Source organism: Streptomyces sp. NPDC053426, assembly GCF_055585405.1.
Window position 1 is genome coordinate 210,173 of sequence record NZ_JBVJKE010000009.1, and the last position, 115,343, is coordinate 325,515.

A 115,343-nucleotide genomic window follows, 5' to 3' on the forward strand; every position below is an offset into this window, starting at 1 on the left:
CCGATCTCCTACCTCCAGGTGGCCCTCCTCAAGCGCCAGCGCGACGCCGTCGGCGCCGACGAGGAGCCCGACCCGCTGCTCTCCCGCGCCCTGCTGCTCACCGTCAACGGTGTCGCGGCCGGCCTGCGCAACACCGGCTGACCCGCCGGAAGGAAGGGGTGCCCCCGGCCTCGTACGGCCGGGGGCACCCCTTTGTTCCGTTTGTTCTGCGCGGCTTCGTCCTGTACGGCTTCGTCCTACACGGTCAGGAAAGCCGCCGTCAGCAGCGCCGTCCCCGACAGCGCCAGCACCCACGCCGCCCGTGTCCGCAGCAGACCGCCCGCCACGACGACCGACGTCAGCAGCAGCGCACCGCCCAGCGGAACCCACGCGTGGAGGATCCCGGCGGGACCCGCATGCACGGCGTCCGTACCGCCCGGCTTCAGCACCACCGGGTACGTCCGCCCCTCCGCCACGGCCACCGAGTCCTCCAGCACGACCTCCGCACGCGGCTGCGACCCCGGCGACAACGGCGTGTACGGCCCCGTGCACGTCTCCGCGCCGCACCGCGTCACCTCCACCGTGCCGCGCTCACGCCCCTTCGTCAGCATCGCGTGCTGCGCCGTACCCCACGACGCCCACACACCCGCGATCAGGATCAGCGCGGCGACCGTACCCATCGCCGCGAACCGGCCGAACCGCAGGGCGGAGGAACCACGGGAGGAACGGGCAGCGGGAGACATGGCCGAGATCCTTGGCCATGACCTCGCGGTCGGTCAACTCGGACGGATGGCGAATTGACCTGTGCCCCGTGAAGTCAGCGTGGCGTGAGGCCCAGCAACTTGGCGATCCACTCGTCGAAGTGGGGACAGGCGGCTCGCAGAGCGGCCAGGCCCAGCTCCATGACCGCCACCGGGCCATCCTGCGTCTTCACATACCTCGGGTACAGCTTGAGGATCCGCTTGGAGGGTGCGGTCTCAGGCCTGTCGTTCACATTCTCGGGCCCTCCGGCCAGATCGGCCTGACGTCTGAGCTCATGGGCCAGGGCGGGATCATCGGCCCAGTCCCCGAGTTGCTCCGCCGCGGCGAAGACCCAGGTCTCCGTCTCGTGCAGGACGACATGGGGAAGGAAGCGGGGATGACCCATGTGCTCCGCGAGGCGCCGCTCGACATGGGTCACCTTGTCCACGGCCGAGCCCGCCGGCCGGTCCGACATTCCCGGACTGTCCTGAGGCAGGCCGTAGTAGTCGAGGAGAGTGGTGACCGCCGCCCAGTGAGTGGAGGCCAGCAGCTTGTGCAAGTCCCTCTCGATCTTTGCCCACTTGCTGACTCCGCCCTTGCCCGCGGCACCACCCGCCGGCATCCGGGTCGTCAGGATGGTCGGCACCAGGCAGATGCCGTACTCCGCCAGTTCGCGCGCGAGGAAGTCGTTGACCATGTTCTCTTCGGTCTGCCCCTCGCACAGCACCCCCACCATGATCATTCCGGGCGGCCCCGCAACGGCAGCTCCGGCGACGGCCTGCCACCCAGTACGTTCTTCTCCCACAGTTCCCCGAGGGAGTAGTCGTCCAGCCACCCCTGAAGTTCTTCGGGAGCCGGACGTCTCAGTTCCGTCGCTCCTTCCTCACGCTCCACCACCACGATGTCAGCGAGCGAGAACTGGTTCAGAAGCGTCACGGACTGCGTGGCAATCACGATCTGACTGCGCACGGCGGCCGACCGGAGCATGTCCGACAGCTGGACGATCGCGTACGGGTGCAGCCCGAGCTCCGGCTCGTCGAGTGTGAAGAGGGCCGGAGGGTCGGGCTGGAGGAGCAGGACGCACAGGCAGATGTACCGCAAGGTGCCGTCCGACAGTGCTTCCGCGGGAAACACCGCGTCGACCCCCTCCTGCATCCAGCGCAGGCGGATCCTCCCGCCCGGCTCCTCGTTCAACAGGAAGTCCCGGAAGAACGGCGCCACGGATTTGATGGCCCGCACGATGCGCCGGTAGGACTTCGGTTCGCCCTCGCGCAGCCGCAACAGGAAGGCCGCGAGGTTCGCCGCATCCGGCCGCAGCGCCTCGTTGTCCGCCGCGTACCCGAACTGCTTGACCGGCGCCTCACGGCTGGTGTCCTGGAAATGGAAGACACGGCAGCCGGCGAGGATACGCCTCACCGGGCCCGCCAGGCGGGAGAGCTGCTCCTCCTCCTTCTGCCGCAGCAGCGATTCGCGGTGTCCGCGGCCGAAGCTCTCCTCCATCGGAAGGCCGGGGCCCGGCTCGTGGAAGTGCCCCTTTTCCTCGGCGAAGACGAAGCTGTCGTTCGCCGCGGGAACGAGATGCGCCTCATAGCGGTAGGGAGGGGCGCTGACTTTCAGCCGAATGCCTTTGTCGGTGCCGCGCCCAGCGAACTGCAGGGCCTGGGCGCCGCCGTGGATACCCACCTGGAGCGCCAGGTCACCGTCCGCCATCCACCCCAGCAGTTCGAGCGCGCCGACGACGTTGCTCTTGCCCGCCCCGTTGGCGCCCACCAGCACGGTCACGCCATCGCCCAGCTCCAACGTGCTGGATCGGATGGAGGCATACCCCTCGAAGGTCACCTCTGAGAGCTTGTACGACGGCATGGCCACAACCCTAGGTCAGGGACCCGGGCCCATGCGGAGCAGCCGGCCAACAGATGATCTGTTGCGCTTGTTGTCCACAGCCTGCCGTACATGCTTCTGGCCCGTCGGCAGTGGCCGATAGGCTGGACCACCTGCTGTGATCCGGCCACCGGCAGGAAACAGGCGAGACGACGAGATACGGAAAGGGGCGTCGCGGTCATGCGAGACGGCAGGTGGACGACTGTCACCGAGTCGCAGTTCCAGCACGAACGCAGCGGACTGCTGTATCTCAAGGAGAGGCTCCCGGACAACGAGCCCTACCGCGCCTGGTCGAACTTCACCTTCACCGCGCACAGCGGCCATGTCCGTGAGGTCGACCTGCTGGTCGCCGCCCCGGCCGGTCTCTTCCTGGTGGAACTGAAGAACTGGCAGGGCACGGTCACCTCCTCGGGAGCGAGCTGGGTGCAGACCCTCCCCGGCGACCGCACCCGCATCCACCGCAACCCCCGTCACCTCGCCAACCAGAAGGCGAAGGAACTCAAGGGCCTGCTCAAGGACGCCCTGCAGAAGACCGACCCCCGGCGCCATGTCCCGTACATCCAGGAACTGATCTTCTTCACCGATCCCGGACTGCGCATCCGCCTCGCTCCGAACGACCGGGCGGGCGTCTTCGGCAAGGCCGGGCACAGTGGGCTCGACGACGTCCTTGCCGAGCTCCAGCGCCCCGCGCGTGACGTCAAGTCGGGTATCGACCGCGAGTTCTCCCGCGGGCTGGGCAAGCTCCTGGCCGAGGTGGGCGTCGGCCGTTCCGACGCGGAGTTCCACGTCGGCACCTACCGTCTGGACCGCACTCCTTTCGACACCGGGCCGAACTGGGCCGACTACCTCGGCCGCCACGACTCCCTGAGCAAGACCCGCCGCGTACGCATCTACCTGCGCGAACGCGGAGCGGACCGGCAGGCCCGCGAGTCCATCAGCCACACCGCCGAACGCGAGGCGCGAGCGCTGGAAGGCCTCAGGCACCCGGGCCTGGTCGCCCTGGAGAACTTCGACGAGAACGGCCACAGCGCCGGTCCCGCCCTCCTGTACGCCTACGACCCGCGCACGCTCCGCCTGGACGACTACCTCCTCCAGTACGGTGCGAAGCTGGACGCCCAGGCACGGGCCGCCCTCCTGCGCCGACTGGCCGAAACGGTCCACTACGCGCACCGGCACCTCCTCTTCCATCGCGCCCTGCACGCCCGCGCCGTCCACGTCCTGCCCGGCCCGCGCACCGGCACCGGCAACGAGGAGGACCGCTGGCTCAACCCGGTCCTCCAGATCGCCGAATGGCAGACGGCGGTCCGCCGTCCCCGCACCAAGGGCGCCGCGGGAGGCTCCGGCTCCAGCCTGAGCAGCGGACACGAGATAATCCCGTCGAACAACCTCGCCGCATACGTCTCCGAGGTCGCCGACCCCTACCTCGCCCCCGAGGTGACCGCCAAGTCCCCGGATCCCACCGCCCTGGACGTCTTCGGGCTCGGAGTACTCGGCTACCTGATCTTCACCGGCAGGCCGCCCGCGAGCAGCCAGGCCGAACTGGGCGCCAGGCTGGAACAGGGCCGCGGGCTCGTGCCCTCCGCCGTGGCCGACGGCCTGACCAAGGACGTCGACCAGATCATCCTGGACGCCACGGCCTTCGACCCGCACCGCCGCATCCGCACCGCCGCGGAGTTCCTGGAGTGGCTCGACGTCGTCGAACAGGGACTCAGGCCCACGAAGCCCGAGCCGCAACCGGCCCTCGAAACCCAGGGCGAGGAGGGCGACCCGCTGGAGGCCACCCCGGGCGACGTCGTCGGCCGCCGCTTCCGCATCAAGCGCAGCCTGGGCCAGGGTTCCACCTCCCGCGCCCTGCTCGCCGAGGACCTCGAACGCGACAAGGCACCGGTCGTCCTCAAGATCGCCCGCAAGGACAAGTACGCCGAGGCACTGCGCCGCGAGGCCGACGTCCTGTCCAAGCTGCGCAACGACTCCAAGGTCATCCACCCCGCCCTGCCCGAACCGATCCGCATCGGCCCGCGCACCGTCCTCGTCCTCGACCACGCGGGCGACCGCACCGTCGCCCGCCAGCTGCGCGAGCGGGGCCCGCTTCTCACCGACCAGCTGGAGACGTACTCCACCTACCTCTTCGCCGCCGTCGACTTCCTCGACGGCGAAGGCGTGTGGCACCGCGACCTCAAGCCCGACAACATCGCCATCCGGGTCCGCCCCAACGGCACCCGGCAACTGGTCCTCTTCGACTTCTCCCTCGCCGGCCTCGACGTGGACGCCGTCCGGGCCGGCACCGAGGGCTACCTCGACCCGTTCGTCGAGAACATCACCCGGGGCCGCTACGACGCCCACGCCGAGTGGTACGCCCTGGCCGTCACCCTCCACGAGATGGCCTCCGGGGAGCTGCCCCAGTGGGGCGACGGCTCCGTCCTCCCACGCCAGACCGACCCCAAGCAGTGGCCGCACCCCAGGATCGCCTCCGAGGCCTTCGACTCGGCCCTCCGGGACGGTCTCACCGAGTTCTTTGAGCGTGCCCTGCACCGCGACCACCGCAAGCGGTTCCCCGACCTGAAGGAGATGCAGCGCGCCTGGCAGCGCGTCTTCGCTCTCGCCGACCTGCCCGTCCAGGGCCGATCCGGCGGTCACCCCGAGGACACCACCTCCTCGGCCGCCGCGCTGCCCGTCGGCGAGCTACCGCCCCTCGACCCCGCGGCGGACGAGGACGCCCGGGAGGAGGCCGCGGCCAAGGCCGGCCGCGACACCGCACTCCTCGTGGCGGGACTGTCCCTCCGCGCGGTCTCCTTCCTCAACGGCCTGGACGTCCACACCGTCGGCGACCTCCTCGACTACTCGACCCGCCGACTCGTCAACCGCCCCGGCCTCGGCGCCCGCACCCGCGACGAGATCAACCGCCGCATCAAGCAGTGGCGCCTCGCCCTCGACGTCCGCCAGCCCTCCCCGCTCTCCCCGGCCGAGCGCGGCGACTCCGCGGAGGAGATCGCCGAGGCACGCTCCGAGCAGCGCGAAGAGGGCAGCGACCTCCCCCTGCGCCGCCTCTCCCTCGACGCCCTGGTCACCCTCATGGTGCCCAAACCGGCACCCCGGGGGCGCAACGCCACCGAGGTGGAGACGGTACGGCTACTGCTGCGCCTCCCCGACGAGGAGGGCCGACTGCCCGAGGGACTGCCCAGCTGGCCCCTGAACAAGTCGGTCGCCCCGCTCACCACCGACCAGGTCACCGAGGGCCGCATCGCTCAGATCCTCGGCGCCCAGCGCAAACGCTGGGCCAAGGACCCGGCACTCGTCGCCCTGCGCGACGAGGTCGTCGAGATACTCGCCACCCTGGGCCGGGTCGCTTCGGCGACCGAACTCGCCGAAGCCCTGATCGGCCGCCGCGGCACCTCCCAGTCCGACCCCGCGGTGCGGCGCGCCCTCGGCACGGCCGCCGTACGAGCAGCCTGGGAGGTCGACTGGGGGATGACCCCGCGCCGTATGCGCAGCCGCCGCCACGGCGAGACCGGCGACAACCGGATGATGCTGGCCCTGGAGGTCGACGAGGACAGGGACGCCCCGGACACGCCCTCGGCCCCCGCCCTCCTCAACTACGCCGACCGACTCGGCAAGGCGGCCGACACCCTGGCCGCACGCGACACCCTCGCCGGCCCCGGCACCGTGCTGGAAGTGATCGTCGCCGCCGACGCCGCCTTCCGGACCCGCTGGCCCGAGGCACAGATCACCATGGACGAGGCCCGCATGGTCACCCTGGCCGCCGCGGCCTCCCAGGACGCGGCCGCCAACGCCCGTCTGGAAATCTACGCCCGGTCCCTGGAACCGGTGCGCGCCCTCCGCCTCGCCCAGGCCGGCCTGCTGCTGCCGCTCGCGGGCACGCCGGACGACGAGCAGGACGGCCTGACCGTCGAGCAGATCCACGACCGGGTCCGCGCCCGCTTCCCCGACTTGTCCGGCCGCCTCCCGGACGACCGCGTCCTGCTCGGCCGCCTGCTGCGGCAGGCCGGCTTCGAGCTGGAGTGGCGGACGAACCGGAAGCGCCCGCGCGGCTGGTTCGTCCCCAGGCGGGAGACCGCCGGCGGCGGCGACGTCACCTCGGTCGTCACGCAGCGACGCCCCAGCCGGGTCAGCCGGGTCAGCCACACCGACCACTGGACGGCACGCGACCCGGAGCAGCGCGCCCGGCTCAAGGCCAGGGCCCAGCTGCTGGAGTCCGGCGGCCGTCCCGGCTTCCGGGTCCTCACCGTCCGCTTCGACGACCAGCGCCTCGCCCTGCGGACCCTCATCGAGCAGGGGCGCGAGTGGCAGGCCGAGCCCGTCGACGTCAGCGCACTCTTCCTGGCGTCCCTGCGCCGCCTCGTCGAGGCCCGCCCCCGGCCCACCTGGGAGACCATCCTGGAGGCGGACAACGCCGAACCGGGCTCGCGGGACGCGATGAAGTTCGGTGAGTACACGGCCGCCGCGTGGCGCGATGTGGAGAAGGACATCCTGGCCTCCCTGAAGGTTCCGGCGGGCCCCGGCACGGCGAGGGCGGGGGAGGACGGCGCAGCGGCGGGCCGCCGCCCGCTGCTCCTGCACGACGCCTATGTCATGGCCCGCTACGGCGGCATGGGCGTCCTCCAGCGGCTCGCCGACCTGGCACGGCGGGGCGGCCCGGACGGGCGTGGCCTCTGGCTGCTCAGCCCGCTCACGGACCCGACCCTCGGGCCACGGCTGGACGCCGCGACCGTGTCGATCGAGGACCGCGAGGAGTGGATCAGCCTCAACCACGCATGGGTCGTCAACGACCCGGGGGAGGAGCAGGCGGCGTAACCGCCTGCTCCTGCCCGTGCCCTGGGTCAGCCCCGCCCTGCCGGGTCGGGCGGAAGGGCCCGGCTCCGGGCGTTGGCGGCGGCCACGGAGGCACGCAGCCGCTCGGCGGAGGAGGCGACGCGGACCCGTGCCGGGGCCGCGTCCCACTCCCGGCCGCCGCCGACCGGCCGGAGCTGGAGGTAGGGACCGACGTGGTCCATGACCACCCCGGTCCGACCCGTCCGCTCGTCGACGACGACCGTTCCGGCGGCCGGCGGCGGAGGCAGGGCGGCCGTGTCCGGGCCCGGGAGGGGGCCGGGTGGGGATGCGGTCACCGGTCCGTGCCGCCGCCGGTTCCGTTGCCGTCGCCAGTGCTCGGGCGGGCCGCCGCCTTGCGCGCGTCCGCCGCGTCGGTGAGTACGGCGGTCAGGCGGTGGGCCGTGGACAGGTTCACCCGGCCCAGTTCCAGAAGCGGGCGGTGCACGGTGGACGTCGTGCAGGACGCCAGATCCGGTCCCAGGGACGGCAGGGTGATGCCGTGCAGGGCGAGGGCGGCACTGAGCTCGTCGGAGACGGCGAGCGCGGAGGCGAGGGGGTTGTCCGGGAACGGATAGGCGAAGGGGACGGTCGGGAGGGGGTGTTCGGTCCGGGTGGGGAAGGGGTGATTGTTGCTGTTCATGCCTACAGCGTGCTGATGTGGGGCTACTCTCGGTAGAGGTCGCGTGCCAGCAACGGAGTTGCGGGCAGTGAGCGGCACTTGGCCCCGCGGAGTTGGCGGGTGCGCACACGGACACCGCAAGGGGGCACAGCCGATGGCCGGCCGACAGAACCGCAACCAGGACATGGACCCGTTCACCTCGCCGAGGACCTTCTTCGGCAGTGAACTCCGCCGGGCCCGCGAGGCCGCCGGCCTCTCGCAGGACCAGCTCGGCGAGCGGGTCTTCTGCTCGGGCACGTACATCGGCCAGTTCGAGTCAGCGACCAGGCGTCCACAGCCGGACCTGTCCCGGCTCCTGGACGAGGTCCTCGGCACGGGTGAGCACTTCCAGCGCCTGTGCGAACTGGCCCGCAAGTCCAAGCACGCCGACTACTTCGCGGACGCGGCGGAGCTGGAGACCCGGGCCAAGACGATCAGCGAGTACGCGCCGATGCTGGTGCCGGGGTTGTTGCAGACGGAGGCGTATGCGCGGGCGTTGACGCGGGCCACCTTGCCTTACGCGTCAACGGACGAGGTGGAGGGGTACGTGCGCGCCCGCGTCGAGCGGCAACAGATTCTGGACGATTCCGCAGGACCTCTGCTGTGGGAGATCGTTCATGAGGCAGCCCTGCGCGTGCCAGTTGGAGGAGCGGATGTCATGGCTGAGCAGTTGGCCTGGCTTGCAGAGCTCGCTGGTACCCGTGGCGTGTTGATCCAGGTCCATCCATACGAGGCAGGGCCTCACACCTTCATGATGGGGGTGGTATCTCTCATGACCTTCAGGGACGCACCACCCGTCGCCTACGTAGAGGGGCCACACAGTGGCCAACTCGTCGACGATCCGGTACTGGTTGAGCGATACCAAACGTCATACGATCTGGCCAGGGCTGCCGCATTGCCACCGGAGGCGTCCCTCACTCTGATCGAATCGGTGGCGGAGGACTTGCCGAAACCATGACCACCCCGCTCGACCTGAGTAACGCGGTATGGCGCAAGTCGTCATACACCAATGGTGAAGGGGGGAACTGCGTCGAGATCGCAGAAGGCTTCCCTGGCTTGATGCCTGTCCGTGACAGCAAGCGCCCTCAAGGACCAGCCATCATTTTTGAGGTCGAGGGCTGGGCGTCCTTCGTGTCAGCCGTCAAGAAGGGGATGGTCGGTTAGCGCTGAGTACCCCTTCACAGCCTGCGCTAGCCCCGTCACTCACCTGAGAGACGGGGCTTCGCCGTGGTCCAATAGAGGCCGTGCGCCAAAAGAGCGCCTTCCATGACCAAACAACTCGACTGTTGGTGGAATCAGTGATTGATCGCAAGCGACTGCGTGAAGACCTGCAGAAGCAGCTCGTTGACATTGAGAGAGACCTCCAAGACCAGATTGGAAGGTTCCCTCAAGTTGCCGAACGTCTACGTACCGAGTACAAGAGCGCGTTCAGGGCGAAGCGGACAGGCGCGTCAGTTACCGAATGGATTGGAGAGAGAGTAACGCAAGCAGCGGTGGCGTGGTTGCTTGGGACAGTATTTGTTCGATTTTGCGAGGATAATCAGCTCCTAGCTGAACCATATATTTCAGCCCCATCGGCGGAGCGTCTGACTCATGCACAGGAAAGCCATAGTGTATTTATTGCTGAAAATGCCGCCCATACTCATAGGGACTGGTTGCTCACTTCCTTTAATGATATTGCTTCTTCGCAGGCTGGGCGGCTTCTCTTTGACGAGAGCACTAACCCGCTGTATCAGATTCCGCTGTCTCACGAGGGCGCAAAGAAGGTAATCGACTTTTGGCGCCTTCATGAGGAGTCCTCGGATGGATATATGCGCATTGTCCATGATTTCGAAGACCCTGACTGGGATACCCGATTCCTAGGGGATCTTTATCAGTTCCTATCTGCGGATGCGCGCAAGCGGTATGCTCTGTTCCAGACCCCTGAATTTGTGGAGGAATTCATCCTGGATCGCTCGCTGACTCCTGCTACTCGGGAGTTCGGATACGAGTCGATTAAGATCATTGACCCAGCATGTGGTTCAGGGCATTTCGTGCTGGGAGCCTTTCATCGGATCCTTGGCGAGTGGGAGCGTAATGCTCCAAGTGTCGATCTGCACGACCGGGTGCGCAGGGCGATGGAGTCAGTGCATGGAGTCGATATCAACCCATTCGCCGTTGCGATTGCTAGGTTCCGACTTCTGATTGCTGGACTCAAAGCAGCGGAACTCAAGAGGCTCAGCGAAGCGGCGAATTATGAATGGCCAATCAATATCGCTGTAGGTGATTCTCTACTTAAGAGGAGGCAGGAGAAGATTTTTGACATTCGCTCCGGCGGGGGTGAAGGTGAGTCTTTTGTCTTCTCGACAGAGGATGAGTCTGCATATCTCGATATTCTAACTCCCGGCCGCTATCACGTAGTAGTAGGAAATCCTCCTTATATTCAAGTGAAGGATAAGGAGTTGAACCTATCGTACCGAGAAATGTACAAATACTGCTCGGGTCTGTATCAGCTGACAGTACCCTTTATTGAGCGTTTCTTTGAGCTCGCGAAAAGAGGAGATGAGTACGGAGTTGGGGCAGGCTGGGTTGGGCAAATTGTTTCCAACGGATTTATGAAGCGAGAGTTCGGCGAGAAGATCGTTGAACAGTATCTGGCTAGTGAAGTAGATCTGACCGAGGTGATTGACACTTCAGGTTCATATATCCCGCATCACGGAACCCCTACCGTGATTATGGTGGGTAGGAGGCGTGCGGCAAAGCTCGGCGCAACAACTGTTCGGACGGTGCGTAGTGTGCAGGGGGAGCCGGGAACGCCGAAAGATCCAACCCAGGGAGTGGTTTGGCGCGCAATCGTCGATCAAATTGACCAGCCGAGGTCGAGAAGCGAATGGGTGTCGGTGGGAGATCTCAGTCGCGACCGATATTTTGGAAAGCATCCATGGATTCTCGCGGACGGGGGACTGGAAGCGGTCCAAGAAATTGAGGCAACTGAAGGAAAGAAGCTAAAGCAGCGATCTTACCGGGTTGGTACGTTCGGGAAGACGAACGCTGATGAAGCTATGGTCGCCGAGAGTTCAGCGTGGAAGCGCAGAAATTGTAGTGACGGTCTAGTCGTCCATCTTTACCTAGGCGATCAAGTGCGGGACTGGGGTTTGACCGGAGGGGTCTCCGGGTTCTTCCCCTACGACGAATCAAGGGAGCTCTTGGGTCTGCATGCGGGTAGCGCCGCATATAAATGGCTATGGCCTACACGGACCACTCTGGGTAATCGGGCAACTTTCTCAAAGCGGAGTTACTTCAAGGATGGTAGGAAGTGGTACGAGTGGAGCCAAGTGCCACAGGACTTGGAGGCCCATGACTGGGCTATATCTCTCTCGTTTGTAGCCACCCACAATCATGCAAGCATCGAGAGGGATGGCGGCGCGTTTAAAAACAGTGCACTTGTAGTTAAATTGCACAAAGATGCAAAACCGGGCGATTTTTTTGAAATTGCAGGAATTCTCAATTCATCGGCGGCATGCTTCTGGCTCAAGCAGATGTGTCACTGTAAGGGCAGTACGGTGGACTCGCAGGGGGCCAGGCAAAATACAATCCCATTCGAAGACTTCTATGAGTTCAACGGGAAAAATGTTTCCGAGTTTCCTCTCCCGTATGCTTATCCGATTGCCCGCGCAACCGAGCTAGACACCCTCGCCCAACAGCTCGCCGCCGTAACCCCCTCCACCGTCGCAGCCGACCCGGAGAAGCCGCCCACGGCCGAATCCCTGGCACAGGCAAAAACGGAATGGCACCGAATCCGTGCCCGGATGATCGCAGTTCAGGAAGAACTGGACTGGGAGGTCTACGGCATCTACGGCCTGCACGACGACCTCACCGCACCTGAGAACGCCCTCCCTGCCGAAGGCCTCGCCCTTGGTCAACGAGCCTTCGAGATCGACCTCGGTAAGCGGGTCAAGGAGCAGGGCGTCAAGACGGAGTGGTTCCGGCGCCACAAGTCGAAGATGATCAGCGAGGTCCCGGCGAAATGGCCCGAGGCATACAAGGAGACGGTCCGCCGCCGCCTCGAAGCCATGAAGAACTCCTCCGTGATCGGGCTCATCGAGCGCCCCGAATACAAGCGTCGCTGGCTCACCGACAGCTGGGAAGACCAGCAGCAGGCCGCGCTCAAGGAATGGCTGCTCGCGCGCATGGAGCGCCGGGAGCTCTGGTACGAGACGGACTACGACGGAACGGAACGTCCCCGAACCCGTTCCCTCCCCGAGCTGGTCGACGACCTCACCCATGACCACGACTTCGTGGCCGTAGCCGCGCTCTACGCACCCGGCGAGGAGCTGTCGGCGATCGTCCCCAAGCTGGTCGAGGACCAGCACGTGCCGTTCCTCGCCGCCCTGCGCTACACGGAGGCGGCGCACAAGAAGAAGCGCGAGGTGTGGGAGCAGGTCTGGGAGTGGCAGCGGGAGGAGGACGCGGCCACCGCCGCCGGGGATCACCTGAAGGCGATGGAGATCAGGGACGGTACTCCCGTACCGCCGAAGTACACGACGGCCGACTTCCGCAAGGCTTCCTACGCCGCCCAGCGCGGTGGTCTCGACGTGCCCAAGGAGCGGTTCATCTCCTACAGCCGCACCCTCAACCCGGCGATCGAAGTTCTGGGCTGGGGCGGCTGGGACCACCTGGAGCAGGCCGCGGCCCTCACCGAGACCATCGATAACCGCGCGAACTCCGGAAACTGGGAGCGAGAGGACTTCATCCCGTACCTCGCCGGCCTGCTGGAGCTGCTGCCGTGGCTGAGGCAGTGGCACCCCGAGGACGCCGGCATGTTCGAGGAGGCGCTGCTGGACTGGCAGCGGGAGGAGGAGTTCGCGGTCACCGACGAGGAGCTGCGCGCCTGGCGCCCGGCCCGTAAGGCGGCGAAGAAGGCCGCGGCCAAGCCCGCCGGCGGGAAGAGCGCGAAGAACGCGAAGGCGAAGGAGTAGCCACCCCTTCGCAGGGCCCCGCCAGACCCACCACCCTGCCCGGACCCCGCCCACCCCCGCAAACCCGGCAGATCCGTGCTCCCCGCACGTTACGCTGAGGCGTTCGGGTGACGCGGGCCGGGCGGGTCCGGGGTCCGGTGTGCCGTGCGCAGACCGTGCGGCAGACAAGGACGCCGGTCCAGTGGGCCGGGGCGCGCGGAATCCGAAGCAGGGGACGGACGGCCCGGCGAGAGCGGCGGCAGCGCCGCTCGGACCGGCGCCCGGACGGCCGAGCGGGCGACAACGGGACACACGAGGAGTACGCGATGGCACACCCCACCCAGCCACTGCTGCGTGAGGTCATCGACATCCCCACCGTCAGTCACGAGAGCTTCGTCCTGAAGCTCACCGAGGCGCTGGGCAGCGACGAGGAGCTTTCGAAGGCGCTGGACGCGTACGTCCTCACCGACAGCCTCGTGGAGCGGTTCGGGGAGGCCCTGTCACTCATCGAGGCCGGGCTGACCAGCGGCAGCTCGAAGGCCGCCTACCTCCACGGTTCCTTCGGTTCCGGCAAGTCGCACTTCATGGCGGTGCTGGCCGCGCTGCTCGGCATCCAGGAGCGGGCGGCGCTCAGGGTGCGCGGTCTCGAGAAGTTCGCCGGGGCCATGCGCGAGCACGCCTGGCTGCACAGTACGAAGTTCCTGCTGCTGCCCTTCCACATGCTCGACGGCAAGTCGCTGGAGCAGAAGGTGCTCGGCGGGTACGTCGAGCACATCCGCCGCCTCCACCCCGACGCCTCGATCCCGCAGGTCTACCGCACGGACGCACTCTTCGAGAACATCCGCAGTCACCGGGAGCGGATGGGCGACGAGGCGTTCATCGACGGACTGCCGGGCGGTGACGCCCAGGACAAGTGGGGCGACTCGGTCTTCTGGACCACCGAGAAGCTGGACACCGCGCTCGCCGCCGAGCAGATGGACGCGAAGATCCTCAACGAGGTGGATCCCCAGTGGCACCAGGAGCCCGTCACCGCCGGCGGGCTGCGCGCCAAGCTGGTCTCCGACGCCCTCTCTACCTGGTTCAAGGGGCTTTTCCAGGACGCCGCCGAGGACCGGCAGGCGTTCGTCTCCCTCGACCGTGGCCTCGGCATCATCGCCGCGCACGCGAAGTCCCTCGGGTATGACGCGCTCGTCCTCTTCCTCGACGAGCTGATCCTGTGGCTCGCCAACCACATCCGGGACGAAAAGTTCGTCTCCGAGCAGGCCGCGAAGATCACGAACTTCGTGGAGGGCAGCGACGCCCGCCGGGCCATCCCGGTGATCTCCTTCATCGCCCGTCAGCGTGATCTGCGGGACCTGGTCGGCGACGAGGCCGTGCTCGGCTCGGCCGAGGTGTCCATCCAGGACACCCTCTCCCTGGCCGACGACCGGTTCCGCACGATCCCGCTGCCCGACAGCGACCTGCCGGCGATCGCGCACGCGCGGCTGCTGAAGCCCCGCGAGGACGTGCCCGACGCGCAGGCCCGCATCGACCAGGCCTTCGCGAACATCAAGCGCGTCAAGCCCGACGTGTGGGACGCGCTGCTGGGTGACAGCAAGGACATCACGACCGCGGACGAGGAGGCCTTCCGCCGGGCCTTCCCGTTCTCGCCGGCCTTCATGGACACCCTGGTACGGGTCGCCGAGGCGCTGTCCCGTTCCCGTACCGGCCTGAAGCTCATGGGACAGATGCTGTTCGACCAGCGCGACACCCTCCGTCTGGGCCAGCTCGTCCCCCTCGGCGACCTCTACGAGGTGCTGTACCGGGGCGGCAGCGACCCCTTCACCCAGACCCTGCGGGAGCAGTTCCGGTCCGCGCAGGAGCTGTACAAGAACAAGCTCCAGCCCTACCTGCTGGGCCGGTACGAGCTCACCCTGGACGACACCGAGGCGTACCGGCGCGACCCGGACGGACTCGACCCCGCCGTACGCGGCCGGATGGAGTCGTTCATCGTCGACAACCGGCTCATGGGCACCCTGCTGCTGTCCGCCCTCGTGCCGTCCGTGCCCGCCTTCCAGAACCTCACCGTCAAGCGGCTCACCGCCCTCAACCACGGCATCGTCACCTCCAGGGTGCGCGGCTTCGAGGCCAAGGAGGTCGCGAAGAAGGCCAAGGAGTGGGCCGACGAGTTCGGTGAGATCAAGTACACCGAGGGACCCGACGCGGGGATCTCGCTGGAGCTCGTCGGGGTCGACTACGAGTCGATCGTCACCCGCGCCCAGACCAACAACAACCCGGCCAACCGCCGCGGCCTCCTCAAGCGCATGCTGTGGGAGGAGCTGGGAGTGAGCCAGGGCCAGCTCGACGAGCAGCTCAACCTGTCTTGGCGCGGCTCCCGGCGGTCCGCGGAGATCCTCTTCGGCAACCTCGCCGACGCCAACACCCTGGACGACGACAAGGTCAAGCCGCGCCAGCCGGGCAGCTGGCGACTCATCGTCGACATGCCCTTCGACGACGTCTACGGCGAGGCCGAGGACCGCGACCGCATCATGCGGCTCAAGAACCTCCCCGACCACGACGAGATCCTCACCATCGGCTGGATCCCCGCGCACTTCACGCACGCCACCTACCTGAAGTTCCAGCGGCTGGTCATCATCGACTACGTCCTCAACGGCCAGCGCTTCGATTCCTACGCCGGACACCTCAGCCCCAACGATCGGGAACGTGCCAAGGACGCCCTGCGCAACCAGCACCGCCGCCTGTCCAGCACCGTACGGAACGCCCTCAAGCAGGCCTACGGCCTCCTGCCGAAGGACCCGGCGGTCGTCGGCGGCTACGACGAGCACATCCTGCCCGTCCCCGACATGCAGGCGATCGTCCTGGAGTACAACCAGTCGCTGTACGACGCGGCGCGGCGCATCATCTCCGGCGCCCTCGCCCACCAGTACCCGGCCCACCCCGACTTCGACCCGCAGGGCGAGCAGCTGTCGGTGCGCACGGCCGACGTCAAGACCGTCTTCGGCTATCTGCGCACCGCCTCCGACGAAGGCACTGACGTCGTCGAGATCCGCCCGAAGGACCGCCCGCTGATGGCCCGCATCGCCGGTCAGAAGGGCCTGAAGCTGGGCACCATGTTCGAGGCACGCTTCCAGCTCGGCCGGCACTGGGAGGAACACTTCGGGCAGAAGGCCGGAACCGCCTACGACGACCAGGACATCCCCGTCCGCACCCTCCTCGAGTGGATCGACGAGCCCCTCCCGTACGGCCTCGACCCGGTCCTCGCCCACCTGGTGCTGTGCGCCTACGCCGAGCGCACCGACCGCGTGTGGACCTACCACGACGGGCCCGTCGAGGTCGCCGACCCCACCGCCCTCAAGACCGTCTACAGCCTGCGGGCCCAGGAACGCCCCACCGAGGAGGCGTGGAACGAGGCCGTCGAACGCGCGGCACTCATCTTCGGTGAAGCCCCGCTGTCGCCGATGCGCCGGGCCCGCATCATCGCCGAGTTCAGCGACCGCGTCCGGGCACGCGCCACGCAGCTGCGCACCGCGGCGCGGAAACTCGTCGACGAGCTGGAGACGCACGCCGGCTACCTCGGCCTGGACACCGACGACGACGAGGGCCGCCTCGGCACCGCGCGCCGGGCAGCCGTCCTCGTGGACGACCTCGCCGAAGCCGACCGGCACGACCCGCTTGCCGTCGTCACCCTCCTCGCCGGTGCCGACACCGGCGACCGGGCCGGACAGGAGCGGATCGGCAAGTCCCTGTCCAGCGCGCCCGCCGTCATCAGCGCACTGGCCGGCGTCCCCTGGTCCAGCGTCTACGACATGGCTCGCGACGTGCGCGAACCGTACGCCACCGAGACCCGCGCCGTACTCGACTCCCTGCACGGCACCGCACGGGCGGACGAGAACACGGCCGTCCTCGGTACCGCGCTGGAGAAGACGACCAGGGAACTCACCGCGATCCTGCGCCGCGCCAACGCCGCACAGACCCCGCCGCCCGCGCCCCCCGCCACCCCGCAGCCCGGCCCGGCGCCGGTCCCCTCCCCGAACCGGTTCCCCCTGGACGACCACGGCACCCCGGGCCGCAACGGCAACGGCGTGTCCGCCACCGTCCCCGAGCAGCCGTACGGACAGTACGAAGCGGAGGCCGCGGACGCCGTCGACCGGCTGCGGACGGAACTCACCGACGTGGCCGAGGCCCACCCGCACGCCCGTATCCAGGTCACGTGGCAGGTGATCGACCAGCCGTGAGCACGCACAGCACCACCGCTCCGCCGCCCGGGCACGGCACCGGGCGGTCCCGGCCCCGGCCCGCGCACCCCGCCGCGGTCGTCCAGGTCCTGGAGGCCCGCTCCTTCACGGAGGGCGAGCCCCGCATCGTCCTCATCCGCGCCGAGCCGCACTGGAACGGGCCCCGCCTGCTGCCGCTCGGCGGCGGCCGGACCGCGCACATCGCCACCGCCGTCTCACCGCTCGCCGTGCTGGACACGCTCACCGGATGGGAGCGGACCGACACCGGCGAGCGGGACGTGCTCGCCGTCCTCACCGACGTCGAGGAAGCCGACCTCGGCCCCGGCCTCCTCGCCCGCGTCTACCGCAACCGCGTCTACCCCATAGAGTCCTGGGCCGTCGTCCGCCGCCTCTTCGGCGCGGTGGACCTCGACCCCCGCCTGACCGCCGAGAGCTGGGCCGCCGAAGCCCTCATCGACGCCGCCGGCCAGGAGAGCTGGCCCAAGACCCCGGGTACGGTCCTCTCCCGCGACACCGCCCTGTCCCGGCTCGCCGCCGGGCGGCTGTCCACCGCCGCCCACCGGCTCGACCCCGACCGGCTCGACCTGCACGCCCTGATGGCCTGGTCCCTCGCCCCTGGCGCGGTCGAACGTGTCGCCTCGCTGCGTGACCAGGAGCGTCGCGGACTCGCGTCCTGGCTCGCCGACCCCGACCGGGTGGGCCTTCGGGCACACCAGGCGCTCACCGCCCTGTTCGCCCTCTTCGAGGCAGGCAACGGCGCCGACGCGGTGCCCATGGGACTGGTGTGCGCCGCTCTCTGGGGCGAGAAGGCGCCGGCGGGCGTGGACCGTGCCCGTGGCCGCGCGGAACTGAAGTTCGGCGGCCGGCGACTCGACGACGACAGTTTCGCCGCCTTCGGTGCCGAGACCGAGGACTACGTCCGGGTCCTGCTGACCGCCCGCTCCGCGGACGTGACCGAGGACGAGCCGGTGCTTCCGGGTCCCGACCCCCGCGCCCTCATGGCCCGCGCCGACGCCCTCATCCGCGAGATGGGGGCAGAAGACGCGGCCGCCGCCAGCGACCTGCTCGAAACCGGGCAACGGGCGCGCTACGGAGCCGTCGCCCGCGCCCTCACCGCCTGCGTCCCCTCCCGTCCGGACAAGGCGCCGGCCGAGCGGCGTATCCGCGACCTGAAGCGCGCCGTCGACCACCTGGCCGAGCACGAGCTGTCCCGGCTCGCGAGCCACCGCGCGACGATGACCCGGGTCCGCATGGCACAGCGGCTCGTGCACTGGCTCGGCCGGCCTCCGGTCACCGCATTCACCACCGCGGCCGAGGCGGTGCAGCAGCACATCACCACCTACGGATGGGTCGACCTCGCCCACGGCTGGATCACCGACGGCGACCACACCCACCCGGAACTGCCCGGCGCGCTCGCCGCACTGAGCACCGTCGTACGGGCCCGGCGGCACACCCTCGACGAGGCGTTCGCCGCCCGCCTCGCCGAGGAGACCCGCAGCGGCGCCGCACCGCGCGACGCCCTCGTCGTGGAGGACTTCGCCCGCCGTGTCCTCGCCCCGGTCGTCAAACCCGCCCGCCCGTCGAGCGCCGGAAACCCGCCGCTCCTCCTCGTCGTACTCGACGGGGCGAGCGCCGCCGTGGCCGCGGCCCTCGCCGAACAACTGCGCACCCGGTCCTGGGCGGAATACGACCCCGTGGCCGACACCGCGGGAGACCGGCGACGGCGCGGCATGCTCGCCGCACTGCCCACGATCACCCGCACCTCCCGCGGCTCCCTCTTCGCCGGCGAACTCACCGAGATCGACCAGCAGGAGGAACGCAGGCGCTTCGCGGCACACCGCTTCTGGGGCGGGGCCGACGTCCGGCTCTTCCACAAGGCGGACCTGCGAGGAGACGCGGGACACGCCCTCGGCAGCGAACTGGCCGAGGCACTCGCCGACCCCGACACCCACGTCGCCGTCGTCGTCAACACCATCGACGACCGCCTCGGCGAGGACCGGGCCATGTCCCACTGGCAGCTGAACGAACTCCTCGGCATGGAACAACTGCTGGCCCAGGCCCGCACCACCGGTCGCGCCCTGGTCATCACCGCCGACCACGGACACGTCATCGACCACGGCACCGACAAGGAGAACGTCCCCGACGCCCTCTCCGCACGGCACCGCCGAGGTACCACACCCGCCGGCCGCGGCGAAACCGTCCTCACCGGACGGCGCGTCGTCGCCGAAGGACAACGCATCACCGCCCTGTGGGACACCGGACTGCGCTACGGAAACCGGCAGGCCGGATACCACGGCGGCGTCGCCCTCGCCGAAGCCGCCATCCCCGTATTGGCCTTCGCCCCCTACGGCGCACCCGTACCCAAGGGCTGGCGCGAGCTCGGCCCCCAGCGGCCCTCCTGGTGGTCCCTTAAAGAGGACGCCGTCACCGGCACCGAGGTCCCGGCCACACAGGCTCCGGGCGTCACGCCGCCGGCCAGGCGCACCCCCTCGGCCGCCGAACTGCGGAAGAAGGCGGAAGAACAGCAGGCCGCCGAGCACGAGACTGGCCAGGGAGCGCTGCTGTCCTTCGATGAGGTCAGCACGGCCGAGCCGACCGAGACGGCCGCACCCCCACAGCCCGCCCCCGCCTCGGCAGCCGAACAGCTCACCGAGGCGCTGCGAGCATCCGACATCATGAGCGCCCAGCTCGGCGCACTGCCGCGCCCCGAGGACTTCGACACCGTCGCGAAGGCCGTCCAGGCCCTCGTCGACGCGCACGGAATCCTGCCGGTCACCGTCGTCGCCGAACGCGCCGGGAAACGCGCCACACGCGCCGCGGGCTTCGCCGCCACACTGCAACGCGTACTCAACTACGACCAGGCGGAGGTCCTCACCCTCACCGACAACGGGCGCTCCCTCCGGCTCGACGTACCACTGCTGCGACGGCAGTTCCGCCTCGACACGACAGGCGGAGCACGGACGTGACACTCCAGGGCATCAGTCCCGAACGCCGCCTGCGACTGATCGACGCGTTGCGCCGGGGCGCCGTACCCGAGACCGGGCTCGGAGTCCTCGCGGTCGGCCTCGGCCGGTTCGAAACCGCGGTCGACGCGGAACTCGACGCGGTCGCCACCGGGTCGGCCGTGTTCAAGGCCGTACGGGGCGAATACGGCTCAGGTAAGACCTTCTTCACCCGCTGGCTCGCCGAACGCGCCAAGCAGCGCAACTTCGCCGTCGCCGAAGTGCAGGTCTCCGAGAACGAGACACCCCTGCACAAACTGGAGACGGTCTACCGGCGGCTCACCGAACGCCTCGCCACCAGCACCTTCCCGCCCAGCGCCTTCCGACCGGTCGTCGACGCCTGGTTCTACGCCCTGGAAGAGGACGCCCTCGCCGCCGGCGCCACCGACGACGAACTGCCACAAGCCGTGGACGGCCTCCTCACCGCACGCCTCGCCGAGGTCTCCCGCGTCGCACCGGCGTTCGCCACGGCCCTGCGCGGCTACCGGCGCGCCCAGGAAGCGGGCGACGACGCCACCGCCGACTCCGTCCTCGCATGGCTCGGCGGACAGCCCCACGTCGCCGCGGCGGCCCGCCGAAGCGCAGGCGTCCGCGGCGACCTGGACCACTTCGGAGCCCTCGGCTTCCTCCAGGGCCTGCTGACCGTCCTCAAGGACTCCGGCCACCCCGGGCTGCTCCTCGTCCTCGACGAGGTCGAGACCCTGCAGCGAGTCCGCTCGGACGCCCGGGACAAGGCACTCAACGCACTGCGCCAGCTCATCGACGAGGTGCACTCCGGGCGCTTCCCCGGCCTCTACCTCCTCATCACCGGCACACCCGCCTTCTTCGAAGGACCACAGGGCGTCCAGCGGCTGGCACCGCTCGCACAACGCCTGGCCACCGACTTCACCACCGACGCCCGCTTCGACAACCCGCGCGCCGTCCAGCTCAGGCTCCCCGGCTTCACCGTGGAATCCCTGACCGAACTCGGCGGCAGGGTCCGGGACATCTACGCCTCAGGCACCGAACGAGAAGCCGCAGAACGCGTACGCGGAGTCGTCGACGACTTCTACGTGACCGACCTCGCGCGCGCCGTGGCGGGAAGTCTCGGGGGCAAGGTCGGCATCGCACCACGGCTCTTCCTCAAGAAACTCGTGGGCGACATCCTCGACCGTGTGGAACAGTTCGAGGACTTCGATCCGCGCAAGCACTACGCACTCACGGTCACGGAATCCGAGCTCACCGGCACCGAGAGGAACGCCGCGGCAGGCTCGGCTGACGACGTCGAACTCCCTCTGTGAAGCGCCCGTGAACACCGACGACACCCCGGACACGGTCGACCGGCTCCACCCCATTGTTCTGCACCACATCGCCAACACCCTCGGCTGGCCCGATCTGCGGCCCCTCCAGAAGGCCGCCGTCCATCCGCTCATGGACGGCACGGACGCACTGCTCCTCGCCCCCACTGCCGGCGGCAAGACCGAAGCCGCAACCTTCCCGCTGCTGTCGAAAATGGCCCAAGCACGGTGGACGGGAACCTCGATCCTCTACGTGTGTCCCCTCAAGGCACTGCTCAACAACCTGCTGCCGCGCCTGGAGAGCTACACCTCGTGGCTCGGACGCTCCGCGGCCCTCTGGCACGGCGACGTCTCGCAGACCCGGCGCAAACGCATCCTGTGGGAGCGCCCCGACATCCTGCTGACCACGCCGGAATCACTGGAAGCGATGCTGGTCAGCGCCAACGTCGACCACCGTGCCTTCTTCTCGGGACTGCGGGCGGTCATCGTGGACGAGGTCCACGCCTTCGCGGGCGACGACCGCGGCTGGCACCTCCTCGCCGTGCTGGAGCGCCTGGAGCGGGTCGCCGGCCGTCCGGTGCAGCGAATCGGTCTCTCCGCGACCGTGGGCAATCCGCCACAGCTCCTGGCCTGGCTACAAGGATCCGGCGCCGGGGAACGACCTGCGCAAGTGGTCTCCGTCAGTGGCCCCGCACCGACGGCCGACACCCCGCCGCCCGGAGACATCCAGCTCGACTACGTGGGCTCCCTGGAGAACGCCGCCGCCGTCATTGCCGCACTCCACCGGGGAGAGAAACGCCTGGTCTTCTGCGAGACCCGGCGGCACGTTGAGAAGCTCGGCGAGTGCTTGCGCGCCAAGGGCGTGACCACCTTCCTCTCGCACGCCTCCCTCGCGGCCGACGAGCGCCGACGCGCCGAGGAGGCGTTCAGCGAGGCACGCGACTGCGTCATCGTCTCCACCAGCACCCTCGAACTCGGCATCGACGTAGGCGACCTCGACCGCGTCATCCAGATCGACGCACCGCCCACCGTGGCGTCCTTCCTCCAACGCCTGGGCCGAACCGGCAGACGGCCCGGATCCACCCGCAACTGCCTCTTCCTCACCCTCGACGAGGACGGCCTGCTCGCCGCCGCGTCCCTGCTCCTGCAATGGTCACGAGGCTGGGTCGAACCAGTCGAGGCCCCACCCGAGCCCCGGCACATCGTCGCCCAGCAGGTACTCGCCCTCTGCCTTCAGGAAAACACCGTCGGGGAACACCTCTGGCAGGAATGGTGGGGCGGGCTGGACTCCTTCGGAGCCCCGGCCGAACCGATCGTGAAGCACCTGATCGACGCGGGCTACCTCGAACGAGACGGCGGCATGCTGTTCATCGGTCCCGAAGCGGAGCAGCGCTTCGGCTACCGGCACTTTATGGACCTGACGGCGGTCTTCACCGCGGCACCGGAATTCACCGTGCTTTTCGGCCGCAAGGAGATCGGATCGACCGACCCAGCCCTGTTGACCGAGAAAGTGGCCGGACCACGACGGCTCCTGCTGGCAGGCCGCAGCTGGCAGGTCACCTACATCGACTGGTCCAGGCGCCGGTGCTTCGTCGAACCCGTGGAGAGCGGCGGCAAGGCACGGTGGGCCGGAGTGGGCTTCGCCAGGGGAGCCTCGTACGAACTCACACGCGGTGTACGCGACGTCCTGCTCGGCACCGATCCGCCTGTGACGCTGACACGCCGCGCACACGACGCTCTGACCGCAGCACGCGAAAGCGCCGTGGAGCGGGTGCATCCAGGCGGAACCGTTGTTGTCCGGGAGGGGCCCGGCACCGGCGTGCGCTGGTGGACCTGGGCCGGGCAGCGAGCGAACGCCACACTCGCAGCTACCCTCAGCGAGATCGCCGACCCTCTCCAGTACCCCACGGACGCCTGCATTCGTCTTCGGGAGGACCTGACGGCCACCGAATGGAAACAGGCCAGGACCCGGGCGGCTCAGCAGCTCAGCCTGCCCTCCGTGGACCCGCGCGCGTTGCGAGGACTGAAGTTCAGCGCCGCCCTGCCGGAACGCCTCGCCACCGCCACGTTGGCAGCTCGCCTGGCGGATCTGGACAAGGCCGCCTCAGTTCTCGACGAGCAGGCACGGTTCACGACCCTGCCGCTGTAATCCACCGGACCGCGAAGACGGCGCACCTCACGAGTTGTACGAACTCTGCGCCCGCTCCAGCCCTTCGGTCACCAGACACTCCACCGCGTCCGCCGCCCGGTCCACGAAGTAGTCCAGCTCCTTGCGCTCCGCCGACGAGAAATCCCGCAGCACGAAGTCCGCCACCTGCATCCGCCCCGGCGGCCGCCCGATCCCGAACCGCGCCCGGTGGTACTCCCGCCCGAACGCCTTCGTCAGCGACTTCAGCCCGTTGTGACCGTTGTCCCCGCCACCCAGCTTCAGCCGCAGCGTCCCGTAATCGATGTCCAGCTCGTCATGGACCGCCACCACCCGCTCCGCCGGCACCTTGTAGAACTCCCGCAGCGCGTTCACCGGCCCGCCGGACAGATTCATGTACGACATCGGCTTCGCCAGGACCACCCGGCGGTTCGCCGGACCCGGCGGACCGATCCGGCCCTCCACGACCTGCGCCTGAGCCTTCCCCGCCCGCTTGAACCGGCCCCCCATCCGCTCGGCCAGCAGATCCGCCACCATGAACCCCACGTTGTGGCGGTTCATCGCGTACTCCGGCCCCGGATTGCCCAGCCCCACGACCAGCCAGGGCCCCGCCGCACCCGCCGCATCCGTCGTCACGCCCATGTCTCCCTCATACGCGTCGGCCGCTGCCCCGCACGGGAACAGCGGCCGACGAAACGACTCCGAAAGAGGATCAGGCCTCGGCGGCCTCTTCACCCTCACCCTCGGCACCCTCGGCGGGCGCCTCCTCGGCCTGCGCGGCCAGCACCTGGAGGACCACCGCGTCCTCCTCGACGGCCAGCGTCACGCCGTTCGGGAGCTCGATGTCCTTGGCCAGGACGGAGGCACCGGCCTCCAGACCCTCGACGGACACCGTCACGTTCTCCGGGATGTGCGTGGCCTCGGCCTCGACCGGCAGCGCGGACAGCACGTGCTCCAGCAGGTAGCCACCCGGGGCCAGCTCACCCTCGGCCTGCACCAGAACCTCGACCTGGACCTTCTCGCCGCGCTTCACCAGCAGCAGGTCCACGTGCTCCAGGAAACCCTTCAGCGGGTCACGCGACACGGCCTTCGGGATCGCCAGCTCGTTCGTCTTGCCGTCGATGTCCAGCGCGATCAGCACGTTCGGCGTACGCAGCGCGAGCAGCAGCTCGTGGCCCGGAAGGGTCAGGTGCAGCGGGTCCGAACCGTGCCCGTACAGCACACCCGGAACCTTGTTGTCACGGCGGATACGGCGCGCGGCACCCTTGCCGAACTCGGTGCGCGTCGCGGCGGAGATCTTCACCTCGGACATGTCACTCCTCGAAAGTCAGAAACGGACGTGGTCACCCGGCCACGAACGGCCTGCTACGAAGAGCGCGTCGATAACGGACCACCGAACCCGCCTGGTGAAAAGCGGAACGGCCTCCCTCGCCGAGCAACTCAAGCAGTCTACTCGGACCAGGAGGCCGCACCCAAAACGATCACCGGGAGAGCCGGTGCAGAACCCTTACTGCACCGGCCGCACGGGACTACTGCTCGTCGAACAGGCTCGTCACCGAACCGTCCCGGAACACCTCACGCGCCGCACGCGCGATCGTCGGCGCGATCGACAACACCTTGATCTTGTCGAGGGACTCGCTCAGCTCACTCGGCGTCGGCAGCGTGTTCGTGAACACGAACTCACTCACCCGCGAGTTCTTCAACCGGTCCGCCGCCGGACCCGACAGCACACCGTGCGTCGCCGTCACGATCACGTCCTCCGCACCGTGCGCGAACAACGCGTCCGCCGCGGCGCAGATCGTGCCACCCGTGTCGATCATGTCGTCCACCAGGACGCAGATGCGCCCCTTCACGTCACCCACGACCTCGTGCACCGTGACCTGGTTCGCCACGTCCTTGTCCCGGCGCTTGTGCACGATCGCCAGCGGAGCACCCAGACGGTCGCACCAACGGTCCGCCACCCGCACCCGGCCCGCGTCCGGAGACACCACCGTCAGCTTCGAACGGTCCACCTTCGCACCCACGTAGTCCGCGAGCAGCGGCAGCGCGAACAGATGGTCCACCGGCCCGTCGAAGAAACCCTGGATCTGATCCGTGTGCAGATCCACGGCCAGCAGCCGGTCCGCACCCGCCGTCTTCATCAGGTCCGCGATCAGACGCGCCGAAATCGGTTCACGACCCCGGTGCTTCTTGTCCTGCCGCGCGTAACCGTAGAACGGCACGATCACCGTGATGGACCTGGCCGACGCACGCTTCAACGCGTCGATCATGATCAACTGCTCCATGATCCACTTGTTGATCGGAGCAGTGTGGCTCTGGATCAGGAAACAGTCGGCACCACGAGCCGACTCCTGATACCGCACATAGATCTCACCATTGGCGAAATCGAAGGCCTTCGTCGGGACGACCCCCACATCCAGCTGTTGGGCGACCTCCTCGGCAAGCTCGGGGTGGGCGCGGCCGGAGAAGAACATCATCTTCTTCTCGCCGGTCGTCTTGATCCCGGTCACAGCACAATCTCCTCAGAGGTGTCGCAGCTGATGGCGGTGCGGAAGTGCACTTATCACGGTACGCCCTGTTCGAGAGGGCCGAATCCGGTCACTCCTCAGCGGCCGGCTCCCGCGAAGCCGCCTCCGCCGCCTTCGCGGCAGCACTCCCCGGACGCTTACGAGCCACCCAACCCTCGATATTCCGCTGCTGGCCACGGGCCACAGCCAGCGAACCCGGCGGCACATCCTTCGTGATCACCGACCCGGCAGCCGTGTAAGCACCGTCCCCGATCGTGACAGGCGCCACAAACATGTTGTCCGAACCCGTCTTGCAGTGCGACCCGACCGTCGTGTGATGTTTGTCCTGCCCGTCGTAATTGACGAACACGCTCGCCGCACCGATGTTCGAAAACTCGCCGATCGTCGCATCCCCCACATACGACAGATGCGGAACCTTCGTCCCCTCACCGATCGACGCGTTCTTCGTCTCCACGTACGTACCGATCTTCGCCTTGCGCGCCAACCGCGACCCCGGACGCAGATACGCGTACGGCCCCACACTCGCCTCGGGACCCACCTCCGAACCCACCGCCACCGTGTTGTCCACCCGCGCCCCCGCACCCACACGGGTGTCGGTCAGCCGCGAGTTCGGCCCGACCTCACACCCCTCGGCGAGATGCGTGGTTCCGTGCAACTGCGTCCCCGGGTGGACCACCACGTCCTGCTCGAACGTCACGGTGACATCGACCCACGTCGTCGCAGGATCGACCACCGTCACCCCGGACAGCATGGCCTCCGTCAGCAACCGGTCGTTGAGGATCCGCCGCGCCTCGGACAACTGCACCCGGTTGTTGATCCCCGCGATCTCCCGGTGATCCCCCGCCACCGACGCACCCACCCGGTGCCCCGCCTCACGCAGGATCCCGAGCACGTCCGTCAGGTACTCCTCACCCTGACTGTTGTCCGTCCGCACCTTCTTCAACGCGTCCGCCAGCAACGCCCCGTCGAACGCGAACACACCCGAGTTGATCTCCCGGATCGCCCGCTGCGCGTCCGACGCGTCCTTGTGCTCCACGATCGCCGTGACCGCACCGCCGTCGTCCCGCACGATCCGCCCGTAACCCGTCGCGTCCGGCACCTCGGCCGTCAGCACCGTCACCGCGTTGCCGTCGGCGACGTGCGTGGCCGACAGCTGCCGCAGCGTCCCACCCGTCAGCAACGGGGTGTCACCACACACGACGACCACGGTCCCGTCCACGGAGCCACCCAGCTCCTCCAGCCCCATCCGTACGGCATGACCCGTACCGTTCTGCTCCGCCTGCACGGCGGTACGCACCTCGGGGGCGACCTCGGCGAGGTGCGCGGTCACCTTCTCGCGGGCGTGACCCACGACGACGACCAGATTCTCCGGCTCCAGCTCACCGGCCGCGGCGAGCACATGGCCCACCAGGGAACGGCCACAGATGTCGTGCAGGACCTTCGGTGTGGCCGACTTCATACGGGTGCCCTCACCCGCTGCGAGAACGACGACGGCTGCCGGGCGACTGGTGCTCACGGGATGCCCTTCGGCTGTGATGGGGGTGGGGGTGACATCCGCAGGATACCGGGGTGGTTGTGGGGGGACATGAGAGCGGGCCCTGACCGGGGTGACCGGTCAGGGCCCGAACTTGAGCACTGCTCCCCTGCCAGGACTCGAACCTGGAATGATCCGTCCAAAGCGGACTGTGTTGCCGATTACACCACAGGGGATGGCAAACCCGGCTAAACGGACATTTCGTCGTCCGGCTGGGCGGCTCCCAACACTATGCCGTACCAAGAGCCTTCGATGCGACGGTACAGCTCGGCGCTCTTGAGCACTTTGATCACGAGACATCCCCGGTAGGCGTCGCCCACATTCTTGCGCACCGTCTTGGGGTTGTGGCGCTTGAGTGTCGTCTTGTTGAACGCGGAGCGGTCGGCTCCGGTGAGTTCGGCCCAGTAGCGTTCCGCGCCGCCCACGTCGGCGTTCTCGTGGATCATGACGGTGAACCGGAGTCGCTCCCGCTCGATGCCGAGCAGGTCGAGCCAGTGGAGGAACACCTGAATCATTCCCGGGTCGCTGTTGACGAAGGTGACGTTCTCGCGGCGGTCGTACGGCTTGTCCTTGGAACCTTCCGCCCAGTACAGGCCGACGCCCAGCAGGAACAGCTCGCGGGATGTCAGGTTGCCGATCGCCTGCTTGGCGTGCTCCTTGGTCCGCTGTCGTTCCTCCTCGCGCAGCCGGAGCGTGGCCTCCCAGCCGCGCCTCGCGATCGCCGAGGCCTCCTCGCGGCTTCGTTTCCGCTCCGGTTTCGGTAGATCCCGTACCCACAACGAGATCGAGCTCTTCGAGCAGCCCAGCTCGACCTGGATCCGGTCGTACGTCCAGCCCTGGAGTCGGAGCTTCCTCGCCTTCTCCCGTAGGTCGTCCTTGGCGTTCGGTCGTTTCGTCCATTCCGGGGCCGGCTCGCCCTGGAGGAGGCGGTTGAGGATGTCGTTGTTGTCGACGTGGAGCCGGTCGCGGATCTGGCGTCGGCTCAGTCCCGCCCGTCGCAGGGCGATCGCCTGTTCCCGCAGGCCTTCGAAGTCGGCGTATTTGCCGGGTGCATGTGTCACACGCATACCGTCCGGGCGGAATGGTCGGTTCCCCTCTCGAACGGTGTCCGATTCAGCAGTTCGAGGGATTTCGGGCCGTATCGCATCTGAACGGTCACCCTGTGTGGTGTGGTCCGGACGTGGAAACTCGCCGGAAAAGCGGAGCTTCCCGCCCGTAGGCTGGACGCATGACCACGACGGGGGAAGAGCTGGTGACGGCCCGGGGAGGGCCGTGGTGGTGGGGCAGGCGGCGCAGTGCCGTGTTCGATGTGGGTCTCGCTGTGGTGTCCGCGCTGGAGTGCGGGCTGGAGGGGATCCCGTTCGCGCGGGAGGCGGGGGTTCCGGCGGCCGTGGGGGCCGTGTTCGGCGTGCTGGCCGGTTCCGTGCTGCTGGTGCGGAGGCGGTGGCCGATCGCGGTGGTGCTGGTGGCGATCGCGGTGACGCCGGCCGCGATGGGTTTCCTGATGGGCGTCGTCGGTCTGTATTCGCTGGCCGCGTCCGAGGTGCCGCGGCGGATCATCGCGTCGCTGGCGGGGATGCAGTCGGTGGGTGTGCTCATCGTGATGTTCGTGCGGATGCGGCAGACCCTGGCGCGGGGGGATCTGGACGTCGGGGACTGGATCGTGCCGTTCGCGTCGATCACGACGGCGGTCGGGGTGACGGCGCCGCCGTTGCTGCTGGGGCTGTACGTGGGGGCGCGGCGGCGGTTGATGGAGAGTCTGCGGGAGCGGGCGGACAGTCTGGAGCGGGAGCTTCAGTTGCTCGCGGAGCGGGCCGAGGAGCGGGCGGAGTGGGCGCGGGGCGAGGAGCGGACGCGGATCGCGCGTGAGATGCATGACGTGGTGGCGCACCGGGTGAGTTTGATGGTGGTGCATGCGGCGGCGTTGCAGGCGGTGGCGCGGAAGGATCCGGAGAAGGCCGTGAGGAACGCTGCTCTGGTGGGGGACATGGGGCGGCAGGCGTTGACGGAGTTGCGGGAGATGCTCGGGGTGCTGCGTTCGGGTGGGGACGGGCAGCGGCGGGAGCGGGCGTCGGTGCCGTTGGCGGCGGTGGGGGTGGCTGCGGCGGCTGCCGCGTCTCGGGCGGTGGATGAGGGGGAGGGGCCGTGTCTGGCGGAGATCGAGGAGTTGGTGGGGCAGTCGGCGGCTGCGGGGATGGTGGTCGATCTGTCGGTGGTGGGGGAGTCGCGGTCGTGTGCGCGGGAGGTGGAGTCGACGGCGTACCGGGTGGTGCAGGAGGCGTTGACGAACGTGCACAAGCATGCGGCGGGTGCGAAGACGTATGTGCGTCTGGCGTACCGGGTGTCGGAGATCGCGATGCAGGTGGAGAACGAGCCGCCGCCGGAGGCGGGGGCGTCGGCGGGGTTGCCGTCGGGCGGTAATGGTCTGGTGGGGATGAAGGAGCGGGTGTCGGCGTTGGGCGGGGTGTTTGTGTCGGGGCCGACGGATGCGGGGGGTTTTCGGGTGTCGGCGGTGATTCCGGCGTCGTAGTCCGGTTGTCTTTTGGGGTCAGCCGGCGGTGAGGCGGGTGGGTCGGATGCCGGAGACGAGGGTGGCGAGGGCGTGGTCGATGTCGGGGCCGAGGTACCAGTCGCCGGTGTGGTCGAGGGCGTAGGTGCGGCCTTGGGTGTCGATGGCGAGGAGTGCCTGGGTGTCGGTTTCGGTGCCGAGGGGGCAGACCTCGGTGTCGAGGGCGCGGCCGAGGTCGCCGAGGGTGCGGGCGAGGTGGAGGCCGTGGAGGGGGTCGAGGTGGAGGGTCGCGGGGGCGACGTGGCGGCCGGGTCCTGTGGGGTTGATGTGGAGTCCGCCGAATTCGGCCCAGGCTTCGACGGCGGCGGGGAAGACGGTGTGGCGGTGGCCGGCGGGTGAGGTGTGGTCGCGGAGGGTGTCGGCCCAGATTTCGGCTTGTTTGATGTCCCAGCGTCCGGGTTGCCAGCCGGCGGCGCGCAGTGCGGCGTCCACGGGTACGGCGAAGCGGGTGGTGGAGGTGCGGTCGGTGTGCATCTGCTCTTCGTTCGTCGAGGTCGTGGGTGGCGCGGGGGCTGGGGTCAGCCGTTGGTGGCGGGGTCGACCATGCGGACGCCGAAGTGGGCGGTGAGGGCGGTGCAGGCGCGGCAGGGGGTGGCGTAGGCGCCGTGGAGGGGGTCGCCGTCTTCGCGGATGCGGCGGGTGGTGAGTTTGGCCTGTTTGAGGGTTTTGCGGGCTTCGCCGTTGGTCATGGGTCTGCGTGCGGCGCGTTTGCTGCGGGCGGCGTCGGCGGTGGTGAGGTGCCGGGAGATGAGGATGGTTTCGGCGCAGCGTCCGGTGAAGCGGTCGCGTTGGTCGCTGGTGAGGGTGTCGAGGAAGTCCTGGACGAGGGGGTGCAGGGCGGGGGGTGTGTCGCCGCGTGCGGCGGTGCCGGTGAGGGTGGTGCCGCGGACGGAGAGGGCGGCGGCGATGGTGGGGAGGATGCCGTCGCGGCGGTGGTGGAGGGTGGGGGTGTGGGGGGTGTCGGTGGTGCTCCAGCCGATGCGGGGGTCGCCGGAGCGAGGGTCGCCGGATGGGCCGGTGTGCGGCCCCGTCTGCGTCACGTTCATGATCATCATCCCCTCCCGAGCATCCCCCCGGAGGTCACAGAGTGCCAAATGGCGTGGCTGATGTGGAAGCTGGGTCGGGGCGACACGCCCGGGTTTGGGCGGGCTGTCACGGGAGGGTGACGGCTGGTCACGGAAGCGGAAGGGCTGATGACCGGTGCCGGTGACCGGTGGAGTCGTACCGCATAGGCTGTCGGCACCGCGATCCACGCGGTGGTCCGTGCGGTGGTGTGTGCGGGCGCCGTGGGGTCGTGGCGGTAAGCAGTCGAGACAGCAGACGTGAGAGTCGAATACGTTCCGTAGTGGTCCGAAGGTGGGCGGTGCGGGGCGTACAGAGTGCCGCAGGGGGCAACCGCCATGACGACAGGTCGGCTCGGGCAGGAAGCCGTGCCGCCGAACGCGGCCTATGCCGGGCAGGTCGTGCACTTCCCGGATCCGGTGCGGGCGGCCCGTCACCCGAGAGGGGTGCGGGTGGACGAGCGTGGTTACCCCGATTTCTCGCCTTACGCGCGTGCGGCCGCGGAGGTGGCGGAGCCGCCGGAGGGTTTCGGCGTGGACGAGTTGCGGCTGACGGATTACGTGTCGGCGAACGCGGCGCTGGCGGCGAGTGGGCATGAGTTGTGGGACACGGTGCCGGCGGTGGCGACGCCGCACGGCTGGACGTGGCATCACGTGGTGGGGTCGCGGCGGCTGGAGCTGGTGCCGGTCGAGGTGAAGGCGTTGCTGCGGCATCACGGTGGGGTGGTGACGTCGGCGGTGGACCATGGCAAGCGGGGTACGCGGCCGTTGCAGGAGACGCGTCCGGCGCATTTCGGGCTGCCGAAGTCGGGTGTGGCGGTGACGGAGTCGCAGGTGCTGGGGGTCGAGGAGGATCTCGGGTACCGGTTGCCGGGTGCGTACCGGTCGTTCTTGAAGGCGGCGGGTGGTTGTGCGCCGGTGGGGACGGCGTTGGACGCGGGGCTGGGGCTGTTGGTGGACCAGCCGTTCTTCACGGTGCGGGACGAGGCGGCGGTCAATGACCTCGTGTACGTCAACAAGTGTCTGCGGGATCATCTGACCAAGGACTATCTGTGCGTCGGTTTCGTGCAGGGTGGTCTGCTGGCCGTGAAGGTGCGGGGTGAGCGGCAGGGTTCGGTGTGGTTCTGCGCGTACGACGACGCGCGGGACGTGGATCCGTCGTGGTCGCCGGCCGAGCGGGTGGAGCGGCTGTTGTTGTCGTGCGGGGACGATTTCGATGTGTTCCTGTCCCGGCTGGCGGGGTCTCCGCCGGAGCTGGATACGGTGGCGAATCTGATGGTGGACGGTGGGTTCGCGCGTGCCGTTCCGGTTTCTTCCGCGGGGGAGTGAGCTTCGGCGATGGTGACGTTCGCGCAGGCGCAGGAGCGCGCGGAGGAGTGGGTCAACGGGGATGTGCCGTCGTACCAGCATCGTGAGGTGCGGGTGCGGGAGTTCGGCCTCGGGTTCGTGGTGTGGGCGGAGGACCGTGCGGACGGGCCCCGTTCGGACGGTGGTGCGCAGCGGCTGGTGATCGCCCGTGACAGTGGTGAGGCGACGCTGTGGCCGGCGCTGCCGGTGGGTGAGGTGATCCGCCGGTACGAGGAGGAGTACGGCCGTGACGATTCGGCGCCGGAGCCGGTGCCGGCGCCTGCGGCGCGGGTGGATCTGAATCAGACGTCGTTCTTGCTGAGTCCGCCGGAGTGGTTGCAGGAGGCGGCGGACCGGCTGGGGATTCCGGACCGGCGGGGGGAGGGGTCGGGTTCGTCCGCGGGGCCGGCTTCGGGTTCGTCCGCGGCTTCGGCTTCGGCTTCGGGTCCGGGGGCGGACTCGTCCGCGGGTCCTGCATCGGGTTCGGTTCCGGGTTCGGGTTCGTCCGCGGCTTCGGCCTCGTCCGGGGGTTCCGCTCCGGGGCCTGCGGGCGCGGCCGCCGGTCCTTCGGGAGCGGGTTCCGGTGCGGGGGATTCCGTGCCGGGTGCGGCTGCCGGTGCGGGGAGCGGTGCCGCGTGGCCCGCCGCCGGGGGGAGCGCGGGGGCCGGTGCGCCGGTCGGGGCGACTCCGTGGACCGGTACGGACACCAACGCCGATGTGGGTGAGGACCGTTCCGTTCCGCTGCCGGAGACCGTGTTCGCGTCGCAGTTGGGCGAGTCCGGTGACGGTGCTCCGCCCGCGACTCCGCCGGAGGCGATGACGGCGCTGATGTCGGGTGGCAGCGGGCTTCCGCCGACGGCCGTCGCGCCGGCGATCCAGGATCCCGGTGCGCCGCAGGGAGCGCCGGGCACGCCGCCGCCCGCGCAGGGTGGTGCGCCGTACGGCTCTCCGCAGGGGCCCGGCGGTGCGCCCACGCCTGCGCCGGCCGGTGCGCCCACGCCTGCGCCTGCGCCGGCCGGTCCGGGTGCGCCGGAGCGTCCGCTCGCGCCGAACGCCGGGGACATCGCGGATGCCGCGACCAGCAAGGCTGCTCCGCCTCCGCGGCGCGGCTCGGGTGCGACGCCCCCGCCTCCGCCGGGTGCTCCGGGGACTCCGGGCGCGCGTCCGGGCGGTACGCCCGCGCCGCCGTCCGCTCCGGCGGGCGGGTACGTACCGACGCAGTTGGTGTCGTCGCTCGGTCCCGACGGGCCGGGGGCGCCGGGTGGTTCGACCCCGCCGCCGGGGACGCCGGCCCCGCCTTCGCCGCCCGGTGGTGCCCACCACGCGGCGACGATGCTCGCCGGTCCGGGTGGCCCGGGTGCTCCGCAGCCTCCGGGCACTCCCGGTGCTCCCGGTGCGCCCGGTGCTCCTGGTGCGCCCCAGCCTCCCGGTCCTCCTGCCGCTCCGGGTGCTCCCGGTGCTCCGCAGCCTCCGGGTCCGCCCGGTGCTTCCGGTACGGCCGGGGGCGGGCGCGGGACCGTGCACCACGCGGAGACCGTGCTGGCCGCGCCGCCGGTGGCGGGGCCCGGTGTGCCGCCGCCCCCGGCGCCTCCGGGGATGCCCGGCGGTGCTCCGCCGATGCCGCCCGGCGGGATGCCCCCCGGTACGCCGCCGCCCGGTGCCCCGGTGCCGGGGCAGCCGCCGGCGTACGGCTATCCGCAGCCGCCCGCCGGTCAGCCGACCGTGGGCCCCGGCTACCAGGCCGTGCTGCGCTACCGCGCGCAGGACGGCAGCGAGCAGCAGCTGATCCGGCGTTCGGCGCCGGGTACGCCGCACCCGGAGTGGCAGATCTTCCACGAGCTGCGTGCCATGAACGTGCCGCCGGACCAGGTGCTGGAGCTGCACACCGAGCTGGAGTCGTGCGAGCTGCCGGGTGCGTACTGTGCGCGGATGATCCGTGAGCAGTGGCCGCAGGCGCGGATCACGTCCATCGCCCCGTACGGCACGGATCATGCGAGCCGGCAGCAGGGCATGGGGCAACTGCTGGCCCATCAGGGTGAGTTGCATCAGGTGGCGGACGGTCCGGCGCGTCCCGCGCCGGTGCGTGCGCCGATTCCGCCGGTGCAGCCGGCGCCGCCGGTTCCGCCGGAGGCCGTGGCGCAGGAGCTGGCGGGGGCGTTCGGGCCGGGTGTGTTCCGGTTCGAGCAGGCGGCGGTGTCCCGGCAGGGTGTGCCGCCGGTCGTGGCGCACACCCTGGTGGTGGCGGGGCTGCCGCTGGACATGGGTCCGTTCTTCTGGGCGCAGGCGCAGCCGGGCCGTCCGGTGCCGACGCTGGCGGAGCTGGCGGCGGAGCGGGGGGTGCAGCCGGCTTCGGACGCGGGCTCGTACCTGGTGATGGGCAGTGACTTCGGCAAGGCGATCTGTGTGCAGTACGGCACGGCGAACATCGTCGCGGTGCCGGTGGAGTCCGGGCCGGGCGGTGCGCCGGTTCCGCCGCAGTTCGTGAACACCGGCCTGCCGGAGTTCGCGCGCTGTCTGGCGCTGCTGGGCCGGATGTGGCGGCTGCGGTTCGGGCTGAACCAGGAGCAGGCGGGCCGCTGGACGGTGGACTTCCAGGCGCAGTTGGCCGCGCTGGACCCGGCGGCGCTGGGTTCGCCGGAGAGCTGGTGGTCGGTGCTGCTGGAGCAGATGTGGGACGGGTTGTTGTGATCCGTCACGGTTGAGCCCCGTGTGACGTGAGGAGCCGGGCCCGGTCGTCAGGACGACCGGGCCCGGCTTTTGTGTGCCCTCCTCGCGGAGTGTCGCGTTATGAACACTTCCGTGTCATCCACCAAGATGTGCGCGATTCATCCCATTTCGTGCTCGGTCTTTCGTGCTGGGCTTCGGGTCCGTCGGTGGAGAGGGGTTCCAGGGTGAGCAGCGCATCGGTGTCGTCGCAGGGCTTCGAGGTCGTACGGGGGCGTGGCTACCGTCCTTTGCAGGTGATCGCGTACGTCGAGGGCCTCTCGGATCATCGTGACGCCGCCTGGGAGCGGGCCGCTCGGCTCACCGTCCTGGCCCGGGAGATGGAGGAGGAGCTGGGGCTGCTGCGGGTGCGGGTGGCGGGGCTGGCGCCGCAGACGTACGAGTCGCTGGGGGAGAGCGCGCGGCGGCTGTTCGGGCTGGCGGGAGAGGAGGCGGCGGCCGTGCGGGAGTCGGCGCGGCAGTACGCGCGGGACGTGACGGACCTGGCGGAGGACGACGCGACCGGCGTGCGGGAGGCCGCGCGGGCGCACGCCGGGACCGTACGCGCCGAGGCCGACGAGTACGCCGGGGAGGTGCTGCTGGCGGCCCGCGCGGAGGCCGACCGGGTCAGGACCGAGGCCCGGCTGGAGGTGAAGGAGCGGCGCGCACAGACGCTGGCGGTGCTGCGGGAGATGCGGGAGCGCACCTCCGGGATGCTCGCCGAGGCGGCCGGGGAGCAGGCGGAACGGCTGGCCGCGGTGGAGCGTGAGGAGGAGGCGCGGGTGGCCGCGCTGGAGGCCCGGCACGCCGAGGCGGAGGAGCGTGCCGAACGTGCGCTGGCCGAGGCGCGGCAGGTCTTCGCCGACGCGGAGGAGTCGGCGCGGCGCCGCGCGGAGGAGGCGCGGGAGCGGGCGGCGGAGCTGCTCGCCGGGGCGCGCGTCCGCGCGGAGGGCGTCGCGCGGGAGACCGAGCGGGTGCTGCGCGAGCACGCCGGGACGCGGGAGGACCTGCAGGCGCAGCTCGACCAGGTGTGCGCCGGTCTCAGCGCGCTGACGGGCCGGGCGGTGGAGTGAGCCGGTTCCGGGGCCTTCCGCGCGGCCGGTGCGGGAGGGGGTGTTCTCAGTCCTTGAGCACCGGGAACGTGCGGGGCGCGAGGAGCAGCAGGACCAGGAAGGCCAGTGCCGCCGCGCACGCCGCGCCGAGGTAGACGGCGTGCACGGCGTCCGCGATGGCCCGGCGGGTCGCCTCGGGGACGGTGCCCGCGTCCAGGGCGCGGGCGACGGAGTCCAGGTCGTTCGCGCCGCCCAGGCGTGCGGCCAGGACGCCGTTGGCGACCGCGCCGAAGAGGGCCGCGCCGACGGTCTGGCCGGTCTGCCGGCAGAAGAGGATCGACCCGGTCGCCGTGCCGCGTTCCTCCCACCCCACCGACGACTGCACCCCGATGATCAGGGGGAGCTGGAACAGGCCGAGAGCCGCGCCCAGCAGCAGCATCAGCAGGGTCGGCTGCCACGCCCGGCCGGGGTAGGGCAGGAAGGGGAACGCGAAGAGGACGAGCGCGGCCGTGCCGATGCCGAGCATCGCGGTGTTGCGGAAGCCGATGCGGCGGTACACGTGCTGGCTGAGGGCGGCCGACACCGGCCAGGTCAGCGTCCACACGGAGAGGACGAATCCGGCGGCGACCGGGGTGAGGCCGAGGACGGACTGGGCGTAGGTGGGCAGGAAGACCGTGGGGGCCACCATCAGCAGGCCCAGGGCGCCGAGGGCCAGGTTGACGGCGGCGATCGTACGGCGGCGCCACACCCAGCCGGGGATGATCGGCTCCGCCGCGCGGTGTTCCACCACGACCACGACCGCCAGGAGGGCGGCTCCCGCCGCGAACAGGGCGAGCGACGGGGCGGACAGCCACGGCCAGGCGACCCCGCCCTGCACGAGCGCGGTGAGGAGGACGCCACCGCAGGCGAAGATCGCGACCGCGCCCGCCCGGTCCACGCGCGTGTGGCGGCCCTTCTCCCGCCGTGGTTCGTGGAGGTGACGGACGATCAGCCACAACGCCACCGTTCCGACGGGCAGGTTGACGAGGAAGATCCAGCGCCAGTCGGCGTAGGAGGCGAGCAGTCCGCCGAGGCCGGGGCCGGCCACCGCGGAGAGGGCCCACACGGTGGAGAGGCGGGCCTGGATCTTCGGGCGTTCCTCCAGTGGGTACAGGTCGGCGGCGAGGGTCTGCACCGTGCCCTGGAGCGCGCCGCCGCCCAGGCCCTGCACGATGCGGAACGCGATGAGCGCGGCCATGTTCCAGGCCGCGGCGCACAGCAGCGAGCCCAGGAGGAACAGCGCGGCGCCCGCGACGAGGACCGGTTTGCGGCCGAAGGTGTCGGAGAGCTTGCCGTAGACGGGGAGGGTGACCGTCACGGCCAGCAGGTAGCCGGAGAAGAGCCAGGAGAAGTAGGAGAAGCCGCCCAGGTCGCCGACGATCTGGGGGACGGCCGTGGCCACGATGGTGGAGTCGAGTGCCGCCAGGGCCATCGCGAGCATCAGCGCGGCCACGACGGCTCCGCGCCGCCCGGTCGCGGCGGGCCGCCCGCTGTCGCGTGTCACCGGTCTGGTGCCGTCCACCCGGAGTTCCTCCCTCATGGTTGATTGCCCCTTGCACCTGTCCGCCGCCGCACAGCTTCGCACTTGACCCTCACGCGGCGGGAGGGCGGAGCCTGTATGAGCCTGCGGGCGGAGCCGACCCTGAGACGGTGTCCACCCGCCGGAGGAGAGCCCTTAGGGGTACCTCCGTACTACGGGTCGGGGAGGGTTCGTACCGACGGAGGACGAGACGGGGCGGGGGGCGTCCTTAACCTGGCTTTACGCCGCTGGGGGGCGGCACACCACACCGGCGGGGGTGGGGTTTTCCTCAGTACAAGACTGCGCTGGACACCAGGGCGCGAGACCCCCGCCGACCGCCAGACTGAATCACGTCGCACGAACACGCACGAAGCGGCCGCCGGACACGACGGGCGGGCGCCGCACCACCGCTTTCATTTACTGACCGACATAGGAGACTTACCGTGACATCGGCTGTGACCATTCCCAGGCACGGGGGCACTGGAGGGCAGACGGCCGTTGCCGCGCGGGCGCGGCAGGTCGTGAAGGCGTACGGGTCCGGGGAGACCCGTGTCGTCGCCCTCGACCACGTCGACGTGGACATCGCCCGCGGCCAGTTCACCGCGATCATGGGCCCCTCGGGGTCCGGCAAGTCCACGCTGATGCACTGCCTCGCCGGGCTCGACACCGTGACGTCCGGGCAGATCTACCTGGACGAGACCGAGATCACCGGCCTGAAGGACAAGAAGCTCACGCGGCTGCGCCGGGACCGGATCGGCTTCATCTTCCAGGCGTTCAACCTGCTGCCGACGCTGAACGCGATCGAGAACATCACGCTGCCCATGGACATCGCCGGCCGCAAGCCCGACCAGGGGTGGCTGGACCGGGTGGTGGAGACCGTCGGGCTCGCGGAGCGGCTCAAGCACCGGCCGACGCAGCTCTCCGGCGGCCAGCAGCAGCGGGTCGCGGTGGCGCGGGCGCTGGCGGCCCGCCCGGAGATCATCTTCGGTGACGAGCCGACCGGGAACCTCGACTCCCGCGCCGGCGCCGAGGTGCTCGGCTTCCTGCGCCGCTCGGTGGACGAGCTGGGCCAGACCATCGTGATGGTCACCCACGACCCCGTGGCCGCCTCCTACGCGGACCGGGTGCTGTACCTCGCCGACGGCCGCATCGTCGACGAGATGCACCAGCCGACGGCCGATCAGGTCCTGGACCGCATGAAGGACTTCGACGCCCGGGGGCGTACGTCATGACCGTCCTGAAGACCTCCATGCGCAACTTCTTCGCGCACAAGGGGCGGATGGCGCTGTCCGCGGTGGCGGTGCTGCTGTCCGTGGCGTTCGTGTGCGGCACGCTGGTGTTCACGGACACCATGAACACGACGTTCGACAAGCTGTTCGCGGCCACCTCCTCGGATGTCACGGTGAGCGCCAAGGGCGCCTCCGACAGCGGTGAGACGACCGCGGACAACGGCAAGCCGCCGGTGATACCGGCCTCCGTGCTCGACGAGGTCAAGGGCGCGGACGGCGTGAAGTCGGCCGAGGGCACGGTGTTCTCCACCTCGGTGACCGTCGTCGACGGCGACAAGGACAACCTCTCGCCGACCAGCGGCGGCCCGACCATCGTCGGAAGCTGGAACGGCAACGACGCCCGCACCATGGAGATCACCGAGGGTGCGGCGCCCAAGGGCGCGGACCAGATCATGGTCGACGCCGACACCGCCGACAAGCACGGCCTGAAGCTCGGCGACGAGATCGGCGTGATCAGCGTGGTCGGCACGCTCACCGCGAAGGTCTCCGGCATCGCCGACTTCACGGTCACCAACCCCGGTGCGGCGATCTTCTACCTGGACACGAAGACCGCGCAGCAGGCCCTGGTCGGCGAGAGCGGCGTCTACACCAACGTCAACGTGACCGCCGCGTCCGGCGTCAGCGACGCGCAGCTGAAGAAGAACGTCGCGGCCGAGCTCGGCGGCGCCTACAAGGTGCAGACCGCCGAGGAGACCGCGGAGGCCAACCAGAAGGACGTCGAGGGCTTCATGAACGTCATGAAGTACGCGATGCTCGGCTTCGCCGGGATCGCCTTCCTCGTCGGCATCTTCCTGATCATCAACACCTTCTCCATGCTGGTCGCCCAGCGCACCCGGGAGATCGGCCTGATGCGGGCGATCGGCTCGTCCCGCAGGCAGGTCAACCGTTCGGTGCTGGTCGAGGCGCTGCTGCTCGGCGTCTTCGGTTCGGTCCTCGGGGTCGGCGCGGGCGTCGGACTCGCGGTCGGGCTGATGAAGCTCATGGGCATGATGGGCATGGAGCTGTCCACGGACGACCTCACGGTGGCCTGGACGACCCCCGCGCTCGGACTGCTCCTCGGCGTGGTCGTCACGGTCCTCGCCGCCTACCTGCCCGCCCGGCGGGCCGGGAAGATCTCCCCGATGGCCGCGCTGCGCGACGCCGGCACCCCGGCGGACGCCAGGGCCGGCTGGATACGCGGCGGGATCGGCCTGGTCCTCACCGGCACCGGCGGCTTCGCCCTGTACCTGGCGGGCAGCGCGGACAAGGCGACGGACGGCTCGATGTGGCTGGGCCTGGGCGTGGTGCTGTCCCTGATCGGCTTCGTCGTCGTCGGTCCGGTGCTGGCGAGCGGTGTGGTGCGCGTCCTCGGCGCGATCCTGCTGCGGGCCTTCGGCCCGGTGGGCCGCATGGCCGAGCGCAACGCCCTGCGCAACCCGCGCCGTACCGGTGCGACGGGTGCCGCGCTGATGATCGGTCTCGCGCTGGTGGCGTGCCTGTCCGTGGTCGGTTCCTCCATGGTGGCGTCCGCCACCGACGAGCTCGACAAGACCGTCGGCACGGACTTCATCATCCAGTCCGACAACGGCCAGTTGATCACCCCGCAGGCCGTCGAGGCCGTGAAGGCGTCACCCGCGGTGGACCGGGTCACCGAGTACAAGTGGACCGAGGCCGACTTCACCACGCCCGACGGCAAGACGCTGAAGGACACGGCGATCACGGCGGCCGACCCGACGTACGCGACCGACCTGCGGATCGAGACGGTCGCCGGGAAGCTCGACGACGCCTACCGGCCCGACTCGATGTCCGTCCACGAGGACTTCGCGAAGGACCACGGCGTCAAGCTCGGCTCGGAGATCGAGGTCGCGTTCAAGGACGGCGAGACGGGCACGCTGACGGTCCGGGCGATCACCAGCAGTGAGGCCGTCATCGACGCGGGCGCGATGTACACGTCCATCGACACCCTCGCCACGTACGTGCCGGCCGACAAGATGCCGCTGGACATGCTGCTCTTCGCCTCGGCGAAGGACGGGCAGACCGACGCCGCGTACACGGCGCTGAAGGACGCGCTGCACGACTACCCGCAGTACACGGTGCGCGACCAGACCGACTACAAGGAGGCGCTGAAGGACCAGATCGGCCAGCTGCTGAACATGATCTACGGTCTGCTGGCCCTGGCGATCGTCGTCGCGGTCCTCGGTGTGGTGAACACCCTGGCCCTGTCGGTGGTGGAGCGCACCCGGGAGATCGGCCTGATGCGGGCCATCGGCCTCTCGCGCCGGCAGCTGCGCCGCATGATCCGCATGGAGTCGGTCGTGATCGCCCTCTTCGGTGCCCTGCTGGGCCTGGGGCTGGGCATGGGCTGGGGCGCCACCGCGCAGCAGCTCCTCGCCCTGGAGGGCCTGAAGGTCCTCGACATCCCGTGGCCGACGATCATCGGCGTGTTCATCGGCTCGGCCTTCGTGGGCCTGTTCGCCGCCCTGGTCCCGGCCTTCCGCGCCGGCCGCATGAACGTCCTGAACGCCATCGCCACCGACTAGCCACCGCATACGGGGGTTGCGGGGGTGACACCCGGCGCCGGAGAGTCCTCGGGGGCTTTCCGGCGCCGGGTGCGTACACGCCGGCACCTCGGCTTCCGACCTGCCGAGTCGGGCGGTGGGTGGGCATGGGCCGGGGGGGCAGGGGGCGGGAGCCCCCTGGAGGCCGAGAACCGACACCGCCCACCGGTCAGCGGACGTTGTCCACAGCCCAGGCACCGGGGTTGTCCAGCGACGTACGCTGGACAACCCCGGCCCGCCGCGCGCGTCGGGCCCGACGTGTTGCACACCCCCGGACGGAAAGCGCCCCGAATGAGTCTGCACGGTCTGCTCGACGCCGTAGTCAAGGACACCGCCCTCGCGGAAGCGATCGCGGCCGCCGCGGACGGCAACCGCATGCACGTCGACCTGGTCGGCCCGCCCGCGGCCCGCCCCTTCACCGTCGCCGCCCTGGCCCGCGACACCGGCCGCCCCGTACTGGCGGTGACGGCCACGGGACGCGAGGCGGAGGACCTGGCCGCAGCCCTGCGCTCCCTGCTCCCGCCCGAGGGCGTCGTGGAGTACCCGTCGTGGGAGACGCTGCCGCACGAGCGGCTCAGCCCCCGCAGCGACACCGTCGGCCGCCGCCTCGCCGTGCTGCGCCGCCTGGCCCACCCCCGCCCCGACGACCCCGAGACCGGCCCGGTCTCCGTCGTCGTCGCGCCCGTGCGCTCCGTACTCCAGCCGCAGGTCAAGGGCCTGGGCGACCTGGAACCGGTGTCCCTGCGCACCGGTCGGAGCGCCGATCTGGACGAGACCGTCGAAGCCCTCGCCGCCGCCGCGTACGCGCGGGTGGAACTGGTCGAGAAGCGCGGCGAGTTCGCCGTGCGGGGCGGCATCCTCGACGTGTTCCCGCCCACCGAGGAACACCCCCTGCGGGTGGAGTTCTGGGGCGACGACGTCGAGGAGATCCGCTACTTCAAGGTCGCCGACCAGCGCTCCCTGGAGGTCGCCGAGCACGGCCTGTGGGCCCCGCCCTGCCGTGAGCTGCTGCTCACCGAGGACGTGCGGGAGCGTGCGCGGGTCCTCGCCGAGCTCCACCCGGAGCTGGGGGAGCTGCTCGGGAAGATCGCCGAGGGGATCGCGGTGGAGGGCATGGAGTCCCTGGCGCCCGTCCTCGTCGACGACATGGAGCTGCTGCTGGACGTGCTGCCCAAGGGAGCGATGGCCGTCGTCTGCGACCCGGAGCGGGTGCGGACCCGGGCCGCCGACCTGGTGGCCACGAGCCAGGAGTTCTTGCAGGCGTCCTGGGCGGCCACCGCCGGTGGCGGCGAGGCGCCCATCGACGTCGGCGCCGCCTCCCTGTGGTCCATCGCGGACGTCCGCGACCGGGCCCGCGAGCTGGACATGATGTGGTGGTCGGTGTCGCCGTTCGCCGCGGACGAGACGCTGACATCTGCCGCTGACGCGGCGGGCGACGCGGACACCCTCAAGCTCGGCATGCACGCCCCCGAGACCTACCGCGGCGACACCGCGCGGGCGCTGGCCGACACCAAGGGCTGGCTCGCCGACGGCTGGCGCACGGTGTTCGTCACCGAGGGCCACGGCCCGGCCGCCCGCACGGTGGAGGTGCTGGGCGGCGAGGGCATCGCGGCCCGTCTGGACGCGGACCTGGGGGAGATCACGCCGTCCGTCGTGCACGTCGCCTGCGGCTGCATCGACCACGGCTTCGTCGACCCGGCGCTCAAGGTCGCCGTGCTCACCGAGACCGACCTGACCGGCCAGAAGGCCTCCGGCCGCGAGGGCGCCCGGATGCCGGCCCGGCGCCGCAAGACCATCGACCCGCTCACCCTGGAGGCGGGCGACCACATCGTCCACGAGCAGCACGGCGTGGGCCGCTACATCGAGATGGTGCAGCGCACCGTGCAGGGCGCCACCCGCGAGTACCTGGTCGTGGAGTACGCCCCCGCCAAGCGCGGCCAGCCCGGCGACCGGCTCTACATCCCCACCGACCAGCTGGAGCAGATCACCAAGTACGTCGGCGGCGAGGCCCCCACCCTGCACCGCCTGGGCGGCGCCGACTGGACCAAGACCAAGGCGCGCGCCAAGAAGGCGGTCAAGGAGATCGCCGCCGACCTGATCAAGCTCTACAGCGCCCGCATGGCCGCCCCCGGCCACGCCTTCGGCGCCGACTCGCCCTGGCAGCGCGAGCTGGAGGACGCCTTCCCGTACGCGGAGACGCCCGACCAGCTCACCACCATCGCCGAGGTCAAGGAGGACATGGAGAAGTCGGTCCCCATGGACCGTCTGATCTGCGGCGACGTCGGCTACGGCAAGACCGAGATCGCGGTGCGGGCCGCCTTCAAGGCCGTACAGGACGGCAAGCAGGTCGCCGTGCTCGTCCCCACCACGCTGCTGGTGCAGCAGCACTTCGGGACGTTCAGCGAGCGGTACGCGCAGTTCCCGGTGAACGTGCGGGCGCTGTCCCGCTTCCAGACCGACACCGAGTCGAAGGCGACCATGGAGGGCCTGCGGGAGGGCTCGGTGGACGTCGTCATCGGCACCCACCGGCTGTTCTCCTCGGAGACGAAGTTCAAGGACCTCGGCCTGGTCATCGTCGACGAGGAGCAGCGCTTCGGCGTCGAGCACAAGGAGCAGCTGAAGAAGCTGCGCGCCAACGTCGACGTGCTGACCATGTCCGCCACGCCGATCCCGCGCACCCTGGAGATGGCGGTCACCGGCATCCGCGAGATGTCGACGATCACCACCCCGCCGGAGGAGCGGCACCCGGTGCTGACGTTCGTCGGCCCGTACGAGCAGAAGCAGATCGGCGCCGCGATCCGCCGCGAGCTGCTGCGTGAGGGCCAGGTCTTCTACATCCACAACCGGGTCGAGTCCATCGACCGCGCGGCGGCCCGGCTGCGCGAGATCGTGCCCGAGGCGCGCATCGCCACCGCCCACGGCCAGATGTCGGAGTCGGCGCTGGAGCAGGTCGTCGTCGACTTCTGGGAGAAGAAGTTCGACGTGCTGGTGTCGACGACGATCGTCGAGTCCGGCATCGACATCTCCAACGCCAACACCCTGATCGTCGAGCGCGGTGACAACTTCGGCCTCAGCCAGCTCCACCAGCTGCGCGGCCGGGTGGGACGGGGACGGGAGCGCGGGTACGCCTACTTCCTGTACCCGCCGGAGAAGCCGCTGACGGAGACCGCGCACGAGCGGCTGGCGACGATCGCCCAGCACACCGAGATGGGCGCGGGCATGTACGTGGCGATGAAGGACCTGGAGATCCGCGGTGCGGGCAACCTGCTCGGCGGCGAGCAGTCCGGACACATCGCGGGCGTCGGCTTCGACCTGTACGTGCGGATGGTCGGCGAGGCGGTCGCGGACTACCGGCGCCAGCTGGAGACCGGTGAGATCGAGGAGGAGCCGCCGCTCGAGGTCAAGATCGAGCTGCCCGTCGACGCGCACGTCCCGCACGACTACGCGCCCGGCGAGCGGCTGCGCCTCCAGGCGTACCGGGCGATCGCCTCCGCGAACTCGGAGGACGACATCAAGGCCGTGCGCGAGGAGCTCGTCGACCGCTACGGCAAGCTGCCGGAGCCGGTGGAGAACCTGCTGCTGGTGGCGGGGCTGCGGATGCTGGCCCGTGCGTGCGGTGTCGGCGAGATCGTGCTCCAGGGCAACAACATCCGCTTCGCGCCGGTGGAGTTGCGCGAGTCCCAGGAACTGCGCCTGAAGCGCCTCTACCCGGGCACGGTCATCAAGGCGGCCGCGCACCAGGTGCTGGTCCCGCGCCCGAAGACCGCGAAGGTGGGCGGCAAGCCGCTGGTCGGGCGGGACCTGCTGGGCTGGGTCGGGGAGTTCCTGACGTCGGTCCTGGGCTCCTGACGCCGGGCCCGGGTCTTCGACGGGTCCACCGGCGCGGACAGGGGGCCGTCCACGGCGTGAGGTCGCCGTGGACGGCCCTGACGGGTGCGCGCGGCCTTACGGCTGGTCGGGACGGTCGCGGTCCATGCCGAGCCGGCGTTCGGCCTGCTGCTGCCCGGTGTCGATCTGCTGCTCGTACTTGCCGCCGGTCCTCTCGTTCATCTTCCGTTCCGCGGCGTCCGAGGCCTGCTTGGCCTTGTCGCGTGCCGCCTTGTTGCTCTTGAACTTGTCGAGGATGCCCATGCGGGAGCTCCTTCCGGAGGGGACTCAGAACCGACGATACGCGCGCTTTGCCGAGAATGCCCGTATAGTGCCGGATTGGTCTGGACCTCTCACTCGTTACGGTGAGATCCGGCTCGATCCGCCCCCGTCAGGGCAGGAGTCAGGTGAGCGAAGGAGGGGCGCGGTGACGCGGAACACGGGATGGGGCATACGGGCCCGGAGCGCGGGCCCCGCGGTGATCGCCGCGGTGGTCCTCCTCGCCGGCTGCGAGGGAGCCCAGGACACGGGATCCCCGGCCGGCGACGAAAGCGGGGGCGCCGCCTCCGACGGACGCGCCGTCAGCCCGCTGGACAACCCCGAAGGCACAGAACCGGGCCTCGCGCCCGTGACCGGCGAGTCGGACCGGGCCGAGGCCGTCGACCTCATCACGGAGGTGACGACCAAGGGCCGCGGACCGAAGACGGGCTACGACCGGGACGAGTTCGGCTACGCCTGGATGGACACGGCGGACGGAGTACCGCTCGCGAGGAACGGCTGTGACACCCGCAACGACCTGCTGCGGCGCGACGGCGAGGACGTGCGTTTCCGCTCCGGGTCCGACTGTGTGGTGGTCGCCATGACCCTGGCCGACCCGTACACCGGCACGACCATCGAGTGGCGCAAGCAGGAGGCCGCCGAGGTCCAGATCGACCACGTGGTGCCGCTGTCCTACAGCTGGCAGATGGGTTCGTCGCGCTGGTCGGAGAGCAAGCGCGAGCAGCTCGCCAACGACCCGCTCAACCTGATCCCGGTCGACGGCGGCGCCAACTCGGCCAAGAGCGATTCCGGGCCCGCGACCTGGCTGCCGCCCGACAAGCGGATCCGGTGCGCGTACGCGGTCCGCTTCGCCCAGGTCGCCGTCGAGTACGAGATGCCGGTGACGCCGGCCGACAAGCGCATGATGCTCGAACAGTGCGGCGGCTGAGCGGTCCGGGCGGCGTCGTGGACCGCCGGGCGGGTCAGCTCAGGGAGTCGATGTCCAGGACGTCGCCTGCGGGCTTCTCCACCGGGACCGGCTCGTCGTAGTCGCCGAAGGAGAGGGAGCCCGGGTCGGTGGGGGACGTGCTGTCGAGCCGCAGCAGGTAGGGCTCGCCCTCGGTGGCGACGTACAGCGTGAAGCGGTCGGCGCCGTCCCGCGCCTCCAGCGTGATCGCGGGCGTGCCGTCGATCGTCGTCGTCCTGCCGCGCGTCGCCCTCCCGTCGCCGTCCTCCGCGCCGCCGAGGGCCTGGTCGAGGTCGCAGAAGCCCGTGAGGTCCCCCGCGTCGGAGCCCTCGGCGGACGTCTTCATCCACTTCCCGGCCAGCAGCGCCACGGCCGCGTCCACGTCCTCCTCGGGTTCCTCCTTGCTCTGGGCCCGCAGGAACTTCTCGTCGTACTTGATGTAGACGGTGTCGCCGGCCTTGATCAGCTCGGCCTCGCCCTGGCCGTCCAGCCCCATCGTGCCGGCGCAGTCGCCCCGCTTGTTCAGGGCCATGTCGATGTGGACGGTGCCGCCACCGCTTTCATCGGGGACGTCGCCCGTCATCCGCAGGGACGAGGCCCCGGCCGTGGCCTTGAAGGCCTTCTCGGCGATCTCGCCGCCGGTCAGTCCGGCGAAGGGCTCCTCCTTCGGTTCCTGGGAGCGCTTCTCCTTCTCCGCCGTCTTCCGCTCGGCCGAGTCGCGTGATGTGCCGGTGTCCGCCTTGTCCTCGTCGCCGCAGCCGGTGAGACCGGCGGCGGCCACGGCGGCCAGGCAGAGGGCGGCTAACGTGGTGCGACGCATGGTGGATTCCCTTCGGGAGTGCTAGAAGTTGCCGTTGCCGATGATCTCGCCGTCGGCGCCGTAGACGGTGACGAGGCCGTTGTCGCTCTGCTTCCAGTCGGCGAACGCGGACGTGAGGAGCTTGGCGGGGCCCGTGCCCTCGCCCATGATCCCGCCGGTGAAGTCGGTGTAGATGTCGGCGGCGTCGAGGATGTCGTTCTGCTCGTCCGCGCCCTGGACCTTGGTGACGTGCGAGACGGCGTCCTTCTCCTGAGGCGTCCCGTTCTTCTGCACGAACGCCTTGAACTGTTCGGCCTGGGACGCCTTCTCGGTGCCCTTGTCGCCGGCGGGCTTCGCGTCCGACTTGCCGTCCGGCTTCGTACCGCCGGACCGCTGCTCCGCGGACGCCGAGGTGCCCTTGTCGCCGGAACCGCCGTCCGAGTCCCCGGAGTTCGTCGAGGCGACACCGATGACGACGATCCCCACGACGGCGCCCAGCGCGATCTTGCTCTTCATGCCCATGACTGTGTCCCTCCCGGCCACCGCCGCCTGCCGACGGTCGCTCGTTCGCGGGGTCAATAAGAACAGATGCTGTGAACCGAGTCAACAAGGTTCACGATGGCATCCGCGTATACGCATGTGAAACATGAATCTTGCATGCGTCGGTATGCTCGTCGCCACACACGGAGCAGAGGGAAACAGGGCGGGGTGCCGGGCATGCAGGACAACGCGACAGAAGTGACCGCCGCCGGGATCGCGCGACTGGCCGGTGTCGGCCGCGCCGCCGTCAGCAACTGGCGCCGACGGCACACCGACTTTCCCCGGCCCGTCGGCGGCACCGAGACCAGCCCCTCGTTCGCGCTGGCCGAGGTCGAGGGCTGGCTGCGCAGTCACAGCAAGCTCGCCGAGGTCCCGCTGCGGGAACGCGTCTGGCAGCAGCTCGCCGGCCACCCCGCCGGACCGGTCACCGCCCTCACCCACGCCGGCTGCGTCCTGCTGCTGATCCACGACCGCTCCCCGGTCTGGCTCGAGGTGAGCTCCGGCTCCGACGAGCGACTCGCCGCGCTGCTACCCGGAGCGCTGGAGCAGGTGCTCACACCACGGCTCGGCGCCGCGAACGGCTCACGTGTGAACACCGCGGGCACTGTTCACAACCCCGCCGCCCCCTCCACGCCGACCACCTCGGCCGCCCGGAAGGCCCTCGAAACCCCCACCGCCCCCCATCTGCTCCCCTCCGCCCCCCTCCTCCGCGCCGTCGCCGAACTCGCCGCCGAACTCGGCGCCCGGCACACCTTCGAGTTCCTGCTCGGCCGGTACCTCGACGCCAACCCGCGCCAGTACACGCCCACCCCCGCCGACCTCGCCGCTCTCATGGCCGGCCTGGCCGGCACCGCCCGCACCGTCCTCGACCCGGCCTGCGGCACCGGCGCCCTGCTGCGCTCCGCCGGCAACGGCCCCGGCCGACGGCTGTACGGCCAGGACGGCGCCCCCGAACTCGCCGCCCTCACCGCGCTCCGCCTCGCCCTGCACACCCGCGCCCCCGCGCACGCCGCCGCCGGCGACACCCTGCGCGCCGACGCCCACCCCGAGCTGCGGGCCGACGCCGTCCTGTGCCACCCGCCGTTCAACGAGCGCAACTGGGGGCACGACGAACTCGCCTACGACCCGCGCTGGGAGTACGGCTTCCCGGCCCGCACCGAGTCCGAGCTGGCCTGGGTGCAGCACGCGCTCGCCCGGCTGCGGGACGGCGGCATCGCGGTGCTGCTGATGCCGCCCGCCGCCGCGTCCCGCCGCTCCGGACGCCGCATCAGGGCCGACCTGCTGCGCCGGGGCGCGCTGCGCGCCGTCGTCGCGCTGCCGGCCGGCGCCGCGCCCCCGTACAACATCCCGCTGCACCTGTGGGTGCTGCGCCGGCCCGAACAGGCGCCGACGCGGCCGGAGGTGCTGCTCGCCGACGCCGGGCGGTTCGCCGGCGAGGGGCGCGGCGGACCCGACTGGCCGGGGGTGCGGGAGACGGTCCTCGGCGCCTGGCACGCCTTCGACCGGACCGGCCGGCTCGACGAACGGCCCGGACTGGCCCGCTCCGTGCCCGTCGTCGAACTCCTCGACGACGACGTCGACCTCGCCCCGGCCCGCCACCTCCCGCCCCCGGCCGCCACGGACGGCGCCGGCCGGCTCACCGACGTACGCGAACGGCTCGGCGAGACGCTGCGCCTGGCCGCCGGCCTCGCCCCGCCGCCCGTCGACCCCGCGCCGCCCGCCGCCGGGCGCCCGCCCCTGACCACCGTCGGCGAACTCGCGCGCGGGGGCGCCCTGGTGATGCGTACGGGCGGAAACGGCGGCCACGCGCGCGTGCCCGTCCTCACCGACCACGACGTACTCTCCGGAACCGGCCCCTCCGGCACGCTCCCGGAGAGCGACGAGCAGGCGGTGCTCACCGAACCCGGTGACGTCGTCGTGCCCGTGCTCGGCGGGGGCGCCGTCGCGCGGGTGGTCGACGACGCGACCGCCGGGGCCGCCCTGGGCCGCAACCTCGTACTGCTGCGCCCCGATCCGGAGGTGCTCGACGCGTGGTTCCTCGCCGGGTTCCTGCGCGGCACCGCCAACCACCGCCAGGCCAGCAGCTACGCGTCCACCGCCACCCGGCTCGACGTGCGCCGGCTGCAACTGCCCCGGCTCGCACCGGCCGAACAGCGGCGCTACGGCGCCCGCTTCCGGGCCCTGGACGAGTTCGAACGGGTGCTCGGGCAGGCGGGCCGGCTCGGCGAGCAGCTCGTCCGCGGGATGTACGACGGCCTGACCGACGGGACGATCGCCCCCGACTGAACCCCGGCTGCTCCCCGGCCGCTCCCCGGCCGGGACAGGGGCGCGCTTCCGGAACGCCCCGGTACGACAACGGTTCGGTACATCCCGGGACCGGTTGTCGCCGTCGGCCTATACGCTCGGACTCCGAGTTCCATCGGCTACACCTGTCCAGGAGCAGTCATGTACGGCCACGGCGCGGCGCCGCCCCCTCCCAGCGCGGCAATGGTCATCACGCAGCGCGTGCTGTACGCCGCCGCCGGCGTCCTGTGCTGCGGACTGCTGGCGTGCGTGCCGCTGTTCCGGGTCGCGTTCCTGCGGGGACGGCCGCTCGACTGGGCGGCGGCCTGGGTGAGCATCCCGCTGTCGATAGCCTGCCTGGCGGTGGTCGGTTCGCTGCCGGAGACGGACTACCGGACCGACGTGGCCCTGGCCGCCGTCCTGATCCTCGGCGCGATCTCGGCCGCGTACTACCTGACCGTGGACATCCGCCTGCACCGGCGGCCGTACCCGTACGCGGGCCAGATGCCGCCGTCGCCCCACGCCACGACGGTGCACGGCCCGGCGGGCGTCCCCGCCCCCTACGGCTACCCGCAGCAGGGCTCGCCGTACGCGCCCACGCCGGTGCCGCAGCCCCAGGCCCCCCACACCCCGGTACCGCACACCCCGGCACCCCCCGCCCCCGTACCGCCGCAGCACCCCGCACCGCCGGCCCGGATCGACCAGGTCCGCGCCGAGCTGGACGAACTCAGCGACTACCTGCGCCGCCAGGACGGCAATCCCGGACAGCACGGCAACCACGAGGGCGGAAGGTGAGCGTGACGACGGGACGTGTCGTCGCCGGCCGCTACGAACTGTCCACGCTCATCGGACAGGGCGGCATGGGGCAGGTCTGGACGGCCTACGACAAACGGCTGGACCGGCGCGTGGCGGTGAAGCTGCTGCGCCCGGACAAGGTGGCCGGCCAGGAGGCCGACGAGCTGCGCCGCCGCTTCGTGCGCGAGTGCCGGGTGACCGCACAGGTCGACCACCCCGGCCTGGTCACCGTGCACGACGCGGGCAGCGAGGGCGAGGAACTGTTCCTCGTCATGCAGTACGTCGACGGCGCCGACCTCGGCGACCACCTCGCCGAACACGACCCGTACCCGTGGCAGTGGACGGTCGCGGTGGCCGCGCAACTGTGCGCCGTGCTGAGCGCCGTGCACGCCGTGCCGATCGTCCACCGCGACCTCAAGCCGCGCAACGTGATGGTGAAGCAGGACGGCACCGTCACCGTGCTCGACCTCGGTGTCGCCTCCGTCATGGACAGCGACACCACGCGCCTGACGCACACCGGTTCCCCCATCGGCTCGCCCGCCTACATGGCGCCCGAGCAGGCGATGGGCGGCGCGGTCGGCCCGTACACGGACCTGTACGCGCTCGGGGTGCTGATGCACGAGCTGCTCAGCGGCGACGTGCCGTTCGCGGGCTCCACGGCGCTCGGGGTGCTGCACCGGCACCTGTACGAGCCGCCGGTGCCCGTGCGCCGGATCCGCCCGGAGGTCCCCGAGGCCCTGGAGACCCTGGTGCTGAGGCTGCTCGCCAAGGACCCGCAGCACCGCCCGGACTCCGCGCAGGAGGTCTACGAACACCTGGCGCAGCTCCTCCCCGCGCGAGGAACGCCCACCGGCGCGCCCCTGGACCCCACCCGCCCCTTCCTGCGCCCGCACGCCCCCTGGCCGGACCGCGCCCGCACCCCCGCGCCCCAGCCGGCCCCCGCCGCGCCGCCCGCGCCCGCGGCGGAGAAGGCCGACGTCGCCGCGGCCGTGGACGAGGTGAAACGGCTGCTCGGCGAGGGCCGCATCACCCAGGCCGTCGACATCCTCGGCTCGATCCTGCCCATCGCCGCCGACCAGCACGGCGAGCACTCCCCGGTCGTACGCACCCTGCGCAAGCAGTACGCGGCCACGCTCCTGGACGACGGCCAGTACCGGCGCGCCCTGCCCGAACTGCGCCGCCTCGCCGACGAACGCGCCGCCGAGGCCGGCCAGGCCGACCCGCAGTCCCTGCGCTACCGCTACGAGGCCGCCCAGTGCCTGGAGCAGCTCGGCGAACCCGCGGCGGCGCTCGCCGAGTACCGGGCGCTGCTGGCGTACTACGAGAACCAGTACGTGGCCGCCGGCGACCCGCAGCTCGCCCACGACGTCCGCCGCCGCATCGGCCACCTGCTGCTCGCCCTGGGCGACCGGGCCGCCGCGCACGACACGCTGGTGCGGCTGCTGCACGACGTGGAGCGCGTGCAGGGACCGGGGCACCCGCTGGCCGCCGACATCCGGCGGACGCTGCAGTGGCTGGGACAGGTGCGCGGATAGCGTCCCGGCGGCCGCCGGGACGGCGGGACGGCGGGCCGCTGCGCCGTACGGGGCGGGCGCCGGTGCCGGAAGTCCTCGTGAATCGTTGGTCGAATGGGTTGGCCAGAGCTTGGCCGATGCCTACCATCGATCACCGCAAGACTTTGTGCACCGCCGCACAAGCTCTCCTCAGGAGGTCTCCTTGCACCGCCGCCGTCGCACCGCGCTCCTCCTCACCGCCGCGATCGCCGCAGCGGCGCCCCTGCTCACCGCCTGCGGGAACGACGCGCACCCCGGTGCGGCAGCCGTCGTCGGCGGCGAGCGGATCACCGTGTCGCAGCTGGAGAACCGGGTCGACGAGGTCCGCGCGGCCCAGCGGGCGGCCGTACCGGACGACGCCCAGTACCAGCAGGCCATCGCCCGCACCGGCAGCCTCACCCGCGACACCCTGCACGGCATGGTCCTGGACCGGGTGCTGGAGCGCGCCGCACAGGACGCCGGCGTGACGGTCACGGGCCGCGAGGTCCAGCGGATGCGGTCCGATCTGGAGCAGCAGGCCGGCGGCGCCGAGGCGCTGGAGGCGGCCTGGCTGCAGCAGTACGGCGTCCCGCCGCAGCGCCTCGACGCCAACCTCCGCCTCCAGATCCAGGCGCAGAAGCTCGCCCAGCAGCTCGGCACCGACACCAGCCGGCCCGAGTTCTGGCAGGCGCTGTCCGAGGCGGGCAGGAAGCTCGACGTCGACCTCAACCCGCGCTACGGCGACTGGGACGTCGAGAAGAGCAGCCGGGTCGACGCCAGGACGCCGTGGGTACGGGACGTCACGGCGACCGGGATGCCGCAGACGCTCTGACCCGCCGCCTGTGGACAACCGGCCTGTGGAGAACCGGTCTGTGGACAACTCGGGGGCTGTCGGCGGGGTGGGCTAGTTTCGCAGTGTGAACGCAATCAGCCCCGCACCGGACTCCGGGACCGCCCCCGGCCGAGTCGTCCTGCTCACCACCAGCCACCGGGTCGCGCCCGGCCTGCTGTCCTGGCCGGCCTGGCAGGCCCTGCACGCGGCCGACAGGGTGCTGTGCGCGGACGGCGTCCACCCGCAGCTGCCGTATCTGCGGGAGGCGGGGATACCGGTCGAGGAGGCGGCGCCGACCGCCGAGGAGATCGTCGACGCCTGTGCCGGCGGGCGGACGGTGGTCGTCGTCGCCACCGGCGAGGGCGAACCCGCCCTGACCGACGGACTGGCCAGGCTGGCCGGGACCGGCAGGGTGCGGATGCCCGAGCTGGAGCTGCTGCCCGCCTCCTACGACCTGCCGGGCGCCCGGCTGCTCGACCTCGTGCAGGTCATGGACCGCATCCGCGCGGAGTGCCCGTGGTCGTCGCGGCAGACCCACAAGGGCCTGGCGAAGTACGGCATCGAGGAGGCGTACGAACTCGTCGAGGCCATCGAGGAGGGTGACCGGGACGAGCTGCGCGAGGAGCTGGGGGACGTGCTGCTCCAGGTCGTCTTCCACGCGCGGATAGCGGAGGAGGACCCGGACGCCCCCTTCTCGGTCGACGACGTGGCCGGCGGGATCGTCGCCAAGCTCATCCACCGCCACCCGCACGTCTTCGGCGACGAGACGGCCGAGACCCCCGAGGACGTCAAGGAACACTGGCTGCGCACGAAGGAGATCGAGAAGCGGCGCGAGTCCGTCACCGACGGCGTCCCCCTCGGCCAGCCCGCCCTCGCCCTCACCGCGAAGCTGGCGTCCCGCGTCCGCACCGCCGACCTCTCCGTCCCCCTCCCCACGGGCGAGGGCATCGGCTACGAACTGCTCGCCCTGGCGGTCCGCGCGGAGGCGGCGGGGGTGGATCCGGAGGCGGCGTTGCGGGCGGCGGCGCGGGTGTATCGCGACGCGATTCGTTTTGCGGAGGGCGGCCGGGGCGAGGGCTGAGCGCGGGGTGCGGACAGGGGTTTTTCGCCCCCGCCGCCCCTTCCCGTCCCTGGGGGCTTCGCCCCCAGACCCCCTTCGCGCAGTTCCCCGCGCCCCTGAAAGGAGCGCATCTTCAGGGGCGCGGGGAACTGCGCGAACAACGTCGACGCGCCCGCACCCGCCGGACGACCCCGGTCACCCGAGTTCTGCCGCGCCGCGCTCCCCGTTCCGCCCGTTAGGGTCACCGCATGCATGACCAGCCCACCACTCCCGAACTCTTCACCTGGGAGTTCGCCGCCGATCCCTACCCCGCCTACGCCTGGCTGCGTGAGCATGAGCCCGTGCGCAGGACCCGGTTGCCCAGTGGGGTGGAGGCCTGGCTGGTCACGCGGTACGCCGATGCCAAGCAGACGCTCGCCGACAACCGGCTGTCCAAGAACCCCGCGCACCACGACGAGCCCGCGCACGCCAAGGGCAAGACCGGTATCCCGGGGGAGCGGCAGGCGGAGCTGATGACGCATCTGCTGAACATCGACCCGCCGGACCACACCCGGCTGCGCCGGCTGGTCAGCAAGGCGTTCACCCCGCGCCGGGTCGCCGAGTTCGCGCCCCGCGTGCAGGAGCTCACCGACGGGCTCATCGACCGGTTCGCGGACAGCGGCTCCGCCGACCTCATCCACGAGTTCGCCTTCCCCCTGCCCATCTACGCCATCTGCGACCTGCTCGGCGTCCCGCGCGAGGACCAGGACGACTTCCGGGACTGGGCGGGCATGATGATCCGGCACGGCGGGGGCCCGCGCGGCGGGGTCGCCCGGTCCGTGAAGAAGATGCGCGGCTACCTCGCCGAGCTGATCCACCGCAAGCGCGAGGTGCTCCCCGCCGAACCCGTCCCCGGCGAGGACCTCATCTCCGGCCTCATCCGCGCCTCCGACCACGGTGAGCACCTCACCGAGAACGAGGCCGCCGCCATGGCGTTCATCCTGCTGTTCGCCGGTTTCGAGACCACCGTCAATCTCATCGGCAACGGCACCTACGCCCTGCTCACCCACCCCGGCCAGCGCGAGCGCCTGCAACGGGCCCTCGCCGCCGGGGAGCGCGGGCTGCTGGAGACCGGTGTCGAGGAGCTCCTGCGGTACGACGGTCCCGTGGAGCTCGCCACCTGGCGGTTCGCCACCGAGCCGGTCACCATCGGCGGGCAGCGCATCGCGGCCGGCGACCCCGTCCTCGTCGTGCTCGCCGCCGCGGACCGGGACCCGGAGCGGTTCGCCGACCCGGACGTGCTCGACCTCGGCCGGCGCGACAACCAGCATCTGGGATACGGCCACGGCATCCACTACTGCCTGGGCGCCCCGCTGGCCCGTCTGGAGGGCCAGACCGCGCTCGCCACCCTGCTGACGCGCCTGCCGGACCTGCGGCTCGCGGCGGAACCGGCCGAACTCCGCTGGCGGGGCGGGCTCATCATGCGCGGACTGCGCACGCTCCCGGTGGAGTTCACCCCGCCGCGGAAGTGACGGACCGGGCAGCCGTCCGCTGTGCCCCCGAGAGGACCAGCGCAAACATGACACGCCCTCAACTCTGTGATCTTCACGTGATCTGCGCGGCATGAACTTGTGACAAGTGATCGTCTGCGGATACGTTCACCCATCAAGTGCGGTGCATCGGTTCGAATTCCGTTCGCCGCGTCGGTCATTGCTGTCTTGCGAAAGGTCTCCGCATGCTCTCCGGGAACGGTCGGCACCGCCGCCCCCGCCAGGCTCCGGCTCTCCTCGTCGCGGCCGGGGTGACCGGCTCCGCCATCGCGATCCCGCTCCTCGGGGCCGGCAGCGCCAGCGCGGCCGACGGCACGACCTGGGACCGGGTCGCCGAGTGCGAGTCCGGCGGCTCATGGAGCCAGAACACCGGCAACGGCTACTACGGCGGCCTGCAGTTGACCCAGGACGACTGGGAGAACTACGGCGGACTGGACTACGCGACCAGCCCCGACCAGGCCAGCCGCGGCCAGCAGATAGCCGTGGCCGAGAGAATCCTCGCCGACCAGGGGGTCGGCGCGTGGCGCACCTGCGGACTGACGGCGGGCCTGAACCAGGATTCGGCGTCGGCCGACATCGACACGGGCGTGGCGGAGGACTCGACCTCGGACACGTCCGGCTCCTCCGGCTCCTCCAGGTCCTCCGGCTCTTCCGATTCCACCGACTCTTCGGACTCGTCCGGATCGTCGGACTCCGGTGATTCGTCCGCTTCGTCCTCCCCGTCGGCCACGTCCGATCCGTCGTCCGGCGCGGAAGGGGCGGAGGACGGTGAAGGAACAGCCGGTGAATCGGCCAAGTCCGACAAGTCGAGCGACTCGGGCACGGATTCGGACACCGGCTCCGACGGTGGATCCGGCACCTCCCCCTCCGCCTCGGCCACTCCCAAGAGTGACGAGTCGGACAAGTCCGGGCAGACCACCGGCTCTTCCGAGGTCACCGACGCCGAAGGCACCGGCACCGGCCGCCACCGCGGCGCCACCGCCGAGGAGGGTGGGGCGGAGGACCGTACGTCGGAATCGTCCGGCCGGCATGCCTCGCGCGGCACCGACGCCTCGCGCGATGCCGCCGACGGCTCGTACACCGTGCGCACCGGCGACAGCCTCTCGTCCATCGCCGACTCCCTTGAGCTGGGCGGCGGATGGCGGTCGCTCTACGCCGAGAACGAGCAGGTCGTCGGCGCCGACCCGGACCTCATCCTGCCGGGTCAGGAGCTCGAGGTCGGGGTCGAACCGGACGAAAAGTGACGCCCGAAAGAGCCCGGGTGCGGCGGCAGTTGGCGTCATGGTTCGCGTCGAATGTCCGGTTTAAAGACTGTGAGAGATAGGTCTCAGAGGCCCTGATCGTCTTTGAAATTCCGCGGATCGCGTGTCTACGGTCGTGACCGCTCGCCACCGCGGGCCCCGGCTGCCGCCACGCCGAATCCTGCCAGTGGCAGCACGGGAACAGTCGTCGCGTCATGCGCCGTAGGCAGGAGCGGGGGACCCAAGGTAAGCGCCCCTTCCGGTGGTTGACACCGGAGAGGGCTTGGGGTGAAGCCGCGTCCCGTGAGGGGCGTGGCCGGGCAACTCAACCGGCCCGAACCCGACAGCTCACCTCGCAGGCGTCGGTGAGGGGATCCACCATGCTGTTCTCCGGCAAGGGCAAGCACCGTCGTCCGTCCAAGGCCACCCGCGCGATCGCCGTCGCCGGTGTCGCCTCCGCCGCCGTCGCCGCCCCGCTGATGGCGGCCGGCAGCGCCTCCGCCGCCACCGCCTCCGAGTGGGACGCCGTCGCCCAGTGCGAGTCCGGCGGCAACTGGTCCATCAACACCGGCAACGGTTACTACGGCGGTCTGCAGTTCTCCGCCTCCACCTGGGCCGCGTACGGCGGCACGCAGTACGCCTCCACCGCCGACCAGGCCAGCAAGGCGCAGCAGATCGAGATCGCCGAGAAGGTCCTCGCGGGCCAGGGCAAGGGCGCCTGGCCGGTCTGCGGCACGGGCCTGTCCAACGCCGCCTACACCGGCTCCTCCGCGAACGACTCGGGCTCCTCGCAGAGCACCGGTTCCACCGAGACCCGTGAGACCGGGCAGAAGGCCTCCCGCTCCGCCGAGCGCCCGGCCGCCGAGCAGGAGACCGAGAAGCAGGTCGAGCGGAAGGCCGAGAAGAAGGCCGAGAAGAAGGCCGAGGAGAAGACCGTCACCACCCCGACCGGCGAGAAGGTCGAGAAGGGCGACGGCGAGTACAAGGTCGTCAAGGGCGACACGCTCAGCTCCATCGCCGCCGAGCACGACGTCGAGGGCGGCTGGGCCGAGCTGTTCGAGCTGAACGACGACATCGTCGACGACGCCGACCTCATCTACCCGGGCCAGCAGCTGCACCTCAAGTAAGCGGCTGCCCCCCTGCTCCCCGCCCCGGTGCGTTTTCCCCCGTACGCGCCGGGGCGGGGTTTTTCACGGCCGGGTTTCCGGAAACCGCTTTGTTCCGTTCGGAAACAATTTACTCTCGGTTCTGTCCACGGGGCGGGCGACCGGCGGCCCGATCGCCCCGAGCCGGTTAGGCTCGGACTCGCAAGACCCTCCGGGGTCCTGCTCACCCGCGTCACATCCAAGAAGGAGATGCTCGTGCCGTCCATCGACGTCGTCGTAGCCCGGGAAATCCTGGACTCCCGAGGCAACCCCACGGTCGAGGTCGAGGTCGGCCTCGACGACGGCAGCACGGGTCGTGCCGCCGTCCCGTCCGGCGCCTCCACCGGCGCCTTCGAGGCCATCGAACTCCGTGACGGCGATGCCAACCGTTACCTGGGCAAGGGTGTCGAGAAGGCCGTCCTGGCCGTCATCGAGCAGATCGGCCCGGAGCTCGTCGGCTACGACGCCACCGAGCAGCGCCTGATCGACCAGGCGATGTTCGACCTGGACGCCACCGACAACAAGGGCTCCCTCGGCGCCAACGCCATCCTCGGCGTCTCGCTCGCCGTCGCCCACGCCGCCTCCGAGGCCAGCGACCTCCCGCTCTTCCGCTACCTGGGCGGCCCCAACGCGCACCTGCTGCCGGTGCCGATGATGAACATCCTGAACGGCGGCTCGCACGCCGACTCCAACGTGGACATCCAGGAGTTCATGATCGCCCCGATCGGCGCGGAGTCCTTCTCCGAGGCCCTGCGCTGGGGCACCGAGGTCTACCACACCCTCAAGAAGGTCCTGAAGAGCAAGGGCCTGGCCACCGGCCTCGGCGACGAGGGCGGCTTCGCCCCGAACCTCGGCTCCAACCGCGAGGCCCTCGACCTCATCCTCGAGGCCATCAAGGAGGCCGGCTACACCCCCGGCGAGCAGATCGCCCTCGCGCTCGACGTCGCCGCGTCCGAGTTCTACAAGGACGGCTCCTACACCTTCGAGGGCAAGGAGCGCTCCGCCGCCGAGATGACCGAGTACTACGCCGAGCTCGTCGAGGCGTACCCGCTCGTCTCCATCGAGGACCCGCTGTTCGAGGACGACTGGGAGGGCTGGAAGACCATCACCGCCAAGCTCGGTGACAAGGTCCAGCTCGTCGGCGACGACCTGTTCGTCACCAACCCCGAGCGCCTCGCCCGCGGCATCGAGGAGAGCGCCGCCAACGCCCTGCTGGTCAAGGTCAACCAGATCGGCTCGCTGACCGAGACCCTGGACGCCGTCGAGCTGGCCCAGCGCAACGGCTTCAAGTGCATGATGTCCCACCGCTCCGGCGAGACCGAGGACGTCACCATCGCCGACCTGGCCGTCGCCACCAACTGCGGCCAGATCAAGACCGGCGCCCCGGCCCGCTCCGAGCGCGTCGCCAAGTACAACCAGCTCCTGCGCATCGAGGAGATCCTCGACGACGCGGCGGTGTACGCCGGCCGCAGCGCGTTCCCGCGCTTCAAGGGCTGACCCGCCCCGTAAGAGGCAGCGTCGTACGTACGTCCCCGTACCCGGTCCCGTACCGTGTGCGGGGACGTACGCGCGTATGACGGTGAACGAGAGGCGGGAACATGGCGGTCAAGGACCGGGACCGTTTCTCCACCGCGACCAGGATCCGGCTGATCGGCGAGCAGACCGCGGCCCGGGTCTACCGCTCGCAGACCAAACGCCAGGCCCGCCGCTCCCGGCTGACCGGCCGGGCCGCGCTGCTCGCCCTGGTGGTCTGCTCCCTGATCGTCGCCCTCGCCTATCCCATGCGGCAGTACGTCTCCCAGCGCGCGGACATCGCCGACCTCCGGCAGGAGCAGGACGAGGCCCGTCAGCGGGTCGAACGGCTGCGCGACATGAAGGCCCGCTGGCAGGACGACGCGTACGCCGAGCAGGAGATCCGCAGGCGGCTGCATTACGTCCTGCCCGGCGAGACCGGCTACATCGTCATCGACCCGGGTACGGCGAAGCAGTCCCGTACGGATCTCGAAGCCGCCGACCGCCCCTGGTACGCGAACGTCTGGGACGGCGTCGACAAGGCCGACGCCGCCGCAGACCAGTGACCCTTCGCAGAAAGCCGTAAGAAAGACAGTTATGGACACGCCCCCGCCCACGACCCCGCGCACCGAACCCACCGACGCGGACGTCGAGGCCTTCAAGCAGCAGCTCGGGCGGCCCCCGCGCGGGCTGCGCGCCATCGCGCACCGCTGCCCCTGCGGACAGCCGGACGTCGTGGAGACCGCGCCGAGGCTGCCCGACGGCACCCCCTTCCCGACGCTCTACTACCTCACCTGCCCGAAGGCGAACTCCGCGATCGGGACGCTGGAGGCGAACGGCGTGATGAAGGAGATGACGGAGCGGCTGGCCACCGACCCGGTGCTGGCGGCCGCGTACCGCGCGGCGCACGAGGACTACATCCGGCGCCGCGACGAGATCGAGGAGCTGAAGAACTTCCCCAGCGCGGGCGGCATGCCGGACCGGGTGAAGTGCCTGCACGTGCTGGTCGCCCACTCGCTGGCCGCGGGCCCCGGCGTCAACCCGCTGGGCGACGAGGCGCTGGCGATGCTGCCCCAGTGGTGGAGCAAGGGCGCCTGTGTGACGCTCCCCGCGAAGGAGGACGGCCAGTGACCCGGGTCGCCGCCGTCGACTGCGGTACGAACTCCATCCGGCTGCTGGTGGCCGACGCGGACCCGGAGACCGGTGAACTCACCGATCTGGACCGTCGTATGACGATCGTACGGCTCGGCCAGGGCGTCGACCGTACGGGCCGGCTGGCGCCGGAGGCGCTGGAGCGGACGTTCGCCGCCTGCCGCGAGTACGCGGAGATCATCAAGGAGCACGGCGCGGAGCACCTGCGCTTCGTCGCCACCTCCGCCTCCCGCGACGCCGAGAACCGCGACGCGTTCGTGCGCGGGGTGGTGGACATCCTGGGCGTGGAGCCCGAGGTCATCACCGGTGACCAGGAGGCCGAGTTCTCCTTCACCGGGGCCACCAGGGAGCTGACGGGCCGGGCCGATCTGCGCCGCCCGTTCCTGGTCGTGGACATCGGCGGCGGCTCGACCGAGTTCGTCGTGGGCGACGACCACGTGCGCGCCGCCCGCTCCGTGGACGTCGGCTGCGTACGGATGACCGAGCGGCACCTGGTGCGGGACGGGGCCGTGACGGACCCGCCCACCGAGGAGCAGATCGCGGCCATACGGGCCGACATCGAGGCCGCCCTCGACCGCGCCGAGGAGACGGTCCCGCTGCGCGAGGCGCACACCCTGGTCGGCCTGGCCGGCTCGGTCACGACCGTGTCGGCGATCGCCCAGGACCTCCCCGAGTACGACTCCGAGGCCATCCACCACTCCCGTGTCTCCCGCGACCGCGTCCGCGAGATCACCGAGTGGCTGCTGCGCTCCACCCACGCCGAGCGCGCGGCGGTGCCCTCCATGCACCCGGGCCGAGTGGATGTGATCGGCGCCGGGGCCCTGGTCCTCCTGGCGATCATGGAGCGGATCGGCGCGGAGGAGGTCGTGGTGTCGGAGCACGACATCCTCGACGGCATCGCCTGGTCCGTGGCCTAGCTCCCCTTTGCTACTGGTCAGTAGCACTCCGCTGAGCAGTCGGGATGGCGTTTGAGCGGCGCCCGGGGGCCCTTTCGGGTCCCCGGGCGGGGCTCCGTCGGGAAAGTTCGTGAAGTTCTTCACAAGGAATTGGCCCCGGGAGAACGAAGAAGTGATCCCGGTTGACCCATTCGGGCCCTCAACACCCCTTTGAACACGTTCAGAAGGCGGTGGCGGGTGTCCCGTCAGGGATCATCGTACGGGTTCGGCGGTCGGCCTCACAGCGCCGCCCGGCCGACAGAGAGGCAGCTCACGCGGCATTGACAACGTCCCGTGCGGGGTGCCGGTTCCCGCTTCGCGCTGTGATCTGGATCAAGAAGTGCGGGATGGTAACACAGGCCCTGTCGAAGCTTGTGAAGGGGCGCACGAGGTACCCCCCTGAGGCGGGTGGATACTCGATGGCATGAGCACCACGGAGCGTCCCAGGATCCTCGTAGTAGGCGGTGGGTACGTAGGCCTGTACGCAGCTCGGCGCATCCAGAAGAAGATGCGTTACGGCGAGGCGACCGTCACCGTCGTCGACCCGCGGTCGTACATGACCTACCAGCCCTTCCTCCCCGAAACCGCCGCCGGCAACATCTCCCCCCGGCACGTCGTCGTCCCGCTGCGACGCGTGCTGCCTAAGGCGGAGGTCCTCACCGGCCGGGTCACCACCATCGACCAGGACCGGAAGGTCGCCACGATCGCCCCGCTGGTCGGCGATGCGTACGAGCTGCCCTTCGACTACCTGGTGATCGCGCTCGGCGCGGTCTCCCGCACCTTCCCGATCCCCGGCCTCGCCGAGCAGGGCATCGGCATGAAGGGCGTCGAGGAGGCCATCGGCCTGCGCAACCACGTCCTCGAGCAGCTCGACAAGGCCGACTCCACCACGGACGAGGAGATCCGGCGCAAGGCGCTCACCTTCGTCTTCATCGGCGGCGGCTTCGCCGGCGCGGAGACCATCGGTGAGGTCGAGGACATGGCCCGGGACGCGGCCAAGTACTACAAGACGGTGTCCCGCGAGGACATGCGCTTCATCCTCGTCGACGCCGCCGACAAGATCCTCCCCGAGGTCGGGCCCAAGCTCGGCGCGTACGGCAAGGAGCACCTCGAGGGCCGCGGCGTCGAGGTCTACCTGTCCACGTCGATGGACTCCTGCGTCGACGGCCACGTCGTGCTGAAGAACGGCCTCGAGGTCGACTCCAACACGATCGTGTGGACGGCGGGCGTCAAGCCGAACCCGGCGCTGTCCCGCTTCGGCCTGCCGCTGGGTCCGCGCGGTCACGTCGACACCGAGCCGACGCTCCAGGTCAAGGGCACCGACTACATCTGGGCCGCGGGCGACAACGCCCAGGTCCCGGACCTCGTGGGCCGCAAGGCCGGCAACGAGAACGCCTGGTGCCCGCCGAACGCCCAGCACGCGCTGCGCCAGGCCAAGGTCCTCGGCGACAACGTGGTCTCCGGCATGCGGGGCTTCCCGCAGAAGGAGTACAGCCACGCCAACAAGGGCGCGGTGGCGGGCCTCGGCCTGCACAAGGGCGTGGCGATGATCGTCATGGGCAAGATGAAGATCAAGCTCAAGGGCCGGCTCGCCTGGTACATGCACCGCGGCTACCACGGCATGGCGATGCCGACCTTCAACCGCAAGATCCGCGTCTTCGCCGACTGGACCCTCGGCATGTTCCTCAAGCGCGAGGTCGTGTCCCTGGGCGCGATCGAGTCGCCGCGCGACGAGTTCTACGAGGCCGCGAAGCCGGCGCCGGCTCCGGCGGCCGCCAAGCAGGAACCGAAGAAGACCGAGGCCAAGGCTTCCTGACCTCCGGTCACCCTTCCGAAGGGGCCACCCGCCATCCGTGGTGCGGGCGGCCCCTTCGGCGTTCCCGAGGGGCCGACGGGGGCGCCCGCCCGGCTCGGTGGGTTGAAAGGTTGTCCCCTGGGGCTCCGCCCCAGACCTCACCGGCGTTCCGCACTCGGTCTCACGGGCTTCGCCCGAGTTCCGGAGAGCAACCCCGTCGGGGCGCGTTCCCAGCTCCCGAGTCGGGTGGTGGGTGGGCACAGGCCGGGAGTCCAGGGGGCGGAGCCTCCTGGCGGGGGCCAGGGGCGGAGCCCGCAAGGCTCGCTGCCGCGCGTGCGATCCAGCGTTTTGCCCAGAGATGACGCGCGCCGGGGACTGCCAACCCCACCCTCGAGTGTTTTCGTGGTGACGACATTCCGGGATTCCCCGTCACGGAGGTGTACACCATGCCAGACGCCGCCTCGCGGCTGAAAGGTCACGTCGAACAGCTGATCAACGCCCCCCTCCCCGTCCGCGTCCGCGCCTGGGACGGCTCACAGGCCGGCCCCCCGGACGCCCCCACCCTGGTCGTACGCAACCGCCGGGCCCTGCGCCACCTGCTCCGCAAGCCGGGCGAACTGGGCCTCGCCCGCGCCTGGGTGGCCGGCGACCTCGCCGTCGAGGGCGACCTCTACACCGTCCTCGACCGGATCGCCGGCCTCGTCTGGGAGCGCGGTGAGGACGCCCGTACCCTCGTCCAGGCCCTGCGCGACCCCGCCTTCCGTTCCGCCGCCCGCGGACTGATCGCCCTCGCCGGCCCCCCGCTGCCGCCCGCCCCGCCCCGCGAGGAGGCCCGCCGTCCCCGCCGCGGCCTGCACACCAAGCACAGCGACCGGCGCGCCATCAGCCACCACTACGACGTCGGCAACGACTTCTACGAGATCGTCCTCGGCCCGTCCATGGTGTACTCCTGCGCCTACTGGCCCGCCCCGCCCCCGCGGGGCACCCTCGAACAGGCCCAGCACGACAAACTCGAACTCGTCGCCCGCAAACTCGCCCTGAAGCCGGGGCAGCGCCTGCTGGACGTCGGCTGCGGCTGGGGCTCCATGGCCGTCCACGCCGCCCGCGACCACGGCGTGGACGTCGTCGGCGTCACCCTCTCCCACGAACAGGCCGCCTACGCCCGTAAGCGCGTCGCCGACGAGGGAATGACCGACCGCGTCGAGATCCGCGTACAGGACTACCGGGACGTCACGGACGGCCCGTACGACGCCGTCTCCTCCATCGGCATGGCCGAACACGTCGGATCCGAGCGCTACCTGGAGTACGCCACCGCCCTGCACGGCCTCCTCAAGCCGGGCGGGCGGCTGCTGAACCACCAGATCGCGCGCCGCCCGCAGCGGGACGAGACGTCGTACCGGGTGGACTCCTTCATCGACGCCTACGTCTTCCCGGACGGCGAACTCGCCCCGCTGGGCACCACTGTCTCCCTGCTGGAACGTTCCGGTTTCGAGGTGCGCGACGTCGAGTCGATCCGCGAGCACTACGCGCTCACCCTGCGCCGCTGGGTGGCGAACCTGGAGGCCGACTGGGACCGCGCGGTGTCGCTCGCCGGTCCGGGACGGGCCCGCGTCTGGCTGCTGTACATGGCCGCGTCCGCCCTCGCCTTCGAACGCAACCGCATCGGCGTCAACCAGGTCCTCGCCGTCAGGACCCCGGAGTCCGGCGCCTCCGCCCTCCCCCTGCGCGCCCGCACCTGGAACTGACCCGCACACGACGAAGGGCCCCGCTCCACCCGGAACGGGGCCCGCGTCACAGCCGTGGCCGTGGCTCCTGCCCGGCCTCTACTCGGCCTTGATCGCCTGCAGCATGTTCAGCCGGGCCGCCCGCCGCGCCGGCCACAGCGCCGCCAGCACACCCACCACCGCGGCCAGCAGCAGGAAGACCCCCATCCGGGCCCACGGCAGGACCAGTTCGTACGTCGCCATCCTCGACCCCACCAGCTCACCGGCCGCCCAGCCGAAGAACACGCCGAGGCCGAGGCCGAGCACCGCGCCGAACAGCGAGATCACCAGGGACTCCAGCCGGACCATCCGCTTGATGCCCGTGCGGTCCAGGCCGATCGCCCGCAGCATGCCGATCTCCTGGGAGCGCTCGAACACCGACATCGCCAAGGTGTTGATCACACCGAGGACCGCCACGATCACCGCCATCGCCAGCAGGCCGTAGACCATGTTCAGGATCAGGGTGAACATCTTCGCGACCTCGTTGGAGAGGTCCTGCTTGTCCTGGACCTTGATCGCCGGGTTGCTGCCGAGGGCCTTCTCCAGCGCGTCCTTCGCCGCGTCGGACGTACCGTCGGCGGTCTTCACCATGACCATCATGTCGGCCGGTTCCGACTCGTCCGGGTCGAGGACCGCGGTGTCGACCATGATGCCGCTCATCATCTCGTTGGCCTGGTAGACGCCGGAGACCGTGAGCTTCCGCTTCCCGCCGCCCTCGTAGGCGACGGTGAAGTCCGAACCGGCCTTCCAGCCGTACGACTTCGCGGTGTCCTCGTCCACGACGACCCGTGCGCCGCCGACCTCGAAGGATCCCTGCGTGACCGGGAACTCGGTCAGCTCTTCGATCGTGGCGCCGTTCACGCCGGTCAGGTACTCGTGTTCGCCGTCGACGCGGGCGTACGCGTTGCGCATCGGGCTGACGGCGGTCACGTCGCCGGACTGCCTCAGCTGCTTCTCGATGTCCTGCGACAGGGGGTGTCCGTTCGCCATGGACACCATGTAGTCCGCCTCGATCGCGGAGGCCGCCATCTTGTCGATGGACTTCTGCAGGCTGCCGGCCATCACCGTCATCCCGGTGATCAGGGTGAGCCCGATCATCAGCGCGGACGCGGTGGCGGCGGTACGGCGCGGGTTGCGCACCGAGTTCTGCCGGGCCAGTTTCCCGGAGACCCCGAAGACGCGCAGCACCGGCGCCGCGCCGGCGATCAGCGGGCGGGACAGCAGCGGGGTCAGGACGAAGACGCCGATGATCAGCAGGACGGCGCCGAGCCCCATCGGGGCCTGGCCGTCGGAGCCTTCCATCGTCGTGGCCGCGAGGACCACCGCGACACCGGCCGCCGAGAACAGCGCGCCCAGCGTGTTGCGCAGCACCAGCGACTTGGTGGTCGCCTGGGCGTGCAGCGCGCTCATCGCCGCCACCGGCGGGATCTTCGCGGCCCGGCGGCCGGGCAGCCACGCGGCGAGCATGGTCACCAGGATGCCGACCGCGAACGCGGAGCCGACCGTGCCCGGACTGATCACCAGGGGGCCGTCGGGCATGGGCGCGTCCAGCGTCCCCATCAGGGAGCGCAGCCCCGCGCCGATGCCGACACCGGCGACGAGTCCGACGGCGGCGGCGACCGCGCCGACCACGAACGCCTCGATCAGCACCGACCGCGTGACCTGACGCCGGGAGGCGCCGACCGCGCGCATCAGGGCCAGCTCCTTGGTGCGCTGGGCGACCAGCATGGTGAAGGTGTTGGCGATGATGAACGTACCGACGAACAGCGAGATCCCGGCGAACACCAGCAGGCCCTGCTTCAGACCGCTCATCGAGGCGGCGATCGCCTTCGCCTGGTCGTCGGCGAGCTTCGTGCCCGTCGTGGTCTCCACGACGTCGGAGGGCAGCGCCTTCTCCAGCTGTGCCCGCAGCTCGGTGTCGCTGACGCCGTCCTTCGCCTCGACGGCGATCTCGTCGAAGGTGCCCGGCTTGCCGAGCAGCTTCTGCGCGGTCGGCGTGTCGAACAGCGTGAGGCTGCCGCCCGCCGCGACATTGCCGTCGTCGGTGGTGAAGACACCGGTGATCTCCGGCTCCAGGACGGGACCGTCGACCGACATCCGTACGGTGTCACCGACCTTGTAGCCGGCCCGCTTCGCGGTCTCGGAGTCGATGAGGATCTCGCCCTCGCCCTTCGGCGCGCGCCCGCTGACCAGCGGATACCGGGGGTCCTCGGTGCCCCAGTAGTTGCCGCCCTGCGACTGGAAGCCGTTGCCGATCAGCTTGCCGTCCTTGTCGGCGAGCGCGGTGAAGCCCTGGACGGTGCCGATGGCCCCCGCGGCGCCGGGCACGGCGGCGCTGTCGTCGACCAGTTCACGGGTCAGCTCCCGGTACTCGCCGGCCTCGTCGCCCTCGCCCTCCTTCCACTGGGGGGTGACGGCGACGTCGACGTGGTCGAAGCCCTTGGCGGACTGCTTCTGCAGGGCGTCGGAGAGGCTGTTGGTGAAGACCAGGGTCCCCGACACGAAGGCCACGCCGAGCATCACGGCGAGCACGGTCATCAGGAGCCGGGCCTTGTGCGCGAGCACATTGCGCAAGGCGGTACGGAACATGGGAGTCTTCTCGAGTCCAGACGTACGGAGGGGGGCGGGCTGGGGAGCGGGCGGGGGTGTCAGCTGGTGCGGCCCTTGGTGTCGAACCCGGGGGCCTGGGGGTTCCCCCCGGGAAGGTTCCGCATGCGGTCGAGCACCGAGTCGGCCGTCGGCCCGTGCACCTCGTCCACGATCCGGCCGTCCGCGAGGAAGACGACGCGGTCCGCGTAGGCGGCGGCGACCGGGTCGTGCGTCACCATGACCACCGTCTGCCCCAGCTCGCGCACGGAGTTGCGCAGGAAGCCCAGCACCTCGGCACCGGAACGGGAGTCGAGGTTTCCGGTGGGCTCGTCACCGAAGATGATGTCCGGCTTGGACGCCAGCGCCCGCGCGACGGCGACCCGCTGCTGCTGACCGCCGGAGAGCTGCGAGGGCCGGTGGCTCAGCCGGTCCGACAGGCCGACCATCCGGATCACAGTGTCCAGCCACTCCTTGTCCGGCTTGCGGCCCGCGATGTCCATCGGGAGGGTGATGTTCTCCAGCGCGGACAGCGTCGGCAGCAGGTTGAACGCCTGGAAGATGAAGCCGATCTTGTCCCGGCGCAACTTGGTGAGCTGCCGGTCCTTCAGCGAGCCCAGCTCGGTCTCACCGATGCGCACGGAACCGGAGGAGAAGGTGTCGAGGCCGGCCACGCAGTGCATCAGCGTGGACTTGCCGGACCCGGACGGACCCATGATCGCGGTGAACTCGGCCTGCCGGAAGGCGACGGAGACCCGGTCCAGGGCGACCACCTGGGTCTCGCCCTGGCCGTAGATCTTCGAAAGCTCCGTGGCGCGCGCGGCCACGGCGGTGGTCCGGTCGGCGAGGGGTGCGGTGGTCACGGGATGGGCGCTCCTGTCGGGACGGTGTGTTCTCGGGGACGTCGTCCATCGTTCCGCCGCTTCGCCGCCGTGTAGTCACCCGCTGCTCCGGTTCCGGGGGGCGACTCGGGAGGGAGTGCCGGGCGCGGTGTCATACCTCAGGATGACGTCGGCCCCTGAGCCGGGGGCGCGCGGGAACGGGTGGAGCGCCCTTGTTCGGACGGTGAAATTCCGTCATTCCGCGTGCGTGACGGAGCGTCACACGCAAGGCTGTTGGCACGTGCTGTCGGCGAGTTCACGGTGCTGATGCACCCTCAGGCGCCAATAAAATAAGACAAGATCGGTCCATCCCGCCGCTGTCGACGGGAGGGGCACCGATAGGCTCGGAACCGCGAAGCGGAGCCCACGGCCTGCCCGGATGGTGGAATGCAGACACGGCGAGCTTAAACCTCGCTGCCCCTGAGCGGGCGTGCCGGTTCAAGTCCGGCTCCGGGCACCACCACGTATGCCGTTCTCGTCGACGAGAGCGGCCCCTCTCGCTGTCCTTCCTCCTCCCCCCGCGGCGCGGCGGAGCGTCGCCTCTTCACCCGTGCACACGCGCTCGACGCCGGCCCGGTGGTCCGGACGTGAACGCGCGGGCGGCCCCGGTGCCTCAGATCAGGCCCGCGATGCCCGGGGCGTCCAGGTCGACGAGGACGATGGTGCGGCCGTTCATCCGGATCGCGCCCGCGTCCGTCAGGCGCCGCAGGATGCGGGAGAACGTCTCGGGTTTGAGGCTGAGCCGGGACGCGACGACGTGCTTGGAGGCGGGGAGGGTGACCACGGCGGGGGCCGGGTGGGGATCCGGGCAGGTCTCCTCGGCGAGCCGGCGCAGCAGATCCAGGACGCGCTCGGTCCCGCTGTGCAGGGCGTACTGCTCGATGTCCATGACGAAGTGCTGGAGGCGGAGGGCGAGCCCGGCGGCCATCCGAAGCGCGAAGCCGGGCCGGCTGTCGGCGAGTTCGAGCACGGGGGCGAAGGGGACGGACAGCAGGAGGCAGTCGGAGAGCGCGACGGCGCTGACGGGATAGGGGGCGCCGGTGAACAGGAGGGCCTCACCGAACGTCTGGCCCGGGGAGACGATGGAGATGACCTTCTCCTCCCCGACCGCCGCGGAGACGGCCAGCCGGACCTGTCCCGTGATGAGGCAGTAGAACGCCCCCGGCTGGGTGCCCGCCTCCACCACCACCTGCCCCTTGGACGCCGGGAAGGTCCGGGTGAGGGCGGCCAGGTGGGTCAGGCTTTCCGCGTCCAGCTGGTTGAAGAGCGGTATCGAGCGGAGCAGACTGCGAGGCGGGTCCCGTCGGAGGGGCATGTTCCGGATTCTATCTTCCGTGAAATCCTCGCCGAATTGACCTGCGTCAAGGTAACTCCGCTGCTCCTTTCCTACGGTGATCGCGCCGGCAGGAGCCAGGACCGGTTGCCACGGCCTGCCGGGTGAACCGTCGGAAGAGGAGACAGCCCCATGGCGCATGACATGTTCTGCTACCAGTGCGAACAGACGGACCGTACCGGGGGTACGGCCGGCTGCACGGTCAAGGGGAACTGCGGCAAGGACGCCACCACCGCCGCCCTGCAGGACCTGCTGATCCACGTCTGCAAGGGCATCTCCCAGCACGCGAGGGCAGCCGCCGAGCGCGGTGTCGGGCTGGACCGGGAGGCGGCCGCCTTCGTCGTCCACGGCATGTTCTCCACCCTCACCAACGTCAACTTCAACGCCACCCGGTTCGTGAAGATGATCCACGAGGGCGCCGCGCTCCGGGACCGGGTCCGGGCCGCACACGAGCAGGCGGCCCGGGAGGCCGGCGAGGAGCCGGCCGAGCTGTCCGGTCCGGCCGCGTTCCGGCCCGCCGCCAAGGTCGACGACCTGCTCCTGCAGGCGGCGGAGGCCGGCATCCTGGCAGACGCCGAGGAGGTGGGCGCCGACATCACCGGACTGCGCGCCTTCGTCCTCTACTCCCTCAAGGGGGTGTGCGCGTACGCCCACCACGCCCGTGTCGTCGACTACCGGAGCGACGAGGTCGACAGCGAGATCGAGGGGCACCTCGCCTACCTGGCGGACGGCCCGAGCGACCGGGAGGAACTGCTGCAGCGGGTCCTCGCGGTCGGCGCCACCAACCTCAAGGTGATGGAGCTGCTGGACAGCGCCAACACCGGTACGTTCGGGACACCGCGCCCCACGAAGGTCAAGGTCTCCGCCGTCCGGGGCAAGGCCGTCCTCGTCAGCGGCCACGGCTTCGACGAACTGCTCGAGATCCTCAAGCAGACCGAGGGCACCGGCATCCAGGTCTACACCCACGGCGAGATGCTGCCCGCCCACTCCTACCCGGAGCTGAACAGGTACGAGCACCTGGCCGGCAACTACGGCGGCGCGTGGCAGGACCAGCAGCAGGACTTCGCGGCGTTCCCCGGACCGATCGTGATGACCTCGAACTGCCTGATCGAACCGCTGCCCGCCTACAAGACCCGCACCTTCACCACCGGCCCGGTCGGCTGGCCCGGGGTGCGGCACATCGGCGACTACGACTTCAAGGGAGTCGTGCGCGCCGCCAAGGGCACCCCCGGCTTCCCGGCGGACGAACCGGAGAAGGAGATCACCATCGGCTACGGCCGCCGGGCCCTGCTGGAGATCGGTGACGACATCGTCGGCGCCATCACCTCGGGCGACATCCGGCACATGTTCCTGATCGGCGGCTGCGACGGCACCGCCCCCGGCCGTGACTACTACACGGAACTGGCCACGAGCACCCCGGCGGAATCCGTGATCCTCACGCTGGGCTGCAACAAGTACCGGTTCAACAAGCTCACCCACGGCACCACACCGGGCGGCCTGCCCCGACTGCTCGACGTCGGCCAGTGCAACGACACCTACTCCGCGATCCGGGTCGCCGAGACCCTGGCCACGGCGATGGACCGCACGGTCAACGACCTGCCGCTCACCCTGGTCCTCGCCTGGTTCGAGCAGAAGGCGCTGGCGATCCTGACCACCGTGCTCCACCTCGGCCTGCGCAACGTCCGCACCGGCCCGAGCGTGCCGGCGTTCGTCACGGAACCGGTGTGGAACCTGCTCTCCGAGCGTTTCGGCCTGCGCACCAGCCGGAGCGCCCAGCAGGACCTCGCCGACGCGCTGGGAGCGACCCGATGACCGCCGTGCCCTCCTCCGAACCGCTGCCCGCCGCACCCGACGGGTACCCGCTGACCATGACCACGCTGGACGGCGAGGTCATCGAGGCGACCGCCGCCGAGGGACAGTCCGTCCTGGACGCGGCCGCGGACGCCGGACACCTGCTGCCCGCGCTGTGCCGGAAGGGCACGTGCGGTGCCTGCGTGGCCACGGTCGTCGACGGCGAGTTCACGCTCGGCGACCACAGCGAACTCGCGCTGAGCCCGGAGCGGGCGGCGTCCGGCGGTGCCCTGCTGTGCTGCACCTACCCCGACAGCCCGTTGACGATCTCGCTGCCGTACGAGCGTTCCCGCGTGCTGACCGGGACCATCTCCGTGTGCTCCGCCACCGTGGCCGCCATCGACCGGTGCACGCACGACGTCGTACGTCTCCTGCTCCGGCTGGACGTCGACGCCGAGGACGGTGGGACCGCCGAGTTCGAACCGGGCCAGTTCGCCCAGTTGCAGATCCCGGGGGAGGAGGAGACCCGCGCGTACTCCTACTCCAACATCCCCAACTGGGACGGCGAACTGGAGTTCTACATCCGGCTGCGTGAGGGCGGCCACTTCTCCACCTGGCTGGACCGCACGGCGAAGACCGGGGACACGCTGACCGTGCACGGCCCCCAGGGAGCCTTCGGCCTCGTCGAGACCGGGCTGCGGCCCCGCTGGTTCGTCGCGGGCGGCACGGGGGTCTCGCCCCTGTTCTCCATGGCCCGCCGCATGGCCGAGTTCCAGGAACCGCACGCGCTGCGGTTCTACCTGGGGGTGGGCGGCGAGAGCGACCTCTTCGGCGAGGACGTCCTGGCCGAGGTCGGCGGAGAACTGCCGGACTTCTCGGTACAGCTGTGCGTGAGCCGGCCGTGCGAGCGTACGGACGTCCGCGCCGGCAGCCCGGTGGCCGCCCTCGCGGAGGACCTGGAAGCCCTCCGGAAGCAGGACGAGGAACTGCCCGACCTCTACGTGTGCGGCCCCCCGGGCATGATCGACGCGGTGGAGAAGGTCGCCCAGGAGGCGGGCGTCCCGATCACACGGATCCTGAGCGAGAAGTTCTCGGTCTCCGCCACCGCCTGATCCTCCCCCGCCGCCCGGGGCACGTGATCGGCGCCGTTGGGCGCGAGCGGCGCCCTCGGCGACGGGGACCGCTCGGACCACACCTCCGCGTGACCGGTCCGGGTGAACGGGCCGCCGGAGATCCGCCGGATCGCGGCCCACGGCTTCACCGGGCCCGCCCCGGACGTCTCCGGCCACCACGCGACCGCCGGGGCGGGGTGAACGGATGATCTCCGGCCGGTTCCGGGGAGATACCGGCTCGGTCATGGTTCGGTGCCTCACGGTGAAGGGAATCACCCGGCCGCGTAGCGTGTTGCGCAGCACAACGAGGGAAAGATCCTCCCCAAGCATTAGGGTCATTCCTTTGCCTACCTATTACTCTTGAGCCAAGGCCGCGCCGTGTGGCCATGGAGGAGTGAAATGAGGAGCAGCAACCCGGTCTTCTCGCGACGGGGGTTCGGCCGCGACAACGGCTACGCGGGCTTCAACACCGCGCCGCAGGCCGGGGGTCCCGCCGTCGCCACGCAGGCCAACCCGTACGCGCAGCCGACGACGGGCAATCCGTACGCCCAGAACCCCTACGCGCAGCAGGACCTGCAGTACGGCGCGCCGCCGCAGGCGCCGGCCACCACCGGCCGGATGACCATCGACGACGTCGTCATGCGCACGGGCACCACGCTCGGCGTGCTCATCGTCACCGCGGCGCTCTCCTGGGCGCTGCTGCCGGTCGACGACGCCAACATCAGCCGGTCCTACGGCATCGGCATCGGCGCCGCGCTGATCGGCATGGTCCTGGGGTTCGTGCAGGCCTTCAAGCGCAAGGCATCGCCGGCGCTGATCCTGACGTACGCCGCGTTCGAGGGCGTCTTCCTCGGCGTCATCTCCAGCATCGTCGACAACCGCATCGCCGACGGTGCGGCCATGCAGGCCGTGATCGGCACCATGGCGGTCTTCGCCGGTGTGCTGGTGGCCTACAAGGCCGGCTGGATCCGCGTCAACCGCCGTTTCTACGGCTTCGTGATGGCGGCCGCGCTCGGCTTCATCCTGCTGATGGCCGTGAACCTGCTGTTCGCGGTGTTCGGCGGCGGTGACGGCCTCGGCTTCCGCAGCGGCGCGCTCGGCGTCGTCTTCGGCGTCATCGGCATCATCCTCGGTGCCTGCTTCCTCGCCCTGGACTTCAAGCAGGTCGAGGACGGCATCGCCTACGGTGCCCCGCGCGAGGAGGCCTGGCTCGCCGCCTTCGGCCTCACGATGACGCTGGTGTGGATCTACCTGGAGTTCCTGCGGCTCATCTCGATCCTCAGCAGCAGCGACTGACATACCGGCAGTCCAGCGGCACGGCGAAGGGCCCCGGGTTCACCCGGGGCCCTTCGCCGTGGCGGCACGCGCTACAGCAGTTTGCGCGCGGCCCTTCGCAGGTCGTACTCGTGGACGATCGCCTTGGCGTGGCCGTACGCCAGGTCGTACTCGTGCCGGAGCCAGCTGACCTTCTCCTCGAAGCGGAAGAGCGCCGGTCCTTCTTCGACGGTGCGCAGCCAGTCGGAGATCTCACGGCCGGTGCAATGGGGGATACGGGCGAGCATGTTGCGGTGGGTCTCCTCGGAGAGGACGTGGGACATCGGCGCCTCCGGACTCAGGGGATGTAAGCCGGTCCTTCAGGTCACCGTGCCTGAGGGTTCGCCCGTTGGCAACAGTCCCGCCGCGCCGCGTACGCTCGCCGCGTGGTTGATACGACGCCCTTCATCCGTGCCGTGGATCATTTCGCCGACCGTCTGCGGGCCGCGCCGCAGAGCAGGCTGCAGCGGGGAGGGGCGGCCGAGGCACTCGCCCTGGCCAGGGAGTTGGCGCGGCGCACCCAGCTCGTCGAGGAACCGGGCACCGAGCCCCGCGAGATGCCCGACGCGGGCATGTTCGCCGCCGCCGACCAGATCACCGTCGCCGGCCACGACCTGGCGCTCGTACTGAAGAACGAGGACGAGGTCGGGGAGGCCGTACGGCTGGTGGAGGAGGCGCGCGAGCGCGCCGGGGTGTAGGCGGTCCGGTGGCCGGCCGGGGCTAGAGGGTCGCGATGACGCGGTCCGCCAGGATGTAGACGTTCTCCTCGCCGCAGGAGAACGTCAGCGTGTACGCCCCGGAGACGCCGGAGCCGCCGAGCAGGAACGGGGTCTCGCCCGAGCGGAGGGCCGCGGCCAGCCGCTCGGCGGTCTCGCGGTGGCCCGGCGTCATGCACAGCGTCGTCCCGTCGGCGAAGACGTAGACGTCGAGGGTGCCCAGCGGGCCCGGACGGACGTCGGTCAGCTCGGTCCGGGCGGCGGCCAGCTCCTCCAGGGTGGTCACCGTGCGCTCGTGGTCGTTCACGACCGGCGAGGGGTTCGGTACGAAGTCCGGGTGCGAGGGGTGACGGCGGCGGGCCGCGGCCAGCTCCGGGGAGTCCCCGGAGTGCTCCTCGGCGTCCGCGCCCGGCTCGCCCACCGGCTCCAGACCCACGAAATCGGCCTGCCGGGGCAGGAACAGCTCGCTGTCCGCCAGACCCAGCAGGGACGGCGCGTCGGAGGCGTCACGCGCCTCCTGGGCGGCCCAGAAGGCCCGCGCCTCGGCGAGCTCGCGCTCCCGCTCCTCGGCGAGCGCCTCCGCCACGGCGGCGCGTATCTCGTCGGTGCCGGCCGTGCGGGCGGGGGGAACGTGCGCGCGCGTGGTCGCGGCGCCGTTCTCGGCCAGCGCGGTGTGCAGGGCCGCGACCTGTCGGCGCAGCACCATGATGCTGCGCAGGACAGCGACGCCCACGGCGCCGGTGGCGGCCGTGGTGATCAGCAGGGCGATCGGCATGGCGCTCACTGACGTACTCCCGGTTCAAAGTCGACCCCCGACTTCCTACATCAGCTTGAAGGGTGGACTAACCATCTGTCAGTGCGTAACGTCACGAAACGGACAGGCCTTTGATGGTGCACCCGGGAGGGGCTCGGCCCTGACCTGCGTGAACCCCCGTGCCGGGGGAGATAGGTCACATCCTGGGGGAGATTGGATCACGAACAGGCCCGAGCCTCGGAGTTTCCCGAGACCCGGGCCATGGCTTCACCGAACGTACCGCGACGGCTACGGTGCGCCCGCGGTACGGGGGTTCAGCTGAGGCGCTCGATGACCATCGCCATGCCCTGGCCGCCGCCGACGCACATCGTCTCCAGGCCGAACTGCTTGTCGTGGAACTGGAGGGAGTTGATGAGCGTGCCGGTGATGCGGGCGCCGGTCATGCCGAAGGGGTGGCCGACGGCGATGGCACCGCCGTTGACGTTCAGCTTCTCCAGCGGGATGCCGAGGTCGCGGTAGGAGGGGATCACCTGGGCGGCGAACGCCTCGTTGATCTCGACCAGGTCGATGTCGTCGATGGTCAGGCCGGCGCGGCCCAGCGCCTGCTTGCTCGCCTCGACCGGGCCGAGGCCCATGATCTCGGGGGAGAGGCCGGAGACGCCGGTGGAGACGATCCGGGCGAGCGGGGTGAGGCCGAGCTCGCGGGCCTTGGTGTCGCTCATGATGACCAGCGCGGCGGCGCCGTCGTTGAGCGGGCAGCAGTTGCCGGCGGTGACGAGTCCGTCCGGGCGGAAGACCGGCTTGAGGCCCTGGACGCCCTCCATGGTGACACCGGCGCGGGGGCCGTCGTCCTTGGAGATCACGGTGCCGTCGGGGAGCGTCACCGGGGTGATCTCGCGCTCCCAGAAGCCGTTCTTGATGGCTTCCTCGGCGAGGTTCTGCGAGCGGACGCCGAACTCGTCCATGTCCTGGCGGGTGACGCCCTTGAGGCGGGCCAGGTTCTCCGCGGTCTGGCCCATCGCGATGTACGGGTCGGGGACCAGGCCGTCCTCGCGCGGGTCGTGCCAGGTGGAGCCCTCCGACCCGGCGACGGCGGCGGTACGGGCCTCGGCCTCGGCGAACAGCGGGTTGCGGGTGTCCGGGAGGCTGTCGGAGTTGCCCTTGGTGAAGCGGGAGACCGTCTCGACGCCGGCCGAGATGAACACGTCGCCCTCGCCGGCCTTGATGGCGTGCAGGGCCATGCGGGAGGTCTGCAGCGAGGACGAGCAGTAGCGGGTGATGGTGCAGCCGGGGAGGTGGTCCATCCCCATCTGCACGGCGACCACGCGGCCGAGGTTGTTGCCCTGCTCGCCGCCGGGGAGGCCGCAGCCGAGCATCAGGTCGTCGATGTCGCGCGGGTCCAGCTCGGGGACCTTGGCGAGGGCGGCCTGGATGATCGTGGCGGTCAGGTCGTCCGGGCGCAGGTCCTTCAGGGAGCCCTTGAAGGCGCGGCCGATGGGGGAGCGGGCGGCAGAGACGATCACGGCTTCGGGCATCACGGCTCCAGTGGCATACCGGTTGGTTGGTGCGGGGCTTCTTGGGAAGTTACCCGGACGTATGGGCGGGGTCACGGGTGACGCCATGTGACATGGACCGCAACTGTCTAAGCGCTTGCTTGGACAGGCTGCACCCGCGGTCCCCCGCGCCGCGTACCCGCCCTCCCCGCCTTCCGCGTGCAGCCGCGCCGTGCCCGCCCGCTCTCCGCGGGCAGTCGTGCCGCAGGGCGGCACGGGTGGGCGCGACGGCACCCCGTGAGCGCCGGGCTGCGCGACACCTCCCGTCCGGCACCGACACCGCTCACCGGCGCTCGCCGGGTGCCGCTGCGCCCACCCGTGCCGCCCCAGCGGCACGACTGCCCGCAGCTGTGGCGGTTGCGGCGGTGGGTGGCGCGGCTGCCCGCCGTAGATGCCAGGTGTTACGACGGCTGGGCCGAAGGTTCTGGTTCTGTTTCCGTGACCCGCCGGCGCCGGCGGCGTTTCAGCAGGGCCCACGGCCCCCGCGCACCCGCCGGCATCGCCGCGGTGACCTCCGTACCCGCCTCCGACGCCGCCTCCGCCGCCGCCCGCGCCACCGGCAGGAACCCCTCCCGACGCGCGGCGTCCGGCCGTTCCTCCTCCGCCGGCCACAGCCCCAGCGCCGCGCACACCGTCGGCAGCACCGCCATCGCGGCCGTGGCGTACCCCTCCACCGAGGGGTGGTAGCTGTCCGGCCCGAACAGCTCCCGCGGGTTCGCCGCGAACTCCGGCCCCAGCAGGTCCCCCAGCGACACCGTCCGCCCGCCCTGCTCGACCGCCCCGATCGTCTGCGCCGCCGCCAGCTGCCGCGAGGCCCGCCGGGCCAGCCAGCGCAGCGGCTGCCGCACCGGCTCGACCGAGCCGAGGTCGGGGCAGGTGCCCACGACCACCTCCGCACCGGCCGTCCGCAGCCGCCGTACCGCCGACGACAGATGACGTACGGAACGGGTGGGCGGCATCCGATGGGTGACGTCGTTGGCGCCGACCATGATCACGCAGATGTCCGGCACCCGGGAGGGGTCCGCCAGCGCCCGCGTCACCTGCCGGTCCAGATCGTCGGAACAGGCCCCGGGCACCGCGACCGTGCTCAGTCCCACCGGACGTTCCGCGACCGCCGCGACCCCCGACGCCAGCAGCGCGCCCGGCGTCTGCCCGGCCCGGTGCACGCCCTGCCCGGCCGCCGTGGAGTCGCCCAGCATCGTCAGCCGCAGCGCCGGTTCGCCCGGCACCGTGTACGCGGCGCCGTACAGCCCGTCCGCGTTCGGTACGTGAGGAGTCGTACCGTTGCCCACCCGGCGCCGCGCCAGCTGGGCCTCGGCCACCAGGAGCCCCACGGCGGCCGCCCCGGCCAGTCCGATGCCCCCGCCGCCGTACGCCGCGCCGGCCGCGATCCGCCGGGCCACCCTCGCCCTCGACAAGCCCGTCATCCCTCGCCGCCACCTCCCTCGAACCCGTACACCCAGTGCTTGCCCCGTACGGACCGTGCTCCAATCCCCACAGCGAGTGAACGACCCGGCCGGGTTCGGACCGGCGAGGGCCTAGGCTGGCAGCACCACTACGACCACCTCTTTTGCAGCATCCGGAGACAACGGTGCAATTCCACGACTCGATGATCAGCCTCGTCGGCAACACCCCGCTGGTGCGGCTCAACAGCGTGACCAAGGGCATCAGGGCGACCGTCCTGGCCAAGGTGGAGTACTTCAACCCGGGCGGTTCCGTGAAGGACCGCATCGCCCTGCGCATGATCGAGGCGGCGGAGCGGAGCGGAGAGCTCAAGCCCGGCGGCACCATCGTCGAGCCGACCAGCGGCAACACCGGGGTCGGGCTCGCCATCGTGGCCCAGCAGAAGGGCTACAAGTGCATCTTCGTCTGCCCGGACAAGGTGTCCACGGACAAGATCAACGTACTGCGGGCCTACGGCGCCGAGGTCGTCGTCTGCCCGACCGCCGTGGACCCCGAGCACCCCGACTCCTACTACAACGTCTCCGACCGGCTGGTGCGCGAGACGCCGGGGGCCTGGAAGCCGGACCAGTACTCCAACCCCCACAACCCGCTCTCCCACTACCACTCCACCGGCCCGGAGCTGTGGGAGCAGACGGAAGGCAGGATCACCCACTTCGTGGCCGGCGTCGGCACCGGCGGCACCATCTCCGGGACCGGGCGCTACCTGAAGGAGGCCAGCGACGGCCGCGTGCAGGTGATCGGCGCCGACCCCGAGGGCTCCGTGTACTCCGGCGGCTCCGGGCGGCCGTACCTGGTGGAGGGCGTCGGCGAGGACTTCTGGCCGACCGCCTACGACCGTGATGTCGCGGACGAGATCGTCGCCGTCTCCGACAAGGACTCCTTCCAGATGACCCGCCGGCTCGCCAAGGAGGAGGGCCTGCTGGTCGGCGGCTCCTGCGGCATGGCGGTCGTGGCGGCGCTGGAGGTGGCCGCGCGGCTCGGTGAGGACGACGTGGTCGTCGTCCTGCTGCCGGACAGCGGCCGCGGCTACCTCAGCAAGATCTTCAACGACGAGTGGATGGCCGACTACGGCTTCCTGGAGGACGCCGGCCCCAGCGCCCGCGTCGGCGACGTCCTGAACGACAAGGAGGGTGGCCACATCCCCTCCCTCGTCCACATGCACCCCGACGAGACGATCGGCCAGGCCATCGAGGTGCTGCGCGAGTACGGCGTCTCGCAGATGCCGGTGGTCAAGCCGGGCGCCGGTCACCCGGACGTGATGGCCGCCGAGGTCGTCGGCTCGGTGGTGGAGCGGGAGCTGCTGGACGCGCTGTTCAGCAAGAGCGCCTCGCTGGACGACCCGCTGGAGAAGCACATGTCCGCGCCGCTGCCGCAGGTCGGCTCCGGTGAGCCCGTCGCGGACCTGATGGCCGTGCTCGGCAAGGCGGACGCGGCGATCGTCCTCGTCGAGGGCAAGCCGACCGGCGTGGTCAGCCGCCAGGACCTGCTGTCCTTCCTGGCCAAGACCGGTAAGTGACGGGGCGTCGGGCGAAACCACCGGTGAACCCGCGGTGAACGGCCGGGCGTTGGCGCGTTCGTGATCTTCGTGGACTTCGCGGAAGTGGTACGAGCGTGTCACGTCCGCGCAGCACTCGCTTAACACGGGTCCGGCAGATTGGTCGGTGTCGGCGGAACGGGAGCGGCTCCCCGTTCCGGCCGGCTGCGAACGGCGTCGAAGGACCTCCGGAGCGGCTCCCGGACCTCCATGGACGCCCCGGACGCGCAGCCTGCCTCAACGGGCGCGCGTCCCCCGCGGGGACCGCCGTCGTCCCGCCCCCCGGTGACGGGGGTGCGGCGGTCCCCGCGGAGCGCTCGCCTCAGTCGTCCCAGTCGCTGTCCCGAGCCGGCTTGCGGCGACCGAAGAGACCCGGATTGTTCCGCGCGGCCTGGACGACGTTGACGCCGACGATGCCCAGCCAGGCGACCAGCAGTCCGGGCAGGTCGGCCACGCCCCCGCCGATCGCGGACAGCGGCACCGCCAGGACCAGCGAGACGATGCCGAAGCCGAAGCGCTCGCCCCAGGAGTCCGTGGCCTGCGGCGACCGGGAGTCCCGGGCCACCGTCATCTGCTGCTCGGCGAACTGCCGGCGCACCCGGCGCTCCACCACGCCGTCGATGCGCTGATCGACCTTCTCCAGGAACGAGTCGACCAGCGCGGACTCGTACTCCTCGCCCAGCTCCCTGCGGGCCTGCAGGGAGGCGTCGAGTTCCTTCTTCAGCTCGGTGTCCCGCGCGTCCATTCCGGTCATGCGGTCCACGGTAGGCAGGCGGGAGGGCGATGACACTGGGGGTAACCCCCCTCTCGGTCTCGGGTTCGCCGCGCCACTACTTCTTGCACATCTTCTCGTCGGCCCTGGACTGCTGCGCGTCGACCTTCTTCGGCGGCGCGATGGGGGTGCCGGCCTCCTTGAAGTCGGGGCCGAGGGTGAGCGTCATCGGGGTCGTCGCGTCGGCGTCCTCCGTGCCGGGCTTCATGGCCGAGGCGGGCAGACCCATCAGGTCGGCGAGCTTGCGGGCCTGGTCGGCCTGGTTCGGGGCGTACTCCAGCCGGGTCTTGTCGACGTCGGCCGGGGCGTCGCCCTCGTTGGCGGACCTGGCCACGCCCTGGCTGGTCTGCAGCCAGGCCAGGGTGGCCTGCGCGGCGCCGTCCGGGCCGCCGCCGTTGAGGACGTCGACGCGGACCTCGGACGCCTCCGCCCGCGTGCCCTCCAGCAGCTCGGCCTGCTTGTCCTTGGCGTCCTTCTCCTTCTTCTTCACCTCGGTGAGGGAGACGTCGTTCTGCAGCATGCTGAAGAGCTTCGGGGCCTCGCTCGGGTGCGGGACGACGGTGACGGGCGTGGGCTCGGCCGGGTTGTCGACCACCGGCAGGGTCATCAGGGTGATGTTCTTCAGGTCGATCTTGGCGAGTTCCCTGGCGAGGGCGAGCAGCTTGCTGGGGCTGCCTATGCCCTTGTCCACGGTGAGGGACTTGGTGGCCGCGTCGGCGACGTCGAGCATCTTCGACGGGCTGTCCAGCGTGTCCTCCTTGAGCTGGCGGAGCATCGACGCGACGAACTTCTGCTGCATCTCGATCCGGTCCAGGTCGCTCTCGTTCTTCAGACCGTGCCGGTTGCGGAGGAAGGAGAGCGCGTCCTCGCCCTCGATGGTGCTTTCCCCTTTCGGCAGGTCGAGTCCGGAGCCGCCGTCCAGGTCCTTGAGGGGCTCGTCCAGGCACACCTTGACGCCGCCGACCGCGGTGGACAGCGTCTTGACCGCGTTGAAGTCGAACATCATGAAGTGGTCGAGCTCGAGGCCGGTGATCTCCTCGACGGTGAGCATGGTGCAGCCCGGATCGCGGCCGTTCACACCATAGGACTCGTTGAACTTGGTGGGGACCGTCGAGCCGGGGATCTTCTTGGTGGAACCGTCGGACTGTATGGACTCGCAGTCCGGGATGTCGATCACCAGGTCGCGGGGGATGCTCACCACGGTCGCGTTGGTGCGGTCCTCGGACATGTGGAAGAGGAGCGTGGTGTCGGCGTGGCCGGTGACGTTGTCCCGGTTGCCGTAGGCCTCGTTGCCCTCGCCGGTGCGGACGTCGTTGCCGATGACCAGGAGGTTGACCGGCCCGTCCCCCACGGCCTCGTTACTGCCCACGTCGCCGATGTCGACGGTGTCGATGTTGCCGGAGAGGCGGTCGTACCAGTAGTACGCGAACGCCGAACCCCCCACGAGGACCAGACCGAGGACGCCTCCCGTCCACATCAGCGCCTTCTTCTTGCCGCTCCGCTTCGGCTTGCGCTTGCGGCGGCCATGGCCGGGCGTGTCCTCCGGTGTGGACGCCGGCGCCGGCGCCGGTGCGGCGCGGCGGCCGCGCTGGCCGGGAACGCGGGCGGGCGCGGTGGAACCGGGGTGCGGGGCGCTGCGGGGGCGGGGCGTCTGCGGCTGCTCCGCTGAATCGTTCAGCCGCAGTTCGTATTCGCCGGTCTCCGGGTTGAGTACCCACTGGTCGGCAGGGTCGGTTCCGTCCGCCTGCCCACGACTTCGCGCGTCCACGCCTGTACCAGTCCTCCGTCGGGTGCCACATGGGTCGCCTGCGCCCCAAGGCGCTCTGTTGTTCGATGAGTTACGCTATCCGGCCCGTTCGGGATGTGGTGACGTCGTAGCAAAATCGTCGAGTTCCGGATCTGTCGCCGAAACGGGCACAGTGTGCGATCCCCACCCATCGCGGCGTGCGGTCGGCGTGGCCCCGTACGCGCCTGTATAACGGTATGCAGGAATATCGATGGGTGAATAGGCCGAGGCGTCGAGACGTCGAGGCGTCCGAGGGGGAGTCAGGTCATGAGTGGCGGCACCGAGAGCCCTGCCGCGCGTCTCCAGGCGCTCTTCGAGGGGCACCGGCTGACGCCGACCCAGCGGCGCATCGCGCACAGCATGGTGCGGCGCGCCGCCGACGTGCCGTTCCTGTCCAGCGTGGAGCTGGCCGAACTGGCCGGGGTCAGCCAGCCGTCCGTGACCCGGTTCGCCGTCGCCCTCGGCTTCGACGGCTACCCCGCCCTGCGCCGGCACCTGCGCGAGGTCGCGCCCGCCGAGCCGGCGCCGGAGACCGGCTCGTACAACGAGTACCAGCAGGCCGTCGAGGCCGAGATCGAGAACCTGCGGCATCTGGCGGAGGTGCTGGCCGACCCCCGGCCGGTGCGGCAGGCGGGCCGGGTGCTGGCCGGGAGCCGGCCGCTGCCCGTGCTGGGGCTGCGGGCCGCGGCGGCCCAGGCGCACGGGTTCGCCTACTTCGCCGCCAAGGTCCACACGGACGTACGGCTGCTCAACGAGGGCGGCACGATGCTCCACGACCGGATCGACGCCGCCGCGCGGGCCGGGGCGAGCGCCCTGCTGTGCTTCGCGCTGCCCCGGCATCCCCGCGAGGTCGTCGACGCCCTCGCCCACGCCAAGGAGACGGGGCTGACCGTGGTCACCGTCGCCGACTCCCCGTTCGCGCCGGTCGCCAAGGTGTCCGACCTGCTGCTGCCCGCCGCCGTCGGCACCGGGCTGGCCTTCGACACGGCGTGCGCGCCGATGCTGCTGGGCCGGGTGCTGCTGGAGGCGATGTGCGACGACCTGCCCGACGCGCAGGCACGGCTGGAGGAGTTCGACACGAAGGCGGCGGCGCGCGGGCTGTTCGTGGACTGACGGCGGGGGAGGTCCGCCCGTGTTCTCAGACTCGTCTCACCTTGCGCCACTAGCGTGCCTCTCTCAGGACATGCACAGGCATCGGAGGACGGGAGGCCGGACGTGACGCGCGGAGGACAGGGACTGGCCCGGGTGGCCGTCGTCGTACGGGCCGGGGCCGCGCCACTGTGGTGGCCGGGAGTGGTCGCGGCGGGCACCGGGGTGCTGGTGCCGGGGGTGACCGGGCGCCGGATCGGTGTACTGGCGGGCGCCGCGCTGTTCCTCGTGGCGGCGGCCGTCGTGGCGTACGGGCGGCGGGGACGGTACCGCGCGCTGGCCCGGTCGGCGGCCCGGGCGGGCAAGCACGACGTGCTCCAGGACCGGGCGGTGACCGTCCGCAACTGGCGCCGCGGACACCGCTGGTGGCTGCTGCTCGCCTTCGTCGCCGCGCTGGGCACGGCGTTCGTGGTACCCGCCGCCGGTGGCCTGCTGCTCGCCGGGTGCGGGGCGGGACTGCGGCTGAAGGCCGCCTGGATCGGGCGCCTGGAGCAGGCGGACGAGGTGCTGCTGTGGGTGCGCGTCGACTGGCTCCGCGCGGGGGCGGGACGGCCTGCGGGCAAGGTGGTCAAGGGGTACCGGACGACCGGTGTCGCGGCGGGCGACGCGGCTCCAGGCGGCTCCCGGCGGCGGGTCGCCGTGTCGGCTTGAGCGGTCGCGGTTCCGTGCGGGCGCGCCGGGTCGGTCGCGCCCGCACGGCGGAGCCGCACGTCGACACGGCCCCGCGCCCCTAGGGGAGCAGGGCGTCGGTGTGGGCGGCGCCCGATTCGGTCACGATCTCCTCGATCGTCTGGGGGGTGCGTACCGTCGCGAAGGCGATGCCTCCCGTGGCGTCCGGGGTGAAGCCGTGGATGCCGGGGCGGGGAAGTGAGTTGTAGGCGTAGTGGTGGGCGAAGTAGTACGCGCCCGTGTCCAGCGCCGCGGCGTAGTCGCCCTGTTCCAGCAGGGGCAGTGACTGGGCCCGGGCGAGCAGGTCGCCCGCGAAGCAGGCCGGTCCCGCCACGTCCTGCACGACGGCCGGGCCCTCCTTGGGCCGCCCCTTCGCGTCGTACGCGGCGATCCTCAGCGGCCACGACGCCGGCGCGTACACCGTCCGCGTCGCCACCTGCACACCGGCGTGCGTCACCGCGACCGGGCGCCCGCCCGCGCTCTTGGCGTACTCCACCCGCGCGACCACCGTGCCGTGCTTGGCCAGCAGCGACCGGCCGAACTCGGTGACCAGCCCGTACCGCCCGTCGAACAGCCCCGGCACCGTCTCGCTCAGCAGCCGCGCGTACCGTCCGTACGTCGGTGTGCTCGCCTCGGAGGCGAAGTTCACCGGCAGCCCGCCGCCGATGTCGACGGTGTCGACCTGGTGGCGTCCCGCGCGCCGGTTGATCTCCTCCGCCAGTCCGTACGTCTCCGCCACCCCCCGCGCCATCATCGTCAGCGCGATGCCCTGGGAGCCGGTGTGCGCGTGCAGCCGGGTCAGCCACGGCCGGTCCAGGTACGCCCGTACGACCCACTCCCGCGCGCCCTCGTCGCGCAGCGCCACCCCGAACTTCGAGGTCGCCGTCGCCGTGGACAGCGCCTCGATGGAACCGCCGCCGACCTGCGGGTTCACCCGGATGCCGACGGGGGAGCGGGAGCCGGATCCCGCCATCAGGGCGTCGAGGCGGGCCAGTTCCTGGGGGTTGTCCGCGTTGACGGCGATGCCCAGCGCGAGCGCCTCCCGCAGTTCGGCGGGGGTCTTGGCGGGCGAGTCGAGGACCGTACGCTCCGGCTCCACCCCCGCCGCCCGCGCCAGCGCCAGCTCACCCGGGCTGGCCACCTCCGCGCCGATGCCCTCCGCGCGCAGCAGCCGCAGCACCGGCACCAGCGGGCTCGCCTTCACCGCGAAGGCGTGCAGCACGGGTGTGCCGGGCGGCGTCACCGCCTCGAACGCCGCCCGCAGTTCGGCCGCCGACTCCCGGATGCCGGTCACGTCGAGCAGGGCCACCAGGGGGGTGTCGGTGTCGAGCAGCCCCTGCTCCACGGCGGCCCGCACCGCGGCGTCCCGCCGGGCCGCCCGTCCGTCGCCCCGCGGGTCCACCTCGTCCGTCAGGCCGTTGCCGTAAGCCACCGTGTCCCCCGTCCCTTCGGCGTTCTCCGTGTTCGCACGCATGCGTCCAGCCAAACATCCCTCTCCCGGCGGTGTCGGCACACCCCCTGTCTTGACTAGCTCTATTCAGAAGTCGAGGATGTGAATATCTGCAGTAATCGTCGGCAGTGATCCGCAGCATGAGGAGGCACACCATGGCCGGACCCGGACCCCGCCCCGTCCGAGCGCCGCGCGGCACCGAACCGAGCGCCCTGGGATGGCAGCAGGAGGCCGCCCTGCGGATGCTGCAGAACAACCTCGACCCCGAGGTCGCCGAGCACCCCGACAAGCTCGTCGTCTACGGCGGCACGGGGAAGGCGGCCCGCGACTGGCGCTCCTTCGACGCGATGGTGCGGACGCTGCGCACCCTCAAGCAGGACGAGACGATGCTCGTCCAGTCCGGCCGCCCCGTCGGCGTCATGCAGACCCACGAGTGGGCCCCGCGCGTCCTCATCGCCAACTCCAACCTCGTCGGCGACTGGGCCAACTGGGAGGAGTTCCGCCGCCTGGAGGCCCTCGGCCTGACCATGTACGGGCAGATGACCGCCGGCTCCTGGATCTACATCGGCACCCAGGGCATCCTCCAGGGCACCTACGAGACCTTCGCCGCCGTCGCCGCGAAGAAGTTCGGCGGCACCCTCGCCGGGACCATCACCCTCACCGCCGGACTCGGCGGGATGGGCGGCGCCCAGCCGCTCGCCGTCACCATGAACGACGGCGTCGCCGTCTGCATCGACTGCGACCCCCGCGCGATCGACCGCCGCATCGAGCACCGGTACCTCGATGTGAAGGCCGACTCGCTCGACCACGCCCTGCGGCTCGCCACCGAGGCCCGCGACGCCCGCCGACCGCTGTCCATCGGCGTCCTCGGCAACGCCGCCGAGCTGGTGCCGCAGCTGCTCGCCATGGGCGCGCCCATCGACATCGTCACCGACCAGACCTCCGCCCACGACCCGCTGGCGTACCTGCCGGTGGGCGTCGCCTTCGACGACATGGCGGACGCCGCCGCGAAGGACCCGGCCGGTTTCACCACTCGGGCCCGCGCGTCCATGGCCCGGCACGTCGAGGCGATGGTCGGCTTCCAGGACGCCGGCGCCGAGGTGTTCGACTACGGCAACTCCATCCGTGGTGAGGCGCAGCTCGCCGGGTACGAGCGCGCGTTCGCCTTCCCGGGGTTCGTGCCGGCGTACATCCGGCCGCTGTTCTGCGAGGGCAAGGGGCCCTTCCGGTGGGCCGCGCTGTCGGGTGACCCCGCCGACATCGCCAAGACCGACAAGGCGATCCTGGAACTGTTCCCGGAGAACGAGTCCCTGGCCCGGTGGATCAGGATGGCGGGGGAACGGGTGCACTTCCAGGGGCTGCCCGCGCGTATCTGCTGGCTGGGGTACGGGGAGCGGGACAGGGCCGGCGAGCGGTTCAACGACATGGTCGCGAGCGGGGAGCTGGCCGCGCCGATCGTCATCGGGCGGGACCATCTCGACTGCGGTTCGGTGGCTTCTCCCTATCGGGAGACCGAGGCGATGCTGGACGGGTCCGATGCGATTGCCGACTGGCCGCTGCTGAACGCGATGGTGAACGTGGCCTCCGGGGCGTCGTGGGTGTCCATCCACCACGGTGGGGGTGTGGGGATGGGGCGGTCGATCCACGCGGGGCAGGTGACCGTCGCCGACGGGACCGCGCTGGCGGGGGAGAAGATCCGGCGGGTGCTCACGAACGACCCCGGCATGGGTGTGATCCGGCATGTCGATGCCGGGTACGACATCGCGGAGTCGGTGGCGGGCTCGCGGGGTGTGCGGGTGCCGATGCGTGAGGGTGACCCGGCGTGAGCGGCGGCGACTCCTCGGTGCGGGCGGGCGGGTCGTCGCCGTCCGCGGGCCCGGCTGTGCCCACCCTCCCCCATAGCCCGAAAGGCATGGGAGGTACCCCCATCGCCCTGCGGAACGACTGCCCACAGCCTGTGCCGGCTGACGGTGCGCGGGCTGTGTCGGTCTCGGGTCGGGACGTGCCCTCCTTCAACGAGATGTGGCGGCAGTTGCTGCCCATCGGGCGTAGTTCCGTGTCCGGTGGCTATCGGCGGTTCGCGTGGGGCGGGGCCGATGCCGACTGCCGGGGGTGGTTCGAGGAGCAGGCCCGGGGGCGGGGGCTGGCGTACGAGGTCGACCGGAACGGGAATCAGTGGGCCTGGCTCGGGGATCCGGCCGACGGGGACGCTGTCGTCACCGGGTCGCATCTGGACTCCGTGCCGGACGGCGGGGCCTTCGACGGGCCCCTCGGGGTCGTGTCCGCCTTCGCCGCGCTGGACGAGCTGCGGCGGCGGGGCGTGCGGTTCGGCAAGCCGCTCGGCATCGTCAACTTCGGGGACGAGGAGGGCGCCCGTTTCGGGCTCGCCTGTGTCGGCTCCCGGCTCACCGCGGGCGCGCTCACCGTCGAGCAGGCCCACCGGCTCACCGACGGGGACGGCATCACGTTCCCGCGGGCCATGGAGGCCGCCGGACACGACCCGGACGCCATCGGCCCCGACCCCGAACGGCTCGGCCGCATCGGCGCCTTCGTCGAACTCCACGTCGAACAGGGCCGCGCCCTCGACCTGTCCGGCGACCGCGTCGGCATCGCGTCCGCCATCTGGCCGCACGGCCGCTGGCGGTTCGACTTCCGGGGCGAGGCCAACCACGCCGGCACCACCCGCCTCGCCGACCGGCGCGACCCCATGCTGCCGTACGCCGAGACCGTCGTCGCCGCCCGCCGCGAGGCCGAACTCGCCGGTGCCGTCGCCACCTTCGGCAAGATCGCCGTCGAGCCGAACGGCGTCAACGCCATCCCCTCCCTGGTGCGCGGCTGGCTCGACTCCCGCGCCGCCGACCAGAAGAGCCTGGACACCGTGGTGGACGGCGTGCGGGAGGCCGCCCGCGCCCACGCGCGGGAGCACGGCGTCACCCTCGACGTCGAGCGCGAGTCCTTCACCCCCGTCGTCGAGTTCGACCACGCCCTGCGCGACGAACTCGCCCGCATCCTCGGCACCGAAACCGACCTCAAGGTGCCCGTCCTCGGCACCGGCGCCGGACACGACGCCGGAATCCTCTCCGGACGCGTCCCGACCGCCATGCTGTTCGTGCGCAACCCCACCGGCGTCTCGCACTCCCCGGCCGAGTCCGCCACCGAGGACGACTGCGTGGCCGGGGTCCTCGCGCTCGCCGACGTACTGGAAGGACTGGTCGTCACGTGACCAAGAGGACCTACTGGGCGGAATACGCGTGGCTGGACGGCAACGTCGAGCCGGACGTGGCGCTCGACATCGCCGACGGCCGCATCACCGTGGTCCACAAGGAGACACCCGTCCCACCGCCCGGCGCGGAGGTGCTGCGCGGCCTCACGATTCCGGGCTTGGCCAATAGCCACAGCCATGCTTTTCATCGCGCGCTGCGCGGCACCGTCCAGGCGGGAAGCGGCCTACCCGGACTCGCCAACGCCCACAGGCACGCCGGTACACCTCCGCTTCGGCGGAGAGGAGAACGGGCGGCGGAACAGGCACCGGAATCATTCTGGGCGTGGCGAGACGTGATGTACGCCGTTGCGGACAGGCTCACCCCCGAAAGCTACTTCTCGCTCGCCCGCGCGACCTACGCCGAGATGGCGCTGGCCGGCATCACCACCGTCGGCGAGTTCCACTACGTCCACCACGCCCCCGGCGGCACGCCCTACGCCGACCCCAACGCCATGGGCGAGGCGCTCATCGAGGCCGCCGCCGAAGCCGGTGTCCGCATCACCCTCCTCGACACCGCCTATCTCTCCTCCGGCTTCGGACAGCCGCCCACCACCCACCAGCTCCGCTTCTCCGACGGCGACGCGGACGCCTGGGCCCAGCGCTGTTCAGTTCTCAAGGAACGGGATCACGCACGGATCGGGGCGGCCGTCCACTCCGTACGGGCCGTACCGGCGGAGCAGTTGGCGACCGTGGCGCGGTGGGCCGAGGAGCGGCGGGCCCCGCTCCATGTGCACCTGTCCGAGCAGACCGCCGAGAACGACGCCTGCCGGGAGGCCCACGGCTGCACCCCGACGCAGCTCCTGGCCCTGCACGGTGTTCTCGGACCGCGCACCACCGGTGTCCACAACACCCACCTCACCGCCGAGGACATCGCCCTCATCGGCGGCAGCGGCACCGGCACCTGCATGTGCCCGACGACCGAACGCGACCTCGCCGACGGCATCGGACCCGCCGCCGCCCTGCAGAACGAGGGCTCCCCGCTCTCCCTCGGCTCCGACAGCCACGCCGTGATCGATCTGCTCGAAGAGGCGCGCGCGCTGGAGCTGAACGAGCGGCTGCGCACCCGCACCCGCGGCCACTGGACGGCCGCCGCCCTGCTGCGGGCCGCCACCGCCGACGGACACGCCGCCCTCGGCTGGGACGACACCGGCCGCATCGAGGCCGGGGCACGCGCCGACCTCACCACCATCGCGCTCGACTCGGTCAGGACAGCGGGGCCGCTGCCCGGGCTCGGCGCCGAGACGGCCGTATTCGCGGCAACGGCAGCGGACGTACGGCACACGGTCGTGGCGGGCCGGCACGTCGTGCGCGACGGGGCGCACACGCTCGTCCCCGATGTGCCCGGAGCCCTCGCACAGGCAGTCGAAGCCCTGCGCGCCTGACGACCCCCCATGAGGACACCATGAGCAGCACCGTCATCAGCAACATCGCCACACTGGTCACCAACGACCCCTCCCTCGGCGACGATTCTCCCCTCGGTCTGGTCCGGGACGCGGCCGTCGTCATCGAGGGCGACCGAGTCGTGTGGACCGGTGAATCAAGCAAAGCACCCGCCACTGACAACCGGGTCGACGCCGAGGGCAGGGCGGTCCTGCCGGGCTTCGTCGACTCCCACTCCCACCTGGTCTTCGCCGGTGACCGCACCGAGGAGTTCAACGCCCGGATGTCGGGCCGCGCCTACAGCGCCGGCGGCATCCGCACGACCGTCGCCGCCACCCGGGCCGCAAGCGACGGGGAACTGGAGGCGAACCTCACCCGTTTCCTCGACGAGGCGCTCCGCCAGGGCACCACGACCTTCGAGACCAAGTCCGGCTACGGCCTGACCGTCGAGGACGAGGCCCGCGCCCTGCGCCTGGCCGCCCGTCACACCGACGAGGTCACCTATCTCGGCGCCCACATCGTCGCGCCCGAGTACGCCGAGGACCCGGCCGGATACGTGGCCCTGGTCACCGGCGAGATGCTGGACGCCTGCGCGCCGCACGCCCGCTGGATCGACGTCTTCTGCGAGAAGGGCGCCTTCGACGGCGACCAGGCCCGCGCGATCCTCACCGCCGGAAAGGCGAAGGGCCTGCACCCGCGCGTCCACGCCAACCAGCTCTCCCACGGCCCCGGCGTCCGGCTCGCCGTCGAGCTCGACGCGGCCAGCGCCGACCACTGCACCCACCTCACCGACGCCGACGTGGACGCCCTCGCGAACAGCCGTACCGTCGCCACCCTGCTCCCCGGCGCCGAGTTCTCCACCCGCGCCGAGTGGCCGGACGCCCGGCGGCTCATCGACGCCGGGGCCACGGTCGCGCTGTCCACCGACTGCAACCCCGGCTCGTCCTTCACGTCCTCCGTCCCCTTCTGCGTCGCCCTCGCGGTGCGGGACATGGGGATGACGCCGGACGAGGCCGTCTGGTCGGCCACCGCGGGCGGCGCGGCGGCCCTGCGCCGCACCGACATCGGCCGGCTGACCCCGGGCGCGTACGCCGACCTCACCCTTCTCGACGCCCCGAGCCACGTCCACCTCGCCTACCGGCCCGGCGTGCCGCTGGTCGCGGGCGTGTGGCGACGGGGCGTACGCAGGGTGTGAGGGGGACGCGAGGCGCCCAGGACGTCCCGAAGCCCGGACGTCCCGAAGCCAGGACATCCCGAAGGGGGGCGGCCCGGTCTCGGACCGCCCCCCTTGAGGACAAGCGTCATCCGGTGAGGATCACTCCTCGACCGTGAGCCCCTTGCGCAGTTTCACCAGGGTCCGCGACAGCAGGCGGGAGACGTGCATCTGGGAGATGCCCAGTTCCTCGCCGATCTCCGACTGGGTCATGCCCGCGACGAAGCGCAGGGAGAGGATCTTCCGGTCCCGCGGCGGCAGTTCGGCGATCAGCGGCTTCAACGACTCGACGTACTCGATGCCTTCGAGCCCGTGGTCCTCGTATCCGATCCGGTCCGCCAGGGCGCCCTCGGCGTCGTCCTCCTCCGGCTGGGCGTCCAGCGAGGAGGCGGTGTAGGCGTTCGACGCCGCCATGCCCTCGACGACCTCCTCGTTGCTGATGCCCAGGCGCTCGGCCAGCTCGGCCACCGTCGGCGCGCGGTCGAGCTGCTGGGCCAGCTCGTCACCGGCCTTGGCCAGGTCGAGCCGGAGCTCCTGCAGCCGGCGCGGCACCCGCACGGACCACGAGGTGTCGCGGAAGAAGCGCTTGATCTCGCCGATGATGGTGGGCATCGCGAACGTGGGGAACTCCACGCCGCGCGACAGCTCGAAGCGGTCGATCGCCTTGATCAGGCCGATGGTGCCGACCTGGATGATGTCCTCCATCGGCTCGCTGCGCGAACGGAAACGGGAGGCGGCGAACTTGACCAGGGCGAGGTTCAGCTCCACGAGCGTGTTGCGTACGTACGAATACTCGTGGGTGCCTTCCTCGAGCGACTCCAGGCGCTCGAAGAGGGTCTTGGACAGAGCCCGCGCGTCGACCGGGCCCACCTCGTCGTACGGGGGGATCTCCGGGAGTCCGGCGAGTAGGTCGTCCGGGACGACGACCGGGTCGTCCTGCTCGATGGGATCCAGATGTTCCGGAGGGAGTGTCGACGTCGCTTTCGGGGTACGCGATGCGTCGAGCCGGGGTGACATGATGTCCTCCATCGTTCTCGGCATATGGCTGCCGAAGCCGATACGTGCACTGCGGTGTGCGGCGCCTCCAAAGCCGGCCGTGTCGGTTGCGTGTTCCTACTAGCCCTACCCGCTTTCCCGAGCCGACCGCAAGTGCGTTCTGTTCGTATATGTCCGTTTGTGCGTGATTGTTAGGCTGTCGGAGCATGGCCGGAAGGCGTAATGTTCGAGGACGTCAGCAGGCAGCCACGAGGTCGGGAGAGAGAGACGGCATGGACCGCGGGACGGTCGGCAGCGCACAGTCTGGCCGGCTTCTGGTCGAGGTGCGAGAAGAGGGCCCCAGTGCCGTCGTGACCCCGGCGGGTGAGTTGGATCACCACACCGCCGATCTGTTGCGTGAGCCACTGGAGGACTGCCTCGCCAAGGGATTCAAGCGGCTTGTCATCGACTGCTCCCGGCTGGAGTTCTGTGACTCCACGGGGCTGAACGTGCTGCTCGGTGCCCGGCTGAAGGCCGAGGCGGCCGGGGGCGGGGTCCATCTCGTGGGGATGCAGCCCGTCGTCGCGCGGGTGTTCGAGATCACGGGGGCGGACGCGGTGTTCACCGTCCACGACACTCTCGAGGCGGCCCTGGCCGACGATTCGGCGTGACCCGCGCGGGCACGCCCGGCGGGGCGCTCCCGTCACTCCCGTCGTCGGAGAGTCCCTTCCGTCGCGCCTTTTCGTGCGAATACGGGGGTGTCCCCTCGGCCCGCTCGGGCAGGAGACACCCTGAACACGCCGGGCACGGTGGTCGCGAGGGCGCCGGGAACCGGATGTGCCGTATCCGCGTGACCGACCGAGTACGGAAACTTTTGAATCGTGAACTGGTGACACGGTGAGGTGAAGCGCTGATGAGCACCACCCGGCCCTACCCGCCGGGCGACCGCGGTCCGGAGCCCAGCGGCGCTTCCGGGACGCCAGGGGGCGGCGCGCCGGCGGGGGGCGCGCCCGACGGGGGCGTCGCCGTGCCCACCGCGTCACCGGAGTCCTCCCAGGTCCGCCGGCTGAGCTTCGACGGCCAGAGCGGCGTCGTACCGCTCGCCCGTGACTTCACCCGCCAGGCGCTGTACGCGTGGGGCTGGCTGCCCGCCGCCACCGCCGATCAGCGGGCCGCCGCCGAGGACGTCCTGCTCGTCGTCTCCGAGCTGGTCACCAACGCCTGTCTGCATGCCGAGGGGCCGGATCATCTGGCCATCACCTGTGACAAGAAGGTGATCCGGATCGAGGTCACCGACCGGGGGACGGGGCAGCCGGCCCCGCGCACCCCGCACCGGGCGGGGCGGCCGGGGGGCCACGGCATGTTCATCGTGCAGCGGCTCTGTCTGGACTGGGGGGTCGTGCGGGCTCCGGAGGTCGCGGGCAAGACGGTCTGGGCGGAACTCGGGGCACCCGCGTAGGTCCGGCCCGCCCCGCCGTGCCCGGATTCCCGCACCGGTCCTGACCCGAAGGTTTTCGCCCCCGCCGCCCCTTCCCGTCCCGAACCTGGGGCTCCGCCCCAGACCCCGCTCCTCAAACGCCGGAGGGGCTGGATGTCAGCCCCTCCGGCGTTTGAGGAGCGAGGGTCCGGGGGCAGCGCCCCCGGGGGACGGGAATGGGAAGGGGCGGCGGGGGCGGAAGAAGCAAGTGGCCGTACGCGCCCCGCGAACGCCCGAAGGGCCCCGCATCCATCGGATGCGGGGCCCTTCGGCGAGCCGGGGGGAAGGCTCAGCGCACGTCGCCCATGAGGGCCTTGACCTTGTTGCGGTACATCCACACCGCGATACCGGCGACCACCGCGAGGCTCGCCTCCATCGCGACGATGCCCGTCTTGTTCAGGTCGACACCGGCGATGGAGAGCAGACCGGTCGTGGCGTCACCGGCGGTGACGGCCAGGAACCAGACGCCCATCATCTGCGAGGCGTACTTCACCGGCGCCATCTTCGTGGTGACCGACAGACCGACCGGGGAGAGCATCAGCTCACCGCAGGTCTGGACGAAGTAGATCGCCACCAGCCACAGCGCGGCCGCCTTGTGGCCGCCGTCCGCGATGGCCAGCGGGGCCAGGAAGAGGAAGAAGGACGCGCCGACCAGGACCAGGCCGAACGAGAACTTCACGATCGTGCTCGGCTCCTTGCCGCGCCGGGCGAGCGCCAGCCACACGGTGGCGAAGACCGGGGCCAGGGCCATGATGATGACCGGGTTGACCGACTGGAACCAGGAGACCGGGAACTCCCAGCCGAAGACGCTGGTGTCGGTCGAGGAGTCGGCGAAGATCGCCAGGGTCGAACCGCCCTGGTCGTAGATCATCCAGAAGACGGCCGCGGCGACGAAGAACCAGATGTACGCGGACATCTTCGACTGCTCGGCGCGGTCCAGGTCCTTGTCCCGCTTGATGCGGGTCAGCACCAGCACCGGGATGATCACGCCGAGCAGGGTCAGCGGGACCAGGATCCAGTTCAGGGTGTAGACGCCGGAGAAGCCGACGATCGCGTAGAAGACGACGGCGAGCGCGGCCCAGAACGCGGCCTTGCGCAGCGTGGAGGTCTTCTCCTGAGCCGACAGCGGCTTCGGGACCACGCTGGAGTGGGGGGCCAGGTGGCGGCTGCCGAGCAGGAACTGGACCACGCCCAGGCCCATGCCGACCGCGGCGAGCGCGAAGCCCAGGTGCCAGTTGACGCTCTCGCCGATGGTGCCGATGATCAGCGGCGCGGCGAAGGCACCCAGGTTGATGCCCATGTAGAAGACGGTGAAGCCACCGTCCCGGCGCGGGTCGTCCGGGCCCTGGTAGAGCTGGCCGACCATCGTGGAGATGTTGGCCTTCAGCAGACCGGAACCGACAGCGACCAGGCCGAGCCCCGCGTAGAAGGTGCCGGAGGACGGCAGGGCCAGCGTCAGGTGGCCCAGCATGATGACGCCGCCGGCGACGGCGACGGTCTTGCGGGGGCCCCAGACACGGTCGCCGAACCAGCCGCCCGGCATCGTGAGCAGGTACACCAGCGAGAGGTACACCGAGTAGATCGCGGTCGCGGTGCCGGCACTGAGGCCGAGGCCGCCCGGCGCGACCAGGTACAGCGGGAGCAGAGCCCTCATGCCGTAGTAGGAGAAACGCTCCCACATCTCGGTCATGAAGAGAGTGGCCAGTCCGCGGGGGTGGCCGAAGAAGGTCTTCTCGGATCCGGGGGTGCCCGGAGTGACCGAGTCCTTCGTCAGGCTGGACGCCATGGTCGATCCTTGCTGGTCGGGACGCGTCGCGCGAGCGTGTACGCGCCCGGTGGGGGGCGGCCGGCACCGGCGAGGCCGTACCGTCCACCCCACGCCCGGGGGAGGGCCGCTCCGGGGCGCGGAACGGCGGACGGCGACCACCGGGATCCACGCCCCACCGTGCGTCTGCGCGCGACGGGGCCCGGCCACAGGTCATTCCTTCCGGGGCCGGCGCACAGGCCGGCCCGCACACAAAAGAGACCCTCGGCGTCAACTGCGCCAAAGGTCCCCGTGGTGCAACAGGCGTTGATTCACCATACGGCAGGACAGTGCCGGATATGGAAGGACTTGAGACACGGATCACAGGTTTTGCTGGAACCGTGATCACCCATTCGAAGGTCCCTCCTAGGTTCGCACCCCACAGCCGCAGGCGCGAACCGGGGCCGCCGCGGGTGAGAAACGGGTATGCCGGAGGTAAGAGTCAACGCCCGCGATCACACCCCGGGCCCCGTGGCGGCGGGACTACCATCACTGACATGACCCGTGTACTGCTCGCCGAGGACGACGCGTCCATCTCGGAGCCGCTGGCCCGCGCCCTGCGCCGGGAGGGATACGAAGTCGAGGTGCGCGAGGACGGACCCACCGCGCTCGAAGCCGGCATGCAGGGCGGTGTCGACCTGGTGGTGCTGGACCTCGGACTGCCCGGCATGGACGGTCTGGAGGTCGCCCGCCGGCTCCGCTCCGAGGGGCATACGGTTCCCCTGCTGATCCTGACCGCGCGCGCCGACGAGGTGGACACGGTCGTCGGCCTGGACGCGGGCGCCGACGACTACGTCACCAAGCCGTTCCGGCTCGCCGAGCTGCTGGCCCGGGTCCGGGCCCTGCTGCGGCGCGGTTCCGCCGAGCCCCAGCAGCCGCCCGCCACCCACGGCGTGCGCATCGACGTCGAGTCGCACCGGGCCTGGATGGGCGACGAGGAGCTCCAGCTCACCGCGAAGGAGTTCGACCTGCTGCGGGTCCTGGTGCGGGACGCGGGCCGGGTCGTCACCCGCGACCAGCTGATGCGCGAGGTCTGGGACACCACCTGGTGGTCCTCCACCAAGACCCTCGACATGCACATCTCCTGGCTGCGCAAGAAGCTGGGCGACGACGCGGCCAACCCCCGCTACATCGCGACCGTGCGCGGTGTGGGCTTCCGCTTCGAGAAGAGCTAGCCGAAACCCCGTGGGTTTCCGTTTGGGTAAGAGGACATGCGCCGCCGCCTGATCCAGTCCACGCTCGCCGTGGTGCTCGTCGTGATCGCCGTCTTCGGCGTCTCCCTGGTGATCGTCGAGACCCGCACCATCAGCGAGAGCGCCAGGGAGCGGGTGGAGTCCGAGGCGGTCCGGCTGGCCAGCATCGTCGACAGCCGGCTGCTCGTCGAGGACAAGGTCACCGCCGAGATCATCAGCGACCAGGTCACCGAGGACCGGTACGCCGTCATCAGGATCCCCGGCAAGCCGCCCATCGAGGTCGGCACCAAACCGGACGGCGACGTCATCAGCGCCACGGCACCCGGCGAGGAGGGCGAGACGGTCACCGTCCAGGAGCCGCGCTCCTCGGTGACCCGGGAGGTCGGCCGTACGCTGCTGATCATCGTCCTGGTGGCGCTGCTCGCGGTGGTCGCGGCGGTGCTGCTGGCGATCCGCCAGGCCAGCAGGCTCGCCTCCCCGCTGACCGACCTCGCGGAGACCGCCGAGCGCCTCGGCTCCGGCGACCCCCGCCCCCGCCACCGCCGCTACGGCGTCCCCGAGCTGGACCGGGTCGCGGACGTGCTGGACCGCTCCGCCGAGCGCATCGCCCGCATGCTGACCGCCGAGCGGCGCCTCGCCGCCGACGCCTCCCACCAGCTGCGCACCCCCCTCACCGCCCTGTCCATGCGCCTGGAGGAGATCACCCTCACCGACGACCCGGACACGGTGAAGGAGGAGGCCACGATCGCGCTGACGCAGGTGGAGCGGCTGACGGACGTGGTGGAGCGACTGCTGACCAACTCCCGGGACCCGCGCACCGGCTCCGCGGTCACCTTCGACCTCGACGAGGTGATCCAGCAGCAGCTCGCCGAGTGGCGCCCCGCCTACCGCAGCGCGGGCCGCGCGATCGTCACCTCCGGCAAGCGGAAGCTACGGGCGGTGGGCACGCCGGGCGCGGTCGCCCAGGTGCTGGCGGCGCTGATCGAGAACTCGCTGATGCACGGGGGCGGCACGGTCGCCCTGCGCACCCGCGTCACCGGCAACCAGGTCGTCGTCGAGGTCACCGACGAGGGGCCGGGTGTCCCCGCCGACCTGGGCGCGCGGATCTTCGAACGGGCGATCAGCGGCCGCAACTCCACCGGCATTGGCCTCGCCGTCGCCCGCGACCTGGCGGAGGCGGACGGCGGCCGTCTGGAGATGCTCCAGGCCAGTCCGGCCGTCTTCGGCCTGTTCCTCTCCCGCACACCGCCGCAGAAGTCCCCGGACGACGAGTCCCGCCGGACGGTGCGCTGACGGCTACGGCACGCGCTGCGTCGCGTGGGAGCCGCGGGAGCCGTCGGCGGGGGCGCCCCGCGTCACCGGCTCCCGCACCGGCAGCGCGCGGAAGACCCAGGTGCGGTACGACCAGAAGCGGAACAGGGTCGCCACGCCGATGCCGAGGAACTTGAAGATGTTGCTCTGCAGCGGGCTGTCCCAGCCGAAGCCGTACGTCGCCGTGTACAGCACACCGTTCTCGATCACCAGGCCGACCGCGCTGAACAGCAGGAACAGCGTCATCTCCCGGGTGCGCCCGGACTTGTCGCGGTCCCGGTAGGCGAAGTAGCGGAAGCCGATGTAGTTGAAGACGATCGCCACGACGGTCGCGATGACGCTCGCCCGCACCACCTGGAGGTCCGTCACCTGCCGGACCAGGTTGAACACGAGGAGGTTGACCAGCAGACCCATGCCGCCGACCGCGCCGAACTTCACGACCTCACGGACCAGCCGGTCGATCCGCTCCCGTACGGTGCCGCGCGGGGCCGTGGTCGGAGGCGCAGAGGAACCGTTTCCCATGGTGGTGCGGGCCCCCGTCCATCGGTTGGCGTCAACCAGACCATGCTAACCACCCGGCTGCGCGATCTTCCTGCGGACGAGGATGACGACCGCGGACCGCCCGGAGATCGTCGGAGGACCGTCCGGAGATCGCCCGCGCACCGTCCGGGAGGAGGCCGGTAAATCGGCCACGGTGGCTCGGCCGATACCCTGGGGGCGTGACGTTCCCGGTAGTCGGCATGGTCGGCGGCGGCCAGCTCGCTCGTATGACACACGAGGCGGGCATCCCGCTCGGCATCAAATTCAAGCTCCTCAGTGACACTCCGCAGGATTCCGCGGCGCAGGTCGTCGGCGATGTCGTCGTCGGCGACTACCGCGACCTGGAGACGCTGCGCGCGTTCGCGCGCGGCTGCGACGTGATCACCTTCGACCACGAGCACGTGCCCACCGAGCACCTCAGGGCCCTGGAGGCGGACGGCATCCCCGTCCGTCCGGGCCCCGACGCGCTGGTGCACGCCCAGGACAAGGGCGTGATGCGCGCGAAGCTCGACGCGATCGGGGTGCCGTGCCCGCGGCACCGCATCGTCGCCGACCCGGCGGACGTGGCCGCGTTCGCGGCGGAGCTCGAAAGGGGCGGGCCCGAAGGGCCCTCCGGCAAGGGCGGTGGTGGGCGACGGGCGGGCGGCTTCCCGGTCGTGCTGAAGACCGTCCGCGGCGGCTACGACGGCAAGGGCGTGTGGGTCGTCGGCTCCGTCGAGGAGGCCGCCGAGCCGTTCAAGGCCGGCGTTCCCGTCCTCGCCGAGGAGAAGGTCGACTTCGTGCGCGAGCTGGCCGCCAACGTGGTCCGCTCCCCGCACGGGCAGGCCGTCGCCTACCCCGTCGTCGAGTCGCAGCAGGTGGGCGGCGTCTGCGACACGGTGATCGCGCCCGCGCCCGACCTCGACGAGGCCCTCGCGCTGAAGGCCGAGGAGATGGCGCTGAACATCGCGGGGGAACTCGGCGTCGTCGGCCACCTCGCGGTCGAGCTGTTCCAGACCCGCGACGGCCGCATCCTCGTCAACGAGCTCGCGATGCGCCCGCACAACTCCGGACACTGGTCCATGGACGGCGCGATCACCTCGCAGTTCGCCAACCACGTCCGCGCCGTCCTCGACCTCCCGCTCGGCGACCCCCGCCCGCGCGCCAAGTGGACGGTCATGGTCAACGTCCTCGGCGGCGACTACCCGGACATGTACTCCGCGTACCTGCACTGCATGGCCCGCGACCCCCAGCTGAAGATCCACATGTACGGCAAGGACGTGAAGCCCGGCCGCAAGGTGGGCCACGTCAACACCTACGGCGACGACCTGGACGACGTGCTGGAGCGCGCCCGTCACGCAGCCGGCTACCTGAGAGGCACGATCACCGAATGAGCCCAGTTGTCGGCATCGTCATGGGGTCGGACTCCGACTGGCCCGTCATGGAAGCGGCGGCCAAGGCCCTCGACGAGTTCGAGATCGCCTACGAGGTCGACGTGGTCTCCGCGCACCGCATGCCCCGCGAGATGATCGCGTACGGCGAGCAGGCCGCGGACCGGGGACTCAAGGTGATCATCGCGGGCGCGGGCGGCGCCGCCCACCTGCCCGGCATGCTCGCCTCGGTCACCCCGCTGCCCGTCATCGGGGTGCCCGTGCCGCTGAAGTACCTCGACGGCATGGACTCCCTGCTGTCCATCGTGCAGATGCCGGCCGGTGTCCCGGTCGCCACCGTCTCCGTGGCCGGCGCCCGCAACGCGGGCCTGCTCGCGGCCCGCGTCCTCGCCGCCCACGACGAGGAACTCCTCGGCCGGATGCGGGAGTTCCAGCAGGAGCTGAACGACCAGGCCACCGAGAAGGGCAAGCGGCTGCGCGCCAAGGCCGAGGGCTCCGGCGCCGGCTTCGGCTTCGGGAAGTGACGCGGATGACCTCGCTGGACCAGGCCCGGGAGCTGCTGCGCGAGTTCCCCGTCGTCGACGGGCACAACGACCTGCCGTGGGCACTGCGCGAACAGGTCCGCTACGACCTCGGCGCCCGCGACATCGCCGGCGACCAGTCCGCCCACCTGCACACCGACCTCCCCCGGCTGCGCGCGGGCGGGGTCGGCGCGCAGTTCTGGTCGGTGTACGTCCGCGCGGACCAGCCCGACCCGGTGCCGGCCACGCTGGAACAGATCGACTGCGTACGGCAGTTGCTGGCCCGTCACCCGCGGGAGCTGGCGCCCGCGCTGACCGCCGCCGACATGGAGGCCGCGCGCGGTCAGGGCCGTATCGCCTCCCTCATGGGGGCGGAGGGCGGCCACTCCATAGCCGACTCCCTCGGCACGCTGCGGGGGCTGTACGACCTCGGTGTCCGGTATCTGACCCTCACCCACAACTTCAACGTGGCGTGGGCGGACTCGGCGACCGACGAGCCCGGCGTGGGCGGCCTGTCGGCCTTCGGCCGCGAGGTGGTGCGGGAGATGAACCGGCTCGGCATGCTGGTCGACCTCTCCCACGTCGCCGCCACGACCATGCGGGACGCGCTGGACGCCACGTCCGCGCCGGTGATCTTCTCCCACTCCTCCGCCCGCGCGGTCTGCGACCACCCGCGCAACATCCCCGACGACGTGCTGGAGCGGCTGCCCGCCAACGGCGGTGTCGCGATGGTGACGTTCGTGCCGAAGTTCGTGCTCCAGGCGGCCGTCGACTGGACGGCCGCGGCCGACGAGAACATGCGCGCGCACGGCTTCCACCACCTCGACACCACCGCCGAGGGGATGAGGATCCACCGCGCCTTCGAGGAGGCCCACCCGCGTCCGGTCGCCACCGTCTCCACGGTGGCGGACCACCTGGACCACATGCGCGAGGTCGCCGGCATCGACCACCTCGGCATCGGCGGCGACTACGACGGCACGGCCTTCACCCCCGACGGCCTGAACGACGTCTCCACCTACCCGAACCTGATCGCCGAGCTCCTCGACCGCGGCTGGTCGAAGGCCGACCTGGCCAAGCTCACGTGGAAGAACGCGGTACGGGTACTGGGCGCGGCGGAGGACGTGGCCCGGCACCTCCAGGAAACCCGCGCCCCGTCCAACGCCACCCTGGCCTCCCTGGACGCCTGACCCGCCCGCTGGATCCAGCCCCTCCGCCACCACCCGGCCCGTCCGGCACCATTCGGCCCCTCCGGCGTTTGAGGAGCGGGGGTCCGGGGGCAGAGCCCCCGGGGACGGGACGGGACGGGAAGGGAAGGGGCGGCGGGGGCGAACCGGACAACCGCATGCCCGGGCGGGGCACACCCCGATACCCCGAACGCCGCGCCCACCAGGAAGCCCACGGCCGCTCCGTGCGACGGTGACCGTACCGCCGAGGTCACCGACGTACGGAGCCCGCCATGGCCGATCTCCAGGACGACCTGCACACCGCCGCCGAGGTCGGCCGCGTCGACGAGCCGTACCCCCAGGAGGCGGTCGTCGTCGCGCCGGAGACGTACGAGCCCGTCTCCGACCCCGACGCCGAACCCCTCACCCGCGCCCACGCCGTCCTCACCGCCCACCCCGTCGCCGACGGCTACAGCGGACTGCCGTGGGCGCTGCGCCGGCTGCCCTGGTACGACCTCGACCTGGGGGAGAGCGCCGTCGACGCGGATGTGCCCCGGCTGCGCAAGGGGCAGGTCGGCGCGGTGTTCTGGTCGCTGCACCTGCCCGAGGCCGACGACGGCGGCCGGGCCGTCGGCGCCACCCTGGCGCAGCTCGACCTGGCGAAGGCGGTGGTCGCCGCCCACGACGAGGGCCTGCGCCCGGCGCGCAGCGCGGGAGAGGTCGCCGACGCCCGCAACTGCGGCCGGGTCGCCGTTCTGTTCGGCCCCGCCGGTGCCGCCGCCCTCGGTGACTCCCTCGGCGTCCTGCGCTCGCTGCACACCCTCGGGCTGCGCGTGCTCACCCTGACCGGCGTCTCCTGGGCGGGCGCCGCGGGACTGACCCGGTTCGGCGAGGAGGTCGTCCGCGAGATGAACCGGGTCGGCATGATCGCCAACCTGTCGTACGCCTCGGACCCGGTGATCCGCCGCGTCCTCGCCGTCTCCAAGGCGCCCGTGCTGTTCAGCCGCTCCGCCGCCCACGCCCTGCGCCCCCACCCGGCCAACCTCCCCGACGAGCTGCTCGCCGAGGTGGGGAGGGCCAAGGGCCTGTGCATGGTGCCGCTGACCGCCGAGCAGTCCGGCCCGACCGTCCGTGACGTCGCCGACCACCTCGACCACGTCCGCACGGTCGCCGGGCCGGAGTGCGTCGGCCTGTCCGGCACCTACGACACCGGCGGCACCCATCCGCAGGAGCTCGCCGACACCTCCTGCTACCCGAGGCTGATCGCCGAACTGCTGGGGCGCGGCTGGGACGAGACCGAGGTGGCCCTGCTGGCCTGGGGCAACGTCCAGAGGGTGCTCCGCGAGGCCCGCTTCACCGCCCATGTGGCCCAGCAGCGCCGCCCGCCGTCGACGGCGGCCATCGAGGACCTGGACGGCTGAGCGGCGGGACGGTCAGGGCCGTTCGGCCAAGGCCGTTCGGCCAAGGCCGTTCGGCCAAGGCCGTTCGGTCAAGGCTGTTCGATCCGGCAGAGGCAGAACGGATGCCCCGCCGGATCGGCGTACACCCGGAAGTCCTTGCGCTCGTAGTCCTCCCGGTCCAGCACCCGCGCCCCCAGCGCCAGCACCTTCTCCTCCGCCGCGTCGATCTCCTCCCAGGTTCCGCCGGCGTCGAAGTCGAGGTGGAACTGCTGGGAGTCGTGGTCGGCGCTCGGCCAGTCCGGCGGGGTGTGCCCCGGCGCCCGCTGGAAGGCGAGCCGGGGCCCCGCGGGGATCTGGAGCACCACCCAGTCCGGGTCCTCCTCCACGGGGGTGCCGCCGCCGACGGCCGCGTAGAAGACGGCCAGTTCACGCGGGTCGGGGCAGTCGAGGACGACGGAACGCAGACGGGCCACGGGGGCCATGGGTCCTCCAGGGGTCAGCGGGTCAGCAGGCACACAGGCAGAACGGGTGCCCGGCCGGGTCCGCGTAAACCCGGAAGGTCCGCGAGCGGTCGTCGGCGTCCAGCGGCCTCGCGCCCAGCGCCAGCACCTCCTTCTCGGCCGCGTCCAGGTCCTCGACCGTCAGGTCCAGGTGGAACTGCTGGGAGCGGTCGGCCGACGGCCACTCCGGCGCCACGTAGCCCGGGGCCGCCTGGAAGGCCAGCGTCGGGCCGCCGTCCGCCTTCAGGTCCACCCACTCGCCCTCGTCCACGATCGTGCCGCCCACCAGCCCGGCGTAGAAACCGGCCAGCGCGCGCGGGTCCGGACAGTCCAGGACGACGGCGCCCACCTTGGCAACGGACATGACTTCCTCCTCGTTGTTACTGCTAGAACCGGGTAACCGGTAACGGTTACCGCATGCTCCCGCATCGGGGGTAACGTCGCAAGGGATAAAGGGAAAGGGAGAGGCGGCGTCCAGGCATGAGTGAGAGAGCGGCCCCGCCGGGGAAGCTGGCCCTGGTCCAGGACCTGGTCAACACGCTGGACGTCGAGTCGGGCGCCGATGCGCTGGACACGGCGGACGGCCGCGCGCCGTTCGGGCTCACCGAGGACACCGCCGCTTTCGCCCGCGAACTGCGCGAGTCCCTGCGTGTCACGCTGCTCGCCCACGCCGGGCACCCGCCCCACCGCGCGGTCACCCCGCTCGGCGAGCTGCTCGCCCGTGCGCCCCTGGTGGTCACGGTCGACCCGGCGGACGGCTCAGCCGCGCTCGCTCCCGTCGACGACGGGCCCCTGCTCTCCCGGATAGCCGCCGCCGTCGCCGAGGCGGTCGCGGCGGGCACCTGGAACCGGCTGAAGGCCTGCGAGGCCGACGACTGCCTCTGGGCGTACTACGACCGCAGCCCCGCCGGACGCGGCCGCTGGTGCTCCATGCAGGTGTGCGGGGCCCGCGCGAAGATGCGGCGCTATCGGGCGAAGGGCGCGTGAGCGCTCCGCTGGGGGTGGGTTGTTCGTTGTCCGCCGCGCCGTTGTGGCTGGTCGCGCGGCTCTTCGCGCCCCTATGGGGTGTTGCCGTGCCGCAGTGGGCTTTGCGGGGCTCGCTGGGGGTGCGGTGGTGTGTCGTTGGTCGTGTGCCGCGGCGTTGTGGCTGGTCGCGCAGTTCCTCGCGCCCCTATGGGGCGCGTAGTCGCACCGTGTCCGCGCGTGGTTTGGCAGAATGCGGCAGGGCGCCGGTTCGGCCGACTGAGCCTCGGCCGAACCGGTGTCCTCCGCTTTTCGTCTACGCGGTGGGGCGTCCCATCGCGCGGTAGCGCCAGCCGGCCCGGCGCCACACCTCCGGGTCGAGCGCGTTGCGCCCGTCGAGGATCAGCCGCTCCGCCGCCACCTCGCCCAGCGCCGCCGCGTCCAGCTCGCGGAACTCCCGCCACTCCGTCAGGTGCAGCACGACGTCCGCGCCGCGCACCGCCTCCAGCGCCGAGTCGGCGTACCCCAGGGTCGGGAAGAGGCTGCGGGCGTTGTCCATGCCCTTCGGGTCGTACACCGTGACCTGGCCGCCCTGGAGGTGGATCTGCCCGGCCACGTTCAGCGCCGGCGAGTCCCGGACGTCGTCCGAGTCCGGCTTGAAGGTCGCGCCCAGCACCGCCACCCGCTTGCCGAGGAAGGAACCCCCGCCCAGCGCCTGCCGGGTCAGCTCCACCATCCGGCCGCGCTGGCGCATGTTGATCGAGTCGATCTCCCGCAGGAACGTCAGCGCCTGGTCCGCGCCCAGCTCACCGGCGCGCGCCATGAACGCCCGGATGTCCTTCGGCAGACAGCCGCCGCCGAAACCGATCCCGGCCCGCAGGAACTTCTTGCCGATCCGGTCGTCGTAGCCGATGGCCTCCGCCAGCTTGGCCACGTCACCGTCCGCGGCCTCGCACACCTCGGCCATCGCGTTGATGAACGAGATCTTCGTGGCCAGGAAGGAGTTCGCCGAGGTCTTCACCAGCTCCGCGGTCGCGAAGTCGGTCACCACGAACGGCGAGCCCTCCTCGACCGGCGTGGCGTACACCTCCCGCAGCACCTTCTCCGCCCGCTCGCTGCGCACACCCACCACGACCCGGTCCGGGTGCAGCGTGTCCTGCACGGCGAACCCCTCGCGCAGGAACTCCGGGTTCCACGCCAGCTCCGCGTCCTCCCCGGCGGGGGCGTGCTCGGCCAGGTAGGCGGCCAGCCGGTCGGCCGAGCCGACGGGCACCGTCGACTTGCCCACGACCAGCGCGGGCCCCTTCAGGTGCGGCGCGAGCGAGGCGATCGCGGAGTCGACGTACGACATGTCGCAGGCGTACTCGCCGTGCCGCTGCGGAGTGTTCACACACACGAAGTGGACGTCGCCGAACTCCCCGAGCTCGGCCCAGTCCATCGTGAACCGCAGCCGCCCGCTGGACCCCTCGATCCCGGCCACGTGCTTGCGCAGCAGCTCCTCCAGTCCCGGCTCGTACATCGGGACCTCACCGCGCCGGAGCTTGTCGATCTTCTCCGGTACGACGTCGAGACCCAGCACCTCGAACCCCAGCTCCGCCATGGCCGCCGCGTGGGTCGCACCGAGATAACCGGTGCCGATCACGGTGATCTTGAGGGCCATGAGTGCTCCAGGGGTATACGGCATGCAGTGCGGGCCCGAGCATAACCGGGGGCGCGGGCCCGTCACCGGCGGGCTGTCGCCCAGCTCACCTATCCACGGACACCGGTGAAGGCATAAAATTTGAGTTACTTAACGGTAGTTAGCGTGACCAGCATCGCATCGTTTTGGAGCGTGAGAGACCTTGGCCGGATCGGCTGACTTCGACCTGTACCGCCCGTCCGAGGAGCACGACATGCTCCGCGACACCGTCCGTTCGCTGGCCGAGGCGAAGATCGCGCCGTACGCCGCCGCGGTGGACGAGGAGGCCCGCTTCCCGCGGGAGGCCCTGGACGCGCTGACCGCGAACGACCTGCACGCCGTGCACGTACCCGAGGAGTACGGCGGCGCCGGCGCGGACGCGCTCGCCACGGTGATCGTGATCGAGGAGGTGGCCCGCGTCTGCGCGTCCTCCTCCCTCATCCCGGCCGTGAACAAGCTGGGCTCGCTGCCGGTGATCCTCTCCGGCTCCGAGGCGCTGAAGAAGAAGTACATGACCCCGCTCGCCAAGGGCGACGGCATGTTCTCCTACTGCCTCTCCGAGCCCGACGCGGGCTCCGACGCGGCCGGCATGAAGACCCGGGCGGTCCGCGACGGCGACTCCTGGGTCCTGAGCGGCGTGAAGCGCTGGATCACCAACGCCGGCGAGTCCGAGTACTACACGGTGATGGCCGTCACCGACCCCACCAAGCGCTCCAAGGGCATCTCCGCCTTCGTCGTGGAGAAGTCCGACGAGGGCGTCTCCTTCGGCGCCCCGGAGAAGAAGCTCGGCATCAAGGGCTCCCCGACCCGCGAGGTCTACCTCGACAACGTCCGCATCCCCGCCGACCGCATGATCGGCGAGGAGGGCACCGGCTTCGCCACCGCGATGCGGACGCTGGACCACACCCGCATCACCATCGCCGCCCAGGCCCTCGGCATCGCCCAGGGCGCCCTCGACTACGCCAAGGGCTACGTGAAGGAGCGCAAGCAGTTCGGCAAGCCGATCGCCGACTTCCAGGGCGTCCAGTTCATGCTCGCCGACATGGCCATGAAGATCGAGGCCGCCCGCCAGCTCACCTACGCCGCCGCCGCGAAGTCCGAGCGCGGCGACGCCGACCTCACCTTCCAGGGCGCCGCGGCGAAGTGCTTCGCCTCCGACGTCGCCATGGAGGTCACCACCGACGCCGTCCAGCTCCTCGGCGGCTACGGCTACACCCGCGACTACCCGGTCGAGCGCATGATGCGCGACGCCAAGATCACCCAGATTTATGAAGGCACCAACCAGGTCCAGCGGATCGTCATGGCCCGCAATCTGCCGTAACGGCGGGCGGGCCGGGCAGCGGAGGGCGTCCGGGGACTGGCGCCCTCCGCTCTTTCCGGCCGGTGTGCGCCGTCACAGGAAGCGGCGGATCGGCGTGACCGCGGCCTCGGCGAGGCGTGCGGTCAGGGGACGGCGCCGCCAGCGAGCCGGGTCGACGGGCTCGCTCAGCTTGCGGTCGGCGTCGAAGTCGGCGTCCAGCGCGGCTGTGAAGTCCTCGTCGAGGACGGCCAGCATGACCTCCTCGTCGTGCTCCAGGGAGCGGCGGTTGAAGTTGGTGGAGCCGATGAGGGAGCAGACGCCGTCCACGGTGATGACCTTCGTGTGCAGCATGGTCGGCTGGTACTCCCGCACCTCCACACCCGCGTCGACCAGGGTCTGATAGTGCTGCCGGCCGGCCAGCCGACAGGCCCGCTGGTCGGTGTGCGGCCCCGGCAGCAGGATCTCCACCCGCACGCCCCGGCGGGCGGCGGCGGCCAGGAGGTCGATGAAGTAGGTGTCGGGCGCGAAGTAGGCCGTGGACAGCCGGAAGCGCTCCCGCGCCGAGGTGATCATGACGCGCAGCAGTGTCTGCATGTCCTGCCAGCCGAAGCTGGCCGAGCCCCGTACCACCTGGACCGTGGCGTTCCCCGGCTGTTCCTGGGGGGTGAAGCGGTCGTGCTCGTCGTACAGGTCGTCGTGGCACTCGGCCCAGTTCTGGGCGAAGGCCGCCGCGATCCCGTCCACGGCGGGCCCTCTGACCCGTACGTGGGTGTCGCGCCACTCGCCGGGGCCGCGGGCGTCGCCGCACCACTCCTGGGCGATGCCGACGCCCCCGGTGAACGCGGTGTGCTCGTCGGTCACCAGGACCTTGCGGTGACAACGGTGGTTCTGCCGCATCGGCGACAGATGGAGGGGCTTGCGGAACCAGGCCACCTGGACGCCGGCGTCGTCCATGGCGTCCAGCAGCTCCGGCTCGATTTCCTTGGCGCCGAAACCGTCCAGCAGCAGCCGTACCCGGACCCCCGAGCGGGCCCGCTCGGCCAGGGCGCCGGCGAACTCCCGTGCGATGTCGCCGCGCCAGTACACGAACGTCATCATGTCGACGGTGTGTTCCGCGGCGCGGATGGCCTCCAGCATCGCGGGGAAGATCCGGTCGCCGTTGCGCAGCGGCACGAGTTCGTTGCCCTCGGTCGCGGCGATGCCGATGAGCCGTTCCAGTCGTCTGCGCAGCCGCCGTCGCTCCGCCTGTGGTGTCATGTGCGCCCTCCCCTGAGCCGTCCGTTCCCGCCCCGTCTCTTTTTTCCGCTGCCGGTGCTTCCAAGCGGAGACGTGGTCCGGGCCGTCCTGTGGTGGTCATGGGGGCAGGGGCGTAGGACGGAGAGGGCGGGGGCCGAGCCCCGGCCCCCTCCGTCGTCCTGGGAGGAACCATGACCCAGCAGCAGCCGACCACCACGGAACCGATGAGCCAGGAGATGCAGGACTGCGTCCAGGCGTGCATGGCCTGTCACGGTGTGTGCGAGGAGACCATGAGCTCCTGTCTGCAGATGGGCGGCCAGGCCCAGATGCGGATCATGCGGGCGCTCATGGACTGCTCGGAGATGACCCGCATGTGCGCGGACATGATGATGCGCCGCTCGCCGCTGGCGAACGAGATGTGCATGATGTGCGCGCAGGCCTGCGACATGTGCGCCGAGGCGTGCATGTCCATGCCGGACGACGAGCGGATGACGCGCTGCGCCGAGTCCTGCCGCCGCTGCTCCGAGATGTGCCGCGCCATGGCGGGCGCCACGATGTGACGCCGCCGGACACGGGTGTGGGCACCCCGCGCGGGGTGCCCACACCCGTGTTCAGTTGCCCTTGACGGTGACCTTCTCGTCGTTGTTCAACTGGCTCACCAGCTGCTTCACCTTCGCCTTGTCCCAGAGCAGGTTGCCGCCGGTGGAGCCCGCGATCGGCATGTTCATGGACGTGCCCTCGCCGCCGCTGACGCCCTTCATCGACCAGAACATGTCGGCCAGGTCGAACAGGCCCATCTCCTTGTCGACGATCAGGGAGTCCAGCCCCGCGCCCATCGTCGGGTAGAGCTTGAAGGGGTTGAGGACCGTGCCCGGCGTGGCCACCTGGTTGGCGAGGGCGGAGAGGAACTTCTGCTGGTTCTTCGTACGGTCCAGGTCGGAGCCCGCCAGCGCGTACCGGGTGCGGACGAAGGCGAGGGCCTCCTCGCCGTTCAGGGTCTGCTTGCCCTTCTTGAAGTCGGCGCCGGACTTGGTGTCCTTGATGTCCTGCGGGATGTCCATCTCGACGCCGCCGACCGCGTCCACGATGTTCGCGAAGCCGGCGAAGCCGATCTCCACGTAGTGGTCGATGTGCAAGCCGGTGTTGAACTCGACCGTGCGGACCAGCAGTTCGGGCCCGTCCTCGGAGTAGGCGGCGTTGAGCTTCACCTGCCGGCCGGTCGCGGGGTAGGTCTTGCCCGACTCGGAGCCCACGAAGGACGGGATCTCGACGTTCGAGTCCCGGGGCAGCGAGATCAGGGTGGGGCCGTTGTCGCCGGTGTGCAGGATCATCATCGAGTCCGTGCGCTTGCCGTCGGCGGACCCGGTGTGCAGCTTCTTCTTGTCCTCGGCGGTCATGCCCTCGCGGCTGTCGGAGCCGACGATGAGGTAGTTGGTGCCCTCGCCCTTCTCGGGCCGCTCGATCACCTTCGACAGGTCGACCTCGCGGTTGAGCTTGGAGTCGGCCCAGAAGTACGTGCCGACGGTCGTCACGACCAGCACGGTGGCGACGGTGATCGCCGTCCACTTGGCGCGGCGGCGCCAGTCCGGCGCGGGGCGCTGCGGGGCGTAGCCGTCACCGCCCGGCCCGCCGGGGCCGCCGCCGGAGGGCGTGCCGTAGACCTGGCCGGTGTTGTAGCCGCTGTCGTAGCCGCCGCCATCGCCGTGTCCGTCCACGTACGACGGCTGCTGCGGGACACCGCCGTACGCGCCCTGCCCGGGAGGGGCCGCCGGGCCGCGGCGGACCTGCCGCATGACACGGGCGCCCTCGGGCTGTGCGCTCGCGCTGCCGCGTCCGTAGCGTCCGCCGCGGTTGTCGTCGGACCGTGCCTCGGGCCAATCAGTCATGGAAGACAGTGTGCAGGTCCCGGCTGTGGGCCATACAAGGGTCGTCGGAAAATCAGGGCACCGCTGTTGCCAAGCTGACACAAATTCCGCAGATGTGATCACGGCATAAGGTGGAGGCCATGACAGATCAGGCCCCCGCCGCAGCCACGGAGAGTCCGGACATCCCGGGCAAGCCCACCTCGGCGTCCCGTACGACCCTCAGCCACATCATGACCCACAACGACACCAACCTGCTGGGCACGGTGCACGGCGGGGTGATCATGAAGCTGGTCGACGACGCGGCGGGCGCCGTCGCCGGACGGCACTCCGGAGGGCCTGCCGTCACCGCCTCCATGGACGAGATGGCCTTTCTGGAGCCGGTCCGCGTCGGTGACCTGGTCCATGTGAAGGCCCAGGTCAACTGGACCGGACGGACCTCGATGGAGGTCGGGGTACGGGTGCTGGCGGAGCGCTGGAACGAGTCCACGCCGGCCACCCAGGTCGGCTCGGCGTACCTGGTGTTCGCGGCCGTCGACGCCGACGGGAAGCCGCGCCGGGTGCCGCAGGTGATACCGGAGACCGAGCGGGACAGGCGCCGCTACCAGGAGGCACAGATCCGCCGCGCCCACCGGCTGGCCCGGCGCCGGGCGATCATGGAGCTGCGGGAGAAGCGGGCGGCGGAGGGCTTCGAGGACTGACCCCGCTACAGGGGCGCGGGGCCGTGCCGATGTGCGGCTCCGCCGCGTGGGCGCGAAGGGGGTCTGGGGGCGTAGCCCCAGGGAAGGGAAGGGGCGGCGGGGGCGAAGAACCGCGCATCCGCCCGGCCCGCCGGACGGCCCGGCGCTCAGGAGCAGTTCACCTCGTCCCCCCGCACCACCCCGAACTCGCCCTGGCCCGGGTCCTGCGCCCGTACCTTGCGGACCTTCTCGAAGTCGGCGCCCGCGATCACCTTCAGCGTGGCGCCCTGGCCCTTCACCGCGCGCAGCTCGCTGCCGGGGAGGGCCGCCGCGAGGGATTTCGCGGAGCGGTCCCAGCGGGGGTCGTAGGCGACGACCGTCCGCCTCACGTCCTGGTGCGCCGCGTTGGCCGGGGCGCGGGTGGTGTTGAAGCCGGTCGCCGCCAGGGCCGCGTCCACCCGCCGGCCGAGGCCCGCCGTGCGGGTGCCGTTCTCGACCTGGACGCGGATCTGCCGGGGGTCCACCGGGACGCGGAGCGCCGCGTCGGAGGTGCGGCGCACGGAGAGCGGCTCGTCCCGGCGCAGCGCGTCGAAGATGCGCTCGGACTTCTCGGGGTCCCACTTCAGCGTCGAACCGGCGCCCTTCACGGTGTGCCTCATGTCGGAGATCGGCACGGTGGTGAACTCGGAGGAGGAGGGCGAGAAGTTCCGCATCGCCCGGCCGAGGTCCAGCAGCTCGCCGGTGCCGAAGCCCTTGTCGGCGCGGACCGAGCCGAGCACCGCCCGGGTCACGTCCCGGAACTTCAGCGGGTTCAGCAGGATCCCGGAGGAGGTGACCCGGTCCACCAGGGCCGCCATGAAGTGCTGCTGGCGCCTCATCCGGCTGAGGTCGGAGGCGCCGTCGACGTGCCGGGAGCGGACGTACTGCAGGGCCCGGCCGCCTTCGAGGGTGTGCCGGCCGGCGGGCAGGTCGAGGCCGGTGCGGCTGTCCTTCAGCCGTCTGTCGGTGCAGATCTCGACACCGCCGACCACGTCCACGGTCTTCATGAAGCTGGTGAAGTCGACCTCCAGGTAGTGGTCGATCTTCACCCGGGTCATCTTCTCGACCGTGCGCACGGTCAGCCGGGGCCCGCCCTCGGCGTACGCCGCGTTCAGTTTGACGGGGTGCCCCTTGTGCCGTTCGCCGCTCACCCGGTCGGTGTGCGGGGGCGTCACGGCGTACGAGTCGCGGGGCAGGCTGACCACGGCGGCCCGCTCACGGTCCGCCGAGATGTGCACGATCATGATCGTGTCGGTGCAGTGGCAGGGCGCCCCGCCGAGCCGGTACTTCTCCCGCTCCTCCTCGCCGATCCTCTCCCTGCCGTCGGTGCCGACGAGCAGGATGTTCATGCCGTGACCGGCCTCGGGGCGGTTCTTCATGTCGCGGAACGGGTCGACCCGGGCGATGTCCTCGTCGAGGCCGCTCATCACCGCGTGCCCGATCCCGGCGGAGGCGAGCACCACGACCGACAGCGTGGAGACGGTGCGCATGACCCAGCGCGGCTTCCCGCGTGGCTTCCCGCGCGGCGGCACGGGCGACGCGGCGGGCCGCGGGCCCTCGCGGGCCGGCCGCGGGGGACGCTGCGGTGCGGGGCGGGGCCGGGGGGACCGCGGCGGCGTGGGCAAGGGGGGACACCTCCGGACGACGGCCGTGCGTGGGATCGTGAGCACGGTAGGCCGATACGATCTGCGGCCCGGCGCATCGCCCCCGGCACGCGCGTCGGTGTCCCCCGTTCGCGGTAACGTGAGCCCCCTATGAACGCCAATCCCGACGTGCGGCTCCCCGCCGTTTCCGTGATCATGCCCGTCCTCAACGAGGAGCGGCACCTGCGCGGCGCCGTCCGCGCGATCCTCGCCCAGGAGTACGCCGGCGAGATGGAGGTCGTGATCGCCCTCGGTCCGTCCACGGACCGCACGGACGAGATCGCCGCCGAGCTCGTGGCCGAGGACCCGCGGGTGCACACCGTGCCCAATCCGACCGGCCGCACCCCGGCCGCCCTCAACGCGGCGATCAAGGCCTCGCGCCATCCGGTCGTGGTCCGCGTCGACGGGCACGGGATGCTCTCCCCGAACTACATCGCGACCGCCGTACGGCTCCTGGAGGAGACCGGCGCGCAGAACGTCGGCGGCATCATGCACGCCGAGGGGGAGAACGACTGGGAGCACGCCGTCGCCGCCGCGATGACGTCGAAGATAGGTGTGGGCAACGCCGCCTTCCACACCGGCGGCGAGGCCGCCCCCGCCGAGACGGTGTACCTGGGTGTGTTCCGGCGCGAGGCGCTGGAGCAGCAGGGCGGGTACAACGTGGAGTTCATCCGCGCCCAGGACTGGGAGCTGAACTTCCGCATCCGTGAGGCCGGCGGGCTGATCTGGTTCTCGCCGGAGCTGAAGGTGTCGTACCGGCCCAGGCCGAGCGTGCGTGCGCTGGCCAAGCAGTACAAGGACTACGGGCGTTGGCGGCACGTCGTGGCCCGCTACCACTCCGGTTCCATCAACCTGCGCTACCTGGCCCCGCCGGCCGCGGTGTGCGCGATCGCGGCCGGGATCGTGGTCGGCGCCGCGCTGACCCCGTGGGGCTTCGTGGTGCCCGGCGGCTACCTCGCGGCGATCGCGCTGGGGTCCGTCCCCGCCGGCAAGGGGCTGCCGCTCAAGGCGCGGCTGCAGATCCCGGTGGCGCTGGCCACCATGCACATGTCGTGGGGCTGGGGCTTCTTGACCAGCCCCAAGTCCCTGGCCCGCAAGGT

90 protein-coding genes, 2 tRNA genes and 1 riboswitch (2 of these 93 running past the window's edge) are annotated in these 115,343 nt (G+C 70.9%); of the genes, 56 read left to right on the top strand and 36 right to left on the bottom strand.

The features are described from left to right. Nucleotides 1-141, top strand: partial view of a phosphoenolpyruvate carboxylase gene (gene ppc / locus ACZ62B_RS20235; RefSeq protein WP_468887598.1) — the 3' portion only. The gene continues 2,592 nt to the left of window position 1, outside the view; only the last 141 of its 2,733 coding nucleotides appear in the window; the start codon falls outside the window, past its left edge; the stop codon is at nt 139-141. A gap of 95 nt (nt 142-236) precedes the next feature. Here ppc and ACZ62B_RS20240 read toward each other — a convergent pair whose 3' ends face one another. The 3 genes from ACZ62B_RS20240 to ACZ62B_RS20250 all read right to left on the bottom strand — a co-directional run bounded on the left by ACZ62B_RS20240 (nt 237) and on the right by ACZ62B_RS20250 (nt 2,583). Then, nucleotides 237-722, bottom strand: coding sequence for a hypothetical protein (locus tag ACZ62B_RS20240; RefSeq protein ID WP_469691505.1), 486 nt, complete (start codon nt 720-722; stop codon nt 237-239). Between the two features lie 74 nt (nt 723-796). After that, entirely contained in the window at nt 797-1,456 is a 660-nt protein-coding gene (locus tag ACZ62B_RS20245; protein ID WP_469691507.1) for a DUF4276 family protein, read from the bottom strand. A gap of 2 nt (nt 1,457-1,458) precedes the next feature. Further along, nucleotides 1,459-2,583, bottom strand: a complete 1,125-nt coding sequence (locus ACZ62B_RS20250; RefSeq protein WP_469691509.1) for an AAA family ATPase — start codon at nt 2,581-2,583, stop codon at nt 1,459-1,461. A 198-nt stretch (nt 2,584-2,781) separates the two neighbouring features. Between ACZ62B_RS20250 and pglW the strand changes: the two genes are divergently transcribed. After that, the gene (pglW, locus tag ACZ62B_RS20255) at nt 2,782-7,413 is read left to right on the top strand and encodes a BREX system serine/threonine kinase PglW (protein ID WP_469691511.1); all 4,632 of its coding nucleotides are present in this window, start codon (nt 2,782-2,784) and stop codon (nt 7,411-7,413) included. Between the two features lie 26 nt (nt 7,414-7,439). Here pglW and ACZ62B_RS20260 read toward each other — a convergent pair whose 3' ends face one another. Together ACZ62B_RS20260 and ACZ62B_RS20265 are read right to left on the bottom strand one after the other, a co-directional pair. Beyond that, nucleotides 7,440-7,727: a hypothetical protein gene (locus ACZ62B_RS20260; protein WP_469691636.1), complete on the bottom strand. Its 288-nt coding sequence runs from the start codon at nt 7,725-7,727 to the stop codon at nt 7,440-7,442. Then, a complete protein-coding gene (locus ACZ62B_RS20265) occupies nt 7,724-8,071 on the bottom strand; it encodes a hypothetical protein (RefSeq protein ID WP_469691513.1) in 348 nt (115 codons plus the stop codon). Before ACZ62B_RS20265 ends, ACZ62B_RS20260 begins: the two co-directional genes overlap by 4 nt. 133 nt (nt 8,072-8,204) lie before the next feature. Between ACZ62B_RS20265 and ACZ62B_RS20270 the strand changes: the two genes are divergently transcribed. From ACZ62B_RS20270 to ACZ62B_RS20300, 7 genes are all read left to right on the top strand, one after another. Further along, the gene (locus ACZ62B_RS20270) at nt 8,205-9,047 is read left to right on the top strand and encodes a helix-turn-helix domain-containing protein (RefSeq protein WP_469691516.1); all 843 of its coding nucleotides are present in this window, start codon (nt 8,205-8,207) and stop codon (nt 9,045-9,047) included. After that, entirely contained in the window at nt 9,044-9,253 is a 210-nt protein-coding gene (locus ACZ62B_RS20275; protein WP_469691518.1) for a DUF397 domain-containing protein, read from the top strand. The genes ACZ62B_RS20270 and ACZ62B_RS20275 overlap by 4 nt, the downstream gene beginning before the upstream one ends. 134 nt (nt 9,254-9,387) lie before the next feature. Then, nucleotides 9,388-13,047, top strand: coding sequence for a BREX-2 system adenine-specific DNA-methyltransferase PglX (gene pglX / locus ACZ62B_RS20280; RefSeq protein ID WP_469691520.1), 3,660 nt, complete (start codon nt 9,388-9,390; stop codon nt 13,045-13,047). A gap of 305 nt (nt 13,048-13,352) precedes the next feature. Next, nucleotides 13,353-17,261, top strand: coding sequence for a BREX-2 system ATPase PglY family protein (locus tag ACZ62B_RS20285; protein WP_469691522.1), 3,909 nt, complete (start codon nt 13,353-13,355; stop codon nt 17,259-17,261). Further along, a complete protein-coding gene (gene pglZ, locus ACZ62B_RS20290) occupies nt 17,258-20,227 on the top strand; it encodes a BREX-2 system phosphatase PglZ (protein WP_469691524.1) in 2,970 nt (989 codons plus the stop codon). The genes ACZ62B_RS20285 and pglZ overlap by 4 nt, the downstream gene beginning before the upstream one ends. Next, complete coding sequence (brxD, locus tag ACZ62B_RS20295) at nt 20,224-21,543, top strand: BREX system ATP-binding protein BrxD (RefSeq protein ID WP_469691526.1); 1,320 nt, start codon at nt 20,224-20,226, stop codon at nt 21,541-21,543. The genes pglZ and brxD overlap by 4 nt, the downstream gene beginning before the upstream one ends. A gap of 7 nt (nt 21,544-21,550) precedes the next feature. Then, nucleotides 21,551-23,689: a DEAD/DEAH box helicase gene (locus ACZ62B_RS20300; protein ID WP_469691528.1), complete on the top strand. Its 2,139-nt coding sequence runs from the start codon at nt 21,551-21,553 to the stop codon at nt 23,687-23,689. Nucleotides 23,690-23,716: 27 nt separating this feature from the next. On the opposite strand, the gene pth is transcribed toward ACZ62B_RS20300, so the two are convergent. From pth to ACZ62B_RS20330, 6 genes are all read right to left on the bottom strand, one after another. Beyond that, on the bottom strand, nt 23,717-24,328 hold the full coding sequence (gene pth / locus ACZ62B_RS20305; protein WP_469691530.1) for an aminoacyl-tRNA hydrolase: 612 nt from the start codon (nt 24,326-24,328) through the stop codon (nt 23,717-23,719). 70 nt (nt 24,329-24,398) lie between these two features. Next, on the bottom strand, nt 24,399-24,998 hold the full coding sequence (locus ACZ62B_RS20310; protein ID WP_469691532.1) for a 50S ribosomal protein L25/general stress protein Ctc: 600 nt from the start codon (nt 24,996-24,998) through the stop codon (nt 24,399-24,401). A gap of 217 nt (nt 24,999-25,215) precedes the next feature. Continuing rightward, complete coding sequence (locus ACZ62B_RS20315; protein WP_030216271.1) at nt 25,216-26,196, bottom strand: ribose-phosphate diphosphokinase; 981 nt, start codon at nt 26,194-26,196, stop codon at nt 25,216-25,218. A gap of 88 nt (nt 26,197-26,284) precedes the next feature. Then, nucleotides 26,285-27,730, bottom strand: coding sequence for a bifunctional UDP-N-acetylglucosamine diphosphorylase/glucosamine-1-phosphate N-acetyltransferase GlmU (gene glmU / locus ACZ62B_RS20320; protein ID WP_468719151.1), 1,446 nt, complete (start codon nt 27,728-27,730; stop codon nt 26,285-26,287). Nucleotides 27,731-27,852: 122 nt separating this feature from the next. Beyond that, nucleotides 27,853-27,924 (bottom strand) — tRNA-Gln (locus tag ACZ62B_RS20325). 12 nt (nt 27,925-27,936) lie between these two features. Next, nucleotides 27,937-28,815, bottom strand: coding sequence for a hypothetical protein (locus tag ACZ62B_RS20330; protein WP_469691538.1), 879 nt, complete (start codon nt 28,813-28,815; stop codon nt 27,937-27,939). Nucleotides 28,816-28,976: 161 nt separating this feature from the next. Between ACZ62B_RS20330 and ACZ62B_RS20335 the strand changes: the two genes are divergently transcribed. Then, the gene (locus ACZ62B_RS20335; RefSeq protein ID WP_344555043.1) at nt 28,977-30,278 is read left to right on the top strand and encodes a sensor histidine kinase; all 1,302 of its coding nucleotides are present in this window, start codon (nt 28,977-28,979) and stop codon (nt 30,276-30,278) included. Nucleotides 30,279-30,296: 18 nt separating this feature from the next. On the opposite strand, the gene ACZ62B_RS20340 is transcribed toward ACZ62B_RS20335, so the two are convergent. Together ACZ62B_RS20340 and ACZ62B_RS20345 are read right to left on the bottom strand one after the other, a co-directional pair. Further along, nucleotides 30,297-30,791, bottom strand: a complete 495-nt coding sequence (locus ACZ62B_RS20340) for an SUKH-3 domain-containing protein (protein WP_344555041.1) — start codon at nt 30,789-30,791, stop codon at nt 30,297-30,299. Nucleotides 30,792-30,835: 44 nt separating this feature from the next. Further along, on the bottom strand, nt 30,836-31,363 hold the full coding sequence (locus ACZ62B_RS20345) for a YwqJ-related putative deaminase (RefSeq protein WP_073936170.1): 528 nt from the start codon (nt 31,361-31,363) through the stop codon (nt 30,836-30,838). Nucleotides 31,364-31,717: 354 nt separating this feature from the next. On the opposite strand from ACZ62B_RS20345, the gene ACZ62B_RS20350 reads away from it, so the two are divergent. From ACZ62B_RS20350 to ACZ62B_RS20360, 3 genes are all read left to right on the top strand, one after another. Continuing rightward, the gene (locus ACZ62B_RS20350; RefSeq protein ID WP_344555037.1) at nt 31,718-32,707 is read left to right on the top strand and encodes an SMI1/KNR4 family protein; all 990 of its coding nucleotides are present in this window, start codon (nt 31,718-31,720) and stop codon (nt 32,705-32,707) included. Nucleotides 32,708-32,716: 9 nt separating this feature from the next. After that, nucleotides 32,717-35,413 carry an SUKH-4 family immunity protein gene (locus ACZ62B_RS20355; protein WP_469691545.1) on the top strand — a complete coding sequence of 899 codons (2,697 nt, stop codon included), beginning with the start codon at nt 32,717-32,719 and terminating at the stop codon, nt 35,411-35,413. Nucleotides 35,414-35,616: 203 nt separating this feature from the next. Continuing rightward, the gene (locus ACZ62B_RS20360) at nt 35,617-36,501 is read left to right on the top strand and encodes a cellulose-binding protein (RefSeq protein WP_344555033.1); all 885 of its coding nucleotides are present in this window, start codon (nt 35,617-35,619) and stop codon (nt 36,499-36,501) included. A 46-nt stretch (nt 36,502-36,547) separates the two neighbouring features. Here the strand turns inward: ACZ62B_RS20360 and ACZ62B_RS20365 are convergent, their stop codons facing one another. Further along, on the bottom strand, nt 36,548-38,059 hold the full coding sequence (locus tag ACZ62B_RS20365; protein WP_469691549.1) for an MFS transporter: 1,512 nt from the start codon (nt 38,057-38,059) through the stop codon (nt 36,548-36,550). 422 nt (nt 38,060-38,481) lie between these two features. Between ACZ62B_RS20365 and ACZ62B_RS20370 the strand changes: the two genes are divergently transcribed. From ACZ62B_RS20370 to mfd, 3 genes are all read left to right on the top strand, one after another. Then, a complete protein-coding gene (locus tag ACZ62B_RS20370; protein WP_344555029.1) occupies nt 38,482-39,270 on the top strand; it encodes an ABC transporter ATP-binding protein in 789 nt (262 codons plus the stop codon). Then, nucleotides 39,267-41,846 (top strand): ABC transporter permease, encoded by a 2,580-nt coding sequence (locus tag ACZ62B_RS20375; RefSeq protein WP_344555027.1) that lies wholly within the window; start codon nt 39,267-39,269, stop codon nt 41,844-41,846. Before ACZ62B_RS20370 ends, ACZ62B_RS20375 begins: the two co-directional genes overlap by 4 nt. Nucleotides 41,847-42,155: 309 nt before the next feature. Beyond that, nucleotides 42,156-45,713: a transcription-repair coupling factor gene (mfd, locus tag ACZ62B_RS20380; protein ID WP_344555025.1), complete on the top strand. Its 3,558-nt coding sequence runs from the start codon at nt 42,156-42,158 to the stop codon at nt 45,711-45,713. A 96-nt stretch (nt 45,714-45,809) separates the two neighbouring features. Here the strand turns inward: mfd and ACZ62B_RS20385 are convergent, their stop codons facing one another. After that, nucleotides 45,810-45,995, bottom strand: a complete 186-nt coding sequence (locus tag ACZ62B_RS20385) for an antitoxin (RefSeq protein WP_344555023.1) — start codon at nt 45,993-45,995, stop codon at nt 45,810-45,812. Nucleotides 45,996-46,158: 163 nt separating this feature from the next. Between ACZ62B_RS20385 and ACZ62B_RS20390 the strand changes: the two genes are divergently transcribed. Further along, on the top strand, nt 46,159-46,938 hold the full coding sequence (locus ACZ62B_RS20390; protein ID WP_468719149.1) for an HNH endonuclease family protein: 780 nt from the start codon (nt 46,159-46,161) through the stop codon (nt 46,936-46,938). Between the two features lie 34 nt (nt 46,939-46,972). On the opposite strand, the gene ACZ62B_RS20395 is transcribed toward ACZ62B_RS20390, so the two are convergent. Then, on the bottom strand, nt 46,973-47,776 hold the full coding sequence (locus ACZ62B_RS20395) for a hypothetical protein (RefSeq protein ID WP_468719148.1): 804 nt from the start codon (nt 47,774-47,776) through the stop codon (nt 46,973-46,975). 21 nt (nt 47,777-47,797) lie between these two features. Continuing rightward, nucleotides 47,798-48,277 carry a hypothetical protein gene (locus ACZ62B_RS20400; RefSeq protein ID WP_468881327.1) on the bottom strand — a complete coding sequence of 160 codons (480 nt, stop codon included), beginning with the start codon at nt 48,275-48,277 and terminating at the stop codon, nt 47,798-47,800. A 195-nt stretch (nt 48,278-48,472) separates the two neighbouring features. On the opposite strand from ACZ62B_RS20400, the gene ACZ62B_RS20405 reads away from it, so the two are divergent. The 14 genes from ACZ62B_RS20405 (at nt 48,473) to ACZ62B_RS20470 (ending at nt 65,851) form a co-directional block, all read left to right on the top strand. Continuing rightward, nucleotides 48,473-50,581, top strand: coding sequence for an N-6 DNA methylase (locus ACZ62B_RS20405; protein WP_344555008.1), 2,109 nt, complete (start codon nt 48,473-48,475; stop codon nt 50,579-50,581). A 159-nt stretch (nt 50,582-50,740) separates the two neighbouring features. Beyond that, nucleotides 50,741-51,373, top strand: coding sequence for a hypothetical protein (locus tag ACZ62B_RS20410; RefSeq protein ID WP_469691558.1), 633 nt, complete (start codon nt 50,741-50,743; stop codon nt 51,371-51,373). A 38-nt stretch (nt 51,374-51,411) separates the two neighbouring features. Further along, complete coding sequence (locus tag ACZ62B_RS20415; protein WP_268817388.1) at nt 51,412-52,908, top strand: serine/threonine-protein kinase; 1,497 nt, start codon at nt 51,412-51,414, stop codon at nt 52,906-52,908. A 181-nt stretch (nt 52,909-53,089) separates the two neighbouring features. Then, entirely contained in the window at nt 53,090-53,737 is a 648-nt protein-coding gene (locus ACZ62B_RS20420; RefSeq protein WP_469691561.1) for a SurA N-terminal domain-containing protein, read from the top strand. Nucleotides 53,738-53,822: 85 nt separating this feature from the next. After that, entirely contained in the window at nt 53,823-54,818 is a 996-nt protein-coding gene (locus ACZ62B_RS20425) for a nucleoside triphosphate pyrophosphohydrolase (RefSeq protein WP_344555002.1), read from the top strand. Nucleotides 54,819-55,045: 227 nt separating this feature from the next. Beyond that, complete coding sequence (locus tag ACZ62B_RS20430; protein ID WP_468719147.1) at nt 55,046-56,308, top strand: cytochrome P450 family protein; 1,263 nt, start codon at nt 55,046-55,048, stop codon at nt 56,306-56,308. Nucleotides 56,309-56,511: 203 nt separating this feature from the next. After that, nucleotides 56,512-57,570 (top strand): transglycosylase family protein, encoded by a 1,059-nt coding sequence (locus ACZ62B_RS20435; protein WP_469691565.1) that lies wholly within the window; start codon nt 56,512-56,514, stop codon nt 57,568-57,570. A 205-nt stretch (nt 57,571-57,775) separates the two neighbouring features. Beyond that, nucleotides 57,776-57,944: riboswitch (cyclic di-AMP (ydaO/yuaA leader) on the top strand. A gap of 3 nt (nt 57,945-57,947) precedes the next feature. Beyond that, nucleotides 57,948-58,694 (top strand): transglycosylase family protein, encoded by a 747-nt coding sequence (locus ACZ62B_RS20440; RefSeq protein ID WP_469691568.1) that lies wholly within the window; start codon nt 57,948-57,950, stop codon nt 58,692-58,694. 234 nt (nt 58,695-58,928) lie between these two features. After that, on the top strand, nt 58,929-60,209 hold the full coding sequence (eno, locus tag ACZ62B_RS20445; protein WP_344554994.1) for a phosphopyruvate hydratase: 1,281 nt from the start codon (nt 58,929-58,931) through the stop codon (nt 60,207-60,209). A gap of 101 nt (nt 60,210-60,310) precedes the next feature. Further along, entirely contained in the window at nt 60,311-60,790 is a 480-nt protein-coding gene (locus ACZ62B_RS20450; RefSeq protein WP_344554992.1) for an FtsB family cell division protein, read from the top strand. A 31-nt stretch (nt 60,791-60,821) separates the two neighbouring features. Continuing rightward, entirely contained in the window at nt 60,822-61,355 is a 534-nt protein-coding gene (locus ACZ62B_RS20455; RefSeq protein ID WP_469691573.1) for a DUF501 domain-containing protein, read from the top strand. Beyond that, complete coding sequence (locus ACZ62B_RS20460) at nt 61,352-62,293, top strand: Ppx/GppA phosphatase family protein (protein ID WP_344554988.1); 942 nt, start codon at nt 61,352-61,354, stop codon at nt 62,291-62,293. Before ACZ62B_RS20455 ends, ACZ62B_RS20460 begins: the two co-directional genes overlap by 4 nt. A gap of 442 nt (nt 62,294-62,735) precedes the next feature. Further along, nucleotides 62,736-64,127 carry an NAD(P)/FAD-dependent oxidoreductase gene (locus ACZ62B_RS20465; protein WP_344554986.1) on the top strand — a complete coding sequence of 464 codons (1,392 nt, stop codon included), beginning with the start codon at nt 62,736-62,738 and terminating at the stop codon, nt 64,125-64,127. A gap of 425 nt (nt 64,128-64,552) precedes the next feature. Further along, nucleotides 64,553-65,851, top strand: a complete 1,299-nt coding sequence (locus tag ACZ62B_RS20470) for a class I SAM-dependent methyltransferase (RefSeq protein ID WP_468719145.1) — start codon at nt 64,553-64,555, stop codon at nt 65,849-65,851. 78 nt (nt 65,852-65,929) lie between these two features. On the opposite strand, the gene ACZ62B_RS20475 is transcribed toward ACZ62B_RS20470, so the two are convergent. Together ACZ62B_RS20475 and ACZ62B_RS20480 are read right to left on the bottom strand one after the other, a co-directional pair. Next, nucleotides 65,930-68,458 (bottom strand): ABC transporter permease, encoded by a 2,529-nt coding sequence (locus tag ACZ62B_RS20475; protein ID WP_468887628.1) that lies wholly within the window; start codon nt 68,456-68,458, stop codon nt 65,930-65,932. Between the two features lie 59 nt (nt 68,459-68,517). After that, a complete protein-coding gene (locus ACZ62B_RS20480) occupies nt 68,518-69,318 on the bottom strand; it encodes an ABC transporter ATP-binding protein (protein WP_344554980.1) in 801 nt (266 codons plus the stop codon). A 391-nt stretch (nt 69,319-69,709) separates the two neighbouring features. Between ACZ62B_RS20480 and ACZ62B_RS20485 the strand changes: the two genes are divergently transcribed. Further along, nucleotides 69,710-69,796 (top strand) — tRNA-Leu (locus tag ACZ62B_RS20485). A 153-nt stretch (nt 69,797-69,949) separates the two neighbouring features. Here the strand turns inward: ACZ62B_RS20485 and ACZ62B_RS20490 are convergent. Further along, complete coding sequence (locus ACZ62B_RS20490; protein ID WP_344554978.1) at nt 69,950-70,651, bottom strand: Crp/Fnr family transcriptional regulator; 702 nt, start codon at nt 70,649-70,651, stop codon at nt 69,950-69,952. A 150-nt stretch (nt 70,652-70,801) separates the two neighbouring features. Here ACZ62B_RS20490 and hcp point away from each other — a divergent pair, with 150 nt between their 5' ends. The 3 genes from hcp (at nt 70,802) to ACZ62B_RS20505 (ending at nt 74,868) form a co-directional block, all read left to right on the top strand. Next, the gene (gene hcp / locus ACZ62B_RS20495; protein ID WP_344554976.1) at nt 70,802-72,481 is read left to right on the top strand and encodes a hydroxylamine reductase; all 1,680 of its coding nucleotides are present in this window, start codon (nt 70,802-70,804) and stop codon (nt 72,479-72,481) included. Further along, a complete protein-coding gene (locus ACZ62B_RS20500; protein WP_344554974.1) occupies nt 72,478-73,572 on the top strand; it encodes a 2Fe-2S iron-sulfur cluster binding domain-containing protein in 1,095 nt (364 codons plus the stop codon). The genes hcp and ACZ62B_RS20500 overlap by 4 nt, the downstream gene beginning before the upstream one ends. 399 nt (nt 73,573-73,971) lie before the next feature. Continuing rightward, a complete protein-coding gene (locus ACZ62B_RS20505; RefSeq protein WP_344554972.1) occupies nt 73,972-74,868 on the top strand; it encodes a Bax inhibitor-1/YccA family protein in 897 nt (298 codons plus the stop codon). 71 nt (nt 74,869-74,939) lie between these two features. Here the strand turns inward: ACZ62B_RS20505 and ACZ62B_RS20510 are convergent, their stop codons facing one another. Next, nucleotides 74,940-75,170 (bottom strand): DUF4287 domain-containing protein, encoded by a 231-nt coding sequence (locus ACZ62B_RS20510; RefSeq protein ID WP_030870003.1) that lies wholly within the window; start codon nt 75,168-75,170, stop codon nt 74,940-74,942. A gap of 102 nt (nt 75,171-75,272) precedes the next feature. On the opposite strand from ACZ62B_RS20510, the gene ACZ62B_RS20515 reads away from it, so the two are divergent. Beyond that, nucleotides 75,273-75,584, top strand: coding sequence for a hypothetical protein (locus ACZ62B_RS20515; RefSeq protein WP_383454467.1), 312 nt, complete (start codon nt 75,273-75,275; stop codon nt 75,582-75,584). Between the two features lie 22 nt (nt 75,585-75,606). On the opposite strand, the gene ACZ62B_RS20520 is transcribed toward ACZ62B_RS20515, so the two are convergent. From ACZ62B_RS20520 to ACZ62B_RS20530, 3 genes are all read right to left on the bottom strand, one after another. Next, entirely contained in the window at nt 75,607-76,386 is a 780-nt protein-coding gene (locus ACZ62B_RS20520) for a hypothetical protein (RefSeq protein ID WP_344554968.1), read from the bottom strand. A gap of 284 nt (nt 76,387-76,670) precedes the next feature. Next, nucleotides 76,671-77,891 carry an acetyl-CoA C-acetyltransferase gene (locus ACZ62B_RS20525; RefSeq protein ID WP_468719142.1) on the bottom strand — a complete coding sequence of 407 codons (1,221 nt, stop codon included), beginning with the start codon at nt 77,889-77,891 and terminating at the stop codon, nt 76,671-76,673. 419 nt (nt 77,892-78,310) lie between these two features. Further along, nucleotides 78,311-79,336, bottom strand: a complete 1,026-nt coding sequence (locus ACZ62B_RS20530; RefSeq protein WP_344554964.1) for an SGNH/GDSL hydrolase family protein — start codon at nt 79,334-79,336, stop codon at nt 78,311-78,313. A 164-nt stretch (nt 79,337-79,500) separates the two neighbouring features. Here ACZ62B_RS20530 and ACZ62B_RS20535 point away from each other — a divergent pair, with 164 nt between their 5' ends. Continuing rightward, nucleotides 79,501-80,889, top strand: coding sequence for a cystathionine beta-synthase (locus ACZ62B_RS20535; RefSeq protein WP_344554962.1), 1,389 nt, complete (start codon nt 79,501-79,503; stop codon nt 80,887-80,889). 340 nt (nt 80,890-81,229) lie between these two features. Here the strand turns inward: ACZ62B_RS20535 and ACZ62B_RS20540 are convergent, their stop codons facing one another. Together ACZ62B_RS20540 and ACZ62B_RS20545 are read right to left on the bottom strand one after the other, a co-directional pair. Further along, nucleotides 81,230-81,652, bottom strand: a complete 423-nt coding sequence (locus ACZ62B_RS20540; RefSeq protein WP_344555342.1) for a hypothetical protein — start codon at nt 81,650-81,652, stop codon at nt 81,230-81,232. Between the two features lie 85 nt (nt 81,653-81,737). Then, a complete protein-coding gene (locus tag ACZ62B_RS20545; RefSeq protein ID WP_344554960.1) occupies nt 81,738-83,447 on the bottom strand; it encodes an LCP family protein in 1,710 nt (569 codons plus the stop codon). Between the two features lie 285 nt (nt 83,448-83,732). Between ACZ62B_RS20545 and ACZ62B_RS20550 the strand changes: the two genes are divergently transcribed. Together ACZ62B_RS20550 and ACZ62B_RS20555 are read left to right on the top strand one after the other, a co-directional pair. Further along, complete coding sequence (locus ACZ62B_RS20550) at nt 83,733-84,578, top strand: MurR/RpiR family transcriptional regulator (protein ID WP_030870025.1); 846 nt, start codon at nt 83,733-83,735, stop codon at nt 84,576-84,578. Nucleotides 84,579-84,680: 102 nt separating this feature from the next. Continuing rightward, nucleotides 84,681-85,265 carry a hypothetical protein gene (locus tag ACZ62B_RS20555; RefSeq protein ID WP_344554958.1) on the top strand — a complete coding sequence of 195 codons (585 nt, stop codon included), beginning with the start codon at nt 84,681-84,683 and terminating at the stop codon, nt 85,263-85,265. A gap of 79 nt (nt 85,266-85,344) precedes the next feature. Here the strand turns inward: ACZ62B_RS20555 and ACZ62B_RS20560 are convergent, their stop codons facing one another. Further along, on the bottom strand, nt 85,345-86,757 hold the full coding sequence (locus tag ACZ62B_RS20560; RefSeq protein ID WP_344554957.1) for a type III PLP-dependent enzyme domain-containing protein: 1,413 nt from the start codon (nt 86,755-86,757) through the stop codon (nt 85,345-85,347). Between the two features lie 131 nt (nt 86,758-86,888). Between ACZ62B_RS20560 and hutU the strand changes: the two genes are divergently transcribed. The 4 genes from hutU to hutI all read left to right on the top strand — a co-directional run bounded on the left by hutU (nt 86,889) and on the right by hutI (nt 92,570). Next, a complete protein-coding gene (hutU, locus tag ACZ62B_RS20565; RefSeq protein WP_344554956.1) occupies nt 86,889-88,559 on the top strand; it encodes a urocanate hydratase in 1,671 nt (556 codons plus the stop codon). A gap of 194 nt (nt 88,560-88,753) precedes the next feature. Continuing rightward, nucleotides 88,754-89,956 (top strand): allantoate amidohydrolase, encoded by a 1,203-nt coding sequence (locus tag ACZ62B_RS20570; protein ID WP_469691634.1) that lies wholly within the window; start codon nt 88,754-88,756, stop codon nt 89,954-89,956. Beyond that, a complete protein-coding gene (locus ACZ62B_RS20575; RefSeq protein WP_344554954.1) occupies nt 89,953-91,377 on the top strand; it encodes a formimidoylglutamate deiminase in 1,425 nt (474 codons plus the stop codon). Before ACZ62B_RS20570 ends, ACZ62B_RS20575 begins: the two co-directional genes overlap by 4 nt. A 20-nt stretch (nt 91,378-91,397) precedes the next feature. Continuing rightward, on the top strand, nt 91,398-92,570 hold the full coding sequence (hutI, locus tag ACZ62B_RS20580) for an imidazolonepropionase (protein ID WP_344554952.1): 1,173 nt from the start codon (nt 91,398-91,400) through the stop codon (nt 92,568-92,570). Nucleotides 92,571-92,690: 120 nt separating this feature from the next. Here the strand turns inward: hutI and ACZ62B_RS20585 are convergent, their stop codons facing one another. Next, nucleotides 92,691-93,605: an RNA polymerase sigma factor SigF gene (locus tag ACZ62B_RS20585; RefSeq protein ID WP_073936174.1), complete on the bottom strand. Its 915-nt coding sequence runs from the start codon at nt 93,603-93,605 to the stop codon at nt 92,691-92,693. A 251-nt stretch (nt 93,606-93,856) separates the two neighbouring features. Here ACZ62B_RS20585 and ACZ62B_RS20590 point away from each other — a divergent pair, with 251 nt between their 5' ends. Further along, nucleotides 93,857-94,234, top strand: coding sequence for an STAS domain-containing protein (locus tag ACZ62B_RS20590; RefSeq protein ID WP_030870057.1), 378 nt, complete (start codon nt 93,857-93,859; stop codon nt 94,232-94,234). Between the two features lie 242 nt (nt 94,235-94,476). Then, a complete protein-coding gene (locus ACZ62B_RS20595; RefSeq protein WP_344554948.1) occupies nt 94,477-95,022 on the top strand; it encodes an ATP-binding protein in 546 nt (181 codons plus the stop codon). Nucleotides 95,023-95,329: 307 nt separating this feature from the next. Here the strand turns inward: ACZ62B_RS20595 and ACZ62B_RS20600 are convergent, their stop codons facing one another. Beyond that, entirely contained in the window at nt 95,330-96,826 is a 1,497-nt protein-coding gene (locus tag ACZ62B_RS20600; RefSeq protein ID WP_344554946.1) for an MFS transporter, read from the bottom strand. Between the two features lie 515 nt (nt 96,827-97,341). On the opposite strand from ACZ62B_RS20600, the gene ACZ62B_RS20605 reads away from it, so the two are divergent. Together ACZ62B_RS20605 and ACZ62B_RS20610 are read left to right on the top strand one after the other, a co-directional pair. Continuing rightward, complete coding sequence (locus ACZ62B_RS20605) at nt 97,342-98,019, top strand: response regulator transcription factor (RefSeq protein WP_030821646.1); 678 nt, start codon at nt 97,342-97,344, stop codon at nt 98,017-98,019. A 36-nt stretch (nt 98,020-98,055) separates the two neighbouring features. Next, nucleotides 98,056-99,330, top strand: a complete 1,275-nt coding sequence (locus ACZ62B_RS20610; RefSeq protein ID WP_344554942.1) for an ATP-binding protein — start codon at nt 98,056-98,058, stop codon at nt 99,328-99,330. A gap of 3 nt (nt 99,331-99,333) precedes the next feature. On the opposite strand, the gene ACZ62B_RS20615 is transcribed toward ACZ62B_RS20610, so the two are convergent. Next, complete coding sequence (locus ACZ62B_RS20615) at nt 99,334-99,870, bottom strand: GtrA family protein (protein WP_344554940.1); 537 nt, start codon at nt 99,868-99,870, stop codon at nt 99,334-99,336. Nucleotides 99,871-100,067: 197 nt separating this feature from the next. On the opposite strand from ACZ62B_RS20615, the gene ACZ62B_RS20620 reads away from it, so the two are divergent. The 4 genes from ACZ62B_RS20620 (at nt 100,068) to ACZ62B_RS20635 (ending at nt 104,363) form a co-directional block, all read left to right on the top strand. Beyond that, nucleotides 100,068-101,261, top strand: a complete 1,194-nt coding sequence (locus tag ACZ62B_RS20620) for a 5-(carboxyamino)imidazole ribonucleotide synthase (RefSeq protein WP_344554938.1) — start codon at nt 100,068-100,070, stop codon at nt 101,259-101,261. Then, nucleotides 101,258-101,782, top strand: a complete 525-nt coding sequence (gene purE / locus ACZ62B_RS20625; protein WP_344554936.1) for a 5-(carboxyamino)imidazole ribonucleotide mutase — start codon at nt 101,258-101,260, stop codon at nt 101,780-101,782. Before ACZ62B_RS20620 ends, purE begins: the two co-directional genes overlap by 4 nt. 5 nt (nt 101,783-101,787) lie before the next feature. Next, nucleotides 101,788-102,966 (top strand): dipeptidase, encoded by a 1,179-nt coding sequence (locus ACZ62B_RS20630; RefSeq protein WP_344554934.1) that lies wholly within the window; start codon nt 101,788-101,790, stop codon nt 102,964-102,966. 269 nt (nt 102,967-103,235) lie between these two features. Further along, nucleotides 103,236-104,363 carry a dipeptidase gene (locus ACZ62B_RS20635; RefSeq protein ID WP_344554932.1) on the top strand — a complete coding sequence of 376 codons (1,128 nt, stop codon included), beginning with the start codon at nt 103,236-103,238 and terminating at the stop codon, nt 104,361-104,363. 68 nt (nt 104,364-104,431) lie between these two features. Here ACZ62B_RS20635 and ACZ62B_RS20640 read toward each other — a convergent pair whose 3' ends face one another. Together ACZ62B_RS20640 and ACZ62B_RS20645 are read right to left on the bottom strand one after the other, a co-directional pair. Next, nucleotides 104,432-104,824, bottom strand: a complete 393-nt coding sequence (locus ACZ62B_RS20640; protein WP_073936127.1) for a VOC family protein — start codon at nt 104,822-104,824, stop codon at nt 104,432-104,434. Nucleotides 104,825-104,846: 22 nt separating this feature from the next. Then, nucleotides 104,847-105,206: a VOC family protein gene (locus tag ACZ62B_RS20645; protein WP_344554931.1), complete on the bottom strand. Its 360-nt coding sequence runs from the start codon at nt 105,204-105,206 to the stop codon at nt 104,847-104,849. Between the two features lie 116 nt (nt 105,207-105,322). Between ACZ62B_RS20645 and ACZ62B_RS20650 the strand changes: the two genes are divergently transcribed. Next, nucleotides 105,323-105,829: a CGNR zinc finger domain-containing protein gene (locus ACZ62B_RS20650; RefSeq protein WP_344554930.1), complete on the top strand. Its 507-nt coding sequence runs from the start codon at nt 105,323-105,325 to the stop codon at nt 105,827-105,829. A gap of 292 nt (nt 105,830-106,121) precedes the next feature. Here the strand turns inward: ACZ62B_RS20650 and ACZ62B_RS20655 are convergent, their stop codons facing one another. Then, nucleotides 106,122-107,465: a UDP-glucose dehydrogenase family protein gene (locus ACZ62B_RS20655; RefSeq protein WP_344554929.1), complete on the bottom strand. Its 1,344-nt coding sequence runs from the start codon at nt 107,463-107,465 to the stop codon at nt 106,122-106,124. Nucleotides 107,466-107,646: 181 nt separating this feature from the next. Here ACZ62B_RS20655 and ACZ62B_RS20660 point away from each other — a divergent pair, with 181 nt between their 5' ends. Beyond that, nucleotides 107,647-108,804, top strand: coding sequence for an acyl-CoA dehydrogenase (locus ACZ62B_RS20660; protein ID WP_469691602.1), 1,158 nt, complete (start codon nt 107,647-107,649; stop codon nt 108,802-108,804). 72 nt (nt 108,805-108,876) lie between these two features. Here ACZ62B_RS20660 and ACZ62B_RS20665 read toward each other — a convergent pair whose 3' ends face one another. Beyond that, a complete protein-coding gene (locus ACZ62B_RS20665; protein ID WP_344554925.1) occupies nt 108,877-110,040 on the bottom strand; it encodes a phospholipase D-like domain-containing protein in 1,164 nt (387 codons plus the stop codon). A gap of 170 nt (nt 110,041-110,210) precedes the next feature. Here ACZ62B_RS20665 and ACZ62B_RS20670 point away from each other — a divergent pair, with 170 nt between their 5' ends. Then, complete coding sequence (locus ACZ62B_RS20670) at nt 110,211-110,579, top strand: four-helix bundle copper-binding protein (RefSeq protein ID WP_344554923.1); 369 nt, start codon at nt 110,211-110,213, stop codon at nt 110,577-110,579. Between the two features lie 51 nt (nt 110,580-110,630). Here the strand turns inward: ACZ62B_RS20670 and ACZ62B_RS20675 are convergent, their stop codons facing one another. Next, a complete protein-coding gene (locus ACZ62B_RS20675; protein ID WP_344554921.1) occupies nt 110,631-111,905 on the bottom strand; it encodes an LCP family protein in 1,275 nt (424 codons plus the stop codon). A 119-nt stretch (nt 111,906-112,024) separates the two neighbouring features. Here ACZ62B_RS20675 and ACZ62B_RS20680 point away from each other — a divergent pair, with 119 nt between their 5' ends. Further along, the gene (locus ACZ62B_RS20680) at nt 112,025-112,582 is read left to right on the top strand and encodes an acyl-CoA thioesterase (RefSeq protein ID WP_073936134.1); all 558 of its coding nucleotides are present in this window, start codon (nt 112,025-112,027) and stop codon (nt 112,580-112,582) included. Nucleotides 112,583-112,728: 146 nt separating this feature from the next. Here the strand turns inward: ACZ62B_RS20680 and ACZ62B_RS20685 are convergent, their stop codons facing one another. Beyond that, on the bottom strand, nt 112,729-114,225 hold the full coding sequence (locus ACZ62B_RS20685; RefSeq protein WP_469691606.1) for an LCP family protein: 1,497 nt from the start codon (nt 114,223-114,225) through the stop codon (nt 112,729-112,731). 129 nt (nt 114,226-114,354) lie between these two features. Here ACZ62B_RS20685 and ACZ62B_RS20690 point away from each other — a divergent pair, with 129 nt between their 5' ends. After that, nucleotides 114,355-115,343: the 5' portion of a glycosyltransferase family 2 protein gene (locus tag ACZ62B_RS20690; protein WP_344554914.1), read on the top strand. Its footprint extends 49 nt past the window's final position; the window shows 989 of its 1,038 coding nt (coding positions 1-989); it begins with the start codon at nt 114,355-114,357; the stop codon falls past the right edge of the window.

Coding starts and splice junctions, on each gene's coding strand:
- ACZ62B_RS20240 (WP_469691505.1), bottom strand. CDS start 722: ATGTCTCCCGCTGCCCGTTCCTCCCGTGGTTCCTCCGCCCTGCGGTTC.
- ACZ62B_RS20245 (WP_469691507.1), bottom strand. CDS start 1,456: ATGGTGGGGGTGCTGTGCGAGGGGCAGACCGAAGAGAACATGGTCAAC.
- ACZ62B_RS20250 (WP_469691509.1), bottom strand. CDS start 2,583: ATGCCGTCGTACAAGCTCTCAGAGGTGACCTTCGAGGGGTATGCCTCC.
- pglW (WP_469691511.1), top strand. CDS start 2,782: ATGCGAGACGGCAGGTGGACGACTGTCACCGAGTCGCAGTTCCAGCAC.
- ACZ62B_RS20265 (WP_469691513.1), bottom strand. CDS start 8,071: ATGAACAGCAACAATCACCCCTTCCCCACCCGGACCGAACACCCCCTC.
- ACZ62B_RS20270 (WP_469691516.1), top strand. CDS start 8,205: ATGGCCGGCCGACAGAACCGCAACCAGGACATGGACCCGTTCACCTCG.
- ACZ62B_RS20275 (WP_469691518.1), top strand. CDS start 9,044: ATGACCACCCCGCTCGACCTGAGTAACGCGGTATGGCGCAAGTCGTCA.
- ACZ62B_RS20285 (WP_469691522.1), top strand. CDS start 13,353: ATGGCACACCCCACCCAGCCACTGCTGCGTGAGGTCATCGACATCCCC.
- pth (WP_469691530.1), bottom strand. CDS start 24,328: ATGGGCGTGACGACGGATGCGGCGGGTGCGGCGGGGCCCTGGCTGGTC.
- ACZ62B_RS20310 (WP_469691532.1), bottom strand. CDS start 24,998: ATGTCCGAGGTGAAGATCTCCGCCGCGACGCGCACCGAGTTCGGCAAG.
- ACZ62B_RS20330 (WP_469691538.1), bottom strand. CDS start 28,815: ATGCGTGTGACACATGCACCCGGCAAATACGCCGACTTCGAAGGCCTG.
- ACZ62B_RS20335 (WP_344555043.1), top strand. CDS start 28,977: ATGACCACGACGGGGGAAGAGCTGGTGACGGCCCGGGGAGGGCCGTGG.
- ACZ62B_RS20340 (WP_344555041.1), bottom strand. CDS start 30,791: ATGCACACCGACCGCACCTCCACCACCCGCTTCGCCGTACCCGTGGAC.
- ACZ62B_RS20345 (WP_073936170.1), bottom strand. CDS start 31,363: ATGAACGTGACGCAGACGGGGCCGCACACCGGCCCATCCGGCGACCCT.
- ACZ62B_RS20350 (WP_344555037.1), top strand. CDS start 31,718: ATGACGACAGGTCGGCTCGGGCAGGAAGCCGTGCCGCCGAACGCGGCC.
- ACZ62B_RS20355 (WP_469691545.1), top strand. CDS start 32,717: ATGGTGACGTTCGCGCAGGCGCAGGAGCGCGCGGAGGAGTGGGTCAAC.
- ACZ62B_RS20365 (WP_469691549.1), bottom strand. CDS start 38,059: ATGAGGGAGGAACTCCGGGTGGACGGCACCAGACCGGTGACACGCGAC.
- ACZ62B_RS20375 (WP_344555027.1), top strand. CDS start 39,267: ATGACCGTCCTGAAGACCTCCATGCGCAACTTCTTCGCGCACAAGGGG.
- mfd (WP_344555025.1), top strand. CDS start 42,156: ATGAGTCTGCACGGTCTGCTCGACGCCGTAGTCAAGGACACCGCCCTC.
- ACZ62B_RS20385 (WP_344555023.1), bottom strand. CDS start 45,995: ATGGGCATCCTCGACAAGTTCAAGAGCAACAAGGCGGCACGCGACAAG.
- ACZ62B_RS20395 (WP_468719148.1), bottom strand. CDS start 47,776: ATGCGTCGCACCACGTTAGCCGCCCTCTGCCTGGCCGCCGTGGCCGCC.
- ACZ62B_RS20400 (WP_468881327.1), bottom strand. CDS start 48,277: ATGGGCATGAAGAGCAAGATCGCGCTGGGCGCCGTCGTGGGGATCGTC.
- ACZ62B_RS20405 (WP_344555008.1), top strand. CDS start 48,473: ATGCAGGACAACGCGACAGAAGTGACCGCCGCCGGGATCGCGCGACTG.
- ACZ62B_RS20410 (WP_469691558.1), top strand. CDS start 50,741: ATGTACGGCCACGGCGCGGCGCCGCCCCCTCCCAGCGCGGCAATGGTC.
- ACZ62B_RS20430 (WP_468719147.1), top strand. CDS start 55,046: ATGCATGACCAGCCCACCACTCCCGAACTCTTCACCTGGGAGTTCGCC.
- ACZ62B_RS20435 (WP_469691565.1), top strand. CDS start 56,512: ATGCTCTCCGGGAACGGTCGGCACCGCCGCCCCCGCCAGGCTCCGGCT.
- ACZ62B_RS20440 (WP_469691568.1), top strand. CDS start 57,948: ATGCTGTTCTCCGGCAAGGGCAAGCACCGTCGTCCGTCCAAGGCCACC.
- ACZ62B_RS20450 (WP_344554992.1), top strand. CDS start 60,311: ATGGCGGTCAAGGACCGGGACCGTTTCTCCACCGCGACCAGGATCCGG.
- ACZ62B_RS20455 (WP_469691573.1), top strand. CDS start 60,822: ATGGACACGCCCCCGCCCACGACCCCGCGCACCGAACCCACCGACGCG.
- ACZ62B_RS20465 (WP_344554986.1), top strand. CDS start 62,736: ATGAGCACCACGGAGCGTCCCAGGATCCTCGTAGTAGGCGGTGGGTAC.
- ACZ62B_RS20470 (WP_468719145.1), top strand. CDS start 64,553: ATGCCAGACGCCGCCTCGCGGCTGAAAGGTCACGTCGAACAGCTGATC.
- ACZ62B_RS20475 (WP_468887628.1), bottom strand. CDS start 68,458: ATGTTCCGTACCGCCTTGCGCAATGTGCTCGCGCACAAGGCCCGGCTC.
- ACZ62B_RS20490 (WP_344554978.1), bottom strand. CDS start 70,651: ATGCCCCTCCGACGGGACCCGCCTCGCAGTCTGCTCCGCTCGATACCG.
- hcp (WP_344554976.1), top strand. CDS start 70,802: ATGGCGCATGACATGTTCTGCTACCAGTGCGAACAGACGGACCGTACC.
- ACZ62B_RS20500 (WP_344554974.1), top strand. CDS start 72,478: ATGACCGCCGTGCCCTCCTCCGAACCGCTGCCCGCCGCACCCGACGGG.
- ACZ62B_RS20505 (WP_344554972.1), top strand. CDS start 73,972: ATGAGGAGCAGCAACCCGGTCTTCTCGCGACGGGGGTTCGGCCGCGAC.
- ACZ62B_RS20510 (WP_030870003.1), bottom strand. CDS start 75,170: ATGTCCCACGTCCTCTCCGAGGAGACCCACCGCAACATGCTCGCCCGT.
- ACZ62B_RS20525 (WP_468719142.1), bottom strand. CDS start 77,891: ATGCCCGAAGCCGTGATCGTCTCTGCCGCCCGCTCCCCCATCGGCCGC.
- ACZ62B_RS20530 (WP_344554964.1), bottom strand. CDS start 79,336: ATGACGGGCTTGTCGAGGGCGAGGGTGGCCCGGCGGATCGCGGCCGGC.
- ACZ62B_RS20540 (WP_344555342.1), bottom strand. CDS start 81,652: ATGGACGCGCGGGACACCGAGCTGAAGAAGGAACTCGACGCCTCCCTG.
- ACZ62B_RS20550 (WP_030870025.1), top strand. CDS start 83,733: ATGAGTGGCGGCACCGAGAGCCCTGCCGCGCGTCTCCAGGCGCTCTTC.
- ACZ62B_RS20560 (WP_344554957.1), bottom strand. CDS start 86,757: ATGCGTGCGAACACGGAGAACGCCGAAGGGACGGGGGACACGGTGGCT.
- hutU (WP_344554956.1), top strand. CDS start 86,889: ATGGCCGGACCCGGACCCCGCCCCGTCCGAGCGCCGCGCGGCACCGAA.
- ACZ62B_RS20570 (WP_469691634.1), top strand. CDS start 88,754: ATGTGGCGGCAGTTGCTGCCCATCGGGCGTAGTTCCGTGTCCGGTGGC.
- hutI (WP_344554952.1), top strand. CDS start 91,398: ATGAGCAGCACCGTCATCAGCAACATCGCCACACTGGTCACCAACGAC.
- ACZ62B_RS20585 (WP_073936174.1), bottom strand. CDS start 93,605: ATGTCACCCCGGCTCGACGCATCGCGTACCCCGAAAGCGACGTCGACA.
- ACZ62B_RS20590 (WP_030870057.1), top strand. CDS start 93,857: ATGGACCGCGGGACGGTCGGCAGCGCACAGTCTGGCCGGCTTCTGGTC.
- ACZ62B_RS20595 (WP_344554948.1), top strand. CDS start 94,477: ATGAGCACCACCCGGCCCTACCCGCCGGGCGACCGCGGTCCGGAGCCC.
- ACZ62B_RS20600 (WP_344554946.1), bottom strand. CDS start 96,826: ATGGCGTCCAGCCTGACGAAGGACTCGGTCACTCCGGGCACCCCCGGA.
- ACZ62B_RS20605 (WP_030821646.1), top strand. CDS start 97,342: ATGACCCGTGTACTGCTCGCCGAGGACGACGCGTCCATCTCGGAGCCG.
- ACZ62B_RS20610 (WP_344554942.1), top strand. CDS start 98,056: ATGCGCCGCCGCCTGATCCAGTCCACGCTCGCCGTGGTGCTCGTCGTG.
- ACZ62B_RS20615 (WP_344554940.1), bottom strand. CDS start 99,870: ATGGGAAACGGTTCCTCTGCGCCTCCGACCACGGCCCCGCGCGGCACC.
- purE (WP_344554936.1), top strand. CDS start 101,258: ATGAGCCCAGTTGTCGGCATCGTCATGGGGTCGGACTCCGACTGGCCC.
- ACZ62B_RS20630 (WP_344554934.1), top strand. CDS start 101,788: ATGACCTCGCTGGACCAGGCCCGGGAGCTGCTGCGCGAGTTCCCCGTC.
- ACZ62B_RS20635 (WP_344554932.1), top strand. CDS start 103,236: ATGGCCGATCTCCAGGACGACCTGCACACCGCCGCCGAGGTCGGCCGC.
- ACZ62B_RS20640 (WP_073936127.1), bottom strand. CDS start 104,824: ATGGCCCCCGTGGCCCGTCTGCGTTCCGTCGTCCTCGACTGCCCCGAC.
- ACZ62B_RS20645 (WP_344554931.1), bottom strand. CDS start 105,206: ATGTCCGTTGCCAAGGTGGGCGCCGTCGTCCTGGACTGTCCGGACCCG.
- ACZ62B_RS20650 (WP_344554930.1), top strand. CDS start 105,323: ATGAGTGAGAGAGCGGCCCCGCCGGGGAAGCTGGCCCTGGTCCAGGAC.
- ACZ62B_RS20655 (WP_344554929.1), bottom strand. CDS start 107,465: ATGGCCCTCAAGATCACCGTGATCGGCACCGGTTATCTCGGTGCGACC.
- ACZ62B_RS20665 (WP_344554925.1), bottom strand. CDS start 110,040: ATGACACCACAGGCGGAGCGACGGCGGCTGCGCAGACGACTGGAACGG.
- ACZ62B_RS20670 (WP_344554923.1), top strand. CDS start 110,211: ATGACCCAGCAGCAGCCGACCACCACGGAACCGATGAGCCAGGAGATG.
- ACZ62B_RS20675 (WP_344554921.1), bottom strand. CDS start 111,905: ATGACTGATTGGCCCGAGGCACGGTCCGACGACAACCGCGGCGGACGC.
- ACZ62B_RS20680 (WP_073936134.1), top strand. CDS start 112,025: ATGACAGATCAGGCCCCCGCCGCAGCCACGGAGAGTCCGGACATCCCG.